Source organism: Salinispora pacifica CNR114 (genome assembly GCF_000514775.1).
Lineage (GTDB): Bacteria > Actinomycetota > Actinomycetes > Mycobacteriales > Micromonosporaceae > Micromonospora > Micromonospora pacifica.
This window is the reverse complement of sequence record NZ_AZWO01000014.1, coordinates 57,672-150,257: the sequence shown is the minus strand read 5'-3', so window position 1 is coordinate 150,257 and position 92,586 is coordinate 57,672. Positions and strand designations below refer to the sequence as shown.

The 92,586-nt window shown below is 67.8% G+C and carries 68 protein-coding genes and 8 pseudogenes (1 of these 76 cut by a window edge); 33 read left to right on the top strand and 43 right to left on the bottom strand.

Annotation, left to right across the window (positions count from 1 at the left end; all coding sequences use genetic code 11):
* The first annotated feature begins 10 nt into the window (after window positions 1–10).
* Complete coding sequence (locus B118_RS32140) at window positions 11–1,246, top strand: hypothetical protein (RefSeq protein ID WP_050592804.1); 1,236 nt, start codon at window positions 11–13, stop codon at window positions 1,244–1,246.
* Between the two features lie 299 nt (window positions 1,247–1,545).
* Here B118_RS32140 and B118_RS32780 read toward each other — a convergent pair.
* Window positions 1,546–2,078 (bottom strand): annotated as a pseudogene (locus B118_RS32780) (peptidoglycan-binding domain-containing protein).
* A 150-nt stretch (window positions 2,079–2,228) separates the two neighbouring features.
* A pseudogene (locus B118_RS32775) lies at window positions 2,229–2,521 on the bottom strand (replication initiator); the annotation flags it as partial.
* Window positions 2,522–2,714: 193 nt separating this feature from the next.
* On the opposite strand from B118_RS32775, the gene B118_RS32770 reads away from it, so the two are divergent.
* Window positions 2,715–3,017, top strand: coding sequence for a hypothetical protein (locus B118_RS32770; RefSeq protein ID WP_238323900.1), 303 nt, complete (start codon window positions 2,715–2,717; stop codon window positions 3,015–3,017).
* Between the two features lie 801 nt (window positions 3,018–3,818).
* On the opposite strand, the pseudogene B118_RS30200 reads toward B118_RS32770, so the two are convergent.
* Window positions 3,819–3,965 (bottom strand): annotated as a pseudogene (locus tag B118_RS30200) (SMI1/KNR4 family protein); the annotation flags it as partial.
* A 196-nt stretch (window positions 3,966–4,161) separates the two neighbouring features.
* On the opposite strand from B118_RS30200, the pseudogene B118_RS30195 reads away from it, so the two are divergent.
* Window positions 4,162–4,285, top strand: a pseudogene (locus B118_RS30195) (NUDIX hydrolase); the annotation flags it as partial.
* A gap of 42 nt (window positions 4,286–4,327) precedes the next feature.
* Here B118_RS30195 and B118_RS0110725 read toward each other — a convergent pair.
* Together B118_RS0110725 and B118_RS0110720 are read right to left on the bottom strand one after the other, a co-directional pair.
* Window positions 4,328–4,723 (bottom strand): hypothetical protein, encoded by a 396-nt coding sequence (locus B118_RS0110725; RefSeq protein ID WP_027645937.1) that lies wholly within the window; start codon window positions 4,721–4,723, stop codon window positions 4,328–4,330.
* Window positions 4,724–4,753: 30 nt separating this feature from the next.
* On the bottom strand, window positions 4,754–6,760 hold the full coding sequence (locus B118_RS0110720) for a hypothetical protein (protein ID WP_028192756.1): 2,007 nt from the start codon (window positions 6,758–6,760) through the stop codon (window positions 4,754–4,756).
* A 707-nt stretch (window positions 6,761–7,467) separates the two neighbouring features.
* On the opposite strand from B118_RS0110720, the gene B118_RS0110705 reads away from it, so the two are divergent.
* Window positions 7,468–8,739, top strand: coding sequence for a right-handed parallel beta-helix repeat-containing protein (locus tag B118_RS0110705; protein ID WP_238323899.1), 1,272 nt, complete (start codon window positions 7,468–7,470; stop codon window positions 8,737–8,739).
* A gap of 87 nt (window positions 8,740–8,826) precedes the next feature.
* Here B118_RS0110705 and B118_RS0110700 read toward each other — a convergent pair whose 3' ends face one another.
* Entirely contained in the window at window positions 8,827–9,096 is a 270-nt protein-coding gene (locus tag B118_RS0110700; protein WP_018810211.1) for a hypothetical protein, read from the bottom strand.
* A gap of 66 nt (window positions 9,097–9,162) precedes the next feature.
* On the bottom strand, window positions 9,163–10,596 hold the full coding sequence (locus B118_RS0110695; RefSeq protein ID WP_028192754.1) for a nitronate monooxygenase: 1,434 nt from the start codon (window positions 10,594–10,596) through the stop codon (window positions 9,163–9,165).
* A gap of 324 nt (window positions 10,597–10,920) precedes the next feature.
* Here B118_RS0110695 and B118_RS0110690 point away from each other — a divergent pair, with 324 nt between their 5' ends.
* On the top strand, window positions 10,921–12,327 hold the full coding sequence (locus tag B118_RS0110690; RefSeq protein ID WP_028192753.1) for a right-handed parallel beta-helix repeat-containing protein: 1,407 nt from the start codon (window positions 10,921–10,923) through the stop codon (window positions 12,325–12,327).
* A gap of 171 nt (window positions 12,328–12,498) precedes the next feature.
* Here the strand turns inward: B118_RS0110690 and B118_RS0110685 are convergent, their stop codons facing one another.
* Window positions 12,499–13,335, bottom strand: a complete 837-nt coding sequence (locus B118_RS0110685) for a peptidoglycan-binding domain-containing protein (RefSeq protein ID WP_027657549.1) — start codon at window positions 13,333–13,335, stop codon at window positions 12,499–12,501.
* A gap of 757 nt (window positions 13,336–14,092) precedes the next feature.
* Between B118_RS0110685 and B118_RS0110675 the strand changes: the two genes are divergently transcribed.
* From B118_RS0110675 to asnB, 5 genes are all read left to right on the top strand, one after another.
* Window positions 14,093–15,343, top strand: a complete 1,251-nt coding sequence (locus B118_RS0110675) for an MFS transporter (protein ID WP_028192752.1) — start codon at window positions 14,093–14,095, stop codon at window positions 15,341–15,343.
* Between the two features lie 178 nt (window positions 15,344–15,521).
* Window positions 15,522–16,922 carry a hypothetical protein gene (locus B118_RS0110670; protein WP_043541172.1) on the top strand — a complete coding sequence of 467 codons (1,401 nt, stop codon included), beginning with the start codon at window positions 15,522–15,524 and terminating at the stop codon, window positions 16,920–16,922.
* A gap of 99 nt (window positions 16,923–17,021) precedes the next feature.
* A complete protein-coding gene (locus B118_RS0110665) occupies window positions 17,022–17,966 on the top strand; it encodes an alpha/beta hydrolase family protein (RefSeq protein WP_018810217.1) in 945 nt (314 codons plus the stop codon).
* A gap of 231 nt (window positions 17,967–18,197) precedes the next feature.
* Window positions 18,198–19,463, top strand: a complete 1,266-nt coding sequence (locus B118_RS0110660) for a hypothetical protein (RefSeq protein ID WP_026270441.1) — start codon at window positions 18,198–18,200, stop codon at window positions 19,461–19,463.
* Between the two features lie 59 nt (window positions 19,464–19,522).
* Window positions 19,523–22,291, top strand: coding sequence for an asparagine synthase (glutamine-hydrolyzing) (asnB, locus tag B118_RS0110655; RefSeq protein ID WP_028184410.1), 2,769 nt, complete (start codon window positions 19,523–19,525; stop codon window positions 22,289–22,291).
* A 68-nt stretch (window positions 22,292–22,359) separates the two neighbouring features.
* Here the strand turns inward: asnB and B118_RS0110650 are convergent, their stop codons facing one another.
* Genes B118_RS0110650 through B118_RS0110635 form a run of 4 tightly spaced genes read right to left on the bottom strand, consistent with a single transcriptional unit; the run spans window position 22,360 to window position 26,109 of the window.
* Window positions 22,360–23,343 carry a glycine betaine ABC transporter substrate-binding protein gene (locus B118_RS0110650; protein WP_018220391.1) on the bottom strand — a complete coding sequence of 328 codons (984 nt, stop codon included), beginning with the start codon at window positions 23,341–23,343 and terminating at the stop codon, window positions 22,360–22,362.
* Window positions 23,344–23,402: 59 nt separating this feature from the next.
* On the bottom strand, window positions 23,403–24,188 hold the full coding sequence (locus B118_RS0110645) for an ABC transporter permease (protein WP_018220390.1): 786 nt from the start codon (window positions 24,186–24,188) through the stop codon (window positions 23,403–23,405).
* Window positions 24,185–25,384 (bottom strand): betaine/proline/choline family ABC transporter ATP-binding protein, encoded by a 1,200-nt coding sequence (locus tag B118_RS0110640; protein WP_028184409.1) that lies wholly within the window; start codon window positions 25,382–25,384, stop codon window positions 24,185–24,187. Before B118_RS0110640 ends, B118_RS0110645 begins: the two co-directional genes overlap by 4 nt.
* A complete protein-coding gene (locus B118_RS0110635; protein ID WP_028192750.1) occupies window positions 25,381–26,109 on the bottom strand; it encodes an ABC transporter permease in 729 nt (242 codons plus the stop codon). Before B118_RS0110635 ends, B118_RS0110640 begins: the two co-directional genes overlap by 4 nt.
* A gap of 735 nt (window positions 26,110–26,844) precedes the next feature.
* Here B118_RS0110635 and betA point away from each other — a divergent pair.
* The 6 genes from betA to B118_RS0110605 all read left to right on the top strand — a co-directional run bounded on the left by betA (window position 26,845) and on the right by B118_RS0110605 (window position 35,391).
* A complete protein-coding gene (gene betA / locus B118_RS0110630; RefSeq protein WP_018220387.1) occupies window positions 26,845–28,521 on the top strand; it encodes a choline dehydrogenase in 1,677 nt (558 codons plus the stop codon).
* Window positions 28,522–28,585: 64 nt separating this feature from the next.
* On the top strand, window positions 28,586–30,061 hold the full coding sequence (locus B118_RS0110625) for an aldehyde dehydrogenase family protein (protein WP_018220386.1): 1,476 nt from the start codon (window positions 28,586–28,588) through the stop codon (window positions 30,059–30,061).
* A 167-nt stretch (window positions 30,062–30,228) separates the two neighbouring features.
* Window positions 30,229–31,308, top strand: coding sequence for a quaternary amine ABC transporter ATP-binding protein (locus B118_RS0110620; RefSeq protein ID WP_018815770.1), 1,080 nt, complete (start codon window positions 30,229–30,231; stop codon window positions 31,306–31,308).
* Window positions 31,308–33,302, top strand: a complete 1,995-nt coding sequence (locus tag B118_RS0110615; RefSeq protein WP_018220384.1) for an ABC transporter permease — start codon at window positions 31,308–31,310, stop codon at window positions 33,300–33,302. The genes B118_RS0110620 and B118_RS0110615 overlap by 1 nt, the downstream gene beginning before the upstream one ends.
* Window positions 33,303–33,380: 78 nt before the next feature.
* On the top strand, window positions 33,381–34,352 hold the full coding sequence (locus tag B118_RS0110610) for an ABC transporter substrate-binding protein (protein ID WP_018220383.1): 972 nt from the start codon (window positions 33,381–33,383) through the stop codon (window positions 34,350–34,352).
* A 199-nt stretch (window positions 34,353–34,551) separates the two neighbouring features.
* Window positions 34,552–35,391, top strand: coding sequence for an SAM-dependent methyltransferase (locus B118_RS0110605; protein ID WP_027645928.1), 840 nt, complete (start codon window positions 34,552–34,554; stop codon window positions 35,389–35,391).
* Window positions 35,392–35,467: 76 nt separating this feature from the next.
* Here B118_RS0110605 and B118_RS0110600 read toward each other — a convergent pair whose 3' ends face one another.
* Window positions 35,468–35,920, bottom strand: a complete 453-nt coding sequence (locus B118_RS0110600) for a MerR family transcriptional regulator (RefSeq protein ID WP_026185281.1) — start codon at window positions 35,918–35,920, stop codon at window positions 35,468–35,470.
* Window positions 35,920–37,419, bottom strand: coding sequence for a SulP family inorganic anion transporter (locus B118_RS0110595; protein WP_018220380.1), 1,500 nt, complete (start codon window positions 37,417–37,419; stop codon window positions 35,920–35,922). Before B118_RS0110595 ends, B118_RS0110600 begins: the two co-directional genes overlap by 1 nt.
* A gap of 492 nt (window positions 37,420–37,911) precedes the next feature.
* Between B118_RS0110595 and B118_RS0110590 the strand changes: the two are divergent.
* A pseudogene (locus B118_RS0110590) lies at window positions 37,912–38,673 on the top strand (lytic polysaccharide monooxygenase); the annotation flags it as partial.
* Window positions 38,674–38,988: 315 nt separating this feature from the next.
* On the opposite strand, the gene B118_RS0110585 reads toward B118_RS0110590, so the two are convergent.
* The 3 genes from B118_RS0110585 to B118_RS0110575 form a co-directional block, all read right to left on the bottom strand.
* Complete coding sequence (locus tag B118_RS0110585; RefSeq protein ID WP_018810225.1) at window positions 38,989–39,975, bottom strand: hypothetical protein; 987 nt, start codon at window positions 39,973–39,975, stop codon at window positions 38,989–38,991.
* A 152-nt stretch (window positions 39,976–40,127) separates the two neighbouring features.
* Window positions 40,128–42,566 carry a helix-turn-helix transcriptional regulator gene (locus tag B118_RS0110580; RefSeq protein ID WP_028192748.1) on the bottom strand — a complete coding sequence of 813 codons (2,439 nt, stop codon included), beginning with the start codon at window positions 42,564–42,566 and terminating at the stop codon, window positions 40,128–40,130.
* A 6-nt stretch (window positions 42,567–42,572) separates the two neighbouring features.
* Window positions 42,573–44,504, bottom strand: a complete 1,932-nt coding sequence (locus B118_RS0110575; protein WP_238323898.1) for an Hsp70 family protein — start codon at window positions 44,502–44,504, stop codon at window positions 42,573–42,575.
* 166 nt (window positions 44,505–44,670) lie between these two features.
* Between B118_RS0110575 and B118_RS0110570 the strand changes: the two genes are divergently transcribed.
* The gene (locus B118_RS0110570) at window positions 44,671–45,306 is read left to right on the top strand and encodes a hypothetical protein (RefSeq protein WP_027645924.1); all 636 of its coding nucleotides are present in this window, start codon (window positions 44,671–44,673) and stop codon (window positions 45,304–45,306) included.
* Window positions 45,307–45,311: 5 nt separating this feature from the next.
* Here the strand turns inward: B118_RS0110570 and B118_RS0110565 are convergent, their stop codons facing one another.
* From B118_RS0110565 to B118_RS0110545, 5 genes are all read right to left on the bottom strand, one after another.
* Window positions 45,312–46,817, bottom strand: coding sequence for a dynamin family protein (locus tag B118_RS0110565; RefSeq protein ID WP_028192746.1), 1,506 nt, complete (start codon window positions 46,815–46,817; stop codon window positions 45,312–45,314).
* A complete protein-coding gene (locus B118_RS0110560) occupies window positions 46,814–48,625 on the bottom strand; it encodes a dynamin family protein (RefSeq protein ID WP_027645922.1) in 1,812 nt (603 codons plus the stop codon). The genes B118_RS0110565 and B118_RS0110560 overlap by 4 nt, the downstream gene beginning before the upstream one ends.
* Window positions 48,626–48,728: 103 nt before the next feature.
* Entirely contained in the window at window positions 48,729–49,352 is a 624-nt protein-coding gene (locus tag B118_RS0110555) for a Rieske (2Fe-2S) protein (RefSeq protein WP_026270449.1), read from the bottom strand.
* Window positions 49,349–49,945 (bottom strand): DUF6529 family protein, encoded by a 597-nt coding sequence (locus tag B118_RS0110550; protein ID WP_027645921.1) that lies wholly within the window; start codon window positions 49,943–49,945, stop codon window positions 49,349–49,351. Before B118_RS0110550 ends, B118_RS0110555 begins: the two co-directional genes overlap by 4 nt.
* The gene (locus B118_RS0110545; protein ID WP_027645920.1) at window positions 49,942–50,580 is read right to left on the bottom strand and encodes a hypothetical protein; all 639 of its coding nucleotides are present in this window, start codon (window positions 50,578–50,580) and stop codon (window positions 49,942–49,944) included. Before B118_RS0110545 ends, B118_RS0110550 begins: the two co-directional genes overlap by 4 nt.
* Before the next feature lie 217 nt (window positions 50,581–50,797).
* Between B118_RS0110545 and B118_RS0110540 the strand changes: the two genes are divergently transcribed.
* The 10 genes from B118_RS0110540 to B118_RS0110495 all read left to right on the top strand — a co-directional run bounded on the left by B118_RS0110540 (window position 50,798) and on the right by B118_RS0110495 (window position 63,742).
* Window positions 50,798–52,408, top strand: coding sequence for an adenylate/guanylate cyclase domain-containing protein (locus B118_RS0110540; protein ID WP_196230321.1), 1,611 nt, complete (start codon window positions 50,798–50,800; stop codon window positions 52,406–52,408).
* Window positions 52,405–53,076, top strand: coding sequence for a Crp/Fnr family transcriptional regulator (locus B118_RS0110535; protein ID WP_018828390.1), 672 nt, complete (start codon window positions 52,405–52,407; stop codon window positions 53,074–53,076). Before B118_RS0110540 ends, B118_RS0110535 begins: the two co-directional genes overlap by 4 nt.
* A 440-nt stretch (window positions 53,077–53,516) precedes the next feature.
* Window positions 53,517–55,109, top strand: a complete 1,593-nt coding sequence (locus tag B118_RS0110530) for a GGDEF domain-containing protein (protein ID WP_018810233.1) — start codon at window positions 53,517–53,519, stop codon at window positions 55,107–55,109.
* A 98-nt stretch (window positions 55,110–55,207) separates the two neighbouring features.
* The gene (gene nhaA / locus B118_RS0110525; protein WP_028192745.1) at window positions 55,208–57,166 is read left to right on the top strand and encodes a Na+/H+ antiporter NhaA; all 1,959 of its coding nucleotides are present in this window, start codon (window positions 55,208–55,210) and stop codon (window positions 57,164–57,166) included.
* Between the two features lie 109 nt (window positions 57,167–57,275).
* Window positions 57,276–57,581, top strand: a complete 306-nt coding sequence (locus B118_RS0110520; protein ID WP_018725485.1) for a hypothetical protein — start codon at window positions 57,276–57,278, stop codon at window positions 57,579–57,581.
* Between the two features lie 193 nt (window positions 57,582–57,774).
* Entirely contained in the window at window positions 57,775–59,226 is a 1,452-nt protein-coding gene (locus B118_RS0110515) for a glucose-6-phosphate dehydrogenase (protein ID WP_018220365.1), read from the top strand.
* 124 nt (window positions 59,227–59,350) lie between these two features.
* The gene (locus tag B118_RS0110510; protein ID WP_028192744.1) at window positions 59,351–60,883 is read left to right on the top strand and encodes an ABC transporter substrate-binding protein; all 1,533 of its coding nucleotides are present in this window, start codon (window positions 59,351–59,353) and stop codon (window positions 60,881–60,883) included.
* Window positions 60,884–60,933: 50 nt separating this feature from the next.
* Window positions 60,934–61,878, top strand: a complete 945-nt coding sequence (locus B118_RS0110505) for an ABC transporter permease (protein ID WP_018220363.1) — start codon at window positions 60,934–60,936, stop codon at window positions 61,876–61,878.
* Window positions 61,875–62,756 carry an ABC transporter permease gene (locus B118_RS0110500; protein WP_018828394.1) on the top strand — a complete coding sequence of 294 codons (882 nt, stop codon included), beginning with the start codon at window positions 61,875–61,877 and terminating at the stop codon, window positions 62,754–62,756. The genes B118_RS0110505 and B118_RS0110500 overlap by 4 nt, the downstream gene beginning before the upstream one ends.
* Complete coding sequence (locus tag B118_RS0110495; RefSeq protein ID WP_018828395.1) at window positions 62,753–63,742, top strand: ABC transporter ATP-binding protein; 990 nt, start codon at window positions 62,753–62,755, stop codon at window positions 63,740–63,742. The genes B118_RS0110500 and B118_RS0110495 overlap by 4 nt, the downstream gene beginning before the upstream one ends.
* Before the next feature lie 29 nt (window positions 63,743–63,771).
* Here the strand turns inward: B118_RS0110495 and B118_RS0110490 are convergent, their stop codons facing one another.
* Window positions 63,772–65,010 (bottom strand): IS110 family RNA-guided transposase, encoded by a 1,239-nt coding sequence (locus B118_RS0110490; protein ID WP_028192743.1) that lies wholly within the window; start codon window positions 65,008–65,010, stop codon window positions 63,772–63,774.
* Between the two features lie 248 nt (window positions 65,011–65,258).
* Between B118_RS0110490 and B118_RS0110485 the strand changes: the two genes are divergently transcribed.
* Window positions 65,259–66,281 carry an ABC transporter ATP-binding protein gene (locus tag B118_RS0110485; protein WP_028192742.1) on the top strand — a complete coding sequence of 341 codons (1,023 nt, stop codon included), beginning with the start codon at window positions 65,259–65,261 and terminating at the stop codon, window positions 66,279–66,281.
* Window positions 66,282–66,547: 266 nt separating this feature from the next.
* Here the strand turns inward: B118_RS0110485 and B118_RS30185 are convergent.
* The 9 genes and pseudogenes from B118_RS30185 to B118_RS0110465 all read right to left on the bottom strand — a co-directional run.
* Window positions 66,548–66,640 (bottom strand): annotated as a pseudogene (locus tag B118_RS30185) (prevent-host-death family protein); the annotation flags it as partial.
* A gap of 160 nt (window positions 66,641–66,800) precedes the next feature.
* Entirely contained in the window at window positions 66,801–67,295 is a 495-nt protein-coding gene (locus B118_RS29545; protein WP_050592803.1) for a hypothetical protein, read from the bottom strand.
* Window positions 67,296–68,904: 1,609 nt separating this feature from the next.
* Window positions 68,905–69,309 carry an SCO4402 family protein gene (locus B118_RS29540; protein WP_238323897.1) on the bottom strand — a complete coding sequence of 135 codons (405 nt, stop codon included), beginning with the start codon at window positions 69,307–69,309 and terminating at the stop codon, window positions 68,905–68,907.
* A 1,258-nt stretch (window positions 69,310–70,567) separates the two neighbouring features.
* Window positions 70,568–70,996 carry a hypothetical protein gene (locus B118_RS31660; protein ID WP_051418990.1) on the bottom strand — a complete coding sequence of 143 codons (429 nt, stop codon included), beginning with the start codon at window positions 70,994–70,996 and terminating at the stop codon, window positions 70,568–70,570.
* A gap of 63 nt (window positions 70,997–71,059) precedes the next feature.
* The gene (locus tag B118_RS30170; RefSeq protein ID WP_420329452.1) at window positions 71,060–71,368 is read right to left on the bottom strand and encodes a polymorphic toxin type 24 domain-containing protein; all 309 of its coding nucleotides are present in this window, start codon (window positions 71,366–71,368) and stop codon (window positions 71,060–71,062) included.
* Window positions 71,369–71,374: 6 nt separating this feature from the next.
* Window positions 71,375–71,467: pseudogene (locus B118_RS34050) on the bottom strand (polymorphic toxin type 24 domain-containing protein); the annotation flags it as partial.
* A 1,772-nt stretch (window positions 71,468–73,239) separates the two neighbouring features.
* On the bottom strand, window positions 73,240–73,776 hold the full coding sequence (locus tag B118_RS31655) for a hypothetical protein (protein WP_155256544.1): 537 nt from the start codon (window positions 73,774–73,776) through the stop codon (window positions 73,240–73,242).
* Between the two features lie 544 nt (window positions 73,777–74,320).
* Entirely contained in the window at window positions 74,321–74,794 is a 474-nt protein-coding gene (locus tag B118_RS0110470; RefSeq protein WP_028192741.1) for an NUDIX domain-containing protein, read from the bottom strand.
* Window positions 74,791–75,513 (bottom strand): transcriptional regulator, encoded by a 723-nt coding sequence (locus B118_RS0110465; RefSeq protein WP_028192740.1) that lies wholly within the window; start codon window positions 75,511–75,513, stop codon window positions 74,791–74,793. The genes B118_RS0110470 and B118_RS0110465 overlap by 4 nt, the downstream gene beginning before the upstream one ends.
* Before the next feature lie 290 nt (window positions 75,514–75,803).
* Here B118_RS0110465 and B118_RS32765 point away from each other — a divergent pair, with 290 nt between their 5' ends.
* The gene (locus B118_RS32765) at window positions 75,804–76,037 is read left to right on the top strand and encodes a flavin reductase (RefSeq protein ID WP_238323895.1); all 234 of its coding nucleotides are present in this window, start codon (window positions 75,804–75,806) and stop codon (window positions 76,035–76,037) included.
* A gap of 629 nt (window positions 76,038–76,666) precedes the next feature.
* Here B118_RS32765 and B118_RS0110445 read toward each other — a convergent pair.
* From B118_RS0110445 to B118_RS0110435, 4 genes and pseudogenes are all read right to left on the bottom strand, one after another.
* The gene (locus B118_RS0110445; RefSeq protein ID WP_028192738.1) at window positions 76,667–76,912 is read right to left on the bottom strand and encodes a hypothetical protein; all 246 of its coding nucleotides are present in this window, start codon (window positions 76,910–76,912) and stop codon (window positions 76,667–76,669) included.
* 173 nt (window positions 76,913–77,085) lie between these two features.
* Window positions 77,086–77,532, bottom strand: a complete 447-nt coding sequence (locus B118_RS30165) for a DUF4240 domain-containing protein (protein ID WP_080678037.1) — start codon at window positions 77,530–77,532, stop codon at window positions 77,086–77,088.
* Between the two features lie 8 nt (window positions 77,533–77,540).
* Window positions 77,541–77,885: pseudogene (locus B118_RS30160) on the bottom strand (GIY-YIG nuclease family protein); the annotation flags it as partial.
* A gap of 389 nt (window positions 77,886–78,274) precedes the next feature.
* Complete coding sequence (locus B118_RS0110435; protein ID WP_028192737.1) at window positions 78,275–79,528, bottom strand: MFS transporter; 1,254 nt, start codon at window positions 79,526–79,528, stop codon at window positions 78,275–78,277.
* Between the two features lie 72 nt (window positions 79,529–79,600).
* Between B118_RS0110435 and B118_RS0110430 the strand changes: the two genes are divergently transcribed.
* Window positions 79,601–80,506 carry a LysR family transcriptional regulator gene (locus B118_RS0110430; RefSeq protein WP_018810243.1) on the top strand — a complete coding sequence of 302 codons (906 nt, stop codon included), beginning with the start codon at window positions 79,601–79,603 and terminating at the stop codon, window positions 80,504–80,506.
* A gap of 59 nt (window positions 80,507–80,565) precedes the next feature.
* Here the strand turns inward: B118_RS0110430 and B118_RS0110425 are convergent, their stop codons facing one another.
* From B118_RS0110425 to B118_RS0110405, 4 genes are all read right to left on the bottom strand, one after another.
* Complete coding sequence (locus B118_RS0110425) at window positions 80,566–81,285, bottom strand: cation efflux transmembrane domain-containing protein (RefSeq protein ID WP_028187630.1); 720 nt, start codon at window positions 81,283–81,285, stop codon at window positions 80,566–80,568.
* Window positions 81,282–81,635 carry an ArsR/SmtB family transcription factor gene (locus tag B118_RS0110420; RefSeq protein WP_018826540.1) on the bottom strand — a complete coding sequence of 118 codons (354 nt, stop codon included), beginning with the start codon at window positions 81,633–81,635 and terminating at the stop codon, window positions 81,282–81,284. The genes B118_RS0110425 and B118_RS0110420 overlap by 4 nt, the downstream gene beginning before the upstream one ends.
* A 534-nt stretch (window positions 81,636–82,169) precedes the next feature.
* The gene (locus tag B118_RS0110410; protein ID WP_028192736.1) at window positions 82,170–83,024 is read right to left on the bottom strand and encodes an alpha/beta hydrolase family protein; all 855 of its coding nucleotides are present in this window, start codon (window positions 83,022–83,024) and stop codon (window positions 82,170–82,172) included.
* A gap of 154 nt (window positions 83,025–83,178) precedes the next feature.
* The gene (locus B118_RS0110405; protein ID WP_018220351.1) at window positions 83,179–84,453 is read right to left on the bottom strand and encodes an SGNH/GDSL hydrolase family protein; all 1,275 of its coding nucleotides are present in this window, start codon (window positions 84,451–84,453) and stop codon (window positions 83,179–83,181) included.
* 413 nt (window positions 84,454–84,866) lie between these two features.
* Between B118_RS0110405 and B118_RS0110400 the strand changes: the two genes are divergently transcribed.
* Window positions 84,867–86,966 carry a DNA gyrase/topoisomerase IV subunit B gene (locus tag B118_RS0110400; RefSeq protein WP_027645914.1) on the top strand — a complete coding sequence of 700 codons (2,100 nt, stop codon included), beginning with the start codon at window positions 84,867–84,869 and terminating at the stop codon, window positions 86,964–86,966.
* A 71-nt stretch (window positions 86,967–87,037) separates the two neighbouring features.
* Window positions 87,038–89,521, top strand: a complete 2,484-nt coding sequence (locus B118_RS0110395; protein WP_018810248.1) for a DNA gyrase/topoisomerase IV subunit A — start codon at window positions 87,038–87,040, stop codon at window positions 89,519–89,521.
* Window position 89,522: 1 nt separating this feature from the next.
* On the opposite strand, the gene B118_RS0110390 is transcribed toward B118_RS0110395, so the two are convergent.
* The 3 genes in view from B118_RS0110390 to B118_RS0110380 are tightly spaced (each overlapping or abutting the next) and all read right to left on the bottom strand, a layout consistent with a single transcriptional unit that may run on beyond the window.
* A complete protein-coding gene (locus tag B118_RS0110390; protein WP_028192735.1) occupies window positions 89,523–90,587 on the bottom strand; it encodes a PseG/SpsG family protein in 1,065 nt (354 codons plus the stop codon).
* Complete coding sequence (locus tag B118_RS0110385; protein WP_018810250.1) at window positions 90,584–91,315, bottom strand: cytidylyltransferase domain-containing protein; 732 nt, start codon at window positions 91,313–91,315, stop codon at window positions 90,584–90,586. The genes B118_RS0110390 and B118_RS0110385 overlap by 4 nt, the downstream gene beginning before the upstream one ends.
* Window positions 91,312–92,586, bottom strand: partial view of a class I SAM-dependent methyltransferase gene (locus B118_RS0110380; protein ID WP_043541164.1) — the 3' portion only. Its footprint extends 501 nt past the window's final position; the window shows 1,275 of its 1,776 coding nt (coding positions 502–1,776); its start codon lies beyond the right edge, outside the window; the stop codon is at window positions 91,312–91,314. Before B118_RS0110380 ends, B118_RS0110385 begins: the two co-directional genes overlap by 4 nt.

Here is a 92,586-nt window from a genome sequence, read left to right as displayed (position 1 = left end):
CGCGCCGGCTATCGGCGCCGTCGAACGCGCTGTCACCGCCGCCGATGACCGGCTGGGAAGACCTATCCGCGCCTCCACCGACAACAAGGATCACGAGGGCAAGGGTGAGAAGGACAANGGCAAGGCCACACCAGTTCGGTGTGGCGCCGATGCGCTGATCGCGGCGATCACCCTCGCCAACGCCCGCGGNGGTGCTGTCCTCGACCTCGCCGAGGACTGCACCTACACACTCATGGGCGACATCGACGACGGTGCGGGCTTGCCCGCGATCACTACCCCGATCACTCTCAACGGCGGCAAACACACCACCATCACACGCGCCGCTGCCGCCGACGAGTTCAGAATCCTCACCGTCGACGCCGGCGGAGACCTCACCCTCAACCACCTGACAATCACCGGCGGACAAACCACCAACGCTGGCACTGACGGGGCTGGCGTCTTCGTGGACGCAGGTGGAACGTTGACCAGCAGTCACAGCGCCATCACCCGCAACATCGCCGGCGGCAGTGGTGGCGGCATTGCCAACAATGGCACCACTCATATCCACGCCTCCAACGTCAGTCACAACACCGCTGCCTCTGCCGCTGGAGGTGTGGCAAGCTCTGGCGTACTCGAAATCAGCAAGTCCAGCATCCATGCCAATGCCGCCATGGACGGAGGTGGGGTCACGAGTTCGGGAACTGTGCGGATCGGGCACAGCAGAATTTCCAGTAATCGCGCCCGCAGCTCTGGTGGTGGCCTTTTTGTCATGAGTGGTACTGGTTTTGTCGCGGACAGTAGCGTTACGGCGAACATCGCCGGTGACGTGGTTGGTGGCATCATCGCGAGCGTTGGCGTGCAGATGACGATCAGATCCTCTGTCATCGCTGAAAACGTAGCTGAAGCGGGAATTGTCGGTGGTCTGGGCGTGGACGAAGACGCCTCGGTTGTCGTTATGGACAGCATTGTCAAGAACAACAACGGCAGCGGCAATGGCGGTGGGGTTTACAACATCGCCGAACTGGTACTCAGAAACACGAAGGTCTTTGGTAATCAGTCAGGTGATCAGGGCGGCGGAATATACAACGAAGCCTCCGCAACCCTCACCCTGTTCGGCGCCAAGGTCACCAAAAATATTGCCGTCACCGATGGTGGTGGCATCTTCAATGAAGTGGGCGGCACGGTCGAGCTGAACACCGCTACCGGCACCGTCGTGGCAAAGAACCGGCCGAACAACTGCGTCAATGTCACCGGCTGCCCGGACTGACCCCGTCGTTCGGGCACCACGAGGGGCCCCGCCCCCTACCGTCTACGGGCGGCAGGGGGGCGGGGCCCTTCCTGGTTTGGATCGGGGGATGCGGTTGCGGAGTTGCTCCAGGCGGCCGGCGCTGACATGGCCGTTGCCCAGTAGCACGCGGCCGAGGTACGCGAGGGGCTGGAGAGGTCCGGCTCAGTCGGGGGCGTTGTAGCCGACGACCGACACCACCAGGGCGATGATGGAGACCAGCGCGGCCGGTGAGGGCAGCGGCCACCGGGCGCTCGCTCTCCAGGGCGCGTAGGCGTGCTTCATGGTCCTCGCCCTGCCGAGCAAGGTCCTTCACGTCGCCTGGCGGCGTCCCACGTCTCAGGGCCCAACAGCCCATCCCGGGTGAGGCCCTGGTCGGCCTGGAATGCCTTGATCAGCTCTCGGCGCTCTGAGCCGTACCGGCCGTCGTGGCCGCTCTTACGCAGATACCGCTCTTCCTCGCCCGCAGGCCCGCCCCGGCGGCTGAGCTGCTCGGTCCACATCGCTAGCCACTGCCGGTCCGCCTTACCCCTGAATCTCCTGCGGTAGTAGCCGGACACCGAGCTGTCACCGCCGGAGCGGGCAAGTGTCACCCACAGCTGTACGACCTGCTCCATCGTGACCCGTGCGAGTCGTGCAGGTCGGCGTCGAAGTCCCGGGCCCGCACCCCGTCGAGCTGGTCGCCATCGCGATATTCCGCCCGACCGGTCCGGTCCGGGTTGTGGCTCGACGGGTAGCCCTGGTGGGAGGTATCGCCGATCGAGCCGTCCGATCTGGTGTCCCGCTTGGGGAACCAAGGGATGGGGGCGGTCATGGGGTGGCTCCGGGGGTGCGGCTGGCGTGGGTGGCGGTGGCCTGGCCGTTGCGGAAAGGGTTGTTCTGGCGGCCGTTGAGGTGCCGGTTCGCGCCGGTGGTGCGGGAGCTGGGCGCGCGGCTGCCGCTTTCGGTGGCGCGGAGCATCAAGTTTCGCCAGGTAGGCGGCGACCTTGGCGTCGGTCACGGCACCATCGCCGCTGCCGATGCGGCGCACGTCGACCTGTTCGCCGCACGACACCGGCAGCCGTCGAAGCGGTCGGGGTGTGGTGGGGTGGTGACGGTGATCTGCCGGGCGGCGGCGGCACCAGTGCGTCGGAGTCACCGGGGTCGACGCCGTCGAAGCGCAGCAGGAGGTGGAAGTGCACAGCTCGCCGGAGAAGCCGTTCCACACGGCCTGGTGGTCGTGGTCGTAGCAGTCCGACATAGTGGCCGCCCGAGCTGGGAGTGGTTGCGCAGGGCCGTCCCGCCAGCGTCCGACCGTGGGTCAAGGTCTTCTTGACGTGGCGGGTCGGGCGGAGGCCCGCTCCACAGGAGTGCGGGCCGACGGCAGACGGAATGGCCACCGTGCGCTTCAGGATGGAGGGCTCTCCATGCCTGGTTGGCAGGTCAAGCCTGCCCAGTAGCGTGCTGGGACATGGGTGAGCTGATCGAGCAGGTCATCGGTCGTAACCTCGTCGCGGTAACGGAGGCTCGACACTGGCATGAGGGCCAACGTGATGGTGACGTGGAGAGCTTGGTGCATTTTTGGCTGCACTTTCAGGGAGTGCCGCCGCTCATGGCGCATGGTTCTGGCGAGCTGCTAGGCCTTGAGTTCAGCGAGCCGTATGCGTCGTACGACATGGGAGAGCACGGTGAGACGCGCGTGGGGCTGGCGCAGTGGCCCGACATGCTGGGACTGCTGCCGGGTCATCGGCTGCTGGACGCCGCTCTCATTTAGGGCTACGCGACGCGGCTAGGCTTGGGTGGTGTCCTACTGAGATTCGATCACTGCGACCTGGTCGTGGCGTCGTTGGGCGATGAGTGGGTGCTGAGGCAGGGAACGATACCGCCGGCGCTTGCCCCGTACCTGACCCTTGGTAGCTGGCTGGCTGATCGGGCTATCGGCTGATGGCGCACATCATCATGGTCCCCGTGCGCGATGCAGTGGTTAACACCGGCAAACAGCGAGACGAGTGACTAAGTGGGTGACGATCGGGGACGTACTTGGCCGGACGTCCGTGGACGACAACAGACGTGCCCGCCAGCGTGGGCTGCGGATGAGGACAGGTCCTCGCGAGCTGCATGTTGCCTTGGGTCAAGGAGGCGGCAGCTCCGGCAACTGGTCGGACGTAGCCATGCGGAAGGCCCCGCCTGGCTGGGTAGGTTGCCAACCGTCGGCCAATGCCTTCCGGACGATTGCAGCGACTGCCGACGGGAGAACGGGAACTGCCGACCCGCCAATCCAGTTACTTGGGTGGTCTTGAGGCATGGTGACCAGCAACACTCTGCCCTTGCAGTCGACCCGTTCTACAGCAACAGCGAGCGGCTTTTCACACAGCGCTTGAGCATAGGTTGGTCTAGCCCGCAATCGCCATCTGTAGGCGACCCCATCAACCGTGATGAGCCGAGCGCCCTTCCTGACCAACGTCATGACGAACCTTCTCAATGTCAGGTGACCGTGCCCGTAGCGTGCCCGAAGCAGCGGTCAGTATGGGACAGCGAGGGACGCCCGACAGGCAAGACAGCCACGCTGCGTTCCGTACGCGGTGGGCAGCTCGTACCCAAGCTGCGCTTCCACCGCCCGTAGAACCTCGTCGGTGAGCGGGTTCTCCAGCGGGCCGGATCCGTCGAAGACCGTTGCGGGATGGAGCACCGGTCGACGGTAGTCGGTTGGTGCCAGTTCCAGGAGCGCCGGTAGCCCTGCTGCTGTTGACAGTAACGATGACAGCAACAGGGCCCCAGGCGGGGAGGGCCAACGACGGATCAGTACCCGACGTCAGAGACGTGCGCGGACGCGCATGGACGGAGCGCCCAGGACCTACAAGTGAGGGGTCGGGCGGCTGGGGTGGTGTGGCCGGTAGTTGCCGCCTGTCGTGCAGGGTGTGGGGTTCGGCGCGGATACTGGCGGGCCGGTGGAGAAGCAGGCGGTGGAGTTGACTCGGTGGACCATTCACGGTGAGCGGGTCGTGGACGACACCCGGCGGGGCGCGGCTGAGTATCGCCGAGCACGTCCCGCACCTGGAGCCGGTGGAGGCGGTTGTGGGCGGGCTACAGGTTGTTGATTCGGGCCAGCAGCTCTGCCTCGGTCAGGTTTTCCAGGACCGCGTCCTGCTTGCGGCCCAGGACCGCCAGCAGCTTGTCCTTCTCCAGCTTCTTGGCCGCCGCCGCCTTCGCCGCCTGGTCCTCCGAGAGGCGGACGGCGATGACCTGCTTGACGACCTCCAACTTGGTCTCCAGGATCGCCTTCGCCGGATTTGCCTCGGTGGCCACGAACGACTCGGTGTCGACGGCCTTGAGTTCGGCGTTGACCGCCTTGGCCACATCATCGAGGCTGAAGCCGGACTTGGCGGTCAGCGGAAGCTCCCACAACTGTTCCGTGGTCAGCAATCCCTTGGTCGACGGATAGCGGAACTTCTCCCGCGTGGCCTTTTCAAAAATAGTCACTAGGGCCTTCTCCGATTTCTGGGTCGAGAATCAGAACTGGATGCTGATGAGGCGGCGCTGGCCGCCGATCATGGTCACTTTGGCGACCACAGAGCTGCGGACCGTGGAGCTGAAGCCGAGGCCGGAAAGCTGTTCCGGAGACGGCTCGCACTTGGTGCGGTCGCCGAGAACCTCGAACACCTTGCGGTGCGGTTGCAGGTCGCCGCGGAGGAACTCATTGTAGATCCCCCGCGTCGGCTGGTCGTTCACACACCCCTTCAGGATGAAGAAGTAGTGCCGGTTGCCGACCTCGTTGTCGTCGAAGTAGTTCGGCGAGTACATGATGGTGGACACCGGGACGAACTGTTCGGTGGTGATGCCCCACAACTCTTTGCCCGTACTGCCCGGCTGCACGTCTACTCCCGGCAGGAAGGCGGTGATTTCCCCGCCGGCAACCGTCATCCGACCCACCTTGACGGTCTCCTTGTGGTCGACCGCGCGATCGTGGCTGTAATGCTCGATCTTTCCGTTGCTCTCGGTCTCGATAACAAAGCCAACATGGGTGCTGTCCCGCTTGCGGTACTGGTTCACCTCGATCCGGTACTCACCGTCGGGGACGCGGTCGGTCCAGGTGACGTTCTCCACCGGCTCGCGGGAGAGCGTCCCGCCGGCGTTCATGTCGACGTCCAGCTTGTTGCGCTTTTCTTGGTACCAGATGTGGTCGCCGTTGGGTTCGAACACGTGCAGGTCGAGGTCGTCGTGGTTGAACCAGGACAGGCTGACCCGCAGCTTGCCGGTGACGTTGCCGCCGGCTCGTTTCACTTTTTCCTTGATCGAGTCGGTGACGTTGCCGCCGTACGACCAGCCGAAATCGTTGTCCCACTTGAACAACCGCGGAGCAGCCGGGTGCCGGCCGGTCGTGAGACTGACGAAGTGCGGCTCGTAGGTGTTGGCGACCCACAGGTCGATGGTGGTGGCACCGGGCAGGATGTCCTTCAGGAAGGAGGCCACGGGAATCTCCTCCGGCTTCGCGTCGCGCAGGCGGGCACCTGCCGACTTCATGGTGGCCTGCATGAGCAGCCCTTCGATGCCGTCTTTCATCCGCGGCTGTGTGTCGTTGTCGACCCACAGCACGTTGGTGATCGACACATCGGACAGCCGAGCGAACCGTCGCTGCAACGACTCCTCGATGCCCAACTCGTCAATGGTCTTCATGGCAGCCTTGACCATCGCCGGTGTGATCAACGCCTTGGGGCGCTGGTAATTCTGCGGTGCCACCTTCGTCTCGAACGATCGGACCGCCTGCTCCAGGTCGACGCCCGCGGAGAGGTCCTGGACGAGGGTGCCGATCACCATGTTGCGCAGGCGTGCCGCCGGGTTCATGGCGTTGGCGAAGACGAAGGCCCGTCTGTCGGTCGCTGTCGTCCACCTGTTCTGCAGCGATCGGAACTCGGTCACCGCCCGACGATGCTCCGTGCCGCGGTAGAGGGCGTTGTCGTCGATAAGATCGACGACGGTACTCAGAGCGTGCTGGGTCAACTCGGCCAGGCCACGTTGGAAGACCTGCACCGCGGCGTCAAAGGTGCCCTGTGTCGCGCCGACATCTTCGATGCGATGCCGCTTCTCCACCCGGCCGTGCAGGTGGTGCCACACCTCGACTTTGCCGTCCCACAGGGTTCGGGTGCTCTTCGTGCCGTACTGCGCCTGTGTGGACCGAAAGATCGTGGACAACGGCAGCGAAAGAACGAAATCATCCAGAGCGGCGGCGACGACGGAGAAGACTGGGTCGGAGGCCGACACCCCGGACCAGATGGTACGGACCTGGCCGGCGTGGATCTCGACGACGTTGCCGAAGCGCTTGATGAAGCCGCGGCAGGTCGAGCAGTCGTACTCGGATCGCTCGCGGAACCGCAGATTGGTGCCGGCGGGGAAAGAATCGAGATAGGTGAGCCAGAGTGAGTCCCGGTCGAGACCGTCGCCGACCACGTACAACTCATTCCTGGACATGGTGGACAGACGCGATCTCACATCCGTCACGAACTGCTGGAAATCGCCCACCGTTCATCCTCCTTGATCGCCGGAGATCCTAACGGAGCGATCGCCAATCGGAGAAACGCGTTTCCGGCGTTGCGGACGGTCACAGACGGGCGCCGGTGGCCGGCGGTCAGTCGAACGGAGCGCGTACGGCGGTGGGCTGCCGGGCCGGCGGGCAGCAGTTTCCGCCGGTCTCGTGATCCGGAGTCAGGAACGTTCATAATGGGCGAGCCGGAGGGCTGGCGCGCGAACCCAGCGACGACACCCCGGTCCAACGGGAGACCTTCCGCACCGTCGCCGGCGTCAAACTCCAACTGGAAGTTCGCCCGGTAGCAGCCGGCAAGCGAGGTCACGCGCGATCCAGACCGCTGCCGTACACCTCGTCGGAGTACCAGCGATTCGTGCCAGGCACGAACGGTGGCTTGACCCGAGCAACCTCGACCAGAACGGCCGTCAACTCCAGCGGCTCGAAGAGATGTAACTCGCCGGTAGCAATATGAGAGCTTCTTTCGCGTATTTCCTTCGCGTTTGCCGTGCTGTGGGCGTGGTGTCGGGTTTAGCTCGACGGTGGGCCGCTACCGCCTGTCTGGTAGCTGAGGAACACGCCACCCGCGTTCCCCTGGGTGGTGGGCTCCTCGCCGTTCACGGGGAAGGACACCGAGACCGCAATGCCATCTCAACGACATGTTGACAGCTCCAGCCGCACTGATAGTCGGCCGCCACGGTGGTGGATGGCCGTCGGGATGGCCGGGTTGACCGGCCTGGCGTTCACCACGGCCGCTCTTGCCACCGCCGCCCACGCTCAACCGAACCAGCCCGTACCCGGCTCCACCACGGCGACCGATGCGGCGCCCGGGCCCATCGCGACCGCCCGGGATGGAGCCGGCACCGGCACTCCCGTCACGTGTGACGCGGATGCGTTGATCGCCGCGATAACGTCTGCCAACGCTGCGGGCGGCGGCGTGTTCGACCTGGCCAAGGACTGCACCTACCTGCTCACCGCCGACATCGATGGTGCCGGTCTGCCCACGATCATTACCCCGATCACCCTCAACGGCGGCAAGAACACCACGATCGAACGCGCCACCACCGCCGCCGACCAGTTCCGGATCTTCACCGTCGACTCCGGTGGCGACCTCACCCTCAACCACCTGAAGATCATCGGTGGTCAGACCACCACGGCAGGTACCGATGGGGGCGGCATCCTGGTCAACGCGGGCGGGGGTTTGACAGTCAGCCACAGCGTAGTCACCCGCAACATCGCCGGTGGTAATGGTGGCGGCATCGCCAACAATGGGACCACCACCGTCAAGCGCTCGATCGTCAGCCGTAACACCGCCCCGCTGGAAGGGGGCGGCATCTACAACACGGGCGCCCTGACCGTCAACGGGTCTGAGGTCAAGGCGAACACCGGCACCCTCGGGGGAGGCGGTGTCGCGAGCACGGCAGGAACGGTCGACGTTTCCAAGAGCTCCATCTCCGGCAACTGGTCCGACCAGGGAGCTGGTCTCTTCATCGTTGATGGCGGAATCGGCTCGGTAACCGGCACCCACATCAAGAATAACTCCGCTGCCGATGCTGGTGGAGGTATCTTTCTGCTGGGTCAGCTGACGATGCAGAAAGTCGTCCTCGCCGGCAACACCGCCGAGACCGGTGCTGGCCTCATTGTCGACGAGGAGTCCACGGCCGACATCACGGGCAGCCGCATCGTCGACAACACCGCCGGGGCCCAGGGCGGCGGCATCTATAACGCTGGCATGACCACGTTGAACGGCACCAAGCTCGACGGGAACCAGGCCGACACGGGCGGCGGTGTCCAGAATCTCGCGGCAGCGACGCTGACCTTCTTCGCCTCGACGGTCACCGACAACCTTGCTGTGACCGACGGCGGGGGCATCGTCAACGACGTGGGTGGGATCGTCACCCTGAACACGGCCACCGGCACCACCGTTATCAGTAACCGCCCGAACAACTGCGTGAATGTTCCCGGCTGCGCCGGGTAGCGACCTTGAGCGGGTCAGTCTCACCCGGGCCCCGCCCCTGCCGTATGCGGTAGGGGTGGGGCTCCGTCGTGCGGTAGCTCACCAGAGCTACGGCGCGCCGCCGGATTCGCTGCTGGCGCCGCTGTCGAGGGCCTGGCCCTCGCTGCCGCCGCCACCTTTTCCACGGAGGCTGCCAGATCGCCGACGGCGACGCTGGCGGGCACTCTGGCGGATCGCCCGGCGGGCGTTCGCCATCGTCTCTTGTCTACTGTCGGCCCGCGGACCAGCCCGGCGTCGACGCCTCCGGGCCACGATGACGACCAGCACAAGTGCGATCAGCAGGGGTAGGGCGACCCACCCGAGGTGAATCTCGGACATGTCTGGAGAGTAGCGACTCCAGTCGATGACCGGAATCGGAGAGGTGGGTGCTCGGGGCCGGTACGGTCAGCTACCGGACTGGGCTGCCGCGAGCAGGTAGTGCAGCACGTCGGTGGCCGCGTAGTCCTCCCCGAAGCGCCGGTGCAGCTCGGTGAGGACGCCGATGTCCTGGCCGATGGTGATGATCGGCGGCTCGGTGTCGTCGCTGGCGCGTCGCTGGCCCAGGCCGATCGTGCCCATGAGCCCGTTGCACAGGCAGCGGCTACCCGTGGTGTCCTCCGCCGCGCCGCCCTTGCGGATGTAGTCGTCGACCGGCTCGGCGGGGCACCGGAAGCCAATCCGGCCGGTCGGCCGCAGGTACGGGGTGCGCAGGTATCCCAGATCGCATCGGCGAGCGCGGGCCTGGTAGATACCTGCCTCGGCGGCGGTGCCCTCCAGCTGGGCGATCTTGAAGGGGAAGCCGGTCGGGGAGGCGGCCGGATCGTTCTGGATCGCGAGCTGCCCGTCGGTGGCCCGCTGGAGCAGCTGTCGCCGCAGCTGGGGGTTGATTCCGGATTCGCGGCAGAGGGCGAAGGCGGTGCCAACCTGAACCCCGGTGGCTCCGGCCGCCTGGGCGGCGGCCAACCGCCGTGGGTCGGCCTGCCCGCCGGCGACCCAGAAGGGCAGCCCGGCTGCGGCTACCTTGGCCAGGTCGATCCGGTCCCGCTCGCCGTAGACGGGCTCGCCGTTGTCTCCGAGCACCATTTTGCCGCGTGGCCGGGCCGAGTGGCCGCCCGCGGTGGGTCCTTCGAGGACAAAACCGTCGGGGCGGGTACGGGGGCTGCGGGCAAGGTAGGTGACCAGGGATGCGGCGGAGACGATGGCCAGGAACCGCGGCCGTGGAAGGGGCGGCGGTAGCTCGCCGGTCAGGTCAGGCGGGTTGAAGGCGACGGTGTGGGCTTCCCCCGCCGGGCTGCCCTCGACGGCGACGGGCAACTGGACGGGCCGGTGGTGGGTCAGGGCGTCGATCAGAGACGGGATCTCACTGGGTAGGCCGGCACCCATCAGGATGTAGTCGACCCCGGCCAGCATCGCTCCGTACACCGCGGCGGGAGTGGCGAGCTGGATCTTCTCCAGGTAGTTGATGCCGACGACGCCGCGGTGGCCCTGCTTGGCCAGGTAGACCTCGACGAAGTTGGCGACCACGGCCAGTTCGTTCGCGTGTCGTCGGGGCCGCATGCTCAGCAGTGGTGCTGGTCGGAACGGTTTGTCGGCGGGGATTCCCCCCGGTACGTAGTAGCGGTCCAGCACCCGCTGGGCGACCTCCGGCACGGGGAATTGGCTCAGCGCCTGCCGGAGTGTGCCGTCCTCGTCGCCGAGTTGTAGCCGGCGGGCCAGTGCGGCGTCGAGCGCGACCCCGGACACCACTCCGAGCTGACCGGCGGCGGATACGGCGGCGGCCAGCCGCCAGCTGGAGACACCGACGCCCATCCCGCCCTGAATGATGATCGGAAGTCCCACCTGATTCCTGCCCTTCAGCCGGCTCTGTCGGCACTGGCAATCCTGTGACCTGCCGGTCGGGGGGCGACAGGGCATTTGGTCCTGTGCTCGGGTGGGCCAGGTCACGAGGGGCCCTCCGGCCGGAGGCTGGGTCAGTGGGCGAGCACCGACAATTCACCAGCATTTGTCTCATTCAGGGGTTTTTTCGTCTTCATGTTCTCCTGGGGTCAGTGTCGGTTTAGCGTCCGAGATGGCTGCTACCGATTGCCTGGTAGTCGAGGAAGCCTGACCGATCCTGGGTTGGTCCTTCCTCGCCGTCAACGGGGAAAGGACATCGACACCGCGATGAACCATCAGCATCACACCCACGAACCCGAAACCGATCGCCCGGACGGGCGTCGGTCGCGGTCGCGGTGGTGGGCGGCCGGCCTGGCTGGCGTGGCTGGCCTGGCCCTCACCGCCGTCGGCGTCGCGGCGGCTCCGGCCGCCGGCTCTGCCGGAGGTACCACCAGCGCGGAGACCCAGCCCGGGGACGGCCACCGGGGCAAGGGCCAACCGGGCCAACCCTCGTACGAGGAGAAGAGCAAGGGCGATGAGGAGAGAGGCAGGAAGGGACAGGGGAAGACGGAGAAGCCGAAGGGCACGCCGGTCCCCTGTGACCCGGATGCGTTGATCGCGGCGATCACTCTCGGCAATGCCCGCGGTGGTGCGGTGCTCGACCTCGCGAAGGACTGCACCTACCTGCTGACCGCTGATGTCGGGGATGGTGCTGGTCTGCCCGCGATCACCTCGCCGATCACGCTCAACGGCGGTAAGAACACCGTCATCGAACGCGCCGCCGCGGTCGAACAGTTCCGGATCCTCACCGTCGAGGCCGACGGCGACCTCACCCTCAACCACCTGAAGATCACCGGTGGCCAGACCGACGGCAGTGGTGGGGGAGTCCTCGTCAACGCTGGCGGAGCGTTGACCACCAATCACAGCATCATCACCCGCAACATCGTCCAGGATGACGGCGAGGGCGGTGGCATCGCCAACCTGGGCGTCACCCAGATCAACCATTCCAAGGTCAATTGGAACACCACCAGCGAGGAAGGCGGTGGGATCTTCAGCACCGGCCGCTTGGAGATCGTCAAGTCGCACCTCGACAACAACACCGGCGACCAGGGCGGTGGCATCTACCAGAGCGGTAGCACCGTCACCGTCAAGGGTGGCAGCATCTCCGGCAACCAGGCGTCCGACGGGGGCGGCTTCTATCTGGTGGGCGGAAGCGGCAAGCTGACCGGCACCAAGGTGGCGAAGAACACCGCCAGTGGTGACGGTGGTGGCGCCGTGGTCGCCGAGGCCGGGCAGTTGACGCTGCAGAAGGTCGGCCTCCTCGACAACTCCGCGCTGTCCGGTGCGGCCGGCGGCCTGTTCGTGGAGGATCCCGGCAGCACCTACGCTGTCGTCGAGGACAGTCTCATCAAGAACAACACCGCGGCCGACTTCGGCGGGGGCATCGACAACTCGGGCGTGACCGTGTTGCGCCGCACCCAGGTCATCGGCAACCAGGCCGACCAGGGCGGCGGCATCTACAACACCGGCACGTTGCGCCTCTTCACGACGAAGGTGGTCAAGAACATCGCGATCACCCTCGGCGGGGGCATCTTCAACAGCGCCGGCACGGTGGAACTGAACACCGCAACCGGCACCGTGGTCGTCAAGAACCGGCCCAACAACTGCGTGGACGTCCCCGGCTGCGCCGGCTGACCCTCCGAGCAGGGCACTTGGGTTCCGCCCCACCGCGAGCACCCGGTGGGGCGGAACCCCGTTCCAGCCACCTTGGCGATGACCGTAGCCCCGCGCCCGATCCTGCCCTGTCGTCCCTCGCCGGGCGGGTGTGACCAGCACGGTGTGCTGCGGCGCTCTGGGGCAGGATGATCAGCTAATCGGATTGCGGTAGGCGGCATCCCACGTCTTGCGGCCCAGTAGCCCGTCCCTGCTGAGGCCCTGATCCGCCTGGAACGCTTTGATCAGCTCGCGGTGCTCCGGGCCGTACCTGCCGTCGTGGCCGTTTCGGCGGAGGTACCGCTTTCCCTTGCCAGCGGACCAGCCTCGGCGGGTGAGCTGTTTGGTCCAGATGGCGAGCCACTGGCGGTCCGATTTTCCGTTGAACTTTCGCCGATACTGGCCCGACACCGATCGATCTCCTCCGCTCCGGGAGCCGAAGTAGTAGCCGCTCGGGAGGGGGAATGGCACCGCTGGCCCCGGTGCGGGTCGGACCGGTGTCGGCTTCTCGGGCTCGACGGGTCCCGGCTTGCCGAGCTGGTCGAGCCGCCAGTTCGTGTCCCGTACCGTGTCGGCGGCCTGGGTGAAGTCCGAGTTCACGTGGCAGTGGGTCGTGTGCCGGTTCGAGCCGGTGTAGGTGTGGGTGGCGAAGTTGTGCCGACGATGCCAGATTCGGTCCTTGTAGATGATGTACCGCACCCACCACAGCGCGCCGGAGCGAGCGAGCTTCACCCACAGCTGCACGACCTGTTCCATCGTGACCCCGCCCGGGTCGCGCAGGTCGGCGTCGAAGTCTCGGGCCCGTACCTCGTCGAGTTGGTCGCCATCGCGATGCTCCGCCCGACCGGTCCGGTCCGGGTTGTGGCTCGACGGGGAGCTCTGGTGGGAGGTATCGCCGATCGAGCCGTCCGATTTGGTATCCCGACTGGGGAATCGTCTGTTGAGTTGATCACGGGCTTCGTCCAGGTTCGGTACCACCATCCAAGCCATCGATCTTCACCTCCACAACTGGCCAGTCGGTCTGCTCAGGGTCGAGCCATGGATCCGGGGTCTGCATCCCGATGTGCTGCTCCGGGTCCTCGTTCGGGACCGGGTGCGGGTCGGTGGCGGACATGTTCCTCCCTCAAATGCGATGCAATTAGATCGGCGGGTACGCCCAGCGTTTTCGGCACGAGCGGCGGGATCATGATTCCTCCATGAATCACGATCTCGGGCAATTTATAATCGCCTGCCGATGATTAGTCGATTCTAGCGGCCGCGTAGCTCATGGGCATGATCAAAACGTTGTCGCAGCTTGCTCTGTGGGTGGGTGGCGGACATTGATGCGAGATGTGAATCAACATTCTTGATCGCGGGTGCTGTGCCGGGCGGGTCGGTGACCGTCGGGGTGTGTCGCAGCCACGATGCTCGTCGCCCTATTCATGTTCGCCGGCGTTCGGCGCGCGGTTGTCCTGCGGGCTGGCAGCCGGTCGGTGGCCGGTGGCGTGGCGGTCCCCGGGCCGCTCCTGCCTGGCCGTTCCGCGTCTGGGCTGGGGAAGGGAGCCGAGACTGCGACGAGCTCTGACGCCCCCGCTCGTGACCCCGGCCCGGTGAGCCGGATGGGGCGGCGCCGGCATTTGTTTTAGTCGAAGCCTCAGTTCTGCTGAGCGCTAATTTTCTTGCAGCTGGTTGGCGGCGGCGAGATACTTCCCGGGTGTCTTTCCGAAAAGCAGTCCCTACTGTTATTCGGGCTTCGCCCTACTGGCCGGTGTTGCGGCACCGCATTCTGCGGAGACTCTTCCCGGGTTTCGTGTTGTCGGCTCTGGGCGACGGCATGAGCCTGGTCGCGGTCAGTTGGCTTGCCCTTCACTTGGCCCCGTCGGAGAGTAGGGCCACCTGGGCTGCGGTGGCGATCGCCGCGTATACCCTGCCGGGGGCGCTCGGATCGGTGCTGTTCGGTCGGTGGCTCGGTGGCCGCGGCGGTGCCCAACTGGCCGCGTGGGATGCGGTTCTGCGGACCGTGATGCTGGTGCTGATTCCGGTTGCGCATCTCGCCGGAGTGCTGGGCATCTGGCTCTACACGGTGTTGCTCGGACTCTCCGCGCTGCTGCGGTCGTGGGGGTCGGCCGGTCGCTTCACGCTCATCGCCGAGCTACTCCCGCCGAAGCACCGCTTGGCCGGTAACGCGCTCATCGGTCTCCTGGTCGAGGCGTCGGTCCTGGTCGGCCCGGCCCTCGCAGCGGTGATCATCGGGATTGGCGGCCCGGTCGTCGTCATCGCCATTGACGCCGCGACGTTCGCCGTCCTGGCGATCACCTACCTGCTCGCCGTGCCGAAGGCGGCGCGTGCTCCGCGCGGAGCACGGAGGTCGTCCGGTCTTGCCGGTTTCGCTGCGATCTCACGCGACCGCGGCATACGTGGTCTCTCCATCCTGACCTTCGGCTTCTTCTTCCTCTACGGGCCGATACTGGTGGCGCTGCCGGTCCACGTCGGGGCGGCGTCCGGCGACTCGGCTGGAAGGCTCGCCGCGTTTTGGGTGGTCTTCGGTGCCGGCGCGATCGTTGGCGGTTTGGCCGCTGGCTACCTGCGGCGCTGGCGACTGTGGCCGGTCACCATCACCATCGTGCTGGCCTGGGGAGTTGCCCTGCTGCCGCTGGGCGCCGGGGCGCCGACGGGGGTGGCGCTCGTCATGTTCGCTGTGGGCGGGCTTGTCTGGGCCCCCTTTCCCGCTACCACGATGGCCCTGTTGCAGGCCCGGACCGAGGCGAGCACGAGAGCTCCGGTGATCGCCGCGTACAGCGCGATCGCGACTCTCTCCGTGCCGCTCGGCACCCTTGCCGGCGGACCGATGATCGCCAGCTTCGGCGCCCAGCCCACCATTCTCGGCTGCGCCGGACTGACGCTGGCCCTCGGCTTGGTGGCGGCAGCTGTCGCGATCGGCCGGGCTCGCCGGCGGTCGGACGGTCAGGCCGCGGCCGAGCCCCGGCCCAGCATGGAGCCGGCAGCAAGGGGGACGTAAGATATGTTCATTTTCATCTGGTTTGGTGGATTTAATCGCATTTAGGGCTTCGTGTCGCCTCCCCTTGTTTAGCGTGCGGTGGCTGGTATCACCCGACGGGTAGCTGAGGAGTGACCTCGACTGGCAACCCGACTGGGTGGTTCCTTGCCGTGCACGGGGGAAGGACATCGAGACCGCGATGAACCATCAGCGCCACGCCCAGGGAGAGCCGCCCGACCGGCCGGGCGAGAAGCCAGCGCGGCCATGGCGGCGGCGGTGGTGGTTTGTCGGGTTGACCGGGCTGGCGCTCGCCGCCGTCGGGGTGACCCCGGTTGGCGAGACGATCAGGCGCGCCCTGCCGGCCGTTGGCACGTCCGGGACCCCGATTGACGGGCCGCCCGCCGACGACCGTCGGGACGAAGGCAGCGGTGCGGCCGACAAGAGCGACGCGGGTGGGGGCGACGGGAAGCAGGGGGAGCGGCGGGCCGGCAAGCCGGTCCCCTGCGACCCCGATCGGCTGATCGCCGAGATCGCCCTGGCCAACGCCGGCGGTGGTGCCGTGCTCGACCTCGCCGAGGGCTGTACCTATCTGCTCACCGCCGACCTCGGTGGCGCCGGTCTGCCCCCGATCACCACCCCGATCACCCTCACCGGCGGCAGGAACACCACCATCGAGCGGGCCGCCGCCGTCAACCAGTTCCGGATCCTCGCCGTGGCCGCCGGTGGCGCGCTCACCCTCAACCAGCTGACGATCTCCGGCGGCCACGCCACCGAGGGCGGCGGAGGGATCCTCGTCAACACCGGTGGCGTGCTGACCGTCAACCACAGCGTCGTCCATCGCAACATAGCCGACGTCCTCGGCGGCGGTATCGCCAACAACGGCACCGCCCGGGTCAGCCACTCCAGGGTCGAACGGAATATCGGGAACCAGCGCGGCGGTGGGATCTTCAGTGCCGGCCCACTGGAACTCGTGCAGTCTTACGTCCGCGGAAACCTCGCCGACCTCGGCGGCGGCGTCTTCGCCTCGGACAGCAGCGTGACCGTCCAGGGCGGCAGCATCGCCGACAACCGGGCGCAGTCGGTTGGTGGGTTGTTCGTCTCCGGCGGCATCGGCACGGTTACCGGCACTCGAATCACCGGGAATCTGAGCCAGTCCGACGGCGGTGGCGTCCGGGTCGGTCTCGGCGGGCAGCTGACCCTGCGGTGGGTGCGCCTGACCGGCAACACCGCACTGTCCGGTCTGGCCGGTGGCCTCTTCGTCGAGGGGGACATCGGCGGAGGAAGCTACGTCGTCATCGAGGACAGCATCATCAACAACAACACCGCGATGGCAGCCGCCGGCGGTGGAATCTTCAACGCGGGGCAGACGGCGGTACGACGTACCCGGATCATCGGCAATCGGGCCGACCGGGGTGGCGGCATCCACAACTCCGGGACGGTCAGCCTCGCGGCGACGAAGGTGGTCGACAATCTCGCCGTCACCGACGGTGGGGGAGTCGTCAACGACGGTGGCACGGTGGACCTGAACACCGCTACCGGCACCATCGTGATCAGGAACCGGCCGAACAACTGCGTCGATGTCGCGGGCTGCGTCGGATAGTCGCCCACCATGCCGTAATCGAGTGTGATTGCTCGTCTGTAGCCCGGCTCTCGGCGCTCGTCATAGTCGGGTTCACGTCGTGAGAAGAGGTACCTCGACATGAATCGCGCCTCCGGAACCGGCCTGGCCGCTCCGGTCCTGTCCGTTGCTCCCGTCGTCATCCCGGCACCCGCCCGGACGGTGGATCTCGAACTACGGGTGTCGGTGCCAGTGACGGGCTCGTCCCGGCCCCTCGTCCTGTTCTCGCACAACCACGGGCCGTCCAACCTCTCCTCGTGGCGCGGGTACGACCCGCTCGTGGAGATCCTGGCAGCCTGCGGTTTCGTCATCGTGCAGCCAACGCACCTGGACTCGTTGGCTCTCGGGCTACGCGAGGCGGACGCTGCCGAGGCTCCGCTCTACTGGCGTTCGAGAGCGACCGACCTGTCGTTTGTCATCGACAATCTCGACGCGGTCGAGGCCGCGGTGCCCACGCTCAGCGGACGGGTCGACCGGGCACGGATCGCGGTTGTCGGGCACTCGGCAGGCGGCCACACCGCTTCCCTCCTCCTCGGCCGTCGCCTCAACGATCCCACGGACGGCTCGATCGTTGATCTGTCCGACCGCCGGGTTCGGGCCGGAGCGATCCTCTCGGGCCTTGGTCGGGGCGGCGATGCCCTGAGCGAGTACGCGAGGGAGAAGTACCCGGTTCTGCAGACGTCTGACTTCAGCACGATGACCACCCCGGCACTTGTGGTCGCGGGCGACCAGGACTGCGGGCCGCTCAATGTTGTCGGCGCCTCCTGGCACCGGGACTCGTACACCTTGTCTCCCGCGCCGAAGGCCCTGCTGACCGTGTTCGGGGGCGAGCACAGCCTCGGCGGAATCGTCGGCTTCGGTGCCGCCGAGACCACGGATGAGGACCTGGGCCGGGTCTCGGCGGTGGGAGCAATGGTGGGTGCCTACCTCCGCACCGCACTCGGGGTCGACGGCGATGCCTGGAGCCGGGCGAGGAGGGAGCTGGAGTCTTCGCCCACGCCGCCGGGAAGCGTGATCGACAAGTAGCGAGTGGGCGGCGTTCTCCGTGGTGGCGCGGATTGACCGGGCCGGTTGTGTGCGGTGAGCGGTGATAGACAATCTCTGGGATGAATTTTCGGGTTCATGTTCATCTGGGGTCAATGTCGGCTTAGCGTTTGACTATCGGCTACCGCCGGTCCGGTAGCCGAGGGACACCACGCCGGGTTGGCCCCGGCCGGCGGAGTTCCTCGTCGTTCAGGGGAAGGCACCGGCACCACGATGCGGTATCAAGACCACGACCAGGGGGGTACACCGGAGCGTCCGGCCCGTACCCGGCCATGGTTGGTGGCCGGGGTGGCGGGCCTCCTGCTCGCCCTGGTCGCCCCTGCCGCCATCGCGGGCCCCGGCACCGGAATCGATGAGCAGACCAGGCCGAAGGGCACGCCGGTCCCCTGTGACCCAGACGCGTTGATCGCGGCGATCACTCTCGGAAATGCCCGCGGTGGTGCGGTGCTCGACCTCGCGAAGGACTGCACCTACCTGCTGACCGCTGATGTCGGGGATGGTGCTGGTCTGCCCGCGATCACCTCGCCGATCACGCTCAACGGCGGTAAGAACACCGTCATCGAACGCGCCGCCGCGGTCGAACAGTTCCGGATCCTCACCGTCGAGGCCGACGGCGACCTCACCCTCAACCACCTGAAGATCACCGGTGGCCAGACCGACGAGGACGGCGGGGGGATCTTCGTGGCCGCCGGTGCCGCCCTCACCCTGAACCACAGCAGAATCGTGCGCAACATCAGTGCCCAGGAGGGTGGCGGCATTCGGAACGCGGGCACCGCCACCATCACCCACTCCTATCTCGAACGGAACACCGCCGGCACGGGTGGGGGCGGGGTCGCCAGCACCGGCGTTCTTGACCTGCGCTCCTCCACTGTGGGCGAGAACGTCAGTACGAATGGCGGGGGTATCTCCAGCGCCGGGTCCGTTGTCGTTGTCGGCAGTGCGATCACCGGAAACCGGGCAACCTCCGTCATCGGCGGCGGGCTGCTCGCCACCGGAGGAAGCGCCCTGCTCACCGACTCGCAGGTGCTTCGTAACTCCTCCAACACCGAGGGTGCCGGGGTCGTCGCCATCTCCGTGCAGCTGCACCTGCGGCGGGTCGTCATCGCCGACAACGCGGCCCGCAGCGGGGGCGGCGGACTGATCATCAACAGTACGTCCTCCGCGACCGTGCGGCAGGGTCTCATCCAGGGCAACACCGCCAACACCGATGGCGGGGGCGTCTTCAACGCCGGCGCGTTGGCGCTGTTCGACACCGAGATCCGGGGCAATCAAGCCACTCGGGGCGGGGGTGTCTACCACGATGCCGACGGCACGCTCACCCTCTACACCTCCACGATCAGGAAGAACACCGCTGTCGCCGACGGTGGCGGGATCTTCAACGAGGCGGGTGGAACAGTCGAGTTGAATACGGCCACCGGCACCGTGGTGAGCGCGAATCGGCCCAACAACTGTGTCAATGTCGCCGGCTGTCCGGGCTGAACCCCGGCGAAACTCCCATCAAACAGTGCGCCAGTTGTGAACCCAGAGGTGATCTTCCAATGTGCGGGATAGCAGGCTACATCGGCATCAGCGCATTCTGGGGTGAGCCGGTGCTTCGCCGGATGGCCGACGCCCAGGTCCACCGGGGCCCCGACGGCGACGGCTACCTGACCGACGGGCTGATCGGGTTGGCGCACCGACGGCTGGCGGTCCTCGATCGAGCCGGTGGGAACCAACCGTTGCACTCGGCGGACGGCCGGTGGGTGCTGAGCTACAACGGCGAGGTCTACAACTATCGGCAACTGCGCGCGGAGCTGAGCGATCTCGGCCATCGATTCACCACGGAATGTGACACCGAGGTGGTGCTCGCCGCGTGGGTCCAATGGGGTCGGGCCGCCTTCGACCGCTTCAATGGAATGTTCGCCCTGGCCATCGCCGATCTGGAGCGTGGCGAGGTGGTGTTGGCCCGGGACCAGTTCGGCATCAAACCGCTGTACCTCGCCGAGGACGGAGACGGACGGGTCTTCTTCGCCAGTGAGATCCGCCCCCTCTTCGCCGCCGGTGCGGTCACGCCCAAGCCCGATGACCGCACCATCTACCGATACCTACGGTTCCGGGTCCACGACGACACCCCACGGACTTTCTTCCACGGGGTCACCCGATTGATGCCGGGGGAGATCGCCCTGCTCACCTCGGACGGCGCGATCCAACGCTCCACCTACACCCGCCTCTACGATGACATGGACGCGCTGGCAGCGGCGCCGACCCCCTATGACCGGTCCGCCCAGGAGCGGTTCCGGACGGTGCTCGACCGAGCGATCCGGGCTCGACTGGTCAGCGACGTTCCGGTCGGTACGGCCCTCTCCGGCGGGCTGGACTCCTCGACCGTGGTGGCCAGCATTCATTACATGCTGGCCTCCGCCGAGGACACCTGCCGGCCGGTTGGTGCGACGCAACAGACATTCTCCGCGGTCTTCCCGGGCGAGCGAAACGACGAGGAACGCTACGTCGACGCGGTCGCGGCGACCTGCGGCGAGGCGCTCCAGGTGCACAAGGTGCGCCCGACCCCGGACCGCTTTCTGGTTGATCTGCGGGACTTTGTCCGAACCCAGGAAGAACCGGTCATCTCCACCGCACCGTATGCGCAGTACTGCGTGATGCGGGAGGCGAGTCAACATGTGACGGTGATGCTCGACGGTCAGGGCGCCGACGAGCTGCTCGCCGGCTACCTGCCCTACTATCTGGTGCACCTGCGCGGCCTGCGCGGTGGCCGGGTGGCCGGAGAGCTGCTCCGCTCCGTCGATGTGCTCTGGCGCCTGGGCCGCACCCGGCTGACCGACGTCGCTGGTCGGCGGCGCCGGACACCGCCCGTCAACCTGCTGGGTCGGACCTTCGCCGAAACCTATCGGTACGAGCGCTTCCCGTCGGTGCGCAATGACATCAAGGCCCGGCTGACCGCCGACCTCTTCCGGCACAGCCTTCCCGCGCTGCTCCGCTACGAGGATCGGAACAGTATGCGATTCTCGGTCGAGGGTCGGGTGCCGTTTCTCGACGCCGCTCTGGTGCGTACCGTGTGGTCGTTTGACCCGTCCGCGATTATCCACCACGGATGGAACAAACGGGCCCTGCGGGACGCGACCGTCGACCTGCTGCCCCGGCTGGTTCATCGACGGCGCAACAAGATTGGCTTCACCACGCCCGAGGACAGCTGGTTCCAGCGCATCAAGAACGACGTGTACCTGATCTTCGCTTCCCGGTCCTTTGGTGCGCGATCCTACTTCGACCAGCCAGCCGTGCTTCAGGCATTCGAGGATTACGTCGCCGGCCGGGGCGGTGTGGACACCATGACGTTCTGGCGGATGCTCAATATCGAACTGTGGCTGCGCGAGTTCATCGACCCGAGACCGGCCAGCGACGCGGGCACCTCCGAGTCGGCGGAGCCAGCCCGGGTCGCGGCCCAGCGGGGTACCGGCTCGGACACCGACCAGAGTGCAGACCCGCTGCCGAAACCGGACTTCGTACCCAACCAGGGGAAGGAGTTGCTGACGCCCGGTGGCGCCTGGGCCCGGTTTCCGCTGCGTACCGACCTCATCGCCGCCGGGGACGATGTCCCCGTGCTCGCCGTCAACCGGGTCGGTGAGTTCTACAAACAGGGGGCGGAGGTGCCGTTCGCCGTCCAGCAACTGGCAACCGCCGGACCCTGGTACCTGTTTGTCAGCGAAAAGGTGGTCGCGGTCGCGCAGGGACGAATCTTCAAGGTGGCCGACATCAGGAGCGGAGCCTGGGCGCGCTTGCTGTCGCGAGGTGTCCGGCGAACCCCGTACGGCATCGGGCTGGGGCATCCGGCCACGATGCAGCTGGCTATCGAGGAGGCGGGGCTGCCCCGCATCCTGGCCGCCGCAGCAGTCGGGGCAGCTGGGAAGGTGGTCCGGCGGCGGGGACTGTTCTACCGGGTCGCTGGTCCGGCGGTACGCGCCATCGACGGGCCCACCGAGTACTCGGCCTACCCGGCGAACATATCGGCGAAGCTGGCACCGCGTGATCCGGATCGGGTCGCCCGGGACATTTCGTCGGCGATCCGGGCGGCCCTGCCCGCCGAGTTCGCGGAGCGGTTCGGCGGCACAGTGATCATCGATGCCAATGACCTCGGTCAGGACATCCTGGGCCAGGACGCCGACCTACCGGACGCGGCGTTGGTGGAGGCGTTCGTCGACAACCCACTCGGCCAGGCCCGCGAGCAGACGCCGTTCGCGGTTGTGGTGGCCCAGCACCAGCGCGGGGTCGCGGGCCACCGTGGCGGCCACCGGGTGTGTCACACCGGGGGCTGAGCCGGCACCGCCGATGCCACCCCGAGGTAGGGGGACATCGGCGGTGGTGGTGCGCCGGTCGAGGTGCCTCAGCCGATGAAGCCCTCGGCCTTCATCCAGTCGGAGACGACCTGGGCCACCGGCTCGCCCTGGACGTCGATCTTCTCATTGAGCCCGCGCAGGGTCTCGTCGTCGAGCTTGGCGATCACCGGCTCGAGGATCGTCAGGATGGTGCCGTACGACTCGGCGGTCTCGCCGTTGAGGGTGGGAGCCGGGTTGTAGATCGGGAAGAAGCTCTGGTCATCCTCCAGTACCCGCAGGTTCAGGTGGCTGATCCGGCCGTCGGTGGTGAAGACCTCGCCGAAGTTGCAGGCCTCGCCCTTCTTCGTCTCCGTGTAGACGACGCCGGTGTCGACGACCTTGACGTTGTCCTCCGAGACGTCCATCCCGTACGCCGCGGTCATTCCGGGCCACCCGTCGTTACGCCCGACGAACTCGGTCTCCAGGCAGAACGTCGCCTCCTGCGGGTTACTCTCGGCGAACTCGGCCAGGTCGGAGAGGGTTGTCAGATTCCACTCCGCGGCCTTCTCCTCCCGCAGCGCGATGGCGTAGGTGTTGTTCGCGGGAGCGTAGGCCCCCCAGACCACGTTGTTCTTCTCCTTGTCCTCCTTGACCACGGCCGCGTACTGCTCGGCGGAGTCCTGGATCGGGTCGGTGTGGTCGAGGTAGGTGATCCACGCCGTACCGGTGTAGTCCCAGTAGACGTCGACATCGCCGCTGAGCAGGGCCTTGCGGACGTTGACCGAGCCCTTGATGTTGGTCTGGTCCTCGACCTCCGCCCCAGCGGCGGTCAGCGCCTGCATCGTGATGTGCCCGAAGACGATGTTCTCGGTGAAGTCCTTGGAGCCGACCACGATGGTCTGGCCCTTGAGGGTGGCGTCCTCCTTGATTGATCCCTCGCCGACCGCGACGTCGGTGCTGGGGTCCTCAGTCGTCACCGAGCAGCCGGTGAGCGCGAGGGCGACCACCGCGGAGCCGGTCGCCAGACGGGTGAGTGCGGTTCGATTTCGCATCGTTACCTTCCTTGGGGTAGTGCGAGTGTCGGTGGTGCGCAGGTGCGGGATGAGGCCACTCAGTCGAGCCCACGGGGCCGGAGCAGGTCGGAGATCACTCCGCCCAGCCAGTCCAGCGTCAACGCCAGAGCCGCGGTCAGGACTGCTCCGGTGACGAGGATCGTTTCGCGTTGGAGCTTGATCCCGGTCACGATCAGCGAACCCAGACCTCCGGCGTTGATCAACGTGGCAAGGGTGGCCACGCCGACGGCGAGGACGAGTGCGGTCCGCACCCCGGCGAGGATCACGGGAACAGCCAGCGGAAGCTCGATTCGGAGCAGGACGGCTATCGGTGACATACCGATGCCCCGTCCCGCCTCGATCAGGTGGCGGTCCACCTGGTTGATCCCGACGATGGTGTTCTGGAGTACCGGGAGGACGGAGTAGGCGACCAGGCCGATCAACGCGGTCGAGGAGCCGATGCCGAGGAAGATGCTCAACAGGACGAGCAGCCCGATCGCGGGAGTCGCCTGGCCGATGTTGGCCAGAGCGGTGGCGAAGGGGGCCAGCCACCGCAGGGACGGACGGGTGAGCAGGATGCCCCCACCAACAGCGATCGCCACGACAAGCACAGTGGTCTGCGCGGCCAGCGTCACATGCTCTCCGGCCGCCCGCAGCAGCTTGTCGGCCTCCAGGGCACGCCGTTCGATGTCGTCCAGATCCGTGGCGCTGACCCAGAGGTAGGTGGCGAGCAGCACCGCCGCGAGGATCGCCGGCATCGGGGCGTGTCGCCGCAGCAGCCCGCGCCAGCGGGACGGCGGGGTGAGCACCGTCGCTGCGGCCTGGGTCTCGGCGGCGCTGCTCATCGCTGCTCCGGGGTGAGCTCGGCGGCGGGGGCCACGGCCGAACGTTGGTCGGGAACCCCGGAGCCCGGTTCGCCTCGTTCGGGCGTGTGGTGGATCACCTGCATCAGGCCGTCGAGCGTGACCGTGCCGGCGTAGCGGCCGTGCTCGTCAACCACGACCGCGGCGCCGTCGCGGGAGGCGAGCATGGCGTCCAGGGCGTCGCGGAGCGTCGCCTGTGGCTCGACCGTCGTCACCGTCTGGCCGGCCTCGTCAAGGGCGTCCGGGCGAGCGGCCAGATCGTCGGCGTTGACCCAGCGCAGCGGCCGATTGTCCGCGTCCACGGTCAACGCCGAGGAGCCTTCGGTCTGGTCCAGCTGGCGCTTCGCGCCGTTGACGGGCTTGTCCAGTTGGATCAGCGGGACGTCCTGCCACGTGATCGCGTCAACCCGACGTAGGTCGAGCTGCTTGAGTCGGGCGCCGCGGCCGATGAACTGGGCCACGGTGCTGTCGGCGGGTTGGGCCAGCAGGTTTTCCGGAGTGTCGAACTGCCGAATCTTGGACCTCTCGCCGAGGACAGCGATCCGAGTGCCCATCTTGATCGCCTCGTCGAAGTCGTGCGTGACGAAGACGATCGTCTTGCGCAGCTGTTCCTGCAGGCGGAGGAACTCGTTCTGCAGCCGGTCCCGGGTCATCGGGTCAGTGGCGCCGAAGGGCTCATCCATCAGCATAACCGGCGGATCCGCGGCGAGGGCCCGGGCCACCCCGACGCGCTGCTGCTGCCCACCGGAGAGTTGGCGGGGCAGCCGGTTGCGGTAGATGGCCGGCTCAAGGCCGACGAGGTGGAGGAGTTCGTCGGCGCGGGCCTCGATCCGCTTGGCGTCCCAGCCGAGCATCTTCGGCACCAGCCCGACATTGGTGGCGACGCTCATGTGGGGGAAGAGCCCCACCTGCTGGATGACATAACCGATCTGGCGGCGCAGGTCGTTGCCGTCCAACGCGGTCACGTCGGTGCCGTCGATGAGGATCCGGCCGCTGCTGGGCTCGATCAGCCGGTTGATCATCTTCATGGTTGTGGTCTTGCCGCAGCCGGAGGGGCCGACCAAGACAATGATCTCGCCCTGCTGGATCGTCATTGACATGTTCTCGACGACCGGGGCTTTCTGCCCTCGGTAGAACTTGTTGACCTGCTGCAGGTCGATCATTACGTCGTGGCTCATTCTCGGCCTCCGAGGGAGGGGGAAGGTGCTGCTGTGGCGGGCGTGAGCGTGGGGCGGAGAGTCGGGCGGGTGCGGAACAGCTTCGGGCGTTGCCCGGCCTGGGTGAGCTTGCCCAGGAGTGCAAGGGCCACGTCGACGGTGAGGGCCAGCACAATGACGCCGACCGTTCCGACCAGAGCCTGGTTCAGGGAGTTCACGCCGCCGAGATTGGCGAGGCCGTCGAAGATCTGGTGGCCCAGACCTGGGCCCTGTACATAGGCCCCGATCGCGGCGATCCCCATCGTCATCTGGGTGGACACCCGAATTCCGGTCAGGATTACCGGCCAGGCGAGGGGAAGCTCCACAGTGGCCAAGGATCGGACTCGGCCCATGCCGATACCCCGCGCGGCCTCGGTCAGGGCCGGGTCGATCTCGGTCAGGCCCACAATGGTGTTTCGAAGGATTGGTAGCAGGGCATACATGGTGAGGGCCACCAATGTGGGCGTGTAGCCCAGCCCAAGCGGTGTGATCAGTAGGCCGAGTAGTGCGAAAGACGGGATGGTGAGCATGGCCGCGGCCATGCCGGTCGCGACGGCCCGGGCACGGGGGTGGCGGTAGGTCCAGAGGGCGATCAAGACGCCGATGACCGTCGCCAGGGCGACGGACATCAGCACGATTGTCGCGTGTTCGAGGGTCTGTGCGAGTAACAGCTCACGTCGGCTCTGTAGAAATTCGAGGAACGTCATGTGTCACCTGTCACCTCCTGCTGTGGCAATCGTGGGCCCGGAGATCAAGGAGCGGCTGGGTGGGCCGTGGCGAAAGCGGGTCAGCCATCAGCGAGTGGTGATCAGCCGATGGTGGCAAGGGGGCCCGACCATGGGCTGAGCCGCGCGGCTCAGGGAGCCCGGGCTCGCGTCGGTTCGAAGCCGCCGTCCTCCCTTGCCTCGTCAATTCGGATCACAATCTTAACTCAACGTCACACCAAGGACTGGACGCCCTCGAGGGCATCGAGGGTGGGATGTGGGATAGACCGGGCGAAACACGCCGATGGCGCTCGTCGATCCGCGCCATCGGTTGTTGTCCCGCAGCTTGGTGCGGCGGCGGGCGTTTGGCGGGGGTGAGACGTCCGCCCCGGCTGTGGTTCGGGTGGCTCCCGTGCCGTGCCGCCCCGATTCGGTCCGTATGGGTGTCAGAACGTTATCTTGCGTTCCTCGTCCTGTGATCTCTCTCGTATCGGCAGGTCAGGAGGCGTGCGCGTTGACGGGGTGCCGGAAAACACGAGGTAAGGTTGCATCCCTGCACGCATCCGGTTCGACCCCCGAACCGGTCGGGAGCGCGCGGCCGGTCGGGAGCCGGTGCGGACGCACCGGACGGACGCGACTGTGGAGTGACGTGCGCCGAGCCCCCAAAGTCGCAGCTTCGTCCTGTCGTCATGCCCGGGTTCGCCGAGTTCCGCGACCAGTTGAGTGAGGTGAGTGGAAGTGACAACCCAGCGTTACGACTTTGTCATCGTTGGTGGCGGTTCGGCCGGCAGCGCGCTCGCCGACCGGCTCTCCGCCGATCCGGGCAACCGGGTTCTGGTCCTGGAGGCCGGCCGTCCCGACTACCCCTGGGACGTCTTCATCCACATGCCGGCGGCGCTGCCGTTTCCGATCGGTAGCCGGTTCTACGACTGGCAGTACAACTCGGAGCCGGAGCCGCACATGCACGGGCGGCGTATCTACCACGCCCGGGGCAAGGTGCTGGGTGGGTCGAGCAGTATCAACGGGATGATCTTCCAGCGGGGCAACCCGTTGGACTACGAGCGGTGGGCCGCCGATCCGGGCATGGAGACCTGGGACTTCGCCCACGTTCTGCCGTACTTCAACCGGATGGAATCCGCGCTGGGGGCCGATCCGGACGACCCGTTCCGTGGCCACGACGGCCCGCTGGTGCTGGAGCGTGGCTCCGCGGACAATCCGGTGATCCAGGCCATGCTCGCGGCGGCGGAGCAGGCCGGCTATCCGCGCACCACCGACGTCAACGGCGTGCAGCAGGAGGGTTTCGCCCCGTTCGACCGGAACGTGAGTCGGGGTCGGCGGTTCTCCGCGGCCCAGGCGTACCTGCGCCCGGCGATGAAGCGACCCAACCTCGAGGTGCGTACCCGCGCGTTCGTCACCCGCGTCATCTTCCAGGGCACCCGCGCCGTGGGCGTCGAGTACACCCGCGGCAAGGGGACGACCCCGCACCGGGTGTACGCCAACGACGTGATCCTCAGCGGCGGCGCGATCAACACGCCGCAGCTGCTGCAGCTGTCCGGCGTGGGTAACGCCGACGAACTGGCCGGCCTGGGCATCGACACCGTCGCGAACCTGCCCGGGGTGGGTGAGAACCTGCAGGACCACCTGGAGGTCTACATCCAGCACGCCTGCACCCAGCCAGTGACGATCCAGCCCTACCTGAACTGGCGGTACGCGCCGTGGATCGGCGCGAAGTGGCTGTTCGGACGGACGGGCCTGGGCGCCACCAACCACTTCGAGGCGGGCGGCTTCGTCCGGAGTAACGACACCGTCGACTACCCGAACCTCATGTTCCACTTCCTGCCGATCGCGGTCCGCTACGACGGCTCTTCCCCCTCTGGTGGCCACGGCTACCAGGTGCACATCGGGCCGATGTACTCCGACGCCCGCGGTACGGTCAAGATCGTAAATCGGGATCCCCGGGTGCATCCGGCTCTGCGGTTCAACTACCTCTCCACCGAGCAGGATCGGCGGGAGTGGGTGGAGGCGGTCCGGGTGACCCGCGACATCCTCGGCCAGCCGGCGATGGCGCCGTTCAGCGGTGGGGAGATCTCCCCCGGGCCCGAGGTCCAGACCGACGAGGAGATCCTCGACTGGGTCGCCCGCGAGGGGGAGACCGCGCTGCACCCGTCCTGCACGGCCAAGATGGGGACCGACGACATGTCCGTGGTGAACCCCACCGACATGTCGGTGCACGGGGTGACCGGGCTACGGGTGGTGGACGCGTCGGTGATGCCCTACGTCACCAACGGGAACATCTACGCCCCGGTGATGATGGTTGCCGAGAAGGCGGCGGACCTCATCCTGGGCAACACGCCGCTGGCGCCGTCGCCGCTCGACTACTACCGGCACGACCGCGGTTCGTCGGCGGTGGCATGATGCCGTGTCGCGAAGGCAGAGCTGGACCAGGGAACCACTCGACGAGTGCATCGGGGAGTTGCGCGTGAAGGACCTCTACATCGATGGAGAGTGGCGGGAGTCGGTAGCCGGCGGGCGCCGAGAGATCCGCTGCCCGGCCGACGGCACCTCGGTGGTCACCGTCGCCGAGGGGACCCGGGACGACACGATCGCGGCGATCCGCGCGGCCCGGAAGGCGTTCGACGAGGGGCCGTGGCCGTGGCCGCGAACCCCGGCCGGCGAACGTGGTGCGCTGCTGCACCGGGTCGCCGACCTCCTCCAGCGGGACAAGCAGGAGTTCGCCCGCGCGGAGTCGCTCGACACCGGTAAACGGCTGGTGGAGAGCGAGTACGACATCGACGACGTGACCGCCTGCTTCCGGTACTACGCGGGCCTCGCCGACACCGACGGCGGACGCGTCGTGGACACCGGGCGCAGCGACGCGATCAGTCGGGTCGAGTACGAGCCGATCGGTGTGTGCGGGCTGATCACGCCCTGGAACTACCCGTTGCTGCAGACCTCGTGGAAGGTCGCCCCGGCGCTCGCCGCCGGAAACACCTTCGTCCTCAAGCCCAGCGAGCTGACCCCCTCGACCGCGATCCTGCTGATGCGGCTGCTGGACGAGGCCGGGCTGCCGCCGGGCGTGGCCAACCTGGTCCTCGGCGCCGGTGCCGAGGTAGGCGCGCCGCTGGCCGAGCACCCGGACGTGGACCTGGTCTCGTTCACCGGGGGCCTGCAGACCGGGCGTGGCCTGATGGCGGCGGCAGCGGCGACGGTGAAGCGGGTGACGCTCGAACTCGGCGGCAAGAACCCGAACGTCGTCTTCGCCGACGCCGACTTCGACGCCGCCGTGGACTTCGCGCTCACCGCGGTGTTCCTGCACTCGGGTCAGGTCTGCTCGGCGGGTACCCGGCTCGTGGTCGAGGAGTCCATCCACGACGCCTTCGTGGACGCGGTCGTGGATCGCGCCCGTCGGATTCGTCTCGGTGGGCCCTTCGACGCCGACGCGGAGACCGGCCCACTGATCTCCGCCGCCCACCTGTCCAAGGTGGAGTCGTATGTCGAGGCTGGAATCGCCGAGGGGGCGGTGCTGCGCTGTGGCGGCCGTCGCCCCGACGAGGACCGCCTCGCCAACGGCTTCTACTACCTTCCGACGGTGCTTGACGGCTGTCGTGCGGGCATGTCCGTGGTCCGCGAGGAGTCCTTCGGTCCGGTCCTCACCGTCGAGACCTTCACCGACGAGGACGAGGCGGTGCGCATCGCCAACGACACCCACTACGGCCTCGCCGGCGCGGTCTGGACCAGCGACGCCAGCCGTGCCCAGCGCGTCGCGCAGCGGCTACGGCACGGCACGATCTGGATCAACGACTACCACCCGTACGTACCCAAGGCGGAGTGGGGCGGCTTCCGGCAGTCCGGCAACGGCCGCGAGCTGGGCCCGACCGGGCTCAACGAGTACCGGGAAATGAAGCACATCTGGCAGAACACCGATCCCCGCCCGCAGCACTGGTTCCGCGGCTAGCGCCCCCGCGCCATCCCGTAACCGTCGCCCAAGGAAAGAGACGAGTCAGCCATGTCTGTCCCAACCGACTATCACCGCCGTCCCGGCGGGCCCATCCCCGCGTGCGCACCCCGGTGCTGCCGGGGCGTGCCGAGGTCGCGGCGTTGCGACCGGGCGGGGTGGGCCGCATGAGCACGGAGACGGCGGTTGAGCCGCGCGGGCAGGTCATTGCAGCCCAGACTCCGGTGATCTCGGTCCGGAACCTGTGGAAGGTGTTCGGCCCGAACGCGGAGCGGGTGCCCGACTCGGCCGAGCTCGCGGCGCTGTCCCGGCGGGAGCTGCGGGAGCGGGCCCGGTGTACCGCCGCGGTACGGGAGGTGTCGTTCGACGTCGCGCCCGGTGAGGTCTTCGTCGTGATGGGGCTCTCCGGCTCCGGCAAGTCCACGCTGGTGCGCTGTCTGACCCGGCTGATCGAGCCGACCGCGGGGGAGGTGGTCTTCGAGGGCGAGGACATCCTGCGTGCCGACAAGAGGCGGCTGCGGGAGCTCCGGCGCCGGAAGTTCTCGATGGTCTTCCAGCACTTCGGTCTCCTGCCGTACCGAACGGTGGTCGACAACGTCGGGTATGGCCTGGAGATCCGGGGTGCCGGCCGCGCCGAGCGGATCCGCCGGGCGACCGAGGTCATCGAACTGGTGGGCCTCGACGGCTACGAGAACGCGTACCCGGACCAGCTCTCCGGCGGGATGCAGCAGCGCGTCGGGTTGGCGCGGGCGTTGGCCGGTGATCCGGACGTGCTCTTCTTCGACGAGCCGTTCTCCGCGCTGGACCCGCTGATCCGGCGCGACATGCAGAACGAGGTCATCCGGCTGCACCGCCAGGTCGGCAAGACGATGGTCTTCATCACGCACGACCTCTCCGAGGCGCTCAAGCTCGGCGACCGGATTCTGCTCATGCGCGACGGCAACGTGGTGCAGGCCGGGACCGGGGACGAACTGGTCGGGGCGCCGGCCGACGACTACGTGCGCGACTTCGTCCAGGACGTGCCCCGCGCCGATGTCCTCACCCTGCGGTGGATCATGCGTCCGTCCCGGGCCGCCGATCAGCTGGACGGCCCCGAACTGGGTCCGGGGGTGATCGTGCGGGACGCGGTCCGCACGGTGCTCGCCGCCGATCGGCCGGTGCGGGTCGTCGAGAACGGGGAACTGCTGGGCGTGGTCGGCCATGAGGAGGTCCTCGACATCGTCGCCGGCAATCAGGCGGGCGCCTAATGGCCACGACGACCATGACCGGCGCGTCAACGCGAACCACCCCACGTCGACGAATCACCAAGCCGCTCGCGGTGGTGGGTGTCCTCGCGCTCTGGCTCGTCGCCTGGACCCTGCTGCGCGGCCAGGACATGTTGGAGCTGCCCCGGGCCACGCTGACCGAGCTGCACCACTGGCTCAACGACGTCAACGACTCGGTTGGCGCCAGCCGGAACAGCAACCCGCTCTTCCTGTACTTCTTCAACGAGATCCGCGCGGTGATGGACGCGTTGGTGACCTTCGTTCAGGGGCTCATCGCGCAACCGGCGTACGGGCGGCCGGTGCCGGTGCTCGGTTGGCTGGGTGTGGTGGCGCTCGCCTCCTACGCCTCCTGGGCGTTCGCCAACTGGCGGGTGGCGCTGCTCGCCGCGGGCGGGTTCACTCTCTTCGGCCTGCAGGGGCTGTGGCAGGAGAGCATGGACACGCTGGCGCTGACGTTGGTGGCGGTCTTCGTGTCGCTGTTGTTCGGCATTCCGCTGGGCGTTCTGGCCGGGGTGTCGGATCGGTTCCACCGGTTGATCACTCCGGTGTTGGACCTCATGCAGACGATGCCGACCTTCGTCTACCTCGCGCCACTGACCCTGGTGTTCCTGATCGGCCCGGCCTCCGCGACGATCGCGACGCTGATCTACGCCATGCCGCCGGCGATCCGGATCACCGCGCACGGAATCCGTTCCGTGCCCGGACCGCCGGTGGAAGCCACCGACTCGTTCGGCGCGACCCGGCGGCAGCGGTTGACCAAGGCGCTCCTGCCGCTGTCGAAGCGGACGATCGTGCTCGGTGTCAACCAGACGATCATGGCGGCGTTGGCGATGGTGACCGTCGCGGCCCTGATCGACGCTCCCGGCCTCGGTAAGACGGTGATCAAGGCCCTGCAGACCCTCGACGTCGGTACCGCGTTCAACGCGGGGGTGGCGATCGTGGTGATGGCTATCGTCCTGGACCGGGTCACGACAGCGGCCAGCGTCCGCGCCGAGCAGGGGGGCGGTGAACTCAATCCCCGGATCCGCCGGCTGCTCCTGGCCGGGTTCGGGCTGGTCGCCGCGGTCTGCTCGTACCTGTCCTACACCTACCTGTGGGCCTCTGAGTTCCCGGAGGGCGGCCAGCTCGGCGAGTATCTGTCGCAGGGGGCGACCACGGTGACGACGTGGGCGCAGCACAACCTCGCGGATCTGACCGCGGCGGTGAAGGACGGCGTGACCATCGCGTTGCTCAATCCGTTGGAGGCGCTGCTGGCCGAGTCGCCCTGGTGGTTGATGGGTGCGGTGATCGTGCTGCTCGCCGCGCTGATCGGCAACCTGCGGGCCGCCGCCGTCGCCGCGGTCTGTGTGGGGCTGCTGGTCGGCAGTGGGCTGTGGAACGCCAGCATGGTCACGCTGGCCATGACGCTGGTGGCCACGCTGTTGGTGGTGACGCTGGGAGTGGTCGTCGGCGTGTGGATGGGCCGGAGTAACCGGGCCGATCGGGTCATCCGGCCGGTCCTGGACGCCGGGCAGACCATGCCGGCCTTCGTCTACCTGATTCCGGTCGTCGCCCTCTTCTCGGTGAGCCGCTTCAGCGCTATCGTCGCCGGTGTCGTCTACGCCGCGCCGGTCGCCATCAAGATCGTTGCGGACGGGGTGCGCGCCATTCCGGAGTCGACGGTGGAGGCGGCGACCGCCGCGGGCTCCAACACCTGGCAGACCATCACGAAGGTCCAACTGCCGATGGCGCGGCAGTCGTTGCTGCTCGCCACCAACCAGGGGCTCATCTACGTGCTGTCGATGGTGGTTATCGGTGGCCTGGTCGGGGCCGGTGCGCTCGGCTACGAGGTCGTCGCCGGTTTCTCGCAGGGGCAGCTCTACGGCAAGGGCCTCGCGGCGGGCGTCGCGATCGTCGTACTCGGGATCATGCTGGACCGGATCGCGCGGGCTGCCGCGCAGCGGTCGGAGCCTGCCCCCAGTGCCAACCAGACGTGACTCATCCGCCGTTCCGGTGCGCCGGGACCGCGGAATCGGAGTTGACCGACGAACAACACCTTGGGAGGGTGACAGTAAATGAGATCCATTGTCAACAAGAGGGTCCTGGCGGGCGTCTCGCTGTCCACGGTGGCGGCTCTCACGCTCACCGCGTGCGGTGGTTCCAAGATCGAGTCGACGGATGCCGCCGACTCGGGTGACTGCGGCACCTTCACCATCGCGATCAACCCCTGGGTCGGGTACGAGGCGAACGCGGCCGTCATCGCCCACGTCGCCGAGACCGAACTCGGCTGCAAGGTCGTCAAGAAGGACCTCAAGGAGGAGATCGCCTGGCAGGGCTTCGGCACCGGCCAGGTGGACGCGATCGTGGAGAACTGGGGCCACGACGACCTCAGGCAGAAGTACATCGAGGATCAGAAGACCGCGGTGAGCGCCGGTTCGACCGGTGTCGAGGGGGTCATCGGTTGGTACGTGCCGCCATGGATGGCCGAGGAGTACCCCGACATCACCGACTGGAACAACCTGAACAAGTACGCCTCCCTCTTCGAGACCACGGAGTCCGGCGGCAAGGGACAGCTGCTCGACGGTGACCCGTCCTTCGTCACCAACGACGAAGCGCTGGTCAAGAACCTGGGGCTGGACTACAACGTGGTCTACGCGGGCAGTGAGCCGGCCCTGATCCAGGCGTTCCGTCAGGCGGAGGAGAAGAAGGAGCCGGTGCTCGGCTACTTCTACGACCCGCAGTGGTTCCTCTCCGAGGTCGAACTGGTGAAGGTGGACCTGCCCGAGTACCAGGAGGGCTGCGACGCCGACCCGGAGAAGGTCGCCTGCGACTACCCGGTGTACGACCTCGACAAGATCGTGAGCAAGTCGTTCGCCGACGCCAACGGACCCGCCTACCAGCTGGTCGACAACTTCAACTGGACCAACGAGGACCAGAACCTGGTGGCCCGGTACATCGCCCAGGACAACATGTCGCCGGAGGAGGCGGCTGAGAAGTGGGTCGAGGCCAACCAGGACAAGGTTGAGGCCTGGCTGCCGCAGAGCTGACACATCTTTCGTAACACCCTGTGCGGTGGCGCCGGTAACACACCGGCGCCACCGCACAGCTGTTTCTCGACCGGCTGCCGCTGGGCAGCTCTCCCCGGATCGCCGTCCGCTGGCATGGATTCGCGGTACCACGGAAGGGCCCTGGTGTCGCTACGCTACGGCCTGACCGTTGGCGTAGCTGACAACCGGGGGGGTTGACGTGTCGCAGAACCAGGCCGAGCAGCAGACTGCCGAGCAGCAAACCGGCCCGCGGCGGACCGGAGCCGTTCCCTCCACGTTGGATGTGTCGGTGCCGCACTCGGCGCGGGTGTGGAACTACTGGTTGGGCGGCAAGGACAACTTCGCGTCCGACCGGGCGGCCGGCGACCAGGTTCGAGCGATCTTCCCGGAGATCGTCGAGGCCGCTCGCTACTCCCGGGTGTTCCTGCGGCAGGCGGTGACCTATCTCGCCGCCGAGGCGGGCATCCGCCAATTCCTCGATGTCGGCACCGGCCTGCCGACCGCCGACAACACCCACCAGGTCGCCCAACGGATCGCCCCGCCGACCCGCGTCGTCTACGTCGACAACGATCCGATGGTTCTCGCGCACGCCCGGGTGCTGCTGACCAGCGACCCGGCGGGTGCCACCCAGTACCTCAACGCCGACCTGCACGATGCGGAACGGGTCATCCGGGAGGCCCGGGCGACGCTGGACCTCAGTGAGCCGGTCGGCTTGATGATGTTGGGGGTGATGGGCCACGTCGCGGATCCCGCCCAGGCGCGGGACGCCGTACGCGCGCTGGTCTCGTCCCTGCCGGCGGGCAGCTTCCTGGCGATGTCCGACGGCACGGCCACCAGTGAGCGGGTGATCGAGTCCCACCGGCAGTACAACGAGAGCGGTGCGGCACCGTACCACCTGCGCGAGGTCGCCGACTTCACCGCCTTCTTCGACGGCCTTGACCTGGTCGAGCCGGGTGTCGTGCCACTGGGGCGCTGGCGGCCGGAGAACGGCTCCCCGAAGGTCGTGGACGGCTACTGCGGGGTTGCCCGCAAGCCCTGACCAGCAGCGCCACCCGGACCAGCAGCGCCACCGCGGCCGAACGGGCCGGTTCCGTCCGGTCCGACCCCGCCCCGGGTCAGTGGTGAGCCCGGTGTTGGTCGAGCTGGTGGCGCAGGGCACCGGCGAAGCCCTCCGCGGTGCGGAGCTGTTCGCGTAGCGTCTCCACCCGGGTGGCAGCGACGGTGTGGAAGAGGCCGAGCCGGTCGAGCAGGGCGGGCCGGTCGGCGGCACCGGCAGTGACCAGGGCGTCCAGGACGGCGAGCAGCGCCCGCATCTCGTCGAGGCTGAACCCGAGCGGTTTCATCCGCTTGACCACCGCGAGACGCTCCAGGTCGGCGTCGGTGTAGAGGCGGAAGCCGCCCTCGCTGCGCGCCGACGGGATGATCAGCCCGGCGTCCTCGTAGTGGCGGATGGTGCGGATGCTCAGCCCGACCCGCTCGGCCACCGCGCCGATTCGCATCAGCGGCCTGGCGCCGGTTGGGCGCCCGGTGGCCCTGGGTGCGGGACCACCGGGCACCGAGCCGGGCATCAGTGGCCCCCGCCGAGGGTGCCGGCCAGGTTGCCGTGGATAGCGGCACTGGGCTGGTTCAGTTCGATGATCTCCACGGTCTTGCCGCGAGCCGCGTACTTGGTGGTGATCGCGTCCAGCGCCGCGACCGATGAGGCATCCCAGACGTGGGCGTGGGTCATGTCGATCACCACGTGCTGCGGGTCGTTGGCGTAGTCGAACTGGTAGACCAGGTCGTTGCTGGCGGCGAAGAACAACTCGCCGTGCACCGAGTAGATGCGGCTCCGGCCGTCGGGGTCCAGCACGCTGGTGACCTCGACCAGGTGCGCGACCCGGTTGGCGAAGATGACCATGGCGGTGAGGACGCCGATGACCACGCCGATGGCGAGATTGTGGGTGACCAGGGTCGTGGCGACGGTGGCGACCATGACCAGCGTCTCGCCCCAGGGCATCCGCTTCAGCGTGGCCGGGGCCACCGAGTGCCAGTCGAACGTCGAGACCGAGACGATGATCATCACGGCGACCAGGCCCGCCATCGGGATCGCGGCGACCACGTCACCCAGGCTGACCACCAAAATGAGCAGGAACACGCCGGAGAGGAAGGTCGACAGCCGGGTCCGCGCGCCAGACGCCTTGACGTTGATCATCGTTTGACCGATCATCGCGCAGCCACCCATGCCGCCGAAGAAGCCGGTGACGATGTTGGCGACGCCCTGTCCCCAGGACTCGCGGGTCTTGTTGGAGTGGGTGTCGGTGATGTCGTCCACCAGCTTGGCGGTCATCAGCGACTCCATCAGCCCGACCAGCGCGATGCCGAGGGCGTACGGAGCGATCAGGGCCAGGGTGTCGGCGGTCCACGGGATCTGCGGCAGCCCGAGGGTGGGCAGGCTGTTGGGCAGCTCACCCTGGTCGCCGACGGTCGGTACGGCGATGCCAGCGGTGACGGTGATCCCGGTCAGGACGATGATCGTCACCAGCGGGGCGGGTACGGCCCGAGTGATCCGGGGTAGCCCGATCATGATCGCCAGGGCCAGGCCGACCAGCGGGTAGACCAGCCACGGCACCCCGAGCAGATACGGCACCTGGGCGGAGAAGATGAGGATGGCCAGCGCGTTGACGAAGCCGACCATCACGCTGCGGGGGATGAACCGCATCAGTTTCGCGACCCCGAGTAGGGCCAGCAGCACCTGGAAGATACCGCCGAGGATGACCGCGGCGATCAGGTAGTCCAGCCCGTGCTCCTTCGCCAGCGGCGCCACGACCAGAGCGATCGCCCCGGTCGCCGCGGAGATCATCGCCGGTCGGCCGCCACAGATCGCGATGACGACCGCCATGGTGAAGGAGGCGAACAGCCCGACGCGGGGGTCGACCCCGGCGAGGATCGAGAAGCTGATCGCCTCGGGGATCAGCGCCAGGGCGACGACCAGACCGGCCAGCACCTCGGTACGAAGAACCTTCGGTGTCAGCCAGGACGGGCGGGACAGGCGCGGCCGGGTGACCGCGGGCAGTTCAGAAGACATACAGCCGTTTCCGCTCGGGTGTGCGCGGGGGCGCACACGTGTCGCCGGATCCCGCTCGGGACATGGCGAAGTTCGTACACAGCATTTCCGGTCGGACAATCCGGACCATTCCAGGCAACGTTGCCCGGCGACGGCCGTGAGGGGCCAGCAGCCGCACCTCGACGACCGGGGTCGAACCCTACCCTTCGGTGAGGGGAGAGTCGGCACGCCGTGATGATCATCACGGTGGACCGGGTCTGCCCCCGGGGCGGCCCGTCCGGACAGGCTCGGGTGCCAGGCGCATTAGGCCGACGACATACCTTGGTCTACGGAAATCGTGCATCCGGTGCTGTCCGCCTATCCGGCCGACGAATCAGGCGCCCTGAAAAAGCAGACATGTGATCTGATCCGGTGCCAGAAAAGCTGGAAGAACGCGGGCTGTTATTGCTGTTCAGGCGGCCTGTGGCTAGCGTGGCGCCCTTCGGAGTCGAAGATATCCGAGGGAGTTGTACCATGCGAAAGCGCTTCGTCCTGCCATTGATGACGATGGGAGCTGTCACGGCCACGATGGCCGTCGCCGCACCCGTCCAGGCGCATGGCTACGTTTCAGGACCGCCCAGCCGTCAGGCGCTCTGCGCCCAGGGTTCGGTACCCGACTGTGGGCCCATCGCGTTCGAGCCGCAGAGCGTCGAAGGGCCAAAAGGCCTGACGAGCTGCAGTGGCGGCATCTCCGAGTTCGCCGTGCTCGACGATGAGAGCCGGGCCTGGCCCGCGGCCACGGTCGGCCGGTCGGTCACCTTCGACTGGATCAAGACCGCCCCGCACAAGACCAGTAACTGGGAGTACTTCATCGGCGACGAGCTGTTGGCCACCTTCGACGGTGGTGGCGTGCAGCCGCCGTCCACGCTCTCGCACCCGGTCGACCTGGGCGACTACGTAGGCCGGCAGAAGGTCCTCGCGGTGTGGAACATCGCCGATACTCCAATGGCGTTCTACTCCTGCATCGACGTGAATATCGACGGTAGCTCTTCGCCGACGCCGACGCCGACGCCGACGCCGACGGCCTCACCGACGGGCACCGCCGCACCGACCCCGACCGGTACGCCGTCTCCGACCTCGACCGGGACTCCCGCGCCGGGAAGCTGGCAGGTCGGCACCGTCTACCAGGTCGGTGACGAGGTGACGTACGACGGGGTGAGCTACCGGGCTCGGCAGGCGCACACCGCGACACCCGGGTGGGAGCCGCCGCACGTGCCGTCGCTGTGGATCCGAATCTGAGCGAACGGGCGTGGCCGTACCGGCCGTGGTGGGAACACCCGGCCGGTGCGGGCCGGCCGCGAGTCGGCGCCCCGTGACCCGAAGGGAGTAGGCCGTACGACGGCTGCTACTGGTCGCCCTGCTTGCCACCGCCGCGCTGCTGGCGGGCTGCGCCGGACGGCAGAACGCGCGGTGCAGGACCGGATTCGGTTGGCCGTCCCCGTCGAGGGGTTAGTCAACGGGGGCGGAGGCCAGCAGGCCGACGAGACACGCGACCGACGGAGTCCCCGACCTGGCCAACCGGCCGGGGACCTCACCAGTCGCATGCCCGCCTCAGAGAGCCGCTGGCTCGTCAGTGTTGTCGTCGGCGTTGAGTGCGAGTGCATCCTGGGGGGCGAACGCCGGGACAGGCGCCGTGTCGAGTTCAGTATCGAAGCTGTTGGCGACGTTATTGAGGTCGGCGTCGATCGAGTTGTTCGAGTCCTCGTTGAATTCGGCGTCGATCGAGTTGTTCGAGTCCTCGTTGTTCGAGTCGTTGACCGAGTTGTCGATATCGGTGGTGATGTTGTTTTCGATCGACTGTTCGTTGTTGGAGTTGTCGATGGAGCTGTTCTGTGACAGGTCGGAGTTGTTGATCGAGTTGTCGATCGAGTTGGATGACTGGTCCTGAACGCCCGACCCGAAGTTCAGGTTCGCGAGGTCGTTGCCTCCGCCAAAGTCGATATTGCCGTCGCCGAAGGTGTTGTCGCCATCGCCGACGACCCCGCTGTTCTCGCCCGTGTTGACGTTTCCCACGTCATCGCCGGCGAGGACGGCTCCATCGCCGGTGTTGGCCTGACCGTCGTTGTCGCCGCCGATGACCTGAGAGCCGTCACCCGTGGTGACGACACTTGCGTTGGCGCCGTCCACGTCTACGTCCACTGAGTTGTCGATGGTCGTTGACTGGTCGAAGAAGCTCGTCGACTGGTCGATATCCTGGTGCACGACAGTGACCAGCTCGGTGACGGTCTGCACGATCTGTTCCAGTGGCGGCTGCCCACCATCTGTCGCCGGCCCGCCGTCGCCCGAGTTCTGTTCTCCACCGCCCCCACCACCAGCGGCGAGTTGCGCAACCGCGTCCTTGGTTTCCGGTGGTAGCGCCGACTCCTGAGCGACGACCGCGGCGACCTGGGCGACGTTGACCCCGGAGAGGTCGGCGTCGGCAATGCCCTCTGCTGCGAGCACGCCCTCCGGGTCGGCCACGAAGTTCTCCGCGACTTCGCGGTCACCGAAGACCCTGGAAAAGAAGTCCCGAAAGAGTTCACTAACATCAACGCTCATCGTCTGCTCCCTGTCTGGCCGCGGCCGGTCGGCCCCGGCATAGCCCTACACTGCCGGCGGAGCCCTGACGGTGACATCGGGGAAACCCCCGCGGGCCCGCTCTGGCAATAGGGGCTGCTGCGAGCCGGCCCACGGACAAGTACGGTCGCCGCTCAGGCGACAACCCCCGGGTGTTTCCGCAGGGCGGCGAGAAACTCGGCCCGGCTGGACGCGTCCAGTTTGGTCCGCATCCGCGCCACATGGTGTTCGACTGTCTTCGGTGACAGGTACAGTTGGGATCCGATCTCCCGTTGGGTGCGTCCCTCGAGCACCATGCGGCCGACCGTAATCTCGCGTTCGGACAGCACCCCAGCCCGCCCGCGCTGCTCGCCTCCGCCGACCTCTGCGGCAGACAAGCCCCGCGCGTGCTCCAACATTCGCCGTGCCGCCGCCGCATCCGTGGTGCGAATCGCGGCCTGGCCCACCAGCCGTGAGGCATCCCAGGGCAGCTGGTTGGTCGCCAGGTCCCCAGCGACCGAGCAGACGCGGTCGACATCCACCTTGCCCACAAGCACATCGGCCCAGGCCAGTGCGGCGGCGCCCTGCGCACGCTGGCGTGGCCCGGCGAGGGTAGCTGCCGTGGCCAGCTCACCGGCCACCGTGGCGGCCGTAGCCGCATCCTCGTGGGCGACGGCGACCTGAACCCGAATCCAGCCCACGGCGACAACCCACGTCGGCGGATCCCCGGCGCGTGCGACGACATCGTCGAGTACGTCCATCACGGGCCGAGCCCGCACCATCTGGCGCAGCCGCGCCGCCGTTACCACAAGCTCCTCCAGGACCTCGATCGCGAAAAGGTCCACCGCGCGTCGGGCCAGCTGCGCCTCCACCCCGTTCCATGCCTCGCGCATTCGCGCCACGTCACCACTACGGCGGGCCATCCCCGCCGCGAGTGCGGCGGCGAGCAGTTGATCCCGGGCAGTTGGATCCGGCCCTGGCGCCAGCTCCGCAGCCGCACTGTCGTAGCGGCCGGCTCGCATCCGAGTGAACGCCAGGAGCAATTGATGTCGGCGGGCGGTCACCGGGCCACCCACGCCCGCGGCCAACCCGGCGAGGAGTAGTCGTTCTGCGGTGGAAACATCACCGGTCAGCCCGGCGACGAGGGCGCCGAGCGCGTGCGGCGAGTCGGGCAACACGACGTCGGGTGGCGTGCGCTGCGCGGCCTCGGCAGACTCGATCAGCAGGGGCAACATGGCCTCCGGCTTGGCGAGGCCCGCCGCGGCCTCGGCCAGCCGGGCGAGGGCCTCCGGCGTCCGTCCGCTGGGCTTGGTGCGGGCACGACGGGCGGCATGACCAGCACGTTCGGGTTGCCCAGTCGCGGCCCAGGCCACGGCGGCCAGGGCCGCACCTGGCTGGTCGGCGTCGGCCAGTGCCTCTGCTGCTCTGTCCCATCGTCCCTGTTGCGCGGCGATCGCGGCCCCCACGATGGCCAACCGTGCCGGATCACCACTGACGCCGGTCAGGTCCACCGGTATCCCGAGCTGGGTGGCCGCCTCGGCCCGACCCAGGTCCACAGCCGCCGGCTGTGCGCCCGCCTCGACCGCGGCGTCGTACCAGGACACCGCAGCACCGGGATCGCGAAATCGCAGGTGATCAGCGGCATGCGTGTAGGCGACCGCTGCCGTGGGTGTCTGGACACGTGCCCGCCGCAGCTGAACCGAGACCAGCAGCGGGTCAGCACCCGAGTCCAGGAGGGCGGTGGCCACCCGGTCCTGCAACTGCCGCCGCACCACCACTGGTAGGTCGGTCAGGATCGCCGCTGCGACGGCCGGAATCATCGAAGCCGAACCAGGCGCGATCATGCCAAGTTCCTGTAGGACGTTGCTGGTATCCGCGACCGTCGCCAAGGTCACCCCGGCGGCCCGGGCAACCACGGAGTCCGGGACGTCCAGTAGTAGCGCAAGCACCTGGGTAACTGCCGTGCCGTCGGCGGGAAGGCCCGCGAGGCGGCGCTGTACCCGGGCCCGCAGTGCGGCGGGGACCGAGCCCCTGGACGTCGTGGTGGCGATCGAGCCCCTGGACGTCGCGGTGGCGATCGAGCCCCCGGACGTCGCGGTGGCGAGGGAAGCGGCTACCGCGGCCATCCCACCCGATGCGGTGCGGATCTCCTCGATCGTGTCCTCGTCGGGCTCAAGTACGCCCGCCTCGGTGACGACCGCGGCGACACCGGCGGCGTCCAACGGCCCGAGCTGGTCGACCATGCCGGCCGCCGCGACGACCTGGTCCAGGTCGGCCAGCTCCGCGGCGCGGATCACCGGCCGCCGTGCGATCAGCATCGCCTGGCCAGCGCGCGCGGCCTCGGCCAGGGCGCGCCAGCTGGACGGTTGCCCGTGGTGAGCATCGTCGACGATCACCACGGCGCCCGCAGCCCGGGCGTCGGTCAGTACCAGGTCGAGATCCGCATCACTGCTGGGTAGGGCCACCCAGCGCACGGGACGGTCGAGTGCGGCGGCGAGATCACGAATCCGCCGGCTCCGTCCGGCACCGTCGACACCCACGATCACGGTCGTGGCATCGGCGCCCGGGTTGGTCATCTGACCTTGGGCCTGCACCCCGGCTCAACCTTCGGTGATCGGTGTGCAGTTCCCCGTCTCGTACCCGCCGTTGGTGTCCTTGACCAACCCGTGCCAGTCAACCGCGATCCGCACACACACCTTGTCTGGCAGTGTCTGACCAGGAGGTGCGTAGGAAGCGATCGCTTTCCACCGGCCATCACCCCAGGTGGCGACGGACGGAAGCTTGTCCTCGACGTACCACTGCTCCTGGTCGGTGGCGTGGGCGCCCATGACAGCGGGGTCCGGGCTGACGCCATCGCTGCCGAAGATGTGCAGATGGAAACCGCCGTTGACGTCCAGGGCCGTGCCCTCCGGGACACCGACATCGCCCTGGAGAGTGAGGGCGGAACCGTCGAAGACCGCTGCGGTCAGACACGCCCACCGTTTGTTGGCGCGAATCGTCTCGGTGCACTGCTCGTCCACGGGGGGCGCCGCCTCGCTGGGAATACCTGTCGCCACTGCCGCCACCGTCGCACCCTGATCTGTCGGAGGGGCATCGTTGTGGCCGAACATCGTGTATCCGGCGCCGGCAAGTGCCAGCACCAGAGCGAGGGCCGCGGCGCCGATGGTCAGCGACCGAGACCGGCCCGGGCTGGCCGACAGCTTCTTCGTGTTCGAGGGTCGGTCGGTGTCGGAATGCCGGGTCCGGCCACGTCGGCCACCGCTGACAGCCGCCGCTCCGCGGACCAGCGGTGCTGCCGCGCCCCTGTTCCTCGGGATGGCGGCCGTCGCCGAGGTATCGGCCCGATGGACAGCTGCGGTCGGTGTGGCCAAGGGCGTTGCCGACACCTGCGCTGGTGCCTGCCGGGGTGCAGGCGTCCGGCTGCCTGCCGCGCGGGCTAGCCCACCCGCAGCGAGCCAGGCCGCGCCGAGCGCGACCGCATGCTTCGGGTGGGTGTCCACCGCCACTGGACGGCCCAACTCGGCGCCGACCATCTGCGCGACCAGTGGCATCCGGGACGAGCCGCCGACCAACAGGACCGAATGTAGGTCATCTGGCGTGACTCCAGCGGACACCAGCGCCCGGCGCATTGCCTCAATGGAATCGTAGAGCGCCGGGCGTACCAATGCCTCCAGTTCGGCCCGGGTCAGGCGGACCTCGGTGGACAGGTTCGGCAACATCACCGGGATGGACACGTCGGTATCAGCAGACAGCGCCTCCTTGGCCTCGACGCACTCGCCGCGCAACCGGGCCACGGCCGCGATCGCGGTCGGGTCGTCGTCGTCCAGCACCGCGAGCTTCCCGCCGATCGCGGCCGCCACATGAGCGAACACCGCTGCGTCGAAGTCGATACCGCCGAGCCGCTCGATTCCCTCGGGCTGGCCAAGAATCTCGAACCCGTCCCCGGTGTGCCGAAGCACCGCCGCGTCGAACGTGCCGCCACCCAGGTCGTACACGGCCAGGGCGGCACCCCGATCGACTCGTTCCTGCTGGGCGTACGAGACAGCCGCGGCGACCGGCTCGGTGGTGTACTCGACCGGCTGCCCGATGTTGGCCAGCTGCACCGCCTGGCACAGCATGTCGGTCTTGTAAGGTCCCCAGTTCGCCGGATGCGACAGGCATATCCTGGCCGGCGCCTCGCCCTCGCGCTGGACCACGTCGTTGACAACCGACCGAAGCAGCCGGGCCATCAGCGCCTCTGGCGAGTACGGTACCCCGCCAAGCAGCAGCGGCGTGGTGTCGCCGAACCTGCGTTTGAACTCCCGCGCCACTCGGCGTGGCTCGGTCAGCCCGCGCCTGCTGGCGGTCTCACCGACCAGGAAGGTCTCGTCGTCGCGTAGCAGCACCACGGACGGGATCACCGCGGCTCGGGTACCCAGCGGGGCGATTTCCGCCCGCCCCTCCCGCCACGTTGCCGCAGCAGTGTAGGTGGTTCCCAGATCAATTCCCAACACGTACATCTCTACTCCAGCGTGTGCGCCCTGCAGGTTCACCACCCCACGCTTCGCGCTTCGCGGCCTGACACCGTCGGTGCTGCGCGGGGATCTGTTCACAGCTCGTGCGTCGCGGTCAGTCACCACCGCCATCCGCGACGATTAGGGGGTCGATCGGGGATCTCCCCGCTGCGGTATCGGTGGCACGATCCCTACCGTGGGTGACATGGATTCGGGCAGACTTCTCGACGCGCTCGGTGACCTCGCCGGCAACGAGAACGCCCGGCAGGAGTACGCCTCCGACCCGGACGCCTTCATCGGTGTCCACGGCCACCCTGGACTGCCCGCCGACCTCGTCAACGAGGCGGTTTCCCACTACGCCGACGTGGCGGACCCGGCTCTTGCGGAACACATCGCCCCGACAGTCATGGCTCACCGCGGCTTCGGCGACACGAACACGACTGGGGGCTCTGGTCTGGACCTGTTGGCTACCGCACCGACTGTCGACGGCGGTGATCCGATGGCGGACCTGGACGGCGATCCCGCTGCCGGGTCCAGCGATCCGATTACGGCGCACTCCGGAAGGAACGATGCTGTCGAAGGTGAGCCGTGGTCCGAGCCGGGCAGCGACCCGGATGCCTCCCCCGACCTGGCCTTCGGTCTCGGTGCGCAGGTGAGTGCCGGGGAGGAACACGACCACGGCCTGGACACCGACCCGGTGGGCGTGGCAGTGATTGTTACGGCACCCCTCGCGGATATCGGCGGGGCCGGCCAATCGGTGCACGAACTGGCCAGGGTCGACGGCGCCCAGCAACCAGACGAGCCGTGGCTGGGCGACGAATTCGACGGTGACAGTGTCTGACCGGTTCATTCGCCCCGGCCGCCGCCGGTCAGGGCGGCAAGCATCCCCTCGCAGGAGCGGACGGCGATCCGGCCGGCAATCGCCATCTCACGGCTGGTCATCGGGCTTTCGCTCCGGATCTGCCAACGTTCGAGCGCGGCGTGGACCGCCGACGTCAGTTCCTGCGGCGACGCGTCCGGCTCCAGACCCACCCGGACGTGCGGCGCAACACCCTGACCGCCGATGAGCCGCTCCAAGTCGTCAATGACGGCGGGCTTGCCGGTGACCCAGCCAGCCCGCACCGAGGTCAGCACCCGCAGCTCGCTGAAGGGGTGCGCGCCAGCCAAGATCTCCTCCACCTCGGCCGCGGTCGCCTCGCTACCCGGTGCGGGGCGGGTGCGGGTGAGGGCGTCAATGGCCAGCAGTGCCGATCGGCTCTTGAGCACGTCGCGCCGTGCGAAGAACAGTGAGTTGAGCACCGCCCTGAGCTCGACCAGGCCACTTCGCTCCGACAGCTCCCGGGCCAGCTCGGCGGCGGTCCGCGCCACTCGTTGTCGGACTATCGCCGCCGCCAGTCGTAGGCCGTAGAGGCCGAACCGCTCCAGCAGCACGTCTCGCTCGATCAGGGGCAGCCCCAGTTCCGGCATCGATTCTCGGAACCGGTCGGCGGACAGCAGCAGCGCCTCGACATCGCGGGGCGCCAGCTTCGCGATGCGTCGCAGCCGCTCCATCTCGGCCTCGGTGAGCGTCGCCGCAGTCTCGGCCAACAAGCCGGCAACGGGTACGACGGTCTGCACCATCCGTCGGATTCTCGGGTCCATTGTCAGGTGTGCGGCAATGCGTTGCGCCGACGCCATCGAATCGATCCGGCCGACCCCGATCTCATCGGCGCGGGACAGGACACCGACAGCATTTATCGGATTGGGCTGAGACACCTCACTGTCCCGAAAAGCCTTGAGAAATTCCATATCGGAGGCGTGCACGTGCCGCATGAGATAGAGCACCGCGTCGGTTGGCATCGCTTCCTCCGCCGCGCCGTCGGCGGCGAGCAGTTCCCAGGACCGTCGGGACACCCGATCGGTCAGGGATCCGATGCCGGGGGTGTCGACCAGCGTGGTGGTTCTCAGGGCCTGCGAGGGCCAGGTCACGGTGAGGTGGTCGATCTCCTCCGGTGCCCGGCCAGCGAGGTCGATCTCGATGGCGCCGTCGTCACGGCTGAACCGCAGTTGCGCTGGAGGTTGGTCAGCGACGTGCGCGGTGACCCGGTAGGTGTGGCCGTCGGCGTACCAGGTCACGACGCGGGTGCACTCGCCCGTGTCGGTCGGCGCCAGTCGTTCTCCGACCAGGGCGTTGAGCAGCGTCGACTTGCCGGCCTTCACCCGGCCGGCGATGGCCACCCGCAGCGGCTCGTCGAGGCGGTCGCGGATCGCGGTCAGCTGCGGCTCGTCCGCTGTGCCACGATAGACACCTATCGCGCGGTTCAGCGCCGCGCGGGTGCGGTCCAGCAGGTTCGTGGGGATCGGCCTGGTCATGCCGTACCCTCCGTGATCGCACCGGCCAGCTGCCGCACCTTCGCCAGTCGAGCCAGCTCCGCATCGAGGTCCCGCAGGCGGGCCGCCCGGTTGGTCTTGGTGGTCTTTGCCGCGTCGGTGGCGGCCCTCAGCGCCTCGGCGGTGGACTTGTTGAGATCCTCGGCCAGGGCGGCATAGTGGTCGCGCAGCTGTCGCTGGATTCGGCGCAGCGTGTCCCGGGAGTCCTTTCCGACGACGAAGTTGACCTCGTCGCAGTAGCGCCGCACCGAGTTCTTCGCCTGGTTGCGCCGGTTCTGCAGCTGGCGCTTCTTTTCGTCGCGCAGACCCTTGTGACCCATGATGAGCCCGATGCCGAGCCCGATCGGTCCCAGGCCCAGTCCCAGCAGGCTGCCGAGCATCGTGAACATCAGACCGCCGGTGTACGCGTTCTTCAATGCCACCATGGCCTGCTTTCCGACCTTCATCTTGGTCAGGTCGAGATCCTTGTGCTCGCCGGCCTGGGCCGTCAGCCGGCTCGGGTCGTGGACGGCGAGCTGTTCGAGCGCCGTTCCGGATGCCTTCCGGAAGTGGTCGGCAACCTCCCAGCTGAGTTCCTCAGCGCGGTCGCGCAGCATGGTGTAGTTCGCCAGGGCCTCGGCGGCGATTCGCGACTGTAGCCATGTCTCCACCGAGTCCCACGAGTCGGCCGGGTCGATGTCGGCGATCATGTCGTCCGAGTCCTCGACCACCTGTCGTATCCGGCTGCGCAAATCATGATCGACATCCGCGGTCAGGTCGAGAATTCCGTCATTGAGCGTCTGGCTCCACCGGGCCGCGGCGCCTCGCAGGGCTTCGGTCTGGGCTCGGGTGGCGGCGAGGTCGTCGATGATTTGTTGGGCGGCATCCGGGTCAGCCAGCGTCGCCCGTTCGGCCCGGAACTGGGCGCTGATCTGATCCATCGCATTCGCGACGTCCGCGGCGCACTCGGCCGCCAGACGCTTCGCCGCCGACGCGCCAACCCGGTCGGCGACAAACGTGACCAGGTCCCCGAAGCCGGACTCGCGGTTGAGGTCCTTGTCTCCGACAGCTACCGCACGGGACCGCAGCGTCGAGGACACCGCCATTATCGGGAAGTCGGTGCCGACGTGCCGCTGGTTGAGGTCGCGGACCCTGCGCCAGGCCGGATAGAAGTCGGTCTTCGTCATGACGCAGATGACGGTGGGACACAACTCCCGCACCCGGTACAGGACGTCGACCTCGGTGCGGGTCAGCTCCTGCGACGCGTCCGTGACGAAGACGACCGCGTTGGCCATCGAGGTCGCCGCCAGGCTGGCCGTCGCGTGGGCGGAGTTGAGGCCACCCACGCCGGGCGTGTCGACCAGGACCAGGCCACCGGCGAGCAGCCTGCGGGGCAGGCTCACCTCGATCGCGCGTGGCGGCGTGGAACCAGACCCGGCATCGGTCTCCACCACGTGTCCGCGGATGTCCTCCACTGCGATCGGTTCCCGTGCCGGCGGTTCACCCTCGCGCAGCAACACCGCGGCCACCTGTTCGCCATAGCGCACCTGGGTGGGAACCGCGGTGGCAGGACCGTCGTTAACCGGGCACAGATCAGTGCCGACCAGCGCGTTCACCAGGGAGCTCTTCCCCTTCTTGAACTCGCCGACCACCACCACGTGCACGTCGGTGGCGTACAGGCGGCGCCGGGCCTGCCGCAGCCGGGTGGCGAGGTCTGCGCGTTGGTAAGCCTCACAGGCACGCAGGGCGTGGTCCACCAGTTGCGCTGTCCGTTCGATCACGCCCGTCGCTGCCGTCTCCGATGCCGTCATCGTCGTGCTCTCCTCGTGCCCCCAGGCGCCTGCCAAAACGGCAGGCGCCCTGGGTGGCGCCCGCCCGAATCAGGGATCTGCACGGCCCGCAGTGCGCAGCTCATCAGGCCAGGCGAATGTCGCTGCCCTCGACGACGAGGTCACGTGGGTCGAGGCTGCGCGGAGCTGGCCCGCCCACCACGGAGCCGTCGGCCACCGAGAACCTGCTGCCGTGGCAAGGACAGTTGATCGTCCCGTCGGACACCTCGGCCACGGTGCAGCCCTGGTGCGTACAGGTCGCCGAGAATCCCTTGAACGTGCCCTCCTGCGGTTGGGTGATGACCACGCCGGCGTCGGCGAGGATCATGCCGCCGCCGACCGGGACTTCGGCTGCCTGTGTCAGCACCTGCCCACCGCTGGCCGCGTCCGGCGCGTCGCCGCCCGCTGCTGTGCCGTCACCACCACCGGTGTTCCCGCCGCCATTCGTGGCCGGCGCGGAGTTGCCGTAGGTGGCACAACCGCTCAGGATGACCGCCCCGGTCGCGCCCACCCCGGCCAGCCACCGTCGCCGCGATGTGCATCCTCCTGGTCGCCCGCGGTTTTGACCGTCGGGTAGGTCGGGGCAGGTGGTCACTTCTGGGCCCAGGCCGTCGGGGCCGTGCACCTTGCTGCCGACCTCGGTTGCCGGCCGGGCGTTTCCGGCCAATTCGCCACCGGGCCTGCCGGCGGCCGTCCTCGATTCGCTCACAGCGTGACTCCGATCGTGGTGAAGTACCAGAACGATGACGTAAACCACAGCGCGATCAGGGCGGTGAACACGGTGCCGCCCAGCACCGGCAGGGCCCAACCAGGCAGGCCCGGCTTCGGTAGGGCGAGCATCTTGACCGTGAAGGCGCCGAAGAAGAAGCAGCCGAGCAGCCCGTGCGCCACGACGCGCAGGTCGTAGGTGGCGAAACCGAGCGCGTACAGGCAGTGGATCGCCACGGGGACAGCGAGCAGGAACGCCAGTCGCCCCGACCAACGATGTACGAGTGCGGCCCAACTGGGAGCCAGTGAGCCGAGTTTGCCCCACATCGACAGCGCGGACAGCAGCTGAGTCACCGCGAGCACGGCCACGCCGGTGGCGAGCCACACCTTGACTGTCTGTGGACTGGAGAAGCCGCCCACGTTCACCGCGACACCGGTTGGCTCGTGCAGACCGCCGTAGACCCCGAGGGTCACCGCGACCGTGGCGCCGATCAGGAACGGGACACCGAGCAGCGTCAGCTGGCTGGTGCCGCCAGTGCGCCCCGCGCCCTCGTCGACGGTGCGGTCCGTCGTAATCTCGTTGCGGGTGGTCACGACAACTCCCTGGGGCGGGTCGGGGTGAGCACATCGCCGTCGACGGTGACCCGGCCGGTGGCGGTGTCCAGTGGTGGCGCGGGTTGGGCGATTCCGTCCACAGTGACCAGGCCGACCTGGGTGCCGTCGGCGAGCACGATCCACCCGCCGTCGACCTGCGCGCCGCGCACCGTCGCGGCGGCCCGGTAGAGGCCGGACGGCGCTGTGACCGCTGTCACGGTGAACGGTAGGACCTGGTCGTCGATCTTGATTTGGCCGCTGGCCTGTCCCTCGCCGAACGTGCCGCTGAGCGTCTCGCCGGCACGGCCAGCCAGGTCGAGTCGTCCGCCCGCGGCGGTGCCCTGAAGCCACGCCTCGATCGCGGCACCGTCGCACAGGTAGGCCACCGCGACGCCGTCCTGTACCGAGATCGCGAGTGTGCCGGCGGTCAGTCGTCCTGCCCAGGTGGCGTTGATGGGTGTTTGGGTCGGGGATGGCGATGGTGCGGCGGATGCTCCCGCGACGGCGGTGGCGGTGGGGGCGGCGGCCGGGACTGGTGGCTCGTCGTTCCCACCGGTGGCGTGCACGCTGAGCGCGAGCACAACCGCGCCGAGCGTGACGCCGCCGAGCAGTGTTAACAGCGGAGTGGGTTTCACGCTGGGTAGTCAACGCTCGTTCGGCGCGCCAGTCTGCGTACTAGTACCCATAGCCGTCGGGTGGTGGGTGTTGTGGGGCACGTATGGTGAGCGTGTGTGGCGACAGCTGACCGGGTCTCCCGTTTCGTTGGCTCGGCGGTGGCGTCGTCCGCGGCCGGCTCGTCGTCGAGGCCGCCAGGTTGCGGTGCCGGTGCGGGCTCTGGTCTGGGTGTTTCACATGGCGCTGCCGCTTCTGGGGTTGTGGCTGCTGGTGGCGCGTCCGCAGGCTGATGTGCACTGGCATGACCCGTTGGGTCATTTCTATTTGATCGTTGCGGTGGCGCTGGTGAACCTGGTGCTCGGCGTCATGGTCAGCGCGGCGGCGCATCGGCGGCATGACGCGCGACTGTTCCTCGTGTCATTGGCGTTTGTGGCCAGCGCCGGGTTTTTTGTGTTGCACGGGTTGGCCACGCCGCAGGTGCTGGTGGAGCATCCGAATCTCGGGTTCGAGTTGGCGCAACCGGTGGGGCTGGCTTTCGCCGCCGTGTTCGCGGTGGCCTCGTCGCTGCCGTTGGATGGCCGGCGGGGCGCGGCGATCCTACGCGCGCGGCATGTCTTCTGGGGTGAGCTGGCGGTGATCCTCGCCCTGTGGGGCGTGGTGTCGTTGCTGGATATGCCGCCGTTGTCGGATCGGCCGGACCCGGCGGTGGAGGACGCGTGGCTAGCCTGGTTGGCGCCCGTGTCGGTGGCGTTGCTGTTGGTCGCCGCGGTGCGGTACTTCCTGCTGTATCGGCGTCAGCCGTCGGCGATGTTGATCAGTGTGATCACGGCGTTCGTGTTGCTCGCTGAGGCGATGGTGACGGTGGTGCTGGCCGACAAGTGGGCGTTGTCGTGGTGGCAGTGGCATGTGCTGCTGGCGTTGGCGTTCGGGTTTGTCGGCTACAGCGCGTTTGTCCAGTACCGTCGTGAGGGTTCGTCTGCCGGCTTGTTCGACGGGTTGGCGTTGGACCAGACCATCCGGGCGGTTCGGGCCGAGTACAGTGCGGCGTTGGAGGAACTGGTATCCGCGCTCGCCGAGCGGGAACGTGACGGTACCGGTGACATCGGCCCGGTCGCGGCCGGGTTGGGGGAGCGGTTCGGGCTGACCGAGCGGCAGACCGCGGTGCTGGAACGCGCCGCACAGGCGTTGTCGGCGGAGCGGGAGGTCAGCCGCCGGCTGGGTACCCTGTTTCGGCACTACCTGTCGCCGGATGTCGCGGCCGCGTTGATCGCCGACCCGGACCAGGCGGCGTTGGGTGGCTCGGTTGTCGAGGTGACGGCCCTCTTCGCCGACCTGCGTGGGTTCACCACGTTTTCTGAGGCGGCCGAACCCGCGGAGATCGTGGCCATGCTCAACCGCTACCACGGGGTAGCGGTTCCCTGCATCCTCGACAACGGCGGCACCGTGGTGCAGTTCGTCGGCGACGCCCTACTGGCCCTGTTCAACGCCCCAGCCCGGCAGCCCGACCACGCGCTACGAGCGGTACGCGCGGCGACCCAGATGCGCCGCGCCGTGGACGAGATCGCCGCCGGCCACCCCGACTGGCCGCGGTTCCGCATCGGCGTGAACACCGGCCCGGCGCTGGTCGGTAACATCGGCAGTGACCAGCTACGCGGCTTCAACGCGATGGGCGACGCGGTCAACGTGGCCGCCCGACTGCAAACGATGGCCGACCCCGGCCAGATCGTCATCGGCGATTCCACGTGGCGAGCCACCCACACACAGGTCCCGGTCGAGCCACTCGGGGACCTCACCGTCAAGGGACGAACCGGCCTGGTCCGGGCCTACGCAGTACAGGTGCAGCAGTGAACGAATTCTGGAGCACCCTGACCAACGGCGAACGTGACGCCTTCCGCCAACGCGCCACCATCCGTCACTGGCAACGCGGCGACGTCCTCTTCCACGAAGGCGACCAATCAGGATGGGTCGCCGCCCTCGTAGCCGGCCGGGTCAAAGCCTCCTGCCACAGCGCCTCCGGCACCGAGATCCTGCTCGCGGTACGCGGGCCCGGAGCACTCCTCGGCGAGCTGTCCGCAGTAGACCGTCTACCACGCTCAGCAACCGTGCAGGCGCTGGACCCGGTCACCACACTCGTCATGTCACCGGCCGGATTCCAGGAGTACCTACAACAACAGGGCCGCGTCGCCTTCCAACTCATGCGGCTGCTCGCGGAACGGTTGCGTGACGCCGACCGCAAACGAATCGAGTTCGGCGTCCAGGACAGTACCGGCCGCGTGGCGGCTCGCCTGGTGGAACTGGCCGAACGGTTCGGCACCCCGGTGGACAACGGTATCCACGTCGCCGTCCGGCTGTCCCAGGACGAGCTGGCCGGCTGGATCGGCGCGTCACGGGAGGCCGTCACCAAGTCCCTGCGTGTGTTGCGTGACTCGGGCTGGGTGCGCACCAGTCGCCTTTCGGTCGTGGTGTTCGACCTCGACGCGTTGCGGCGGCGGGCGGCCGGGTGCGCGCCGGACTGATCCGCGTCTCAGGCGGCTGACTGACGGGTGCTACCGACCTGTCGCTGCACCTGGTCGGATGCCATGGAAGTCGCGGCCGTTGGGGTCGTCGGCCCAGGCGTACCTGGGTTCGTGGGCAGGGTGGCGCCAACGAGAGCAGCGGGTGCGGAAAGCCCGATCAGGGTGACGCTAACGCGGTGTTCGACCACGCGTACCCAAAGGATGACCTTGAGGTGGTGGTGCCGCCCGGGCTTGGCGGTCATGTTCGGCCGTGATGGGTTCTGCGGTCGAGGGACATCATCGGGCTGTCGTAAGCCGGCGCCGTCGGCGCTTTGTCGAGGCCAGGCACCAAGTGACGGGAATCCGACGTCGCTCGACCGCGAACCGGGCCGACGGGATCATGGTTGCGGTGCCAAAACGGGGTCGTTGCCGCTAGCATCGGGCTGTTCTGAGGAGACCGGATGGACGACGTCACCCTCCGGGCCCTGTGCCTCCTCGAGGAGGCACAGGCCGGCGGCGCGGCCCAGGTGCTGGTGGCCGCCGAGTCCGCGCTGCGGACACCGACCGGGGACATCTGCGACGGCCCAGCCGCGATGCACTTCGCGCGCGTTGTGGCGTTGACCCGACTGGGTGACCTGCGGGGCGCTGTCACCGCAGCCGACCTGATGCTGGCCGCCGCCGACCGCGAGCACAGCGTGGGATGGCGTTCGTGCGCGCTGTCGCTGCGCGCCATCCGGCGGCTGCGTCTCGGCGACCTGGACATCCGCGAGCACGACATCGTCGCGGTGCTCCGGGATCTGGTCACCGCGGAGACCGCTCTGCTCGCCGGCGAACCCGACCCCGTGATCGCGGGAAACGCCCACACCGGGATCGCAATCGGGTACGCGCAGCTGCGCCTGTACGAGCTGGCCGAGCCCCAGTTCCAGGCGGCGTACGAATCCACCCTTCAGGCGACGTACCCGGACAACGGCAACCGGGCGATGTGGCTGTGCAACCTCGCCGAAAGTAACCTGACGTGGGCCCTGGAGCTGTACCAGGTCGGCCAGGTGGCGGAGGCGGAGCAGCATCTCACGGCGGCCGAGGACTACGCGGTACGGGCGGCGGCGGAGGCCTCAGGGCCGAAGGCGGAGGTGTGGCGGCACCTGGGGTTACTCTTCGCGGCGTCCGCGCGTGCCGAAGGCCGGGATCCGACCGGCGCGGCCGATGACATCCCTCGGTGCATCGCCCAACTCCAGGCGTTCGGCGTGCCCGCGCAGCAGGCGGAGGTGCTGCTGTGCCGGCCTTTCCACGCGGTCGCGCTCAACCGCTCCGGTCGGCTGGACGAAGCCCTGCGCGTCATCGAGGAGGCCGTCGTCGACCTGTCATCCGACGTCGCCTGGCTGGTGTCGGCGGCGTTGCACCGGACACACGCGGTGTTGCTGGCCAAGAATGGTGCACGCGATGCCGGGCCGGGACTCACCTACGGCGACGCGCTCGCGGAGCTGCTGTGGCGCCAACGGCACCGCTGGCTGCACGCGGCGGTGTCGATGCAGTCGTACGACGTCCTGCGGTGGCAGCACGAGCAGGCCGAGCGGGCGGCACGGACCGATCCGCTGACCGGGGTGGCGAACCGGCGGGGCCTCGACAACTTCCTGCGGAAGCTGGCGGACCCGGGCACCGTCGACGACGACCGGGTCGCGGTGCTCACCCTGGACGTCGACTGTTTCAAGCGGATCAACGACTCGCAGGGGCACGCCGCTGGGGACGAGGTGCTGCGCGCGGTGGCGCAGGCGCTGACGACCAGCGTCCGCCGGGGCGACTTCGTGGCCCGGCTGGGCGGCGACGAGTTCGTCGCCATTCTCCCCGGTGCTGACTGCGCCGCCGCGGAACAGGTTGCCCGTCGGGCCGTCGCCGCCGTGCGCGGACTGACGCCGTGGCGGACGGGGGTCAGCGTCGGGGTCGCCAGTGGAGCCGCCCATTCACTCGGGATGTCGCTGGCTGATGCCGACCGCGCGATGTACGCCGCGAAGCGGGCCGGCGGCAACCAGGTGAGCTGCGGGCACGTCGCGACCTGAGCTCAGCGGCTTCGGCCGCGTCGGCACCCCGAGAACCCACGGGTGCGACGGCTGCCGATATCATGCCAGCCCGCGGTTCGGTGGGGGAGGATCTTCACGTGACGGGCGAAATTCCTCGTGGGCGGCGGTGGTCCGCCCGGAGCACCGGGGCCAGCCGGCGCAGTTCCCCACTGCGGGCGTTCCTGCACACCGAGACCGGCAGCGCGCGGGTGCTGCTGGCCGCCGCCGTGGTCGCCCTCGTGTGGGTGAACCTCGACGAGTCGTCGTACGAGTCGCTGTGGGGCACCACCTTCTCCGTCCAAGTCGGCAGCTGGCAGGTCGCACACGATCTGCGGTTCTGGGTCAACAGCGGACTAATGACGTTCTTCTTCCTGGTAATCGGCCTGGAGGTGCGGCGTGACTTCGATCTGGGCGAACTGCGGGAGCGGCGCCGGTTGATGCTGCCGCTGCTGGCGGGGATCGGCGGCATCCTGGCGCCGATCGCGATCTACCTGGCGTTCAACGCCGGGAAGCCGACGGCCATGGGCTGGGGCGTGGTGATGGCGACCGACACCGCGCTCGCGTTGGGCATGCTCGCCGTCCTCGGCCCCCGCTTCTCCGACCGGTTGCGGAACTTCCTGCTGACCGTCGCCGTCGTGGACGACCTGATCGTGATCGTGGTACTGGCGATCGCCTACCCGGAACACCCGTCGCCGACGGCGTTGTTCGTCGCGGTGGGCATCTTCGCGCTTGTCCTGCTCATCCGCGCGGCCGGTGTGCGGTGGGGGCCGGGGTACCTACTGCTGGGGGTGGCGGCGTGGCTGGCGGTGTCGGAGTCGGGGGTTGACCCCGTGGTGGTTGGTCTGGTGATGGGGCTACTCACCTTCGCCTACGTCCCGGCGCGCACCGAGCTACGGCAGGCGGCCGACCGGTTCCGGCTGTTCCGGGAGCAACCCAGCCCGCAACTGGCGAGTTCGGTGCGAGCGGGGCTCGCCGCGGCACTGTCCCCGAATGACCGGTTGCAACACATCTACCACCCCTGGGCCAGCTATCTGATCGTGCCGCTGTTCGCGCTGGCGAACGTCGGCGTGGTGGTCGACGGTGACCTTCTGGCTCGCGCGGTGACCTCCCCGGTTACCCTCGGCGTCCTCTTCGCCTACCTGGTCGGCAAGCCGGCCGGAATCGTGATCGCCTCGATGCTGGTGCCCCGGCTCAGCCAGAACCGATTCCGGGCACCGGTCGGCTGGGCCGCGATCATCGGAGTCGGCACCGTCTCCGGCATCGGGTTCACCATCGCGTTGCTGATCGCCACCCATGCCCTCCACGGACCCGCCCTCGAAGAGGCGAAGGTCGGCATTCTGGTGGCGACGGTCGGCGCCTCCCTCACCACCTGGTTGGTGTTCCGTTTCGCCGCCCGGCTTGCCCCGGCGCGGCGGTCCCGGGCGCTGCTGGGCGCCGCGGAGGGGATCATCGACCTGATGGTCCCGGTCGATCCGGATCGGGACCATGTCCGTGGTCCACGCGAGGCGCCGGTGACCGTCGTGGAGTACGCCGACTTCGAGTGCCCCTACTGCGGGCAGGCCGAACCGGCGGTCCGGGAACTGCTGGCCGACTTCTCCAGTATCCGGTACGTCTGGCGGCACCTACCCCTCACCGAGGTGCACCCCAACGCCCAGGTTGCCGCTGAGGCCGCCGAGGCAGCGGGAGAGCAGGGGGCCTTCTGGGAGATGCACGACCTGCTGCTGGCGAACCAGGGTGAGCTGCGCCCCGCCGACCTGCTCCGGTATGCCGAACGACTCGACCTTGATCTGGACCGGTTCCGGGAACACCTCGCCGATCGTCGCGGCGCTGCCCGGATCGCCGAGGATGTCGACTCGGCCGATCTGAGCGGCGTCTCCGGTACACCGAGCTTCTTCGTCAACGGTCGCCGACACCACGGCCCGTACGACATCGAGGCGCTCTCCGCGGCGGTCACGGCGGCGTTCGCCAGCACGCGGCTTCGCCCCGAGGACGGCCGGGAACCGGGCTACCAGCGCGGGGGTGAGCCGGAACGGCCGGACGCGGAACCGGGGAGCTGAGGTCCCGGCCCGGCGGAGCGACCGGGGTGGTTCCGCCGGCGTGGCGGATGCGGAGAGCGTGGGCGGGGCGGGAGAGGTTTCTGGTCGGCCCGTCGGGGAAGCCAGCGGTATGGCCGAAACCTTCGCGGATCAGGATCTGGCTACCCTGCGGTCCATCGCGCGTGGCGCCGGGATAGCGGACACCGAACGCATGCCGCACGATGAGTTGGTCGAGATGCTAAGCCGGGCCGGCTTGGCCGAACCGGACAGCGAGGCGGCCGAGCAGCCCACCCGGGATCCGGCCGGGCTCGCCGGCCTGCCCCGCAGTGACCTCACCCTGGGTGATGAGAGTACCGGTGGGCGGGCCGCTGAGGAGTCGATCGGTGCTCGGCCGGGGGAGTCGGGCACCGAGATCCCCGACCGCACCGAACGCTGACCGCCGACCACTGACCACGGGCACGCCGCCCCCGGGAGCCGAACCAGCGGGTTTGGCCGCGGGGGCGGCGCACGCTTGACCTCACCTCGTTACCCCCGGTCGAGCCGGAGGCCGGGAGGGCCTTGACGTGACTGGCGGGCGGTCCCCGCCGAACCAGGCCGTACCGACCGGTCCGGCAGGGCATGGTGGGGGTATGACGACCTCGCAGTCCGACCACGCTGGTCACCCCGCCGATCGGGGGGATCACCGCCCCCAGACGTTGCTCCTGCTGGGGGCGAGCGGTGATCTGGCCGACCGGCTGTTGCTGCCGGGCCTGGGGCGGCTGGTGGCCACCGGTCCCGGCGCCCGGTCGAATCTCACCCTGCTCGGCAGCGGCGCGGAGGACTGGGATGACGAGCGCTGGCGTCGCCGGGTGGCGGACGCCTTCGCCGCGGCGGGCGCGACCGGTCCCCGGGTCAAGGAACTCGTCCGCACCACCTGCTATCTGCCCGCCGACGTGACGAAGGAGAAGGATCTACGCCGGCTGTTGTCGAACTGTCACCACCAACTCGTGATCTTCTTCGCGTTGCCGCCGGCGATTACCGCCCAGGCCGCCGCCGCGCTAACCCGGATCGGCCTGCCACCGGGCACCCGGCTGATGTTGGAGAAGCCCTTCGGCACCGACGCTGTCTCGGCCCGCTCCCTCAATGAGGTGCTGGCCCGGCTGGTGCCGGAGGAGCAGGTCTATCGCATCGACCACTTCCTTGGCAAGTCCACGGTGATGAACATCCTCGGGCTGCGCTTCGCCAACCGGATCTTTGAACCGATGCTGAGCTCCGCGCACGTGGCCTGCGTGGACATTGTCTTTGACGAGACGCTGGGACTCGCCGGCCGGGCGGGCTACTACGACGGTGCCGGCGCGCTCATCGACATGGTGCAGAGTCACCTGCTCCAGGTTCTCGCGTTGATCGCGATGGACGCCCCGCCCACCCTCGATGCCCGGGACCTGCGGGGCCGGAAGGCGCAGGTGCTGCGGGCCACCCGGGTGTGGGCGGACGACCCGAAGACCTGGAGCCGTCGGGGTCGCTACGCGGCGGGGGAGCTCAACGGGAAACGGCTGGCCGGATACGCCGACGAGCCCGGTGTCGACCCGAGCCGGGGTACCGAGACGTTCGCCGAGGTGGTGCTCAGCGTCGACACCTGGCGCTGGGCCGGCGTGCCGTTCCGGCTGCGGACCGGTAAGGGGCTCGCGGCCCGCCGCAAGGAGGCCGTGGTCACGTTCAAGCAACCGCCCCGGGTGCCGTCCGGACTGATCGGGTACGACCAGCCCGACCGGCTACGGATCGGCTTCGGCCCGGACCGGCTCGGCCTCGACGTGAACATCAACGGCCCCGGGAACCCGTTGGAACTGGGCCAGGCACACCTGGTGGCCGACTTTGGCCCGGGGGGTCTGCCGCCGTACGGGGAGGTGCTCCGCGGCGCCTTCGACGGCGACCCCACGCTGTCGGTCCGGGGGGACACCGCCGAGGACTGCTGGCGGATCATCGCGCCGGTGCTCGACTGCTGGCGGGCGGGGGCGGTGCCGCTGCGGGAGTACCCGGCGGGTAGCTGGGGTCCGGAGGATTCCCTGCTGGACCCGGTTCCGGGGGTGGCGACCGACAGCTGACCACCGGTGTCGGGTAGGCATCCCCCCCAAATAGGCATTCACCCAAAATTTTTGACATGGTCCGGCTCGAGGGTGAGACTCACATGATCGTTCACTTTGCCGGGAAGAGTCCACAGGGGGGACCATGTCCAGCAAGAGATTCCGGGGGGCCGGTGTCGCGCTCGCCCTGACGTTCGGTCTGCTGGCGGGTTGCAGCGCCGGGGAGGGCGTCGCGGTCGACGGGGGGCAGACCGGCGCCGGTGGGATCCTCACCGCCGCGATCAGTGGGGAGCCGGACCAACTGGACCCACACCACACCTCGGCCTACCCCAGCTTCCAGGTCCTCGAGAATGTCTACGACACGCTCGTCGAGCCGGACGCGAACCTGGCGATGAAGCCGGCCCTGGCGACCGAGTGGACTACCAGCGATGACCAACTAACCTGGACGTTCACCATCCGTGAGGAGGTGACTTTCAGCGACGGATCCCCGCTGACGGCGGAGGACGTGGTCTACTCGTACAACCGAATCATCGACGAGGAGCTGAACGCCGCGTACCGGTTCGCCACCGTCGAGTCGGTGACGGCTCCGGATCCGGGCACTGTCGTCGTGCAGCTGACCGCGCCCACCCCGAACCTGCTCGCCAGCCTCGGTGGCTTCAAGGGGATGGCGATCGTCAAGAAGTCCAACGTGGAATCTGGGGCGGCGAAGACGGAGCCGATCGGTAGCGGCCCGTTCGCCGTCTCCTCCTACCGCGCCGGGGACAGCACCAAGCTGGTGCGCAACGACAACTACTGGGGCACGAAGCCCAAGCTGGACGGGGTGACCTTCACCTTCGTGCAGGACCCGACGGTGGCCCTGCAGAACCTGCGCGGCGGCGAGGTGCAGTGGACCGACAACCTGCCGCCGCAGCAGGTGTCGGCGCTTCGTGCGGACGACGACCTCGTCGTGCGCTCCGCGGCGTCGAGCGACTACTGGTACCTGGCTCTCAACCAGGCTCGCAAGCCCTACGACGATGTCAACGTGCGCCGGGCGATCGCCTTCGCGCTGGACCGGGCGGCGATCACCAAGGCCGCGAAGTTCGGGCTGGCGACGGTCAACCAGACCGCCATCCCGAAGGACAGTGCCTACTACTACGACTACACGCCGTACCAGCAGGACCTGGCCCAGGCGAAGAAGCTGCTGGCCGAGGCCGGCGGGACCGACCTGACCATGGATCTGATGGTCACCAACGAGTACCCGGAGACGGTGACCGCGGCGCAGGTCATCGCGGCGCAGCTCAAGGAGATCGGCATCACTGTCAAGATCCGTACGCTGGACTTCGCCCAGTGGCTCGACGAGCAGGGCAAGGGGAACTTCGACTCGTTCATGCTCGGGTGGCTGGGCAACATCGACCCCGACGAGTTCTACTACGCCCAGCACCACAGCGCCGGCACCTTCAACTTCCACGGATACCGCAACCCGGCCGTGGACAACCTGCTCGACCAGGCCCGGACCGAGACTGACCAGGCCGCGCGGAAGCAGCAGTACGAGCAGGCGGCCAAGCAGATCGTCGACGATGCCAGCTACCTCTACCTCTACAACCCGGATGTGGTGCAGGGCTGGTCGCCGCAGGTCAGCGGCTACGAGGTCCGCGCCGACCGGGCGATCCGGTTCCGTGACGTCGATCTTGCCCAGTGAGGTGGCGGGACCTTGCTGGTGATGCTCACTGAGTTGGCGGGTCACTCCGGGTGACCCGCTTCCTCCTGCGCCGGCTGCTCCAGTCCGGCATCGTCCTCCTCGGTGTGACGTTGGTGGTGTTCCTGCTGCTGCAACTCGTCCCCGGCGATCCGGTGCGGGTGGCGCTCGGCACCCGCTTCGACCCCGAGACGTACGAGGCGCTGCGCTCGCGGGCGGGACTGGACCAGCCGCTGCCGGTGCAGTACGCCAGCTACGTCGGGCAGGCGTTGACCGGTGATCTGGGGGTCAGCTTCCGCAGCGGTCGGCCGGTGACCGCGATCGTGCTGGAGCGACTGCCCGCGACGCTCTCCCTGGCGATCACCGCGGTCGTCTTCGCGCTTCTGGTCGCCTTCCCACTGGGGGTGCTCTCGGCCCTGCGGAGCGGCTCGGTGTTCGACCACGCCGCGCGGGTGTTCAGCCAGTTCGGGGTCTCGGTACCGGACTTCTGGATGGGCATCATGGGCATCCTGCTCTTCGCGGGGGTGCTGGGTTGGTTTCCGCCCTCGGGGTACGTGGCCCTCACCGAGGATCCCGTCGGCTGGGCGTCGCACGTCTTTCTCCCGGCGGTCACGATCGGCCTGGTCACCGCGTCGATCCTGACCAGGTTCATCCGATCCTCCGTGTTGGAGGTGCTCGCTGAGGACTATGTCCGCACCGCCGAGGCGAAGGGGCTGCCCACCCGCGTGGTGGTGGTGCGGCACGTCCTGCGGAATGCGCTGATCCCGGTGGTCACCGTCGTGGCGGTGCAACTGGCCAGCCTGCTCGGCGGCGTGATCGTGATCGAGGTGCTCTTCGCCTGGCCCGGGGTGGGCCGACTCACCTACGACGCGGTGCAGGCCCGGGACTATCCCGTGCTCCAGGGGGCGATCCTGCTCGTGGCGGCGCTGTTCCTGTTGGTCAACCTCCTGGTGGACCTCCTCTACGCCCGCCTCGATCCGAGGATTCGGGTGCGATGAGCGGAAACGGTGACTCGACGTCGCGCCGGGCACTGGTGGCGCTGGGCCGCGACCCGTTGGCCGTGACCGGCGGTGTGGTGCTCGTACTGCTGGTCGTGGCGGGCCTGGCCGGGTCCTGGCTGGCCCCCGCCGGCATCAACGAGGTGAACGTCGACCGGATGCTGCAGCCGCCCAGTTGGGCGCACCCCTTCGGCACCGACGAAATCGGTCGGGACGTACTCAGCCGGGTCTTGGTCGCCGCCCGCGTCTCGCTTGAGGTCGGTGCGGTCAGCGTGGGAATCGCCCTGCTGGTGGGTGTGACACTGGGGCTGTTCGCCGGCTACTACCAAGGGTGGCTGGACAACATCCTCATGCGGTGCATGGACGTGTTGTTCGCGTTCCCGGTCCTGCTGCTCGCGGTGGCCATCGTCGCGGTCCTGGGGCCGGGCCTGAGAACCGCCATGGTCGCGATCGGCGTGGTCTACACCCCGATTTTCGCCCGGGTTACCCGCGCCGGGGTGCTCTCCGTCCGCGAGCAGGTCTTCGTGCGGGCGGCAGTCGCCACCGGGGCGTCGGATCTGCGCATCATGCGGCGGCACGTGCTGCCCAACATCGCAGCTCCGCTGATCGTCCAGACGTCGCTCTCGCTGGCCTTCGCGATCCTGTCCGAGGCGGCGCTCTCCTTCCTCGGGCTGGGAGTGCCGCCGCCCGAGCCAGCCTGGGGCCGGATGCTCTACGACGGGCGCGGATTCGTCACCGAGGCGTGGTGGCTGGGCTTCTTCCCCGGTGCCGCGATCTTCCTCACCGTCCTGGCGTTCAACCTGGTCGGAGACGCGCTCCGCGACGTGCTCGACCCTCGCCAGCTCACCGTCAGCGAGGCGAGGAGGCACGCCGGATGACCGACGAAACCGTGCTCTCCGTCGCGGACCTGACCGTGACGATCGGTACCCGCCGGGGAGCGGCCCGCGCGGTCGCCGGCGTCGACTGGTCGGTCCGGGCCGGGCAGACGCTGGCCCTGGTGGGGGAGTCCGGCAGCGGCAAGAGCATGAGCGTGCTCGCCGCCACCGGGCTCGCCCCCCGCGCGGCCCGGGTCACCGGAGACGTCCGGCTACTCGGTACGGACCTCGCCGCGCTGTCGGCGGCACGTCGCCGGCGGATGCGGGGGCGTCACGTCGGGTTCGTCTTCCAAGACCCGATGACCTCGCTGAACCCGGTGCTGACCGTGGGCCGCCAGATCGGCGAGGCCAGCGAGGTCCACCTCGGCCTGACCCGGCGAGCCGCCCGGGCCCGCGCCATCGAGATGCTCGAACTCGTCGGCATCCCCTCCGCCGCCGACCGGGTGGACGCCTACCCGCACCAGCTCTCCGGTGGGATGCGCCAGCGCGCGGTGATCGCCATGGCTCTGGTCTGCGAGCCGGATCTGCTGATCGCCGACGAGCCCACCACTGCTCTGGATGTGACCACGCAGGCCCAGATCGTCGAGCTGGTCGCCGACCTGCAGCGGCGCCTCGGCACCGCGGTCGTCTGGATCAGCCACGACCTCGGCGTCGTCGCCGGGCTCGCCGACACGGTGGCTGTCATGTACGGCGGTCGCATCGTCGAGCAGGGGGCGGTGGACGCCGTCTTCGCCGAACCGGCGCACCCGTACACCGCCGCGCTGCTCGCGGCGCGGCCGGACCCGGACGCGAACGTCACCGAACTGGTCACCATCCCGGGGACGCCCCCCAGCCCGCTGGAGCTTCCCGAGGGGTGTGCGTTCTGGCCCCGCTGCTCGGTTCGGGGAGACAGTCGCTGCGAGCGGGAGTTGCCACCACTGGTGCCGGTATCGGCGGGGCACCAGGTCCGGACCTTCTATCCGCGCCAGCCCACCGGGGAGGACCGATGACATCCCCTGTGTCAACCTCTAGATCGAAGTCAGGCCGCGAGCTGCTGTTTGGTGTGGTGTTGGTTGCCGCCGTGCAGGGTCGGGTTGTAGGTGGTGTTGTCTTTCCAGCAGCGCCAGATGACGCGGACCCAGGCTCGGGCGAGGATGCGGGTGGCGTGGGGGTGGTCTTTGCCGCTGGCGCGTGCCCGGTTGTAGATGTCGGCGGCCCAGGGGCTGGCGTGGCGGCTGTTGTCGGCGAAGGTTGTGATCGCTTGGCGGAGGTGTTTGTTGCAGGCCCAGCGGAACGACACGCCGCGTTGTTTGCCGGACGCTTTGGTGACCGGGGTGATCCCGGCCAGCGCGGCGATGGCGTCGGGGTGCTCGAACGCGGCGCGGGCGTCGCCCCATTCGGCCAGGATTTGGGCGGCGTTGACGGTGCCGGCGCGGGGGAGGGACCGGAAGGTCTTCCCGTCGGGGTGGGTGTCCATCGTGGCGGCGATGACGCGGTCGAGGTTCTTGATCGCGGTGTTGAGCGCGTTGATGACGCCGATTTGGGCCAGCACTGCCGCGCGTACTCCCTCGCACAGGTCGGGGTCGGTGGTGCCGGCCGGCGCCGAGCGCAGGCGGGCCAGCAGGACCGCGGCGGGTTTCTTACCGGAGTAGCCCTGCTTGGTGCAGAACGCGGCGATCCGTGCCTCGGTCAACGAGGCCGCCGCCGCAGCGGTCGGGTACTTCGTGAGGAAGGCCAGCGCGATCGCCGAGGACAGGCTGGCGAAGATCGCCTTGGCGCCGGGCCAGTGCGTGTCCAGCAGCGCGGCGAGCTGGTTGACCGCGGCCACCCGGGCATCCACCAGGTCGTCCCGGGTCCGGGTCACCGTCCGCAGTGCCTTGGTGGATCCCGAGTACGGGACCGCTGGGCGCAGCCGGTGGATGCGTACTCGCAGGTAGTCGGCGATTACGTGCGCGTCGCCGGGATCGGACTTGGCGCCGGAGAGCACCTCGGCCTCACGCCAGGTCTTGATCGCGTTCGGTTTGACCGGCATCACCGGGTGCCCGGCTTCCAGCAGGGCGTCCACCAGGCGCCCGTCCGGACGCTCGATCGCCACCGGTATCGACTCGGTGCCGCTGAGCTTGGCCAGCCGGGCAGTCAGTCGGGCGAACCCGGCAGCGGTGTGTTCGACGGTGAACGCCGCGACCTTAGCGCCGGCCCGGTCCAGCACAGACACGGCGTGCTCGGTGGTGGCCCAGTCGACCCCGACGAAGAACAACGGCCCATCTTCCAGCGACAACCCCGTCGCCTTCCTACTCGCAGCACGAGGCAGGACCCAGGCGGAGGCGAAGGAACCGACGGTCGAGCGGTCACTAACCGGCGCTCTACGGCGCGTCCCTCTGTCATCGATCAACGGTTCCGGGGAAGCCGGGGGCGGCAGTGTCATCGAGGCCCGCGAAGGGCGACCGAAATAGGCCGTCACCCCGGCTTCCGCCTAGTTCCTACCACAAGCCCTATCCACGGGCCCGCACGGAAGAGGGTGCCCTAGTGACCGGGGAGAGCCTGGCCACCGACGCGCTCGCGGAGCTGACCGACCTGGCGGTGTGGTTCCCCACCCCGGCGGGGGTGGTCCACGCCGTGGACGGGGTGTCCCTCAAGGTACGCCGCGGCGAAACCGTCGGCCTGGTCGGTGAGTCCGGCAGCGGCAAGTCGACCACCGGGCTGGCGCTGCTGCGCCTGGTCGAGCCGACCGCCGGCACGGTCCAGGTGGCGGGGCAGGACGTGACCCGCTGGTCGCGGCGGCGGTTGCGCCGGCTGCGCCGCCGCGTCGCCATGGTGTTCCAGGATCCGCAGGCATCCCTCGACCCGCGGCACACCGTCGGGGCGAGTATCGCCGAGCCGTTGGCCGTGCACCGGCTCGCCGCCAGCGGCGCGGCCCGGCGGGACCGGGTAGCCGAACTGCTCGACCTGGTCGGCCTGCGTCGCGACCTCGCCGAACGGCACCCGCACGAACTCTCCGGCGGCCAGCGGCAGCGGGTGGGCATCGCCCGGGCGCTCGCCGGTGAGCCGGACCTGATCGTCCTCGACGAACCGATCGCCTCCCTGGACCTGAGTGTGCAGGCGCAGATCATGAATCTGCTCCGCGGGCTGCAGCGAGAGCTCGGGCTGACCTACCTCTTCATCGCGCACGATCTCGCCGCCGTCGAGCACATGAGCGATCGGGTGGCCGTGATGTACCTCGGCCGGATCGTGGAGAGCGGCACCCCGGCGCAGATCTGGCGGGAGCCCGCCCACCCCTACACCGCCGCTCTCCTGTCGGCGGTGCCGGTGGCCGACCCGCCGGTGCAGCGTAGTCGTCAGCGGATCATCCTGGCCGGTGATGTCCCGAGCCCGATCGACCCGCCCACCGGCTGCCGGTTTCGGACGCGGTGCCCGCAGGCCCGACCTGACTGCGCCCAGACCGACCCGGTGCTGGTCGAGATCGGCTCCGGGCACCAAGCGGCCTGTCTCTTCGCGGGCGAGGCGGTACGCGCGATGCGGGCGCAGCCCGTCAACGTCTTCTCGCCATGACCGCTGCAACCTGACGCGACAAGAAGGCCAGTGCACCCGATCCCGGGACAAGGCCGCCGGACCGAGATTGGCGACGACGTCTTTGCGGTGTCCAGCGGCGTGAATAGTCAACTAGTCGCCGTCGAGGCGTTAGGGGATCCGGCAGTCACCGACATGCAATCGAAGCCCGGACCCATCGCGTATCTCGGTCGAGCTCTGCGGTAGGGGTCGGAGAGCAGGCCGAGGACACGCTCAGAGCCATCCGAGCGACTCCAGAGCCCACGGCCCACGGGTCGCTCGTACTTAGTGATGACAACCGGCTCACCGGTGCGCTCAACCCCGTCCAGCACCCGACCCGCGCCATCACGGAACTCCCGCAACGTAATCCTCGTCACGCACCGCACCGAACCGCGCGGGACCGTGCGGCCGGAGAGGAAATGTCGCAGCCCCGAGGCCCCGGCGGAGCGAACCCGCCGCCGACGGAGCCACTGGGTTAAAAGCTGCTGCACCTAATCGATACAACGGTGACTCTTAGGTCCATCAAAAAGTTCCGAAGAACCGGTCCCACCAGCTCGGCTCTCCGGAACCGTGAAACTGCAGGAGAGTCGGTCCATCGTAGCGCTCTGTAAGAATTTCTTCCGGAATCGACAAATAGCCCGACCGGGCAAGTGCTTGCTCAGTCTTATCCAGATCAATCATATCAAACTTACCTTCAGTGCGCGCCTCATCCGTACCCAAAAAGACGCCGGGGTTATCGGCTGCCACCATGGCCAGTGGGCTAAATTTGCTGACCAAAACAACGATCCTCGTCCCGCATATCGTCGCCCTAGCTGGCACTTCGATTCGCCCATGCTGGGCGGAATCCTGGATACGTCGATCAATTTTGCACACTACCGAAAAGCGAGATTCAATCTGCAGTGCCAAGCGGTCGAATGAAGCTGCAGCCTTGGTCAAGCTATAATCGGCCGGCGCTTCTGGCGATTCGGGATCATCCAGGTAGCGTAACATTTCCATCAGACTTGCATCCCTCTCCATGATCCCTCCCGCCATCTTCCAAACACGCACGGGCGTGGTTCGCAGCGAGTATCGCCAGCAGCAGGCTCAGGGCGGGTGGCGCGAGGCCACGAAGCTACCCCACCGGCCCTCAAGGGCTAATGCGACCACCCTCCGGGCGGCCCTTGACCCAGAGACCTCTACAGCCCCTGCCGCCAACACCACCAGGCAGGCACCTGACGGCGCCAGCCCTGCCACCGCACCACCCGCCCATCAACAGTCCGAAACACGCTGGATTGACCGGTGGACGTGCATGGTACAGGATATCCGGCTCAAAATTGCTATACCGAATCGACCGTGGTGATCACCGCCCTCCGTGCGGCACGCACAACCACCATCATCGACGCGACCCGGATTGGGTAGGCGCGTTGCGGTCACATCGAAACCGCCAACACTAGGTCCCAGCCACCACCGAGCAGCAGCGTCATTCGGCGCGGCCGACTGATAGGCGGATTTGCCCACCACCGCCCGCCCAGCCGGTAGGCGTAGCCCCGGCAGGGCGCACCGACAGCTGCTGGGGTTCAGCCATCGGAACTGTTGTCGTGGCCGTCGTCGGGTTGGTCGACTTGAACGTGCGCTGGGATTCGAGGAAGTGGTGTTTCAGAACCGGACGTGGGAGTAAATGTTGACGCCGAAGCTCAGGGTGGACTACCGCCACTCCACGACTTCCCGGAGTTCACCTGTTACGAGGTCCGGCACGCCCCAATAGTCGCCCACCCTCGTTGAAAAAACCACTGTTAGCACACCGTTACTAACGAAGACAGCGTAATATCCCAGCCGCCACGACGATTCAGGGGTTACTGCTGGAGGTGCAAGGCGCAAGCGCTCCGTTCCGCTTGGTTCGAATACGATCGCATTGTCTAGTCGTCCACTATTAACAATAGGCTCTACAACGAGAACACTTAGGGGTTCCGACCAAACAGCGACACTACTCGGCGGACAAGGGAAGTTCTTTTCCACTCTGAGCCCATGGCAACGCCACGTCACATTGCAACCACCCTCGCTCCATTCAACATCTATCTCGGAACTCAAAATTTACCACCACCTTAGGGCGACAGCGCCACCGGAGCACCCACGGGGATGAGCCTGGCGAGGTCCGTGTAGTTGAGAATTTCAAGCTGGCTACCGCCACCGAGTAGAATACGTCCGGCACCAGGATCATACTGCGGTCCTACCATACTTTCCTGAATCCTGATGGGATCACCGCCGGGAATTCGATATCTCTGCGCCACGGAAACGTCCGGCTTCCAGTCGCTGCGGATCGCTAATTGATTCCTTGCGTATGCCTATTTGGAATATCGTCGAAGGTGCCGAAGCCGCCGGGACGGCTTGCCGGCTGCCCCTGAGACAGGACCATGTTGAACTCTTCGCCAGGCACGGCCTTCTGGAAAGAATCGGACCGACGTTCGGTGGTTCGCGTCCCGACTCAGGCAGAGCAGCCTGGCCGCAGTTATGTACAAGGATAGGCGTGGCATGGGCTACCATATAGTACGTGTGGGGTTTTCAGCCCGTCACGTAGTGTGACTTACGTGTTCATGGCGTTTCACCTGGCCTTTCGTGTGTAGCGCCAACTTGCATCGACGCAATCACGTTAACCATTAGCCCTCAGGGTTGAGAGCGCCGCACCTGCGGCATCCACGATCGCCGCCCAGCCCGGTGCCCGTAAATATTCCTCGTCGGAAAGATCTGTGCCCAATTCATCGAATAACGAATCGATTGCTTGGGCCAGACATCGCATCGCTTTGGCTTCCTTCTGAGATCTTAGGTAGGCGCCGATTGCGGCGTCCGGATCTTCCAGTACCTGCGTATCATCGTACAGAATGTGTATACGATGAGTGAACTCGTCATACTTGCCGGGAGGCAGTTCGCGTCGGATCCACGCAGACCACTGATACGCCGGGTCTGCCAGGGCTTTCACGGCCCGAACTATCTCATGCCGCATCTCGGGAAATCGAATTTCACTCATGGTCGATTCCAAGACGACCAGTTTTTCCACTCACTGAACGATGCGCGTTCGTGGGATCATCGTCGATGGAACCGTTGATCTGTTTACCATCTCGTCCAACCACCTTGCCATCAACTCGTACAATCACATGGTCGACCCGTTGACTCGGGAAGGGTGAGTTCGGGTTGCCTTGATCAATCCTAACTCCGTTGCCCTGATTCTTCGGATCCTGCCAGCGACGACCCACACCCTTTCTATTTGCCTTACTATCCCCCAAGCCTCCGGAAGCTTCCCCCCGGTATCCGGGCGCCAATCTGCACAGTTGTGTACAAGTACCGACGTGTTGCCGGCGAGCACATAGTACGTGTGACATTCTCACGGTCAGCACGGAGAGTGACTACGATGGCATGTCGTTGACCTGGACTTTCATCGACCGCAACCCTGTCGGCCCTCGGCACAGGACCTGGTTGACGGCAACAGTGACGGCAACACGGACAGACACCAGCGCACGCCACGGCAGGCCGAAGGTGCCAGGAGCGTCCCAGTTGGGCGTCCTCGACACCCTCTTCTTAGACAACTGGTCGAGCCGCAAACGACGACGTATGGGCGGCGCGAGCATACGAGGGGCGCCCCTCTGGCCCTAAGGGCGCTACGCGCCCGACTGCGACCGCTCTACAGGCGCCCCTTGATCCCGGAGCACTGCGTGGCCCCGCAGAGGCCGACACCGGGCAGGCACCTGACGGCGCCCCACCCGCCACCGCGCCACCCAGAGCAGCAAGACGACCGAAGCCTGTCCAGAAACAACCAATAGAAGGCGACTCGCGAAGTAGGTCTGGTCCAAAACTGCTTCACTTAATCAAGAACGGCCCGGCCGAAGCCGGGCCGCGCGCACGCGCTCAAGGCCTACGGCCCCGCGTGCACGCCCACCAACACCGAACCGCCCATCAACACGCGGCCATCTGCGGCGACGCAGGGCCGTGACGATCGCTTCGCGGGTCAACCAACGGCCAGCAACCGGCGATCGACGCCGAACCGCTACGCGGCACGCCACCGAAGATCCCATCACCTACGGCCGACCTGCAACCGGACCGGTGGGCACCAATCGACGTCTAAAGATGCGAGGCAAATCTTGACGGCAACCGTGACGGCAACCCGAACAGACCACGGCAGACCTCGACACCCCACCGTCACGCACAGTGATCGTCAACAGTAACCTCCGGACGGTCACGTAGCAGCATCCCCACCAATCTCATCGGGAAGACCGACACAGGCAAGCTCCCGTCCCTACCTATGTGCCTAATACTTGCGATCACAGCCCTTCGGATACCAAATTGCGAAGCTCTTCTGCCGCGGGCTTCACCGTCTCATCTTCGTCGGCGGAGAGCTGTCCTACGATCTCCATCATGGTATCGGCCGTCTCGGAATTCATGCTCGCGGCATACATGGCGCCATTCAAGCAACTGACGAGATGATCTATATGATTTGTTTCAGTCGGCATTTTCGCAGCTACCGTCCATGCGCGCGCAAATATCCGCCAAGACGCGAGATCCCCCCGACCCAAAAGCGCGTCGGCCGTGGCGGTGGTTACAGCGGTGTCCTTCGGATCCAATACCAACTGAAGGACAACTGCATCAACCATAGGCTCCCCGATGCGAGCGACAAGCCCCTGGCCAGCCCGACTACGGTCCTGCCAGGACTGCGACTCAGCTAGCAGAAGGAGGTCGTCTACATCAGTCATTTCGCTACTCCACAATCCGTGGCGGATTCCCATTCAAATCAAAAAAACCGAAGGAATTGCTTATCAGAAACCACAGGGCGGTTCTCCCACTGGGCCTGCACCCGAAAACGCTTCACCCGTTTCCTGTGCAAATACCTTTCCGGTCTTCGGATTTGTGTTTTCGCGATAAGGCTGCCAATGAGGAGTCTCTACACCGCCATGTGCGGCACCGAAAAGATCTACCCGATACCGAAGGTTCCCCCTCTCGTTATACACACCCCAGTCGACAATAGCGCCGCCAGCCCCTCGCCGATAGAGGACACCGTTCTCAGGGCCGCCACTTGTAGGTACGCGACCTTGTGTCCATTCCCGCGAATTGCTCCACGGGTTCAAGCTGTCGCCACCCTCGTTGTGGACGAGGACCGGGGTGTTGCCGGCGAGCACATAGTACGTGTGGATGTCGGCGACGGTAGGGTTGTAGACCGTGGAGCGTCTCCTCGCAAACGGCGTCGAACTTCGGCGTTGCCTCCATCAGGGACAGGCATAGCGGCCACGCTAATCCGATCAAGCGCCCATTACGGCTACTCCATCAGGCGCATTTTCGATAACTGCGAGCTAACCTACTACACATCGAAGTCCGAGGGAAACACCAAATGTTCTTCCCCTCGCCTGAAGAGCCGCCACGCCTCAGATGGGCTGCCGCTAGCCGGAAATGCCTCTATCGCGACCCGATCCGATAGGTCTACACGCAGATCACCCGACTTTGTGATTCTTACATCACGGACGACGAGCGGGGATGACCGGGTTGCTTTGACAATACGATCAGCGACAACGTCGAAGGCGGTTACGGATTCCTTTTCGGGATCGCGACCGATGGAATCGGTCATGACCTCACGGGAAGGCAGGACGTCATTGGATCCAACCAAAATACGACCCCCTCTCGTCAGCCTAAAAGGACATTGTGCATGGATTGCGTACTCACTTCCCGTAGGAGAGGCCCCCGTATCTGATTCAACCCAGGCCACGTCAGCCCCGAAGGAGAACACTCCCATATTTAGGGCCCTGCCAATGCCTGACAGGCCAAGGCCGATCATCGATCGGATCAGTTCGGCGGCTTCCGACATTCAGTACGCCCCCCTCCTAAAACGTCCCACGGCCTCGTCAACAATTTGGTGATAGCCGTATCCCTGCTTAGTGATCGCTTCGTGCACCGATCGCCTCTCAGCTGGCGAAAGGGTCCTGCCGATCTCCTCTCAGCCTCATGAATCGCATCATCGAACGATTTATTTTGAGCTTGATTTCCGCGGGGGGTACGATATCCATCGTCATCCGCGTCTCCGGGTTCCAGTCCGGTTTAGGACCCCAGGCGGGATTCCAGCTGTCGTCTCCCCCCCCCGTATTGTGTACGAGGACCGGCGTGTTGCCGACTAGCACATAGTACGTGTGGAATTCTCGCGGCCAGCGCGGAGAGTGACCCACGGTGGCATGTCGTTGACCTGGACTTTCATCGACCTCAACCGTGTCGGCCCTCGGTGCAGGACCTGGTTGACGGCAACACGGACACCAGCGCACGCCACGGCAGGCCGAAGGCGCCAGGAGCGTCCCAGTTGGCGTCCTCGACACCCTCGTCTTAGACAGCCGGTCCAGCCGCAAACGACGACGTATGGGCGGCGCGAGCATATGAGGGTCACCCCTCCGGCCTCAAGGGGCGCTACGCGCCGCCTGCGACCGTCCTACGGGCGCCCCTTGACCCGGAGCCCACTGCGTGGTCCCGCCGACGCCGACGCCGCCGGGTGGGCACCTGACGGTGCCCAACCCGCCACCGCGCCACCCAGAGCAGCCAAGACGACCGAAGCTTGTCCAGAAGCAACCAGTAGTAGGCGACGCACGAAGTGGGGTTTGGTCCAAAACTGCTTCACTAAATCAAGAACGGCCCGGCTGTAGGTGACGCCGGGCCGCGCGCACGCGCTACATGCCTACGGCCCCGCGCGCACGCCACCAACGCCGCGCCATCTACTCACGGCCCCGATGGCCCAACCGAGCGTAGGCGAGACGAAACTCCCCAACCAGCCTCCACAGCGACCCCGGAATGGGACGCGACCCCGACACGCCAGCTATACGGTTGGATGAGGCGTCCGGCTGACGGCAACGATGACGGCAACGTCACCAGACGCCAGCGGCCGCGGACACCCATCGACTACACAGCGTAATCCTGGCATCCAATGAACCGGCGCACCAGTTCGCGGCGTGCATGTTCTGGAGACTCAATCGTCCAGTCGGTACTCATTCCAACCCGCAGGAGCTAGCAGACGAACTCCGCGCTTAGCCAGCTCCCGGGCACCAGCGGAATAGTAGTGTCCCTTTGTACGCTGCCCTGCCCCGAAAGTGGGGTTAACGACGGTAGAGCCGCTGAGCAGCGACCCTTTAAGCCTAACCCGTATCGCCTGCCATATTCTGATGCTTTCACTATCATCTGTCATTGCACTTAGCGTGGCCTCGCGAAGCTCAGCTTGCGACTGCATTCCGAGAGACACCGTAAGCACGTTCGGGTTCGTTCGCATAAAGTCGAGTGCCGACGCAGCTGAAAGATCCATTGGCATCAGGCCGAGAGAAACTCGACTGGTGTCGGATAAACCGTCAAGTTCGGCAGCAAGACCGTCTATGCTGCACAAACGCGCACTGTACTTGGGGAAAAATGACTCGACAGCAACCGCCAGTCCAAACTCTTGAGCCCAACCGGCTACCCACGTAGCAATCTCATCCCGACCAGCATGGAACTGAATGGAGATCTTCGTCATCACGCCTCAATTGTAGGGCACAAAGTGCATCTCGATTCCAGCTCCTTCAAGGTCGGAAATAGCTTGTGCCTCTCGCTTAATAGGAGCTCCGCTTGCCGCCTGCTTGCCAACGTTGATTTCATAGATCGAGCCATCGGGGCGACGGATAAGAATATCCGGGCGGCGCGATCCCTTAAATCCGCCGGGTGTAGCAATCGCTGTTCCGGAAGTGCACCCCACCTGCAATGTCTCACCATCGGTAACCGACCGTCCGACCGCCTCGATTTAGGTTGTGTGGCCCTGTTCCCGCAGGCTTCGGGCCACGCTTCGCGCCCGTACCCCACCCAGTGTTATGTACGAGTACAGGGGTGTTGCCGGCTAGCACATAGTACGTGTGGGATTTTCAGCCCGTCACGTAGTGTGACTTACGTGTTCATGGCGTTTCACCCGGCCTTTCGTGCGTAGCGCCAACGCACAACATCGAAACTTATCGGTGTTGACGGCGACGGTGACGGCAACCCGGGGAGACGTCCTCGCCCTTCAGCGACCTTGGCATCGATGGCCGACCTTATCCAAGGTAGGGGATGTCGCGGTGCTCGGCGTGGTGGTGGAGTCGGAGTCGGACGGTGTCGTGGATGGGGATGTGGTCGAACTCGGTGGGGTGGATGTAGCGGAGGTCGGTGGATTCGTCGCTGGCGGTGAGTGTGCCGCCGGTGGCTCGGGCGAGGTAGGTGATGGTGAACTCCTGCCGCACCTCGCCGTCGGGGTAGGCGATGACGTGTGCGGGGTCGGTGTAGATGCCGAGGAGGCCGGTGATGGCGATGTCGAGGCCGGTTTCTTCTTTGACCTCGCGGATGGCGCATTGTTGGAGGGTTTCGCCGATGTTCATGGTGCCGCCGGGGAGGGACCAGTTGCCGGAGTCGGTGCGTCGTTGCAGCAGGATGCGGCCGTGTGGGTCGGTGATGATGGCGGCGGCGCCGGGGATGAGGCTGTTCGGGGTGGGGGCGTGGGGGTCGTGGTAGTGGTCGCGGCGGCCGGTCACGGGGTGTGCGTGGGGTAGGGGGTGGTGGTTTGCCAGATCTGTTCGAATTGGTCGGCGTGGGCGGCGAAGATGCCGTGCGGGGAGAGTTCGCGTAGGTGTAGGGCGGGGTGTTGGTAGCCGCGGGCGCGGTACAGGTGTGGGGTGACGATCATTTGGTGGTCGAAGCGGAACACCGAGTTGTACAGGTGCACGGTGTGCAGGCCGATGTGGACGCCGGGCACCTGGTGGAGGGGTTCGCAGAAGTTGAGGGCGTTGCGGATGCGGCCGGGGAGGGTGCCGCCCATCTGTTCCAGGTTGTCGCGTTCGGTGACGTGTGGGCAGTCGGGGTCGGCGAACGCGAGCCGAACCTGGGCGCCGTTGGTGGCTTTGTCGGTGATGAGTTGCATGGTGTGGGGGAGCAACTCTAGGAGGAATGGGTAGGCGTAGCCGAGCAGGTCGATGCGGGTGGTGGCGCCGGTGAGTAGATCCGCCCAGACGTGGTGGCCGATGTCGGCGCGGCGGGCGTAGGCGGCGACGACCTCGGCGGTGGCTTCCGCACCGGGCGCCTGGTCGGGCCGGGTCTGCGGCCACAGGTCGGCTTCGGTTTCACCGAGGGCGTCGGCGACGGCCAGGCGGGTGCGCTGGTGCGGGATCCGGCCGGTGAGCCACCGGGTGACGGTTTTGACGTCGACACCGACGGCTTCGGCGAGGGCGGCGGGGTTGAGGTGGGCGCGGAGCATGGCCGCGCGGAGGCGGTGACTCATACCGTCCCACGGTAGTGGACACGACGGGACGCACCAGGGTCGTGGAAGTGTCCAGCATGGTGTCTGTCGGGACGTTGGGGTGTCCCGGGGTTGGTTCGTAGGTTCGGCGGCAAGGGCCTCGCCGGTTCGCTTGCGGCACTTTCGCCGGGCTGGTGGGCGCCAGGGGGAAGGGGCTGCCGCCGGAGACGGGGAGCGGCCCGGTCGCGGGCTGCGTGGTGGCCTCTTCCCTCTTCCAACGATCCGGGAGGGTGGTGGGGTTGTTGTCGATGCATCAGCCGATACGGCCGCAGTGGGTCTGTGCGGGATGCGGGGTGCCGTGGCCGTGCCGGACCCGGAAACGGCAGCTCGTGGCGGAGTTCACCGGTGCCCGGGTGTCGCTGATACTGCACCTGTCGGCATACCTGGTCCAAGCATCCGAAGACCTACCCCACACCCCATCAGGAGTACTCCACACACGGTTCCTCGCCTGGCAACGCTCGGCCGCACTACACAACGAGTAGCGACACCCCAACCAAGACCGTGCTGGGTCAGGTCGGAGCGCCGCTGACGGGTGGGCCTCAGTTGCCGGTGAGTGGGGTGTCGTCGTCCGGGTCGGTGTCGTCGGGGTGTAGGGCGTGGTTCATGGCTTCGATGTCGACCAAGATCCGGCTGGCTCAAAACTGCTTTACAGAATCAAGACGGCCCGGCTGACGCCGGGCCGCGCACGCGCTACAGCCGTTCCGGCTCCGCGCGCACGCCTACCAAGGCCGTGCCGCCAACCAAGAGCAAGGTCAACCTACCGGTCGAGGCCGTGACGATCCCTTCGCCGATCACCCACGGCAAGTGGTTCCGGGGATCGACGCCGCACCGCTACGCGGCACGCCACCGAGCACCCATGTCCAGCCACGACCCCGCCGCAATTAATCGAGACGAATTAGATTCGTGCTGCGATGCTGACGGCAACCGTGACGGCAACGCAGGCGGACCACCACGAACCTGTACAGACGGCCGTCACGCTGCGCATTCGCTTCGGACGCCAAGGGCAGCCGACGGCAGGGCATCGCGTTGTATATGTTCGCCGCCGTAACTCCGTTCTCGATGTGCCCTTATGCTGTCGCCACTCGTACGCGAATCTGCTCCCGCTCGTCGACTAGCCATCGAAGTCGGCCAGCCAGGAGCGGAAATCCTCCTCGCCATGGAGATACATCCCCGGTCCCTGCTGGAGGTCGGCGCCAGCCAACCGGTCGAGTGCCGCCCAAAGGTTTGCGTCGGAGGAGTAGTCCGCTGATTCATCTTTGAGCCGTGCCATGGCCCAGTTTGCGGCTTCTTCTCGGCTCACGGATCCATGGACCAGGCCCACCATAAAGCTCTTGACCTGCGTGGAGCCGTCGCTCATGTCTACCCAGCTCCCTGTGTAGCTTCCGCCACCAACATATGCCAGCGCACGTCGCCGCACGCCGAAAGGGTAGGAGGCCCCGCATGAAAGCGATAGCGGCGATACTCTGCGTCGACCAGTTCGGTTCGTGCTAGCAATTCTTGGGAAAGCAGGAACGACACACCATTCGACAACTACCACTCAGACTCATTAGACCCCGTCTCGTAATCAACCGCAGAAACATACTCCCAAGGAGTTCCCGTCTTTCTCTCGTGCGCCCTTTGAGCGACGTAAAGGATCCGCTCCGAGCTTGGGAGGCAGGAGTGAGTGTAGTCTTGAAAGGACCGAGAACCGGCCAAGACCGACTCATAGGCCACCTCACCTGCAACCACCACCGCACAACGATTATAGAGGAACGAATCGCTTGATTGACTTCTGCCGGTGTCTATGGTCGGAAGATCAGCATAAGTTCTACGATCTAAACGAAAGAGAGCACTGGCAAGAAGATCTTCGAAGGAAGTTATTTCCTCCATCTCCCTGCCAGCCAACTCCTCTTCCAGCGCCCTAAAGGGTTCGCGCTCGTCGGCGACTGGATATCCGCCGATCAAGGCAATGAGACGCCAGAACTCTTGAAAGGTCATCGCAATCCTCAAGGAAACCTTCGTTTCAATCCGGGCGAATTTTTCTCGTTAGCCAACCTCTCCTTTCCGCCCAGCAGCTCAATCACATCTGCCTCAACAGCCTCACGTTTCGCCTGAGAACCGCATACATGGATACAAATAACATGCCCATCAGGATCCCGCCGACCCCTTCGGGCATGCTTGCCTAGCCGATCCTGGAAACTGGCAGCTTGACCAACGTACGGCAACCCCGCCTTCTTATCCTGGAAGATATAGACCCCTTGATCATTACCGCAGTTGTGAACGAGGACCGGGGTGTTGCCGGCTAGCACATAGTACGTGTGGCGGCCGTCAACGGTGAGGTTGTGTGGTCGTCCCTGGCCGAGAGCTTCGGCGATCGCGGTGATCTGGACCCAGGTATCGGCCGAGGCATGCAGCCCATGCAGGGCTTTAGTTGCTCGTGGTGACCCAGGTCCTGGCGCCGCGCAGCCAGTTCAGGTGTGCTCAGCGGTGGAGATAGCCGGTCCGGGCTTAGGAGCCCCCGGTCGAGGGCAGTGGCCTTGGCCCGGCCAGGGGCCAGGAGGATCACCGCTGGCGGGTCGCGGGCGTCTGCGGCCAGGTGGATCCGGGCGCGCAGCTACCACGCATCCCCGTCGTGACCTGTCGGTGTTCCCGCCACTGTCCGCCCGCCGTCGACACAGGCACCAGAGTGGACCTGGCCCGCTGCTCATCGGTGAGGTCGTTACAACTTGCCACCTGAAGGTCAGCAGACGGCCGTGCGGGCATCCGCTTTCGGCGGCTTGCTGGTGAGGGGTCTCCAGGCCCATCCGGCCGCGCCGACTGCGGCGGCGATCTGGAGGAGCCCGGTGGCCAGGAGTACGGCCTCGGATCCCGCCCAGCCGATCAGGGCTCCACCAGCCAGCAGCCCCAGGGAGATGCCTCCGGAGTGCAGGACTGTCTCTGCGGTGAACGCCGCCCGGCGTTCGGGGCCGTCGGTCTGCTCGCTGATCAGAGCGTTCAGGGCGGCGATCCCCCACGGCATCGCGGCGCCGCCCACTGCGGCCACGGCGGCGATACCGGTCAGGCTCGGTGCCACCAGCGGCAGGGCGACGAACACGGCCCCGAGCACGACCCAGGAGAGCAGCATCGCGGTCATACGCGGCAGGCGGTCGATGACCACCGGCACCAGCAGGGAGGCGGCCACGGATGCGGCGCCGTACCCGCTCATGCCCGCGGCGACGAGTGCGCCGGGCCGGTCGTGCTCGACCCCGAGTACGGCCAGGCCCAGGCTGAACCCGAACCAGCACATCCCGCCGACCCCAGCCATGAGCGCGCCGGACGCGATCTGCGGGTGGGAACGTAGCACTGCCAGAGCAGAGACCGGCCGTCCCGGCGTGGCTGCTCCCGGACCGCCGCGCTGGCCTTCGTGCGGTATCGCGCTGCGGGCGGGGACGGCCAGGAAGGCGATCGCGGCCAGGGCGACCACGGCGGTCTGGCACCACAGCAGGGAGCTCGCGCCCAACGTGGTCACGGCCCAGGCTCCGGCGGGTGGGGCGAAGATCATTGAGACCCGGTGGGCGAGGTCCTGCCAGGCCAACCACTTCGCTGGCCCGGTCCTGCCCCCACGGGCGACGTGTTCGTCGGCGAGGTCGGAGACCAGGGACCGTTCGGCCGGGCCGAGCAGCGCGCCCGCGATTCCGGTCCCCAGGCCCGAGGCGCACAGCACGACCGCCCCGACCTGACCCACCAGGGAGGCTACGGGGACGATGGCGAGCCCGGCGGCGTTCACGCCTGCCACTACCGCCAGGGTGCGCCCACCGGTGAGGCGGTCCCGCAGCCCCTTGCCCCACCAGCCCACCGTCAGCAGGGGCAGCCCGGCCATCCCGCCGACCAGCCCGGTGGTCCTGGCCTGCCCGGTCTCCTCCAGTGCGACCAGGGGTAGGGCGACGGCCGTCATCCTCGCCCCGACCCAGGTCACGAACGTAATCACGGTTAGTAGCAGCAGTCCTCTCCGCACGCACCGATCCTCGGCCCCCCTCCGCCGACCGGGTAGAGCTCTCTTCGGGTAGCTGGCTCATACGCTGGGGGCATGAGACCCAGCCTGAAGGCGGAGGACCTGGCGTTGGTCGAGGCCGTGTCCCGGCACGGGTCGGTCGGAGCCGCGGCCAAGGAACTGCTGACCACCCAGCCCTCGGCCTCGCGCCGACTGGCCGCGCTGGAACGCCGCCTGGGGATCAGATTGTTCGAGCGGGACACGACCGGGGCCCGCCCGACCCCAGCCGGGCGGGAGCTAGCCCGGCAGGCCGCACGCCTGCTGGCCGACCTCGACGCCCTCCCAGCCCAGATCGCCGCCGCAACGCAGGCCCCGTCGTTGAGCCTGGGCACGATCCAGGCGCTGGCCCCGATCGTGTTCACCGCCGCTCAGATCGAACTCGCCGGCGTGACGCTCCAGGCCGAAGTCGAGCACGGCCCCACCCTGATCGGCCGGGTCCACCAGGGCCTGCTGGACGGGGCGATCGTCACGATCACAGACCAGGCCGTCCTGCCTCACGGCCTCCAGATCACCGGGCTCGGGGCCTCCCCGCTGGTCCTGGTCCTGCCCGCCGCCACCGCACCCCTGGCTGCCGGCAAGAAGGCGTTGGCGGGAAGGGAGGTGCTGTACTCCTCGATAGATCTGACTGGCGAGCACCTGCACGCAGGATTGTCCGCGCTCGGAGCGCTCCCGCAGCCGGGCCCCACGATCGAGGCCACCCTGCGTATCGCCCGACACCGCAAGGTCCCGGCCGTGGTTCCCGACCTTGCGGCCCGCTGGTGGGACGACCCCACCGACCGCCTGCTGACCTCCCCGGTACCCGGGAAGGTCAGGCTCTCGCTGGTGACCAGACCCCCGCAACCATCTCACCTGGCACAGGTGCTGCCTGCCCTGACCGCACGAATCCTGAGCGCCCCGCAGGATGCGCCGGGCCGGCCCGAGCTGGGCGGGGCTCGCCGGTAGCTGCGGCCCGGCGGCCGCTCGTTCCTGGCCTGCCGAGCACGCGCACCGCCGGAGAGCGGCTACGAACGGGGTGCGGCCGCGTCGGATGGGCACCCGTCGGTGCAGCTCGGCGCCGGGTCAGCGGTGGTGGTGGCGGCGGTGGCGGCGTGGGTGGGCGGCGCGCAGTCGTCGCACTGATCACCCCGCCACGCCGCGATTCCCTCCCGCACCGCGACGGCCGCGATGGCGAGCGCGGCGATGGGGTCTGCCCAGGACCAGCCGAGCCCGGCGTTGAGAAGCAGGCCCACGAGGAGCACCGCGGAGAGGTACGTGCAGAGCGCGGTCTGGGTGGAGTCGGCCATGACGGTGGCCGAGCCGAGTTCCCGGCCGGTACGCCGCTTGGCGCGGACCAGCAGGGGCATGATGATCAGCGAGGCGACGGCGAGGCCGATGCCGACCGGGCTGGGGCTGGCGTCTCCGTCGCCGAGGAGCGCGCGCCCGGCGTCGACGGTGATCCAGGCGGCCAGGGCGAAGAACGAGACACCGATCAGTCGTAGTGCCAGCCGTTCCCGCTCCTCCGGCACCCGGGAGCGGAACTGCCAGATCACCACGGCCGCGCTGGACACCTCGACGAACGAGTCGAGGCCGAAGCCGATCAGCGCGGTGGAGGAGGCCGCCGCGCCGGCGGCGATCGCGACCAGGCCCTCCAGCAGGTTGTAGCCGGCGGTGGCGTAGGCCAGCCAGAGGCTGCGGCGGGACAGGAGCGCACGCCGCTGGGGGGTCAGGGTGGAGGTGGTCACGCGTGCTCTTCTCGATCCGTGGACGAGCCGTATGTCGGGCAGAGGGCGACTGCTTCGCCGGTGGCGGCGAGGAGCTGTTCCGCCGAACGCAGCAGGGCGGGCAGCTCTGGCCGGGCCAGCGCGTAGAACGACTGGCGACCCTCGACCCGGAAGTCGATCAGATGGCAGTCCCGCAGACAGGAGAGGTGTTTGGAGACGGTCGACTGCGCCAGTTGCAGCTCGCGGGTCAGGTCCACCACCCGGGCCTCACCGTGGGTGAGTCGGTGCAGGATGGCCAGCCGGGCCGGGTCGGCGAGGGACCGGAACAGCGCGACGGCCGGTGCGAGCCCGGAAGAGGAATCAATCGCCATGTAGCGATGATAGCACCGCTGGTGCATCACTCTGTCGTGGCTGGCGCGGGTCGCGGTGCCCTGGTCGGCGCAGCGCGACCCGCGACCGGCGGTCAGCGGCGAGGGATCAGCCGACCGGGTATTCGGCGAGATGGACCGGCTCACCGACGCGGGTGGTGTCGGCCGCCGCGCCGACCCCGTTGACCACGTGGTCGATCGAGCCGGCGTTCAGGTATACGGTCATCACGCGATGGAGCCGCACCCGGGGTGACGGCGACCATCAGCACGAGGCTGAGCCCGAGGGCTCGGCGTACGCGTCGTCGTGGGTGGGGAAGGGGCATGCGTTCGTCCTCTCGTCACGTGGTGCGAAGAGAGCGCTCTCTCGATGTTGCGGAGGCACGGCCTGGACGGGTGGGGGTTGACCCCGTTTCTACCGGGTGAGCAGGCCGGAGGGAAGGGGGTCGATGGCCCTCGGTCCGCCCGGCTCGGGGGACTCGCCGCACCCGAGCCGGGGTGAGTCTGTCCCCTCGCTGCCGCGCCAGACCTCTTCTCGGGCTACCCCTGGGTCGCGAACTGGGCGATCCGGGTGGCCAGCGGGGTCGCTGCGGTGCGCGTCCAGCTGAAGTGGTCGAGCCGGCCGCCACCCGGCTCGGCCCGGTGGCGCTCACGGGTGATGGGAGCGTTGGTGAGTTTGGCGCAGAGGTGGTCGAGGGTCTCGTGTGGGGTGTACTGGTCGTTGTCCACGCTGACCGCCAGCACCGGCGTGCGGAGGTCGCGGAGCGCCGCCTCGGCATCCACTCCGTCCAGTCGGGGGAAGCGCCCGGTGCGGGCGGTGTAGGCCCAGTCCCGGACCACCCCGCGCGCCAGCCGACCGCCGAAGCCCCAGCCGGGCCAGACCCCGAGCAGTCGGGTGGCGACCGCGATCGTCTGGGAGAACGGGAGGACGCCGTAGCCCCGCGGTCCGGGCGGATAGCTGCGCCACCAGGGGAGCCCGACGGCGACCAGGGCCAGACCATCCACATCGTGCCCGGGGGTCAGCGCCAGGTGTAGCAGCGCCGTCTGACCACCCAGCGAGTGTCCGAGTAGAAGGGTGCGCCGGCCGTTTCGATGTTCCTGCAACGCCGAAAGCGTCGCGCCGACATCGGCGGCCAGCTCCGCGTACCCGTAGCGGCAGCGGCGGCTTGGGCGGGGTGTGCTCGCTCCGGTGCCGCGAAGGTCGGCGACGGCGACGGCGAGCCCGGCGGCGCGGAGCGCGGTGGCGAACGGTCGGTAGTACCGGGCGGGTACGCCCATGGCGGGGGAGATCAGTACCAGCGGGGCGTCGGCGGTCTCCGCCGGCTCCGGATAGATCTGCAGACCGAGGCGGGCTCCGTCAACCTCGACGAATTCTTGCTGGTAATCCGCATTCACCAGCCCAATCTACGGGGTTGATCTACTGGCAGGTAACCAATCGGTGACTGTCGTCACGTCGATCTGGTTTGGGTCGTCGGCGCACCGGTAACACGGACGCCTCGCGGATCCGTTCGGTGCGCGGATCCGCGAGGCGTCGGGATGTGGTGGGGGGTCAGCTCACCGTGATCGTGCCGTTTGGAGAGCGGACACAGGAGACCTCACGGGAAGTCGTGGACGCGGCGCCGGTCAGGCACTGCCCGAGCACCAGGTGGCCGGCGGCGTTCGGGTGCCACGATTCCTGACACGTCTGGAAGTGATCCACGCAGGTGTTGGCGATCCGGCTGATGTCGAGCTTGTCCGCCCCGGCGAGGCTGGTGACGTAGGTGCCGCTGGGTCCATCCATCAGGCGGATGGCGGTGGCGAGGGCGTGCTGCGGACCATCCGTCGTCTCGCAGAGCCGGGCCCCGTCGAAGGCCTGCTGCACGTTGAGCAGGACCACGTCGGCGTTGGGGAACTCACTGGTGGCATCGGTGTGGACCTGGCTCACCATGGTGCCCAACCCCTGCGAGAAACGGTGGCCGGGGGCGAGGCTGGCGCGGTGGATCGGGCACCCGGCCGCGTACCGTTCGCGGCCGAGGTCGCGGAACTTGTCCCGCGTGTCGTCGCGGTTGTCCTCGGTCCAGTAGGCCTGGGCCAGTTCCTCCGGCAACGGGTTCGTGTAGTCCTGGAGGACGACCCGGTGTTCGCCGTCGGCGTCCACCTCGGCGAGCGTGCTGAGGACCTGCCGCACCGCGGCACTGGTCTCCGCGGTCGCCGCGGCGAGCTCGGCGTCGGTCGCCAGGTCGGCGTCCGAGCAGGGATCCTGTTCCACCGCCCAGGGATGTGCCCAGAATTCCCACCAGCCGGTCCAGGCGTCGGCGATGAACCGGTTCGCGCACTTCTCGGCCACCTCCCCAAAGGTGAACGAGCTGTTGTTCGAACCGACCCCGATGAGGACCAGGTCGATGTCGTGGGTTTGGGCCACCGCGCGGAGCTGGTCGAGCTGGGCGGCGACCTGGCGTCCGTTCGCCCGGTCGGCGGAGGCGTTGGCGATGTCGGCCGGCTGTCCGCCGGAGCAGGCGAGGTTGAAGCGGTCCTCGATGCCGGGCAGGCTAGCTTGGTGGAGTGAGGCGTTCGTCGAGCGGTGGCAGAAGTAGGCCGCGCTGTTCGATGCGGACCATCCGGGGAAGGTGCTGGTCTCCCCGTCGATATCGACCACGGGAGCGTACGCCCCGGCGCCCTCTCCGCTGATGAAGCTGTCGCCGAGCGCTACCGCGGCGGTGGGTGGCGCTCCGGCCGGAGCGGTGGGCGGTGTCTCGGCCAGAGCCGGCGATATGACCGTCGCAGAGAATGTGGTCGTGGCGACGGCGATGCCCGCCGCCAAGACGGTACGACCCAATCTGGACATGTGATCATCCCCCCCATCGAGGCATATAAGATCATCGTGGAAGGATCAGAACACCCGGCGATCGCAAGTGTCAATACTCACTAGTAACTAATCTCACGGCGGAAGGTTTTGTGGTGAAAAATCCTCGGCGTCCCCGTGGCGAGGTGGGGTGCCCTGCTGGGTCGGGCCGCTCCCGACGGGAGGCCACCGGACGCGCCCGGCCGCCCGGGTGGGATACCGGCCCGGCTCGGGCCCACGGATGTGTGGTTCCGGCGTCGCAGCACTCGGGGACGCCTGTCGCCTGGGTCACGGCCGGAATCGCCGGGCAGCCCCGGCCCGTTACTCCGGTTGTGGTCGGGCGAACGGGCCCAGCGGGGCCCGTCGGGGCCTACGGCTAGGCTCGCTGCGGCGTGCCGCACCGGCCAACACCTGCTGTGCGTGGCACCATACCCGCCGAGACCTGGGAGTACGACCAGTTGACCGCAGAGCCTGAGACCCTGTATGAGGCCGACGACCTCACGCATCTCGAGGGACTGGACGCTGTCCGTAAGCGTCCGGGAATGTACATCGGCTCGACGGACAGCCGTGGCGTGGGTCACCTCGTCAACGAGATCCTCGACAACTCCACCGATGAGGGGGTCGCCGGTCACGCGACCTCCATCGAGGTGACACTGCACGCCGACGGATCGGTGCAGGTCGACGACGACGGTCGCGGTATCCCCACCGACGTGCACGCGAAGTCCGGAATATCGGGGGTCGAGCTGGTCCTCACCCGGCTGCACGCCGGTGGCAAGTTCGGCGGCTCCGGCTACAAGACCTCCGGTGGCCTACATGGCGTCGGCGCCTCGGCGGTCAACGCCCTCTCCCGGCGGTTCGACGTGACGGTCCGTCGTGGCGGCAAGATCCACACGATGTCGTTCCGGCACGGGGCTCCAGGCGCGTTCGACGGCGACGGGCCGCAGGCGCCCTTCACCGCCGGCCCGGGCCTGCAGGTGATCGGTGCGGCGAAACGTCAGCAGCGCACCGGCACCTCGATCCGCTACTGGTACGACCCACGCTACTTCGAGGTCGGCGCCACGCTGGACGCCGACGCCGTACGGATGAAGCTGCGCAACACCGCCTTCCTGGTCCCCGGGGTCAGCTACCTGCTGCGGGACCACACCGGCGCGGAGCCGGTGGAGGAGCGGTTCCACTACCCCAACGGTCTGACCGACATGGTGGACTTCCTCGCCCCGGCCGGCGACCGCCCGGTCTCCGGCACCCTGCTGGTCCGCGGCGAAGGGTCGTACCGGGAGAACGCCGCCGACGCCAACGGCGTGATGCAGGCCAATGTGCCGCGTCGCGCCGAGGTGGAGGTGGCCTTCCGCTGGGGCACCGGTTACGAGCGGACCGTGGAGTGCTTCACCAACACCATCCGCAACGCGCACGGCGGCACCCACCGCAAGGGCTTCGAGCGGGCCCTGACGCGGACCCTCGCCGAGGCCATCCGAAACACCCGTGGCCTGCTCAAGGCCAAGGAGGATCCGCCCACGCTGGACGACATCCTCGAGGGGCTGACCGCGGTCGTGCACGTGCGCATCCCGGAGCCGCAGTTCACCTCCCAGACCAAGGATGAGCTCTCCACCGCCGGTATCACCAAGGTTCTCCAGCGCCTCGTCGAGCAGCACCTCAAGGCCTGGCTGGAGGAGCGCAAGACCAAGACCGAGGCACGGACGGTCCTTCAGAAGATCGCCGACGCCGCCCGGGTTCGACTCACCCAGAAGCAGCAGAAGGAGGCGGCGCGGCGCAAGACCGCCCTGGAGGGCGCGTCGATGCCGGCGAAGCTGGTCGACTGCCGGTCCACCGGGGTGGAGCGCAGCGAGATGTTCATCGTCGAGGGGGACAGCGCCCTCGGCACGGCGCGGCTGGCCCGCTCGTCCGAGTACCAGGCGTTGTTACCGATCCGCGGCAAGATCCTCAACGTGCAGAAGGCGAACCTCCAGCAGGTGCTGGACAACGCCGAGTGCGCCGCGATCGTGCAGGTGCTGGGGGCCGGGTCGGGGCGCACCTTCGACCTCTCCGCCGTGCGGTACGGCCGGGTTCTGATCATGGCCGACGCCGACGTGGACGGCGCGCACATCAGGACGCTGCTGATCACGCTCTTCGCCCGGTACATGCGACCGCTGATCGAGGCCGGCCGGCTGTACGCGGCGATGCCGCCCCTGCACAAGATCACTACAAGGGGGCGTCGGCCGCAGACCATCTACACCTACACCCAGGAGGAGATGGAGGCGACCGTCCGGCGACTGGAGCAGGCGGGTAAGCAGATCGTCACCCCGATCCCGCGGTTCAAGGGTCTGGGCGAGATGGACGCCGACGAGTTGTGGGAGACCACGATGAACCCGGCCGGACGGGCGGTCCGCCGGATCACGCTGGAGGACGCCGAGGAAGCCGAGCGGGTCCTGGAACTACTGATGGGGGAGAAGGTGGAGCCCCGTCGGAACTGGCTGATCGCCTCCGCCGACCGGGTCGACCGCGAGGCGATCGACGCATGAGACCCGGACCGGCCGCGGATCACGTGGGCACCGGCACGAGCACGGAAACAGTCCGAGGGGAAAGCTGAGTCATGGCACGCCGCAAGGGCCCGAAGGTCGACCTGTCCGCGTTCGATCAGGCGGGCGCCCGGGTTTTCGACAATCCGCTGGTCACCGAGGTCTCCGACTCCTACCTGGAGTACGCGTTCTCGGTCATCCACTCCCGCGCCCTGCCGGACGCCCGAGACGGGCTCAAGCCGGTGCACCGGCGCATCCTCTGGTCGATGTACGAGTCCGGCCACCGCCCGGACCGGGGGCACGTCAAGTCGGCTCGGGTGGTCGGCGACGTGATGGGCAAGTACCACCCGCACAGCGACGTGGCGATCTATGACGCGCTGGTCCGGCTGGCGCAGGACTTCTCCCTGAACGCGCCCCTGATCGACGGGCACGGCAACTTCGGTAGCCCCGACGACGGCCCGGCCGCGGCCCGCTACACCGAGGCCCGGATGTCGCGGGAGGCGATGCTGCTCGTCGGTGAGCTGGGCGAGGAGACCGTCGACCTGGGGCCGAACTACGACGGTTCGTTGACCCAGCCCACCGTGCTGCCGGCTGCCTTCCCGAACCTGCTGGTCAACGGTGCCTCGGGGATCGCGGTCGGGATGGCGACCAACATGATCCCGCACAACCTGGGTGAGGTGGTCTCCGCCGCCCGCTGGCTGATCAACCACCCGGACGCGACGCTGGACAAGCTGATGGAGTTCGTGCCGGGGCCGGACCTGCCGACCGGCGGGCTGCTGCTCGGCCTGGACGAGGTACGGCGGGCCTACGAGACCGGCCGTGGCGTGGTGCGGATGCGTGCCAAGGTGGAGATCGGCCCGATCGAGGGCAGCCGCGGCCGGCAGGCGATCACCGTCGTCGAGCTGCCCTACGGAATCGGCGCCGAGAAGGTCATCGCCGCCGTCACCAACGAGGTCACGAAGACCAAGCGGCTCACCGGGATCGCCGACGTCAAGGACCTCACCGACCGGGAGAACGGCACCCGGCTGGTCATCGAGTGCAAGGTCGGGGTGAATCCACAGGTACTCCTCGCCGACCTCTACCGGCTGACCCCGCTGGAACAGTCGTTCGGCGTCAACAATCTGGTACTGGTGGACGGTCAGCCGCAGACCCTGGGGCTGAAGGCCCTACTGGAGGTCTTCCTGTCCCACCGGTACGAGGTGGTGACCCGGCGCAGCGCGTACCGGAAGCGTCGGCGGGAGGAACGGCTGCACCTGGTGGACGGGCTGCTGGTCGCGCTGCTCGACATCGACCAGGTGGTCAAGCTGATCCGGGGCAGCGAGGACGCGCAGGCCGCGAAGGAAGGGCTCATGCGGCGCTTCGGGCTCTCCGAGATCCAGGCGACCTACATCCTTGACACACCGCTGCGCCGGCTTACCCGGTACGACCGGTTGGAACTGGAGGCCGAGCAGGAGAAGCTACGCGGCGAGATCGCCGAGTTGTCCCGGCTCCTGGACGATCCGAAGATCCTGCGGAAGGTCGTCTCCAGTGAACTGGGCGCGGTGGTGAAACAGTTCGCCGCGCCGCGCCGCACCACCCTGGTGGACGGGGATCTGAAGGAGGTGCTCGCCGCGTCCGCGCCGGCCGGCCCGCTGGAGGTCGCCGACGACCCCTGCCAGGTGATCCTCTCGTCAACTGGGCTGGTCGCCCGGACCGCCGCCGAGTCGGAGGAGGCGGTCGAGGGACATCGCCGGCATGGCCGGGTCCGGCACGACGCGGTCCGCGCCGTCGCCCACTCCACGGCCCGGGGCAGGGTACTGCTGGTCACCAGTGGCGGCCGGGCGTTCAAGGTGGACGTGCTGCCGCTGCCGGTGCTACCTGAGCAGTCCGGGACGGTCTCCCTGCGCGGTGGGATGTCCGCGGCCGAGTTGGTGCCGCTGGCGCCGGGGGAGACGGTGGTGGGGATCGCGCCGCTAGGTGCGTCCGCGGCGGGTTCGCCGGGGCTGGCGCTCGGCACCCGACACGGAATGGTGAAGGTCGCCACGCCGGACTGGCCGGTGCGCGCCGACGAGTTCGAAGTGATCACCCTCCGGGACGGGGACGAGGTGGTCGGGGCGACCTGGCTGACCGACGGAGCAGAGAGCCTCGCCTTCGTCACCTCGGAGGCGTCGCTGCTGCGCTACCCGGCGGGGTTGGTCCGTCCGCAGGGTTTGCGGGGCGGTGGCGTCGCCGGAGTCAGCCTTCCGGACGCCGCGCGGGTGGTCTACTTCGGCGCGGTCCGCACCGACGACCCCGCCCATGGCGAGCCGATGGTGGTCACCTCGACCGGCGCCACGGTGAAGGTGACACCGTTCGCGGCCTACCCGGCGAAGGGGCGGGCGACCAGCGGTGTACGTTCCCAGCGCTTCCTCAAGGGGGAGACCGAGGTGGTCGTCGCCTGGGTCGGTCCGCGTCCGGCCGGTGCCACAGCGAACGGCGAGCCGGTGGAGCTACCGGCGGCCGACCCACGCCGCGACGGCAGCGGTTTCGCCGTGCTCCTCGGCCCCGCGGTGATCGGCCATCAGATCGACCGCGACTGACCTACCGTTGGCCGGCCGGCGCGGTCGCTGCGACCAGCGCCTGGACGGCATCAGCCACGCGGGCCCGGCCTCGTCCATCCACCATGGCCCAGGCCCGTGCGGCGAGTTCGGCCCGGTGCTCGGCGGAGGCGAGCAGCTTGCGCAGGGTCCGGACGGCGCTGGTGCGGGCGGAGCTTCCGGCCGGTCCGGTGGCGGTCAGCTCGGTCAGCTCGCCGAGCCCGGCCGCGACACCCGCCCGGACCACCCGGTGGTACGAGTCGTGTTGGTTGTCGACCACGCAGACCAGCGCCGCGGGGGCACCGAGGCAGCAGAGCTCCCAGGTGGAGGTGCCGGCGGCGGAGACCACCAGGTCCGCCGCGGCGATCAGGTTCGGCAACGTGTCGGTCGGCGGCACCGTCCGCACCGTTTGCTGGGGGGCCGGGCGTAGCGTCGCCAACTCCGCCCCGATCGGGTCGCGGGCGACCACCACGGTCAGGTCCAACGGTTGTCCGGTGGCGAGTAGCAGCCGGGTCAGCGGCGGGGCGGCGCCGAACGCGTCGGTGCCGCCGAAGAAGGCGAGTACCCGGGGTCGAGCGGTCGGCGTCGGCGGGCGGGGCGCGGCTGGTCGTCGGTCGAGTATCTCCCGGCGGAGCAGGGCGTAGTTGGTGCCGGCGAGTAGCCGGTGGGCCGCTGCGTGACGGCTTGCGCCGAGGTTCTGGTCCAGGTACAGGTCGGCGTCCTGCCCGCGGGTGTCCCCGTCCACCACGGCGAGGGTACGAATGCCCGCCGCCCCCAGCGCCCCGGCGCAGGCCGGGTCCAGCTCGTACGAGTCCAGGACCAGCACGTCCAACTGGTGCTCGCGGGCCACCGCCACCAACTCGCGCGGGGTGTCCGGTCCGGGGTGGTGCGGGATGCCCTGGTTGGCGAGTTGGCGGGCGGCCCAGTCCACGTCGGCCACGCTGCCGAGCAGTGTGACGTGGGCGTCTCGGGCGAGAAACTCCTCGCCCAGGGCGAGGCAGCGGATGAGGTGGCCGACGCCGCGACGCGCGCCGGCGTCGCAGCGTAACCCGACCCGGAGGGTCTTCACGCCTCCTCCAGTTGCTTCTGCCGGACGTCGGCGTTGAGGGCCCGCAGCGCTGGGTGGTCGGCCAACCAGTCAGCGAGCGTGGCCAGCGGCACGGTGACGTCACCGAAGTGGTCGGCTATCGCGCCTACCAGGGCCAGGTCCTGTTCGGTGTCGAGGGTGAGCCTCAGGTCGGAGCGGTCCGGGGTGAGAGTCACCCCGAGCACCCGGAACATCTCCGGATGGGTGTACGCGTACGAGGTGACGTGGACCCGATGATGCTCGGTGGCGATCCGGTGCAGGGTCCGCAGCGCGTCCGCCTGGATGATCTCGACATCCATGCCGCGGGGCAGGGTTCGGGCGATTGAGGTGCTGACGTAGTCGAGGCCGGGGACCGCCTGGTAGACGTCGGCGACGAGTCGGATGATCTCCGGGTCGAGGAGGGGACAGTCGGCGGTGAAGCGGGCCACCGCGTGGCCCGGGTGCGTGTCCAACGCGCCGATGAAGCGGCTGAGGACGTCGTCCACCGGGCCGCGGTGGCAGGCGACGTCGAGCTTGGCGCACTCGTCCACGACCGCGTCGTCATCGGGCTCGGTGCTGGTGGCCACCACGAGGCCAGACAGCTTCTCGCTCTCCCGGGCGGCCCGGACCACCCGGCCGAGGACGCTGCGTCCGGCGAGTGGACGGAGCACCTTGCCGGGAAGCCGGGACGAACCCATCCGAGCCTGGACGACGCCGACGATGCCGCTCACTGCTGCCCACCCCGTACCGCCCGCTGGTTAGGCGCCTTGCGTAGGCGCCGCTTCAGCGCCCTGACGGCCCGTCTGGCCCAGCGGGCCGGGGTGATGACCAGCCGACCGAGCCGGAAGCTGACCGATCCGCTCAGCACTTTGATCATGGCGTCAGCTCGGCGTAGTGCCCGCTCCCGGCTGGTGATCAGGTCTTCGGTCCAGCGCAGCACCGCCTGGATTCGATTGAGTTCCTCGCGCTGGCGTAGCCACGCCTCGTGTAGCTGTTGGTAGCTTCGTTGGCCGGGTGGCGGCGAGTCCGGCTCCAGCGCCTCCAACTGGTCACGGAGCTCCTCCTGGCCCGCTGGGTTCAGGTCTGTTCGGGCGGCGATGAGCGCCGCCTCGGTCTCCACCGCCACCCGCACGGTGGCTCGGTCGAGGTTACGACCAGCCATCCCGCCAAGAACAACGGTGAGCCCAGCCAGGTCGAGAGTGGAAGACCAAGGGTGGGCGTAGCCGCCGGTCAGCAGGATGGCGGCGAACCGTCGGAGACCGCGGGCCAGTGCGACGTTCACCGGAAGCGGGACGGCTGCCTGCCAGCTCGGGTCGAGTACGGCAAACCGTTCCCCGTCCACCACCACGTTGTCAACCCCGGCCAGCGCCGGTGCGCCGGAGATCTGGCCGGCGACGGTGCACGAGTCGAGCCAGTGGGCGTATCCGGAGAGCAACGCACGCAGCTGGTCCAGGTCCTGCCGCAGGCACGCGTCCAACAGCAGGGTGCGCAGGAGGCGACCAGCCGGGATCGGCCCGGTCAACGCCCCGGGGTCCCGGTACGCCGGGCCGGTCTCCGGCGTGGTTCGCAGCGGCGGCTGGGTGAGCCGCCAGTGCCAATCCTGCCCGGCGGTCACCACCTCGATTCCCCCCATGTCGAGTGGGCCGGTCTGGACCAGCGCCACCGGCAGGTCGGCCGGCTCCACCGCCGGAAGCGGGCTGCGCCGGGCGTACCCCACCCATGCCGGGGCGAGCCCCGAGGCCAGCCCCGCGTGCAGCGCGTCAACCGCCAGCCGGGCCGGGTCCTGAAGCACCGACCTGTCGGCGTACCCGTCCGCGCAGGCATTGTGGAGCATTGCGTCGAGCAGGCCGGAGGAGGTCCCCTGGTCGAGTTCCTCGGTAGCCACCAGGGCGGTTATCGCCTTCGGGTGTGGATACGCCGCGAAGAAGGCGCCTGGGGTGAGGCCGGCATCGACGAGACGGCGGCGTAGCTGGTCGAGGTTGGCGGGGTGGCCGGCGTCCAG

What these genes read in the sequence shown, in the direction of transcription:
- B118_RS30165 (WP_080678037.1), bottom strand. Translation starts at nt 77,532, where the DNA reads ATGACCTTTCAAGAGTTCTGGCGTCTCATTGCCTTGATCGGCGGATAT.
- B118_RS0110530 (WP_018810233.1), top strand. Translation starts at nt 53,517, where the DNA reads ATGGACGACGTCACCCTCCGGGCCCTGTGCCTCCTCGAGGAGGCACAG.
- B118_RS32770 (WP_238323900.1), top strand. Translation starts at nt 2,715, where the DNA reads ATGGGTGAGCTGATCGAGCAGGTCATCGGTCGTAACCTCGTCGCGGTA.
- B118_RS0110495 (WP_018828395.1), top strand. Translation starts at nt 62,753, where the DNA reads ATGACCGACGAAACCGTGCTCTCCGTCGCGGACCTGACCGTGACGATC.
- B118_RS0110430 (WP_018810243.1), top strand. Translation starts at nt 79,601, where the DNA reads ATGAGACCCAGCCTGAAGGCGGAGGACCTGGCGTTGGTCGAGGCCGTG.
- B118_RS0110610 (WP_018220383.1), top strand. Translation starts at nt 33,381, where the DNA reads ATGAGATCCATTGTCAACAAGAGGGTCCTGGCGGGCGTCTCGCTGTCC.
- B118_RS0110705 (WP_238323899.1), top strand. Translation starts at nt 7,468, where the DNA reads ATGGCCGTCGGGATGGCCGGGTTGACCGGCCTGGCGTTCACCACGGCC.
- B118_RS0110660 (WP_026270441.1), top strand. Translation starts at nt 18,198, where the DNA reads ATGCGGTATCAAGACCACGACCAGGGGGGTACACCGGAGCGTCCGGCC.
- B118_RS29545 (WP_050592803.1), bottom strand. Translation starts at nt 67,295, where the DNA reads ATGGAGAGGGATGCAAGTCTGATGGAAATGTTACGCTACCTGGATGAT.
- B118_RS0110665 (WP_018810217.1), top strand. Translation starts at nt 17,022, where the DNA reads ATGAATCGCGCCTCCGGAACCGGCCTGGCCGCTCCGGTCCTGTCCGTT.
- B118_RS0110565 (WP_028192746.1), bottom strand. Translation starts at nt 46,817, where the DNA reads ATGACCAGGCCGATCCCCACGAACCTGCTGGACCGCACCCGCGCGGCG.
- B118_RS0110585 (WP_018810225.1), bottom strand. Translation starts at nt 39,975, where the DNA reads ATGAGCGTTGATGTTAGTGAACTCTTTCGGGACTTCTTTTCCAGGGTC.
- B118_RS0110395 (WP_018810248.1), top strand. Translation starts at nt 87,038, where the DNA reads ATGGCACGCCGCAAGGGCCCGAAGGTCGACCTGTCCGCGTTCGATCAG.
- B118_RS0110445 (WP_028192738.1), bottom strand. Translation starts at nt 76,912, where the DNA reads ATGAGCGACGGCTCCACGCAGGTCAAGAGCTTTATGGTGGGCCTGGTC.
- B118_RS0110700 (WP_018810211.1), bottom strand. Translation starts at nt 9,096, where the DNA reads ATGTCCGAGATTCACCTCGGGTGGGTCGCCCTACCCCTGCTGATCGCA.
- B118_RS0110515 (WP_018220365.1), top strand. Translation starts at nt 57,775, where the DNA reads ATGACGACCTCGCAGTCCGACCACGCTGGTCACCCCGCCGATCGGGGG.
- B118_RS0110510 (WP_028192744.1), top strand. Translation starts at nt 59,351, where the DNA reads ATGTCCAGCAAGAGATTCCGGGGGGCCGGTGTCGCGCTCGCCCTGACG.
- B118_RS0110540 (WP_196230321.1), top strand. Translation starts at nt 50,798, where the DNA reads ATGGCGCTGCCGCTTCTGGGGTTGTGGCTGCTGGTGGCGCGTCCGCAG.
- B118_RS0110635 (WP_028192750.1), bottom strand. Translation starts at nt 26,109, where the DNA reads ATGACGTTCCTCGAATTTCTACAGAGCCGACGTGAGCTGTTACTCGCA.
- B118_RS32765 (WP_238323895.1), top strand. Translation starts at nt 75,804, where the DNA reads ATGCATCAGCCGATACGGCCGCAGTGGGTCTGTGCGGGATGCGGGGTG.
- B118_RS0110595 (WP_018220380.1), bottom strand. Translation starts at nt 37,419, where the DNA reads ATGTCTTCTGAACTGCCCGCGGTCACCCGGCCGCGCCTGTCCCGCCCG.
- B118_RS0110685 (WP_027657549.1), bottom strand. Translation starts at nt 13,335, where the DNA reads ATGGCTTGGATGGTGGTACCGAACCTGGACGAAGCCCGTGATCAACTC.
- B118_RS0110640 (WP_028184409.1), bottom strand. Translation starts at nt 25,384, where the DNA reads ATGAGCCACGACGTAATGATCGACCTGCAGCAGGTCAACAAGTTCTAC.
- B118_RS0110500 (WP_018828394.1), top strand. Translation starts at nt 61,875, where the DNA reads ATGAGCGGAAACGGTGACTCGACGTCGCGCCGGGCACTGGTGGCGCTG.
- B118_RS0110615 (WP_018220384.1), top strand. Translation starts at nt 31,308, where the DNA reads ATGGCCACGACGACCATGACCGGCGCGTCAACGCGAACCACCCCACGT.
- B118_RS0110420 (WP_018826540.1), bottom strand. Translation starts at nt 81,635, where the DNA reads ATGGCGATTGATTCCTCTTCCGGGCTCGCACCGGCCGTCGCGCTGTTC.
- B118_RS0110645 (WP_018220390.1), bottom strand. Translation starts at nt 24,188, where the DNA reads ATGAGCAGCGCCGCCGAGACCCAGGCCGCAGCGACGGTGCTCACCCCG.
- B118_RS0110465 (WP_028192740.1), bottom strand. Translation starts at nt 75,513, where the DNA reads ATGCTCCGCGCCCACCTCAACCCCGCCGCCCTCGCCGAAGCCGTCGGT.
- B118_RS0110600 (WP_026185281.1), bottom strand. Translation starts at nt 35,920, where the DNA reads ATGCCCGGCTCGGTGCCCGGTGGTCCCGCACCCAGGGCCACCGGGCGC.
- B118_RS0110620 (WP_018815770.1), top strand. Translation starts at nt 30,229, where the DNA reads ATGAGCACGGAGACGGCGGTTGAGCCGCGCGGGCAGGTCATTGCAGCC.
- B118_RS0110650 (WP_018220391.1), bottom strand. Translation starts at nt 23,343, where the DNA reads ATGCGAAATCGAACCGCACTCACCCGTCTGGCGACCGGCTCCGCGGTG.
- B118_RS0110560 (WP_027645922.1), bottom strand. Translation starts at nt 48,625, where the DNA reads ATGACGGCATCGGAGACGGCAGCGACGGGCGTGATCGAACGGACAGCG.
- B118_RS0110690 (WP_028192753.1), top strand. Translation starts at nt 10,921, where the DNA reads ATGAACCATCAGCATCACACCCACGAACCCGAAACCGATCGCCCGGAC.
- B118_RS0110670 (WP_043541172.1), top strand. Translation starts at nt 15,522, where the DNA reads ATGAACCATCAGCGCCACGCCCAGGGAGAGCCGCCCGACCGGCCGGGC.
- B118_RS0110570 (WP_027645924.1), top strand. Translation starts at nt 44,671, where the DNA reads ATGGATTCGGGCAGACTTCTCGACGCGCTCGGTGACCTCGCCGGCAAC.
- B118_RS31660 (WP_051418990.1), bottom strand. Translation starts at nt 70,996, where the DNA reads ATGACTGATGTAGACGACCTCCTTCTGCTAGCTGAGTCGCAGTCCTGG.
- B118_RS0110520 (WP_018725485.1), top strand. Translation starts at nt 57,276, where the DNA reads ATGGCCGAAACCTTCGCGGATCAGGATCTGGCTACCCTGCGGTCCATC.
- asnB (WP_028184410.1), top strand. Translation starts at nt 19,523, where the DNA reads ATGTGCGGGATAGCAGGCTACATCGGCATCAGCGCATTCTGGGGTGAG.
- B118_RS0110405 (WP_018220351.1), bottom strand. Translation starts at nt 84,453, where the DNA reads ATGTCCAGATTGGGTCGTACCGTCTTGGCGGCGGGCATCGCCGTCGCC.